116 protein-coding genes and 1 tRNA gene (1 of these 117 cut by a window edge) are annotated in these 111,094 nt (G+C 67.8%); 25 read left to right on the top strand and 92 right to left on the bottom strand.

Translation table 11 applies throughout. The annotated features are described in order from the left end of the window. Positions 1-1,369: the 5' portion of a ribonuclease G gene (rng, locus tag CSC65_RS12200; RefSeq protein ID WP_162410850.1), read on the bottom strand. The gene continues 122 nt to the left of window position 1, outside the view; the window shows 1,369 of its 1,491 coding nt (coding positions 1-1,369); the start codon lies at positions 1,367-1,369; its stop codon lies off the left edge, out of view. A gap of 8 nt (positions 1,370-1,377) precedes the next feature. Next, entirely contained in the window at positions 1,378-1,983 is a 606-nt protein-coding gene (locus CSC65_RS12195; RefSeq protein WP_162410849.1) for a Maf family protein, read from the bottom strand. 149 nt (positions 1,984-2,132) lie between these two features. Here CSC65_RS12195 and CSC65_RS12190 point away from each other — a divergent pair, with 149 nt between their 5' ends. Both CSC65_RS12190 and CSC65_RS12185 read left to right on the top strand, forming a co-directional pair. Next, positions 2,133-2,852 (top strand): SIMPL domain-containing protein, encoded by a 720-nt coding sequence (locus tag CSC65_RS12190; protein ID WP_162410848.1) that lies wholly within the window; start codon positions 2,133-2,135, stop codon positions 2,850-2,852. A 246-nt stretch (positions 2,853-3,098) separates the two neighbouring features. Next, complete coding sequence (locus CSC65_RS12185; RefSeq protein WP_162410847.1) at positions 3,099-3,758, top strand: energy transducer TonB; 660 nt, start codon at positions 3,099-3,101, stop codon at positions 3,756-3,758. 64 nt (positions 3,759-3,822) lie between these two features. On the opposite strand, the gene rlmH is transcribed toward CSC65_RS12185, so the two are convergent. Continuing rightward, a complete protein-coding gene (gene rlmH / locus CSC65_RS12180) occupies positions 3,823-4,293 on the bottom strand; it encodes a 23S rRNA (pseudouridine(1915)-N(3))-methyltransferase RlmH (RefSeq protein ID WP_162410846.1) in 471 nt (156 codons plus the stop codon). Positions 4,294-4,432: 139 nt separating this feature from the next. On the opposite strand from rlmH, the gene CSC65_RS12175 reads away from it, so the two are divergent. Next, positions 4,433-6,202 carry a glycoside hydrolase family 43 protein gene (locus CSC65_RS12175; protein WP_162410845.1) on the top strand — a complete coding sequence of 590 codons (1,770 nt, stop codon included), beginning with the start codon at positions 4,433-4,435 and terminating at the stop codon, positions 6,200-6,202. A gap of 207 nt (positions 6,203-6,409) precedes the next feature. Here CSC65_RS12175 and rsfS read toward each other — a convergent pair whose 3' ends face one another. The 5 genes from rsfS to leuS form a co-directional block, all read right to left on the bottom strand. Continuing rightward, positions 6,410-6,805: a ribosome silencing factor gene (gene rsfS, locus CSC65_RS12170; RefSeq protein ID WP_162410844.1), complete on the bottom strand. Its 396-nt coding sequence runs from the start codon at positions 6,803-6,805 to the stop codon at positions 6,410-6,412. Between the two features lie 67 nt (positions 6,806-6,872). Continuing rightward, positions 6,873-7,517, bottom strand: coding sequence for a nicotinate-nucleotide adenylyltransferase (gene nadD, locus CSC65_RS12165; RefSeq protein WP_162410869.1), 645 nt, complete (start codon positions 7,515-7,517; stop codon positions 6,873-6,875). An 11-nt stretch (positions 7,518-7,528) separates the two neighbouring features. After that, the gene (gene holA / locus CSC65_RS12160; RefSeq protein ID WP_162410843.1) at positions 7,529-8,587 is read right to left on the bottom strand and encodes a DNA polymerase III subunit delta; all 1,059 of its coding nucleotides are present in this window, start codon (positions 8,585-8,587) and stop codon (positions 7,529-7,531) included. After that, the gene (locus CSC65_RS12155) at positions 8,587-9,222 is read right to left on the bottom strand and encodes an LPS-assembly lipoprotein LptE (protein ID WP_162410842.1); all 636 of its coding nucleotides are present in this window, start codon (positions 9,220-9,222) and stop codon (positions 8,587-8,589) included. The genes holA and CSC65_RS12155 overlap by 1 nt, the downstream gene beginning before the upstream one ends. A gap of 255 nt (positions 9,223-9,477) precedes the next feature. Further along, entirely contained in the window at positions 9,478-12,129 is a 2,652-nt protein-coding gene (gene leuS / locus CSC65_RS12150; protein WP_162410841.1) for a leucine--tRNA ligase, read from the bottom strand. A gap of 158 nt (positions 12,130-12,287) precedes the next feature. Here leuS and CSC65_RS12145 point away from each other — a divergent pair, with 158 nt between their 5' ends. Next, on the top strand, positions 12,288-13,607 hold the full coding sequence (locus tag CSC65_RS12145; protein WP_162410840.1) for a metal-dependent hydrolase family protein: 1,320 nt from the start codon (positions 12,288-12,290) through the stop codon (positions 13,605-13,607). Continuing rightward, the gene (locus CSC65_RS12140; RefSeq protein ID WP_162410839.1) at positions 13,604-13,855 is read left to right on the top strand and encodes a SemiSWEET transporter; all 252 of its coding nucleotides are present in this window, start codon (positions 13,604-13,606) and stop codon (positions 13,853-13,855) included. Before CSC65_RS12145 ends, CSC65_RS12140 begins: the two co-directional genes overlap by 4 nt. On the opposite strand, the gene CSC65_RS12135 is transcribed toward CSC65_RS12140, so the two are convergent. Genes CSC65_RS12135 through CSC65_RS12120 form a run of 4 tightly spaced genes read right to left on the bottom strand, consistent with a single transcriptional unit; the run spans position 13,836 to position 15,746 of the window. Beyond that, the gene (locus tag CSC65_RS12135) at positions 13,836-14,462 is read right to left on the bottom strand and encodes a DUF998 domain-containing protein (RefSeq protein WP_162410838.1); all 627 of its coding nucleotides are present in this window, start codon (positions 14,460-14,462) and stop codon (positions 13,836-13,838) included. The two genes, CSC65_RS12140 and CSC65_RS12135, sit on opposite strands and share 20 nt — an antisense overlap. Beyond that, entirely contained in the window at positions 14,459-14,674 is a 216-nt protein-coding gene (locus CSC65_RS12130; protein WP_162410837.1) for a helix-turn-helix transcriptional regulator, read from the bottom strand. Before CSC65_RS12130 ends, CSC65_RS12135 begins: the two co-directional genes overlap by 4 nt. Next, entirely contained in the window at positions 14,671-15,093 is a 423-nt protein-coding gene (locus tag CSC65_RS12125) for a hypothetical protein (protein WP_162410836.1), read from the bottom strand. The genes CSC65_RS12130 and CSC65_RS12125 overlap by 4 nt, the downstream gene beginning before the upstream one ends. A gap of 17 nt (positions 15,094-15,110) precedes the next feature. After that, on the bottom strand, positions 15,111-15,746 hold the full coding sequence (locus tag CSC65_RS12120; protein ID WP_162410835.1) for a hypothetical protein: 636 nt from the start codon (positions 15,744-15,746) through the stop codon (positions 15,111-15,113). A 135-nt stretch (positions 15,747-15,881) separates the two neighbouring features. Here CSC65_RS12120 and trxA point away from each other — a divergent pair, with 135 nt between their 5' ends. Beyond that, positions 15,882-16,739 (top strand): thioredoxin, encoded by an 858-nt coding sequence (gene trxA, locus CSC65_RS12115; RefSeq protein ID WP_162410834.1) that lies wholly within the window; start codon positions 15,882-15,884, stop codon positions 16,737-16,739. A gap of 33 nt (positions 16,740-16,772) precedes the next feature. Here the strand turns inward: trxA and CSC65_RS12110 are convergent, their stop codons facing one another. The 5 genes from CSC65_RS12110 to CSC65_RS12090 all read right to left on the bottom strand — a co-directional run bounded on the left by CSC65_RS12110 (position 16,773) and on the right by CSC65_RS12090 (position 22,276). Further along, positions 16,773-16,973, bottom strand: a complete 201-nt coding sequence (locus CSC65_RS12110) for a hypothetical protein (RefSeq protein WP_162410833.1) — start codon at positions 16,971-16,973, stop codon at positions 16,773-16,775. A gap of 43 nt (positions 16,974-17,016) precedes the next feature. Then, positions 17,017-17,802, bottom strand: coding sequence for a LytR/AlgR family response regulator transcription factor (locus CSC65_RS12105; RefSeq protein WP_162410832.1), 786 nt, complete (start codon positions 17,800-17,802; stop codon positions 17,017-17,019). After that, positions 17,799-19,034, bottom strand: a complete 1,236-nt coding sequence (locus CSC65_RS12100) for a sensor histidine kinase (protein ID WP_162410831.1) — start codon at positions 19,032-19,034, stop codon at positions 17,799-17,801. Before CSC65_RS12100 ends, CSC65_RS12105 begins: the two co-directional genes overlap by 4 nt. 130 nt (positions 19,035-19,164) lie before the next feature. Beyond that, positions 19,165-20,811 (bottom strand): serine hydrolase, encoded by a 1,647-nt coding sequence (locus tag CSC65_RS12095; RefSeq protein ID WP_162410830.1) that lies wholly within the window; start codon positions 20,809-20,811, stop codon positions 19,165-19,167. 115 nt (positions 20,812-20,926) lie between these two features. Continuing rightward, a complete protein-coding gene (locus tag CSC65_RS12090) occupies positions 20,927-22,276 on the bottom strand; it encodes a formimidoylglutamate deiminase (RefSeq protein WP_162410829.1) in 1,350 nt (449 codons plus the stop codon). An 87-nt stretch (positions 22,277-22,363) separates the two neighbouring features. Between CSC65_RS12090 and hutI the strand changes: the two genes are divergently transcribed. Beyond that, the gene (gene hutI / locus CSC65_RS12085; protein WP_162410828.1) at positions 22,364-23,599 is read left to right on the top strand and encodes an imidazolonepropionase; all 1,236 of its coding nucleotides are present in this window, start codon (positions 22,364-22,366) and stop codon (positions 23,597-23,599) included. Between the two features lie 56 nt (positions 23,600-23,655). Here hutI and CSC65_RS12080 read toward each other — a convergent pair whose 3' ends face one another. Both CSC65_RS12080 and CSC65_RS12075 read right to left on the bottom strand, forming a co-directional pair. Next, complete coding sequence (locus CSC65_RS12080; protein ID WP_162410827.1) at positions 23,656-23,835, bottom strand: 30S ribosomal protein THX; 180 nt, start codon at positions 23,833-23,835, stop codon at positions 23,656-23,658. A 74-nt stretch (positions 23,836-23,909) separates the two neighbouring features. Next, positions 23,910-24,332, bottom strand: a complete 423-nt coding sequence (locus CSC65_RS12075) for a MerC domain-containing protein (protein WP_162410826.1) — start codon at positions 24,330-24,332, stop codon at positions 23,910-23,912. A gap of 95 nt (positions 24,333-24,427) precedes the next feature. Between CSC65_RS12075 and CSC65_RS12070 the strand changes: the two genes are divergently transcribed. Further along, positions 24,428-26,596: a TonB-dependent receptor gene (locus CSC65_RS12070; RefSeq protein WP_162410825.1), complete on the top strand. Its 2,169-nt coding sequence runs from the start codon at positions 24,428-24,430 to the stop codon at positions 26,594-26,596. A gap of 75 nt (positions 26,597-26,671) precedes the next feature. On the opposite strand, the gene CSC65_RS12065 is transcribed toward CSC65_RS12070, so the two are convergent. Both CSC65_RS12065 and gltX read right to left on the bottom strand, forming a co-directional pair. Continuing rightward, positions 26,672-27,160: a Fur family transcriptional regulator gene (locus CSC65_RS12065; protein WP_162410824.1), complete on the bottom strand. Its 489-nt coding sequence runs from the start codon at positions 27,158-27,160 to the stop codon at positions 26,672-26,674. A gap of 25 nt (positions 27,161-27,185) precedes the next feature. Beyond that, positions 27,186-28,589, bottom strand: coding sequence for a glutamate--tRNA ligase (gltX, locus tag CSC65_RS12060; protein WP_162410823.1), 1,404 nt, complete (start codon positions 28,587-28,589; stop codon positions 27,186-27,188). 88 nt (positions 28,590-28,677) lie between these two features. Between gltX and lpxH the strand changes: the two genes are divergently transcribed. Next, positions 28,678-29,415: a UDP-2,3-diacylglucosamine diphosphatase gene (gene lpxH, locus CSC65_RS12055; RefSeq protein WP_162410822.1), complete on the top strand. Its 738-nt coding sequence runs from the start codon at positions 28,678-28,680 to the stop codon at positions 29,413-29,415. Positions 29,416-29,490: 75 nt separating this feature from the next. Here the strand turns inward: lpxH and CSC65_RS12050 are convergent, their stop codons facing one another. The 7 genes from CSC65_RS12050 to CSC65_RS12020 all read right to left on the bottom strand — a co-directional run bounded on the left by CSC65_RS12050 (position 29,491) and on the right by CSC65_RS12020 (position 37,948). Further along, positions 29,491-30,318 (bottom strand): ferritin-like domain-containing protein, encoded by an 828-nt coding sequence (locus CSC65_RS12050; RefSeq protein WP_162410821.1) that lies wholly within the window; start codon positions 30,316-30,318, stop codon positions 29,491-29,493. 38 nt (positions 30,319-30,356) lie between these two features. Beyond that, positions 30,357-31,826 carry an amidophosphoribosyltransferase gene (gene purF / locus CSC65_RS12045; protein WP_162410820.1) on the bottom strand — a complete coding sequence of 490 codons (1,470 nt, stop codon included), beginning with the start codon at positions 31,824-31,826 and terminating at the stop codon, positions 30,357-30,359. Positions 31,827-31,850: 24 nt separating this feature from the next. Then, on the bottom strand, positions 31,851-32,489 hold the full coding sequence (locus tag CSC65_RS12040; protein WP_162410819.1) for a CvpA family protein: 639 nt from the start codon (positions 32,487-32,489) through the stop codon (positions 31,851-31,853). Between the two features lie 34 nt (positions 32,490-32,523). Continuing rightward, on the bottom strand, positions 32,524-33,591 hold the full coding sequence (locus CSC65_RS12035; protein ID WP_162410818.1) for an SPOR domain-containing protein: 1,068 nt from the start codon (positions 33,589-33,591) through the stop codon (positions 32,524-32,526). Between the two features lie 66 nt (positions 33,592-33,657). After that, positions 33,658-34,944 (bottom strand): bifunctional tetrahydrofolate synthase/dihydrofolate synthase, encoded by a 1,287-nt coding sequence (gene folC, locus CSC65_RS12030; protein WP_162410817.1) that lies wholly within the window; start codon positions 34,942-34,944, stop codon positions 33,658-33,660. Positions 34,945-34,966: 22 nt separating this feature from the next. Beyond that, complete coding sequence (locus tag CSC65_RS12025) at positions 34,967-35,611, bottom strand: histidine phosphatase family protein (protein WP_162410816.1); 645 nt, start codon at positions 35,609-35,611, stop codon at positions 34,967-34,969. Between the two features lie 168 nt (positions 35,612-35,779). After that, entirely contained in the window at positions 35,780-37,948 is a 2,169-nt protein-coding gene (locus tag CSC65_RS12020) for a S46 family peptidase (protein ID WP_162410815.1), read from the bottom strand. Positions 37,949-38,109: 161 nt separating this feature from the next. Here CSC65_RS12020 and tdh point away from each other — a divergent pair, with 161 nt between their 5' ends. Beyond that, positions 38,110-39,144: an L-threonine 3-dehydrogenase gene (gene tdh / locus CSC65_RS12015; RefSeq protein WP_202922876.1), complete on the top strand. Its 1,035-nt coding sequence runs from the start codon at positions 38,110-38,112 to the stop codon at positions 39,142-39,144. Positions 39,145-39,226: 82 nt separating this feature from the next. Here the strand turns inward: tdh and CSC65_RS12010 are convergent, their stop codons facing one another. The 7 genes from CSC65_RS12010 to CSC65_RS11980 form a co-directional block, all read right to left on the bottom strand. Next, positions 39,227-39,931, bottom strand: a complete 705-nt coding sequence (locus CSC65_RS12010; RefSeq protein WP_162410814.1) for a TorF family putative porin — start codon at positions 39,929-39,931, stop codon at positions 39,227-39,229. 184 nt (positions 39,932-40,115) lie between these two features. Next, positions 40,116-41,171 carry a sulfate/molybdate ABC transporter ATP-binding protein gene (locus tag CSC65_RS12005; RefSeq protein WP_162410813.1) on the bottom strand — a complete coding sequence of 352 codons (1,056 nt, stop codon included), beginning with the start codon at positions 41,169-41,171 and terminating at the stop codon, positions 40,116-40,118. A gap of 13 nt (positions 41,172-41,184) precedes the next feature. Then, on the bottom strand, positions 41,185-42,099 hold the full coding sequence (gene cysW, locus CSC65_RS12000) for a sulfate ABC transporter permease subunit CysW (protein WP_425501358.1): 915 nt from the start codon (positions 42,097-42,099) through the stop codon (positions 41,185-41,187). A 52-nt stretch (positions 42,100-42,151) separates the two neighbouring features. Next, positions 42,152-42,964, bottom strand: a complete 813-nt coding sequence (gene cysT, locus CSC65_RS11995; RefSeq protein WP_274379413.1) for a sulfate ABC transporter permease subunit CysT — start codon at positions 42,962-42,964, stop codon at positions 42,152-42,154. A gap of 80 nt (positions 42,965-43,044) precedes the next feature. Beyond that, positions 43,045-43,281 carry a hypothetical protein gene (locus CSC65_RS11990; protein WP_162410810.1) on the bottom strand — a complete coding sequence of 79 codons (237 nt, stop codon included), beginning with the start codon at positions 43,279-43,281 and terminating at the stop codon, positions 43,045-43,047. Beyond that, positions 43,278-44,303: a sulfate ABC transporter substrate-binding protein gene (locus tag CSC65_RS11985; protein WP_162410809.1), complete on the bottom strand. Its 1,026-nt coding sequence runs from the start codon at positions 44,301-44,303 to the stop codon at positions 43,278-43,280. The genes CSC65_RS11990 and CSC65_RS11985 overlap by 4 nt, the downstream gene beginning before the upstream one ends. A 35-nt stretch (positions 44,304-44,338) precedes the next feature. Then, positions 44,339-45,703: an OprO/OprP family phosphate-selective porin gene (locus CSC65_RS11980; protein ID WP_238390376.1), complete on the bottom strand. Its 1,365-nt coding sequence runs from the start codon at positions 45,701-45,703 to the stop codon at positions 44,339-44,341. A gap of 265 nt (positions 45,704-45,968) precedes the next feature. On the opposite strand from CSC65_RS11980, the gene kbl reads away from it, so the two are divergent. Next, positions 45,969-47,168, top strand: a complete 1,200-nt coding sequence (gene kbl / locus CSC65_RS11975) for a glycine C-acetyltransferase (RefSeq protein WP_162410807.1) — start codon at positions 45,969-45,971, stop codon at positions 47,166-47,168. A gap of 23 nt (positions 47,169-47,191) precedes the next feature. Here the strand turns inward: kbl and CSC65_RS11970 are convergent, their stop codons facing one another. The 4 genes from CSC65_RS11970 to CSC65_RS11955 form a co-directional block, all read right to left on the bottom strand. Beyond that, positions 47,192-47,512: an LPS-assembly lipoprotein LptE gene (locus CSC65_RS11970; protein ID WP_238390375.1), complete on the bottom strand. Its 321-nt coding sequence runs from the start codon at positions 47,510-47,512 to the stop codon at positions 47,192-47,194. 88 nt (positions 47,513-47,600) lie between these two features. Next, on the bottom strand, positions 47,601-48,356 hold the full coding sequence (locus CSC65_RS11965; RefSeq protein WP_162410806.1) for a pseudouridine synthase: 756 nt from the start codon (positions 48,354-48,356) through the stop codon (positions 47,601-47,603). 49 nt (positions 48,357-48,405) lie between these two features. Beyond that, a complete protein-coding gene (locus CSC65_RS11960) occupies positions 48,406-48,912 on the bottom strand; it encodes a hypothetical protein (protein ID WP_162410805.1) in 507 nt (168 codons plus the stop codon). A gap of 157 nt (positions 48,913-49,069) precedes the next feature. After that, positions 49,070-50,152, bottom strand: coding sequence for an OmpA family protein (locus tag CSC65_RS11955; protein ID WP_162410804.1), 1,083 nt, complete (start codon positions 50,150-50,152; stop codon positions 49,070-49,072). Positions 50,153-50,471: 319 nt separating this feature from the next. Between CSC65_RS11955 and CSC65_RS11950 the strand changes: the two genes are divergently transcribed. The 4 genes from CSC65_RS11950 to CSC65_RS11935 all read left to right on the top strand — a co-directional run bounded on the left by CSC65_RS11950 (position 50,472) and on the right by CSC65_RS11935 (position 55,521). Then, complete coding sequence (locus CSC65_RS11950; RefSeq protein ID WP_162410803.1) at positions 50,472-51,491, top strand: zinc-binding alcohol dehydrogenase family protein; 1,020 nt, start codon at positions 50,472-50,474, stop codon at positions 51,489-51,491. A gap of 89 nt (positions 51,492-51,580) precedes the next feature. Further along, positions 51,581-53,620, top strand: coding sequence for an NADPH-dependent 2,4-dienoyl-CoA reductase (locus CSC65_RS11945; RefSeq protein WP_162410802.1), 2,040 nt, complete (start codon positions 51,581-51,583; stop codon positions 53,618-53,620). A gap of 698 nt (positions 53,621-54,318) precedes the next feature. Next, a complete protein-coding gene (locus CSC65_RS11940) occupies positions 54,319-54,774 on the top strand; it encodes a cell wall hydrolase (protein WP_162410801.1) in 456 nt (151 codons plus the stop codon). 135 nt (positions 54,775-54,909) lie between these two features. Then, a complete protein-coding gene (locus CSC65_RS11935; protein ID WP_162410800.1) occupies positions 54,910-55,521 on the top strand; it encodes a glutathione S-transferase family protein in 612 nt (203 codons plus the stop codon). A gap of 165 nt (positions 55,522-55,686) precedes the next feature. Here the strand turns inward: CSC65_RS11935 and CSC65_RS11930 are convergent, their stop codons facing one another. From CSC65_RS11930 to prpB, 3 genes are read right to left on the bottom strand one after another with little or no spacing between them, the layout of a single operon-like run. Then, positions 55,687-56,268, bottom strand: a complete 582-nt coding sequence (locus tag CSC65_RS11930) for a hypothetical protein (protein ID WP_162410799.1) — start codon at positions 56,266-56,268, stop codon at positions 55,687-55,689. 40 nt (positions 56,269-56,308) lie between these two features. Next, the gene (prpC, locus tag CSC65_RS11925; protein WP_162410798.1) at positions 56,309-57,460 is read right to left on the bottom strand and encodes a bifunctional 2-methylcitrate synthase/citrate synthase; all 1,152 of its coding nucleotides are present in this window, start codon (positions 57,458-57,460) and stop codon (positions 56,309-56,311) included. 11 nt (positions 57,461-57,471) lie between these two features. After that, on the bottom strand, positions 57,472-58,371 hold the full coding sequence (gene prpB, locus CSC65_RS11920; protein WP_162410797.1) for a methylisocitrate lyase: 900 nt from the start codon (positions 58,369-58,371) through the stop codon (positions 57,472-57,474). Positions 58,372-58,487: 116 nt separating this feature from the next. Between prpB and CSC65_RS11915 the strand changes: the two genes are divergently transcribed. After that, on the top strand, positions 58,488-59,720 hold the full coding sequence (locus CSC65_RS11915) for a citrate synthase family protein (protein WP_162410796.1): 1,233 nt from the start codon (positions 58,488-58,490) through the stop codon (positions 59,718-59,720). A 33-nt stretch (positions 59,721-59,753) separates the two neighbouring features. Here CSC65_RS11915 and CSC65_RS11910 read toward each other — a convergent pair whose 3' ends face one another. Then, entirely contained in the window at positions 59,754-59,999 is a 246-nt protein-coding gene (locus CSC65_RS11910; protein ID WP_162410795.1) for a Crp/Fnr family transcriptional regulator, read from the bottom strand. A 149-nt stretch (positions 60,000-60,148) separates the two neighbouring features. Between CSC65_RS11910 and CSC65_RS11905 the strand changes: the two genes are divergently transcribed. Continuing rightward, the gene (locus tag CSC65_RS11905; protein ID WP_162410794.1) at positions 60,149-60,610 is read left to right on the top strand and encodes a hypothetical protein; all 462 of its coding nucleotides are present in this window, start codon (positions 60,149-60,151) and stop codon (positions 60,608-60,610) included. Between the two features lie 275 nt (positions 60,611-60,885). After that, entirely contained in the window at positions 60,886-61,170 is a 285-nt protein-coding gene (locus CSC65_RS11900) for a hypothetical protein (protein ID WP_162410793.1), read from the top strand. A 280-nt stretch (positions 61,171-61,450) separates the two neighbouring features. On the opposite strand, the gene CSC65_RS11895 is transcribed toward CSC65_RS11900, so the two are convergent. Beyond that, positions 61,451-61,771 (bottom strand): hypothetical protein, encoded by a 321-nt coding sequence (locus tag CSC65_RS11895; protein WP_162410792.1) that lies wholly within the window; start codon positions 61,769-61,771, stop codon positions 61,451-61,453. Between the two features lie 271 nt (positions 61,772-62,042). On the opposite strand from CSC65_RS11895, the gene CSC65_RS11890 reads away from it, so the two are divergent. The 4 genes from CSC65_RS11890 (at position 62,043) to CSC65_RS11875 (ending at position 65,599) form a co-directional block, all read left to right on the top strand. Then, a complete protein-coding gene (locus CSC65_RS11890) occupies positions 62,043-63,008 on the top strand; it encodes an alpha/beta hydrolase (protein ID WP_162410791.1) in 966 nt (321 codons plus the stop codon). Next, entirely contained in the window at positions 63,005-64,057 is a 1,053-nt protein-coding gene (locus CSC65_RS11885; RefSeq protein WP_238390374.1) for a glycoside hydrolase family 43 protein, read from the top strand. The genes CSC65_RS11890 and CSC65_RS11885 overlap by 4 nt, the downstream gene beginning before the upstream one ends. A gap of 402 nt (positions 64,058-64,459) precedes the next feature. Next, complete coding sequence (locus tag CSC65_RS11880) at positions 64,460-65,059, top strand: HupE/UreJ family protein (RefSeq protein WP_202922875.1); 600 nt, start codon at positions 64,460-64,462, stop codon at positions 65,057-65,059. A gap of 78 nt (positions 65,060-65,137) precedes the next feature. Next, a complete protein-coding gene (locus tag CSC65_RS11875; RefSeq protein ID WP_202922874.1) occupies positions 65,138-65,599 on the top strand; it encodes a YMGG-like glycine zipper-containing protein in 462 nt (153 codons plus the stop codon). A 139-nt stretch (positions 65,600-65,738) separates the two neighbouring features. Here the strand turns inward: CSC65_RS11875 and CSC65_RS11870 are convergent, their stop codons facing one another. Further along, entirely contained in the window at positions 65,739-66,629 is an 891-nt protein-coding gene (locus CSC65_RS11870; protein ID WP_162410789.1) for a pseudouridine synthase, read from the bottom strand. A gap of 139 nt (positions 66,630-66,768) precedes the next feature. Here CSC65_RS11870 and CSC65_RS11865 point away from each other — a divergent pair, with 139 nt between their 5' ends. After that, positions 66,769-68,175: a M14 family zinc carboxypeptidase gene (locus CSC65_RS11865; RefSeq protein ID WP_162410788.1), complete on the top strand. Its 1,407-nt coding sequence runs from the start codon at positions 66,769-66,771 to the stop codon at positions 68,173-68,175. A 6-nt stretch (positions 68,176-68,181) separates the two neighbouring features. Here CSC65_RS11865 and prpE read toward each other — a convergent pair whose 3' ends face one another. The 4 genes from prpE to CSC65_RS11845 form a co-directional block, all read right to left on the bottom strand. Continuing rightward, the gene (prpE, locus tag CSC65_RS11860) at positions 68,182-70,074 is read right to left on the bottom strand and encodes a propionate--CoA ligase (protein WP_162410787.1); all 1,893 of its coding nucleotides are present in this window, start codon (positions 70,072-70,074) and stop codon (positions 68,182-68,184) included. A gap of 160 nt (positions 70,075-70,234) precedes the next feature. Further along, the gene (locus CSC65_RS11855) at positions 70,235-71,221 is read right to left on the bottom strand and encodes a malate dehydrogenase (RefSeq protein WP_162410786.1); all 987 of its coding nucleotides are present in this window, start codon (positions 71,219-71,221) and stop codon (positions 70,235-70,237) included. Positions 71,222-71,294: 73 nt separating this feature from the next. Next, positions 71,295-71,654: a glutaredoxin family protein gene (locus CSC65_RS11850; protein WP_162410785.1), complete on the bottom strand. Its 360-nt coding sequence runs from the start codon at positions 71,652-71,654 to the stop codon at positions 71,295-71,297. Between the two features lie 145 nt (positions 71,655-71,799). Further along, the gene (locus CSC65_RS11845; RefSeq protein ID WP_162410784.1) at positions 71,800-72,294 is read right to left on the bottom strand and encodes a peptidylprolyl isomerase; all 495 of its coding nucleotides are present in this window, start codon (positions 72,292-72,294) and stop codon (positions 71,800-71,802) included. 128 nt (positions 72,295-72,422) lie between these two features. Here CSC65_RS11845 and typA point away from each other — a divergent pair, with 128 nt between their 5' ends. Both typA and CSC65_RS11835 read left to right on the top strand, forming a co-directional pair. After that, positions 72,423-74,252, top strand: coding sequence for a translational GTPase TypA (gene typA, locus CSC65_RS11840; protein ID WP_162410783.1), 1,830 nt, complete (start codon positions 72,423-72,425; stop codon positions 74,250-74,252). Positions 74,253-74,398: 146 nt separating this feature from the next. After that, positions 74,399-76,030: an amidase gene (locus CSC65_RS11835; RefSeq protein WP_162410782.1), complete on the top strand. Its 1,632-nt coding sequence runs from the start codon at positions 74,399-74,401 to the stop codon at positions 76,028-76,030. Positions 76,031-76,042: 12 nt separating this feature from the next. Here CSC65_RS11835 and CSC65_RS11830 read toward each other — a convergent pair whose 3' ends face one another. From CSC65_RS11830 to tuf (CSC65_RS11620), 43 genes are all read right to left on the bottom strand, one after another. Next, entirely contained in the window at positions 76,043-77,437 is a 1,395-nt protein-coding gene (locus CSC65_RS11830) for a class II 3-deoxy-7-phosphoheptulonate synthase (RefSeq protein ID WP_162410781.1), read from the bottom strand. A gap of 46 nt (positions 77,438-77,483) precedes the next feature. Beyond that, positions 77,484-78,002, bottom strand: coding sequence for a disulfide bond formation protein B (locus CSC65_RS11825; RefSeq protein ID WP_162410780.1), 519 nt, complete (start codon positions 78,000-78,002; stop codon positions 77,484-77,486). Between the two features lie 145 nt (positions 78,003-78,147). Further along, entirely contained in the window at positions 78,148-78,519 is a 372-nt protein-coding gene (rplQ, locus tag CSC65_RS11820; RefSeq protein WP_162410779.1) for a 50S ribosomal protein L17, read from the bottom strand. A 184-nt stretch (positions 78,520-78,703) separates the two neighbouring features. After that, positions 78,704-79,702 (bottom strand): DNA-directed RNA polymerase subunit alpha, encoded by a 999-nt coding sequence (locus tag CSC65_RS11815; protein ID WP_162410778.1) that lies wholly within the window; start codon positions 79,700-79,702, stop codon positions 78,704-78,706. A 156-nt stretch (positions 79,703-79,858) separates the two neighbouring features. Beyond that, positions 79,859-80,488 carry a 30S ribosomal protein S4 gene (gene rpsD / locus CSC65_RS11810; RefSeq protein WP_162410777.1) on the bottom strand — a complete coding sequence of 210 codons (630 nt, stop codon included), beginning with the start codon at positions 80,486-80,488 and terminating at the stop codon, positions 79,859-79,861. A 14-nt stretch (positions 80,489-80,502) separates the two neighbouring features. After that, on the bottom strand, positions 80,503-80,895 hold the full coding sequence (gene rpsK, locus CSC65_RS11805; RefSeq protein WP_013535974.1) for a 30S ribosomal protein S11: 393 nt from the start codon (positions 80,893-80,895) through the stop codon (positions 80,503-80,505). A 12-nt stretch (positions 80,896-80,907) separates the two neighbouring features. Continuing rightward, a complete protein-coding gene (rpsM, locus tag CSC65_RS11800) occupies positions 80,908-81,264 on the bottom strand; it encodes a 30S ribosomal protein S13 (protein ID WP_162410776.1) in 357 nt (118 codons plus the stop codon). 326 nt (positions 81,265-81,590) lie between these two features. Continuing rightward, complete coding sequence (gene secY, locus CSC65_RS11795) at positions 81,591-82,949, bottom strand: preprotein translocase subunit SecY (protein WP_162410775.1); 1,359 nt, start codon at positions 82,947-82,949, stop codon at positions 81,591-81,593. A gap of 7 nt (positions 82,950-82,956) precedes the next feature. After that, positions 82,957-83,394, bottom strand: coding sequence for a 50S ribosomal protein L15 (rplO, locus tag CSC65_RS11790; protein WP_162410774.1), 438 nt, complete (start codon positions 83,392-83,394; stop codon positions 82,957-82,959). Positions 83,395-83,404: 10 nt separating this feature from the next. Beyond that, positions 83,405-83,596 (bottom strand): 50S ribosomal protein L30, encoded by a 192-nt coding sequence (rpmD, locus tag CSC65_RS11785; RefSeq protein ID WP_162410773.1) that lies wholly within the window; start codon positions 83,594-83,596, stop codon positions 83,405-83,407. Then, positions 83,589-84,131, bottom strand: coding sequence for a 30S ribosomal protein S5 (rpsE, locus tag CSC65_RS11780; RefSeq protein ID WP_162410772.1), 543 nt, complete (start codon positions 84,129-84,131; stop codon positions 83,589-83,591). The genes rpmD and rpsE overlap by 8 nt, the downstream gene beginning before the upstream one ends. Positions 84,132-84,287: 156 nt before the next feature. Beyond that, positions 84,288-84,644, bottom strand: coding sequence for a 50S ribosomal protein L18 (gene rplR, locus CSC65_RS11775; RefSeq protein ID WP_162410771.1), 357 nt, complete (start codon positions 84,642-84,644; stop codon positions 84,288-84,290). Between the two features lie 32 nt (positions 84,645-84,676). Then, positions 84,677-85,204 carry a 50S ribosomal protein L6 gene (rplF, locus tag CSC65_RS11770; protein WP_162410770.1) on the bottom strand — a complete coding sequence of 176 codons (528 nt, stop codon included), beginning with the start codon at positions 85,202-85,204 and terminating at the stop codon, positions 84,677-84,679. Between the two features lie 16 nt (positions 85,205-85,220). Next, on the bottom strand, positions 85,221-85,619 hold the full coding sequence (rpsH, locus tag CSC65_RS11765; protein ID WP_162410769.1) for a 30S ribosomal protein S8: 399 nt from the start codon (positions 85,617-85,619) through the stop codon (positions 85,221-85,223). A 184-nt stretch (positions 85,620-85,803) separates the two neighbouring features. Then, positions 85,804-86,109, bottom strand: a complete 306-nt coding sequence (rpsN, locus tag CSC65_RS11760; protein ID WP_162410768.1) for a 30S ribosomal protein S14 — start codon at positions 86,107-86,109, stop codon at positions 85,804-85,806. Between the two features lie 11 nt (positions 86,110-86,120). Next, positions 86,121-86,663, bottom strand: coding sequence for a 50S ribosomal protein L5 (rplE, locus tag CSC65_RS11755; RefSeq protein WP_162410767.1), 543 nt, complete (start codon positions 86,661-86,663; stop codon positions 86,121-86,123). A gap of 11 nt (positions 86,664-86,674) precedes the next feature. Further along, complete coding sequence (gene rplX / locus CSC65_RS11750; RefSeq protein ID WP_162410766.1) at positions 86,675-86,992, bottom strand: 50S ribosomal protein L24; 318 nt, start codon at positions 86,990-86,992, stop codon at positions 86,675-86,677. A 15-nt stretch (positions 86,993-87,007) separates the two neighbouring features. Beyond that, the gene (rplN, locus tag CSC65_RS11745) at positions 87,008-87,376 is read right to left on the bottom strand and encodes a 50S ribosomal protein L14 (RefSeq protein ID WP_052630536.1); all 369 of its coding nucleotides are present in this window, start codon (positions 87,374-87,376) and stop codon (positions 87,008-87,010) included. A 14-nt stretch (positions 87,377-87,390) separates the two neighbouring features. Beyond that, positions 87,391-87,657 carry a 30S ribosomal protein S17 gene (gene rpsQ / locus CSC65_RS11740; RefSeq protein WP_162410765.1) on the bottom strand — a complete coding sequence of 89 codons (267 nt, stop codon included), beginning with the start codon at positions 87,655-87,657 and terminating at the stop codon, positions 87,391-87,393. Positions 87,658-87,669: 12 nt separating this feature from the next. Next, the gene (rpmC, locus tag CSC65_RS11735; RefSeq protein WP_162410764.1) at positions 87,670-87,858 is read right to left on the bottom strand and encodes a 50S ribosomal protein L29; all 189 of its coding nucleotides are present in this window, start codon (positions 87,856-87,858) and stop codon (positions 87,670-87,672) included. Then, a complete protein-coding gene (gene rplP, locus CSC65_RS11730; protein ID WP_162410763.1) occupies positions 87,858-88,271 on the bottom strand; it encodes a 50S ribosomal protein L16 in 414 nt (137 codons plus the stop codon). Before rplP ends, rpmC begins: the two co-directional genes overlap by 1 nt. Positions 88,272-88,276: 5 nt before the next feature. Beyond that, positions 88,277-89,002: a 30S ribosomal protein S3 gene (gene rpsC / locus CSC65_RS11725; RefSeq protein ID WP_162410762.1), complete on the bottom strand. Its 726-nt coding sequence runs from the start codon at positions 89,000-89,002 to the stop codon at positions 88,277-88,279. 1 nt (position 89,003) lies between these two features. Continuing rightward, positions 89,004-89,339: a 50S ribosomal protein L22 gene (gene rplV / locus CSC65_RS11720; protein WP_162410761.1), complete on the bottom strand. Its 336-nt coding sequence runs from the start codon at positions 89,337-89,339 to the stop codon at positions 89,004-89,006. 12 nt (positions 89,340-89,351) lie between these two features. Beyond that, positions 89,352-89,618, bottom strand: a complete 267-nt coding sequence (gene rpsS, locus CSC65_RS11715) for a 30S ribosomal protein S19 (protein ID WP_162410760.1) — start codon at positions 89,616-89,618, stop codon at positions 89,352-89,354. Positions 89,619-89,624: 6 nt separating this feature from the next. Beyond that, positions 89,625-90,452: a 50S ribosomal protein L2 gene (gene rplB, locus CSC65_RS11710; RefSeq protein WP_162410759.1), complete on the bottom strand. Its 828-nt coding sequence runs from the start codon at positions 90,450-90,452 to the stop codon at positions 89,625-89,627. Between the two features lie 10 nt (positions 90,453-90,462). Next, a complete protein-coding gene (gene rplW / locus CSC65_RS11705) occupies positions 90,463-90,762 on the bottom strand; it encodes a 50S ribosomal protein L23 (protein WP_162410758.1) in 300 nt (99 codons plus the stop codon). Beyond that, positions 90,759-91,364 carry a 50S ribosomal protein L4 gene (gene rplD / locus CSC65_RS11700; protein WP_162410757.1) on the bottom strand — a complete coding sequence of 202 codons (606 nt, stop codon included), beginning with the start codon at positions 91,362-91,364 and terminating at the stop codon, positions 90,759-90,761. Before rplD ends, rplW begins: the two co-directional genes overlap by 4 nt. Before the next feature lie 11 nt (positions 91,365-91,375). Continuing rightward, positions 91,376-92,026, bottom strand: coding sequence for a 50S ribosomal protein L3 (gene rplC, locus CSC65_RS11695; protein WP_162410756.1), 651 nt, complete (start codon positions 92,024-92,026; stop codon positions 91,376-91,378). An 11-nt stretch (positions 92,027-92,037) separates the two neighbouring features. Beyond that, positions 92,038-92,349, bottom strand: coding sequence for a 30S ribosomal protein S10 (gene rpsJ / locus CSC65_RS11690; protein WP_013535997.1), 312 nt, complete (start codon positions 92,347-92,349; stop codon positions 92,038-92,040). 322 nt (positions 92,350-92,671) lie between these two features. Continuing rightward, positions 92,672-93,862, bottom strand: a complete 1,191-nt coding sequence (gene tuf, locus CSC65_RS11685; RefSeq protein WP_162410744.1) for an elongation factor Tu — start codon at positions 93,860-93,862, stop codon at positions 92,672-92,674. Between the two features lie 51 nt (positions 93,863-93,913). Then, positions 93,914-96,043: an elongation factor G gene (gene fusA / locus CSC65_RS11680; RefSeq protein WP_162410755.1), complete on the bottom strand. Its 2,130-nt coding sequence runs from the start codon at positions 96,041-96,043 to the stop codon at positions 93,914-93,916. Between the two features lie 134 nt (positions 96,044-96,177). Further along, a complete protein-coding gene (gene rpsG / locus CSC65_RS11675) occupies positions 96,178-96,645 on the bottom strand; it encodes a 30S ribosomal protein S7 (protein ID WP_162410754.1) in 468 nt (155 codons plus the stop codon). Positions 96,646-96,660: 15 nt separating this feature from the next. Further along, positions 96,661-97,035 (bottom strand): 30S ribosomal protein S12, encoded by a 375-nt coding sequence (gene rpsL / locus CSC65_RS11670; RefSeq protein WP_162410753.1) that lies wholly within the window; start codon positions 97,033-97,035, stop codon positions 96,661-96,663. A gap of 236 nt (positions 97,036-97,271) precedes the next feature. After that, positions 97,272-101,492, bottom strand: coding sequence for a DNA-directed RNA polymerase subunit beta' (rpoC, locus tag CSC65_RS11665; protein WP_162410752.1), 4,221 nt, complete (start codon positions 101,490-101,492; stop codon positions 97,272-97,274). An 84-nt stretch (positions 101,493-101,576) separates the two neighbouring features. Continuing rightward, positions 101,577-105,731 carry a DNA-directed RNA polymerase subunit beta gene (rpoB, locus tag CSC65_RS11660; protein WP_162410751.1) on the bottom strand — a complete coding sequence of 1,385 codons (4,155 nt, stop codon included), beginning with the start codon at positions 105,729-105,731 and terminating at the stop codon, positions 101,577-101,579. A gap of 263 nt (positions 105,732-105,994) precedes the next feature. Then, on the bottom strand, positions 105,995-106,366 hold the full coding sequence (gene rplL, locus CSC65_RS11655; RefSeq protein ID WP_162410750.1) for a 50S ribosomal protein L7/L12: 372 nt from the start codon (positions 106,364-106,366) through the stop codon (positions 105,995-105,997). Positions 106,367-106,422: 56 nt separating this feature from the next. Beyond that, the gene (gene rplJ / locus CSC65_RS11650) at positions 106,423-106,968 is read right to left on the bottom strand and encodes a 50S ribosomal protein L10 (RefSeq protein ID WP_162410749.1); all 546 of its coding nucleotides are present in this window, start codon (positions 106,966-106,968) and stop codon (positions 106,423-106,425) included. A gap of 372 nt (positions 106,969-107,340) precedes the next feature. Beyond that, complete coding sequence (rplA, locus tag CSC65_RS11645) at positions 107,341-108,039, bottom strand: 50S ribosomal protein L1 (protein ID WP_162410748.1); 699 nt, start codon at positions 108,037-108,039, stop codon at positions 107,341-107,343. Between the two features lie 4 nt (positions 108,040-108,043). Further along, positions 108,044-108,472 carry a 50S ribosomal protein L11 gene (rplK, locus tag CSC65_RS11640; protein WP_162410747.1) on the bottom strand — a complete coding sequence of 143 codons (429 nt, stop codon included), beginning with the start codon at positions 108,470-108,472 and terminating at the stop codon, positions 108,044-108,046. A gap of 212 nt (positions 108,473-108,684) precedes the next feature. Further along, on the bottom strand, positions 108,685-109,242 hold the full coding sequence (nusG, locus tag CSC65_RS11635; RefSeq protein WP_162410746.1) for a transcription termination/antitermination protein NusG: 558 nt from the start codon (positions 109,240-109,242) through the stop codon (positions 108,685-108,687). 13 nt (positions 109,243-109,255) lie between these two features. Beyond that, positions 109,256-109,660 carry a preprotein translocase subunit SecE gene (secE, locus tag CSC65_RS11630; RefSeq protein WP_162410745.1) on the bottom strand — a complete coding sequence of 135 codons (405 nt, stop codon included), beginning with the start codon at positions 109,658-109,660 and terminating at the stop codon, positions 109,256-109,258. A 66-nt stretch (positions 109,661-109,726) separates the two neighbouring features. Next, positions 109,727-109,802 (bottom strand) — tRNA-Trp (locus CSC65_RS11625). Positions 109,803-109,903: 101 nt separating this feature from the next. Then, entirely contained in the window at positions 109,904-111,094 is a 1,191-nt protein-coding gene (gene tuf, locus CSC65_RS11620; RefSeq protein WP_162410744.1) for an elongation factor Tu, read from the bottom strand.

Genomic DNA, 111,094 nt, shown 5'->3' with positions numbered 1-111,094 from the left:
CGACCACCTTGGGCGAGGCGATCACAAGCAGGCGCGCGGCGTCGAACTGGCGCACCGCGCGGGTGATCTCGCGGAAGACTTCGTAGGTCACCGTCTCGGCGGTCTTCACCGAACCCCGGCCGGCGCACTGCGGGCAGGTTTCCGACAGCTGCCGCTCGAGGCTTTCGACCGTGCGCTTGCGCGTCATCTCGACCAGTCCCAGCGGCGAGAAGTCGTACACCGTGGTCTTGGCATGGTCGCGCGCCAGCGACTTCTCCAGCGTGCGCAACACCTGGCGGCGGTGCTCCGGATCGCTCATGTCGATGAAGTCGATGATGATGATCCCGCCCAGGTTGCGCAGGCGCAGCTGCCGCGCCACCGCCTGCGCCGCTTCGAGGTTGGTGCGGTACACCGTCTCCTCGAGGTTGCGCTGGCCCAGGAACGAGCCGGTGTTCACGTCGATGGTGGTCATCGCCTCGGTCTGGTCGATGACCAGGTAGCCGCCGGACTTCAGCGGCACCTGCTTGTCCAGCGCGCGGGCGATCTCGTCCTCGACGCCGTACAGGTCGAAGATCGGGCGGTCGCCGGAATACAGTTCGATCTTCTCGGCCAGCACCGGCATGTACTTGGCGACGAACGCCTGCAGCCGGTCGTAGGTATCGCGCGAATCCACCCGCACCTTCTCCACGTCGCGGCGGATCAGGTCGCGCACCGCGCGCAAGGGCAGGCTCAGGTCTTCGTAGATGATCGTGCCGGCGCCGGCCTCGCGGCCGCGTCGCTCGACCACGTTCCAGACCCGCGCCAGGTAGGCGATGTCCTCGGCCAGCGCCTCGGCAGGCTGGCCCTCGGCATTGGTGCGGATGATGTAGCCGTGTCCGCCATGGCTGGCCGACAGCTCCGACACCAGGGTTTTCAGGCGCAGGCGTTCGCCCTCGTCCTCGATCCGCGCCGAGACCCCGACGGTGCGCGACTGCGGCAGCAGCACCAGGTAGCGCGAGGGAATGCTGATCTGCGTGGTCAGGCGCGCGCCCTTGGTGCCGATCGGGTCCTTGACCACCTGGACCACGATCTCCTGGCCGTCGCGCAACAGTTCGACGATCGAGGGCGTCGAGCCGGCCGGCTGCGCGGCGGCGTCGTCGCCCGGACCCGGGTCCACCGGCGCCGGCCGGACCACGTCGTTGGCGTGCAGGAACGCGGCGCGCTCCAGCCCGAGTTCGACGAACGCGGCCTGCATGCCCGGCATTACACGCTGCACGCGACCCTTGTAGATGTTGCCGACCACGCCGCGCCGCCAGCCGCGCTCGATGTGCAGCTCCTGCAGCATGCCGTTCTCGACCACGGCGACGCGGGTTTCGCGCGGGGTGACGTTGACCAGGATCTCTTCGGACATGCCCGCCCTCATCCGGCCACGGCGGCGCGCGCGCCGGCTTCTTCGGTCGGCGCATCGGCGCCGGGATCGAGCAGTCGCGCGGTCTCGTGCACCGGCAGGCCCATGACGCCGGAATAGCTGCCGGCGAGGTGTTCGACGAAGGCCTCCGCGCGCCCCTGGATCGCATACGCGCCGGCCTTGCCCATCGGCTCGCCGGTGGCGACGTAGGCGGAGATCTGCGCCCCGGTCAGCGCGGCGAAGCGCACCAGGGTCGTGGACAGCGCATCGCGTTCGCCGGCCCCGTCGATCACGGTCACCGCCGACAGGACGCTGTGCTGGCGCCCGGACAGGCGCCGCAGCATCGCCTCGGCATCGGCGGCATCGGCCGGCTTGCCGAAGACCTCTTCGTCCAGGACCACTTCGGTGTCGGCGCCCAGCACGCGCGCACCGGGCTCGGTGGCGACCAGGGACCAGCCGGCGCGGGCCTTGTCGCGGGCGACGCGGCGCACGTAGGCGGCCGCGCCCTCGCCCGGCGCCCGGACTTCCGGGACGTCGACATCGAGCAGGCGGTAGGTCAGGCCGAGCCGTTCAAGCAGTTCGGCCCGGCGGGGGGATTTCGAGGCCAGATACAGCATGGGCACAGGATAACCCGCGGCAGCTGGCTGAACCGTGGCCGGCGCCGCCGGACCGGCCTCGACCCCGACCGGGCTCACGGCGCGTTCATCCGTTCGAACCGACCCTGCCGCGCAACCCTGCGCACCGTCACACCCAAGGAGCCCCATCCATGCGCCACCCGTTCGCCACCCTGCTTGCCGTCCTCGCGCTGTCCGTACCCGTCGCCGCCGTCCAGGCCCAGTCCGTCGGGCCCGCCGTGCCGGCCGATGCGACCCTGCTGTCGGTGTCGGCCCAGGCCGAGGCCCGGCGTGCGCCGGACATCGCCACCGTCTCGGCCGGCGTGGTCACCCAGGCCGCCGACAGCAACACCGCGATGCGCCAGAACGCCGAGCAGATGAACAAGGTGCTGGCCGCGGTGAAGGCCGCCGGCGTCGCCGCGCGCGACGTGCAGACCAGCGGCATCAACCTCAATCCGCAGTACCACTTCGAAGACAACCAGCCGCCGCGGATCACCGGCTACCAGGCCAGCAACACGGTGAGCCTGAAGCTGCGCGACGTGGCCAAGATGGGCAAGGTGCTCGACGCGCTCGTCGCCAGCGGCGCCAACCAGATCAACGGCCCCAGCTTCGGCATCGACGATCCGGAACCGCTGTACGACCAGGCCCGCATCGAGGCGCTGGAACGTGCGCAGCGGCGCGCGGAGACCTACGCCAAGACCCTGGGCCTGCGCGTGCGCCGGATCGTCAGCATCAGCGAGGGCGGCGGCATGCAGGTGCCGATGCCGCGCATGGCGATGATGAAGGCCGAAGCCTTCGACAGCACCCCGGTGGCCGCCGGCGAAAGCAGCGTGTCGGTGCAGCTGGACGTGGTGTTCGAACTGGGCCGCTGAGCGCGATCGACACCTCGCCCGCGCTGCATGCGGAACCCGAAAGCCCGGCCTCGTGCCGGGCTTTCGTTTTCCCGGGGATCCGCGCGCCACCGGCCATCGGCCGTCCTGCGACTTTGGTCTGGATGCCCGCGACGCCGCTTGAAAGCCCGATCGCACCGGCGCAGTCTGGAACCGGCCATCGCGGCCAACCCCGGTCGCCCTGTCCGTGCGTTGTTCCTTCCGTCATTCCTGCAATGGAGGTGGATCATGGTTCGCACGCTGCCGTCCGATGTGTCCCCGCGCCTGGATGCCTCGCGCATCCTCGCCATCAGCTTCGCCATGGCGGTACACGCCCTGGCCCTGCTGGTCCTGTTGCTGCCGCTGACCCAGGCGCCACTGCCGGAACTTCGCAACGAGCCCGAGCCGCGCTGGACGGTGCAGCCGCCGACACCGGTCCCCCCCCTGCCTCCGCAGCCGGTGGTGCAGCAACCGCGGGTCATTCCGCCGCGCACGCCACCGGCGGTGTTCCAGCGCCAGCTGCCGGTGCAACAGCCGGCGATCGTCGACCAGGGCCTGCTGCAGGCCGATCCGGTGAGCGATACCGTTGGCCCTCCCGACGTCATCAACCCGCCCTATGACGGCCAGCCGCTGCAGGGCGCGCAACTGCGCTACGCGGTCGCCCCGCCACCGGCGTATCCGCGCGACGCGATCCGCAGCAATGCGCAGGGCACCGTGATGTTGCGCGTGCTGGTCGATGTCGACGGCAAGCCGCTGGAGGTGATCGTGGATCGCAGCAGTGGCCATCGCTCGCTCGACCGCGAGGCGGTGCGCCAGGTGCAGCAGCGGTGGCGCTTCGAGCCGGCGATGCGCGAAGGCCGCGCAGTGCAGGCCTGGGGCCTGGTCCCGATCGATTTCAGCCTGCAATGAGGCCATCGGCGGCGACGGCATCCGCCGTCGCCGCCCTCCAAGGGTTCAACGAGCACCGCGCCGCTCAGGCGCGGTGGTAGGGATGGTTGGCCAGCAGCGCCGCGGCGCGATACAGCTGCTCGGCCACCAGCAGCCGCACGAGCATGTGCGGCAGGGTCAGTGGACCTAGCGACCACGATTCGGACGCAGCGGCCAGGACCTCTGGCGCATGGCCTTCGGGCCCCCCGACCAGGAACGCCAGGTCGCGCCCCTGCTGGCGCCAGTGCTCCATGCGCTGGGCCAGCTGCTCCGACGACCACGCGCGCCCCGGCACGTCCAGCGCGATGACATGCGCGTTCTTCGGCAACGCCGCCAGCACGCGCTTGCCTTCGTCGTCGATCGCGCGCTGCGGATCGCGACCCTTGCCGCGCAGGCCCGGCTCCACTTCGACCAGTTCCAGCGGCAGCCAGTGCGAGAGCCGCTTGCGGTACTCGCCGAATCCCTCCGCCACCCAGGAAGGGGCGCGTTCGCCCGTTGCGATCAGTCGTGCCTTCATGGCGACCATGATAAGTGCCGACGCCTCGCTTGGCCGCGCCCGGGGTATTACCGCCGGTAAGCGCTGATATGCCCACGCAATCGCGTGCTACGGTCCGGGCCGGCCTCGTCGCCGCACCGCCACCCTGGGAGGGGAAAGCATGGGCCGCATCCGGTTCGCCAGCCTTGCCACGCTGCTCGTCCTCGCGTGGGGCCATGCGCCGCCATCGACCGCCGCTGCTGCAGGCGTGCAGGACGCACCGCTGGAGGCGTCGTTCGACTGGTTCGAATACGAAGGCGGCGACCCGGCGGATGCGAAGTACACGCCCGGGCAGGGCCAGTTCCGCAACCCCGTGCTCAAGGGCTTCTATCCGGACCCGAGCGTCGTCCGCGTCGGCGCGGACTACTACATGGTGAATTCCACCTTCGGCTGGTTCCCCGGCATTCCCGTCTTCCACAGCCGCGACCTGGTGAACTGGACCCAGATCGGCAACGCCATCGACCGCGTCGACCAGCTCGACTTCGGCAAGCACGACCTGGTCAACGGCGTGTTCGCACCGGCGATCGAACATCACGACGGCCTGTTCTACATCGCCAACACCTGTTTCCCGTCCTGCGGCGGCAACTTCGTGATCACCGCCCGCGACCCGGCGGGACCATGGTCGGACCCGGTGTGGTTGCCGGACCTGGCTGGCGGCATCGACCCGTCGCTGTTCTTCGACGACGATGGCCGCGCGTGGATCGTCAACAACGACCTGCCCGAGGGCGGCAAGGAACGCTATCCCGGCCACCGCGCGATCTGGCTGCAGGAGTTCGACGCGAAGGCCCTGCGTACCCTCGGCCCGCGCCGGGTACTGCTCGACGGCGGCGTGGTGCCGGCGGAGAAGCCCGAGTACGTCGAAGGCCCGCACCTCTTCAAGACCGACGGCTGGTACTACCTGACCGCCGCCGAGGGCGGCACCGGCGAGATGCACCAGCAGGTGGTCCTGCGCAGTCGCGAGGTGACCGGACCGTACGTGGCATGGAGCGAGAATCCGGTCCTGACCCAGCGCGACCTGCCGCGCGATCGTCCGTTGCCGATCACCTCCGCCGGCCACGCCGATTTCGTGCAGACCCAGGACGGAGACTGGTGGGCGGTGTTCCTGGGCAACCGCCCGTATCCGCCCCCAGGCAGCAGGGGCAGCGCGGGCAGCCACTACGTCAACACCGGCCGCGAGACGTTCCTGATGCCGGTGCACTGGGAGGACGGATGGCCGCGCATCACCGCAGCGGGGCAGCGGATTCCCTGGGTACTCGACGCACCGGCGCTGCCGGCAGGCCAGGCGCCGGTACCGACCAGCGGTGCCTTCGCCATCCGTGTCGGGTTCGAAGGCCGGCAACTGCCGCTGGACTGGATCACCGTGCGCAACCCGCGCGAGTCGTGGTACCGGCTCGATGGCGGCGCATTGCACCTGCAAGCGCGCGCGGTGGGCCTGGGCGAACGCGACAATCCTTCGTTCCTGGCGCGCCGGCAGCAGCACCAAGGGGCGCTCGCCTCGACCGCGGTCCGCTTCGTCCCGCAGCGCGACGGCGACACCGCCGGCCTGGCCGCGTTCCAGAACGAGGATTTCTGGTACCTGCTGGCGGTGACCCGCGAGAACGGCATGCCGATGGTGGTGCTGGACCGTCGCGACGGCCGCAGGAAAGACCAACCCAGGACAGGCACGCGCCTGGCCTCGGCGCCGCTGCCCGCTGCCGCGGTCGACCAGCCGTTGTACCTGCGCATCCGCGCGCGCGGGGCCGAGTACGACTTCGAATACGCCACGGTCGAAGGGCAATGGCAGTCGCTGGCACGCGACGCGGACGGCACCCTGCTCAGCACCAGCGTCGCCGGCGGTTTCACCGGCGCAGTGTTCGGCCTGTACGCCGCACGACAGGGGGCGACGCCGTAGGCGCGTGCCGGCGCCGCTCAGGCGGCAGGCACCGCTTCCCGGTGTAGAGGCGACAAAGCCACGGCAGATGCGACACCCCGCCCCGTCAACGGGCCAGCCGGCCCCTGATCAGAGGATGGAAGCGAGCACGCCGCAGCTGCCACGCTGCCAGAGCGGGCGACGGGCCAGGCGAGGATGCAGACGCCGAGGTCGATCGGCGGGCGACGCTCAGGCGTCGCGGTCTTCCGGATGGTCGCCGACCGTCCACAACCGCTCCAGTGCGTAGAACTCGCGCACACGCGGCAGCATCACGTGGACGATCACGTCGCCCAGGTCGACCAGGACCCATTCGGCCTCGCGCTCGCCCTCCACGCCCAGCGGCATCGCGCCGAGCTTCTTGGCGAAACGGATCACCTCGTCGGCGATCGACTTCACATGCCGGGTCGACGTACCCGAGACGATCACCAGGTGGTCGGCCACGCTGGTCCTGCCGCGCACGTCGATTTCAACGACATCCTTGGCCTTGATCTCCTCCACGGCGGCGCGGACGTTCGCCAGCAGGACTTCCACGGGCGGCGGCGGTTCGGGGAGGCGGGTCTTGATGACGTGGGCTTGGCTGCTCAAGGAGGACTCTGGTGAACGGGGGTCGGAATACGCGCCGATTATACCGGCGCCGCGGGCCGCCCCGTGTTCACGGGACCCGGTAAAGGCCGTGCGCATCGATCCAGGCGGCGACCGCCGGCGGCACCTGGGCGCGCCACGCCGGATCGCCGGCGACGATGCCCTCCCTGACCGCGGTGGCCGACTCGGCGCGCAGGGGCTGGTCCAGCGCATACAGGCACCCGGCCGGACGCGTGGCCAGCGCCGCCGGATCGGTGGTCCAGCGACCCGAGGCCTCCGCGGCAAGCGTGTCGGGCAGCTGCGCCAGGTCGCCGCCGCCGCTGCGACCGGCCACGATGAAGTGGGCCAGCCGCGGCAGTTCGCGCCAGTGCTTCCAGGTCGGCAGCGAACGGAAGCTGTCGGCACCGACCAGCAGTGACAGCGGTGCGGAATCGCCCAGCTCCGAGCGCAGTTCATGCAGGGTGTCGACCGTCCAGGACGGCCCGGGACGCGCCAGTTCGCGCCGGTCCACGCGCAGCCGGTGGTCGCCGGCCACGGCCAGGTCGAGCATGTGCGCGCGCTGGCGCGCGTCGGCGCCGGGTGCGGCGCGGTGGGGCGGGTCGGCGGCCGGCGCCAGGGTGACCGGGACGGTGAACGTGTCGGCGGCGGCGCGGGCAATGGCGAGGTGGCCGTCGTGCACGGGATCGAAGGTCCCGCCGTACCAGATCGCAAGCACGCCGGGCACGGTCAGCGGTTCGCGCCCGCGAGCGGGCCGGCGCCCTTCAGCAGGCCGATCGCCGGCGCCTCGGCGATGGCGAGCAGCAACCGCTCCAGCAACTGCCAGGGTTCGCCCGGGCCGCGCCCTTTCGCCGCGCGGTCCACGCGCGACGCATAGGCGGCGAAACGGTTCCAGCGCAGTGGCGTGGCGTGGCGCTGCAGGGCGCGCTTGAACGGCGCCTGCCGGGCTTCCCACAGGCCCTGCGATTTCATCTCGGCGGCCAGGTTGGCGCCGCGCGCCTGCGCGCGCGCCAGCGCGGCGGAGCGCAGCACTTCGCGGATCACCATCGGCATCAGCCCGGCGACCTGCTCGCCCTCGGCGCGCAGGCCGGCCAGCATGCGCCGCACGTGCGCGGCCTGGCCCGAGAGGGTCGCCTCGATCAGGCGGAACACATCGTAACGCGCGGCGTCGGCGACCAGCGACTGCATCGTCGCCAGGTCCAGCGTGCCTTCCGGTGCCAGCAGGGCGAGCTTGTCGATCTCCTGCGCTGCCGCCAGCAGGTTGCCTTCCACGCGCTCGGCCAGGCCCTGCACCGCGTCGGGCGCCGCGCGCAGTCCGCGCTCGCGCAGGCGCCGATCGATCCATCCGGGCAGTTCATGCGGCTTGAGCGCCCAGGCGATCGAGACCACGCCGCGACGCGAAATCGCGTCCACCCACTTGCCGTGGTGCGCCTTGCTCCAGTCGCCGGCCACGATCATCAGGGTGACATCGCCGGGCGGGTTCTCGCAGAACCCGCTGATCACTTCGGCGCCGGTCTTGCCCGGCTTTCCGCCGGGCAGGCGCAGTTCGATCAGGCGCCGGCTGCTGAACAGGCTGGGCGCGTTGAAGCTGGCCGCAAGGCCGTCCCAGTCCGGATCGCGCCCGTCGCCGTCGAACACCTCGCGCTCGGCGCCTTCGACCCGCGCCCGCGCGCGCACCGCATCGGCGGCTTCCAGCACGTGCAGGACTTCCGGACCGGCGACGAGATAGGCCGCCTGCAACGGCTGGTTGCCGGCCTGCGCGGCCAGCTGGTCGGGCCGCAGCTCCATCAGGGCGTCGGCGTCGGAGTGGCGGGCGGCGGGTCGATGGCCGGCACCGCCTCGGGTCCGGTCTCCGGGGATGCGGGAGTGGCCGCCTCCCGCGCCAGGTTGGCACGCACCACGCTGTCGATGCGGCGCAGGATCGAGGCCGCCATCTCGCGGCGCAGCTCGTCGGCGAGGATCTCGCGTTCGGTACTGGTGCCGGTGGCGTCTTCAGGCGGCGACACGTAATCGCGCGACAGTTCCACCACCTGCTGCGGCACCAGTTCGCGGCCATCGGCGAGGCGGAAGGTGAAGATCGTCGCGTAGCGCAGGCTGAATTCCTGTGCACGGCCCTGTTCGTCGATGGCGATGGGCAGGTCGCCCCAGCGCTCGGACAGGATGTCCAGCCGCGCCACCTTGGGCGCCTCGGGCCGCGCGCCAACGGCGGCGGCCGTGCCTGTCGACTTCGGTTCGCGCGGGGCGACGCGCGCGCCCGCATTGCGCAGGTTGCGCTCCAGCACGGTGACCAGCTCGCTGTACGGCGCGGTCGAGACCACCTGTACCGGCGGCGTGTCTTCGGGCAACGCCAGCTTGTCGCGCAGATGGAAGCCGCAGCCGGCCAGGGCCAGTGCAAGAAGGAGGGGCAGCGCGTTTCGGATCATGGCGGAGAGTCTGGACGAGCAGGCCCGGAGCGGCAACAGGCCACAGCCTGCCCGACACCGCGTGAACGTGGCTTGAGAACACGGCCACCTGCCAACGCTGCTGCCCCGCTGGCGGCAGCGTCTGGACCCTCGAACCTCGAACGAAGCGTGTCAGCCCCCGGGTCGGGGGCGATCCGTGCGAAGCACGGATGGGGGATGGGGAGTAGACAGCCTGGACGTTCCGTCAGGAACGTCCAGGCGTCAACATCGTCGCCGCTACGCGGCGACGATATTGACGATCTTGCCCGGCACCACGATCACCTTGCGCACAGTCAGGCCTTCCAGGAACTTGGCCGTGTTCGGTTCGGCCCGGGCCAGGGACTCCACCTGCTCGCGCGAGGCATCCGCGGCGACCTCGATCGTGCCGCGCAACTTGCCGTTGACCTGCACCGCCAGCGTCACCGCGTCGCGGACCAGCGCGGCCGGATCGGCCTGCGGGAACGGCACGTCCTCCAGCAACGTCTCGGCGTGGCCCAGCAGCTGCCACAGCGCATGGCTGGAGTGCGGGGTGATCGGATTGAGCAGCAGCACCGCCGCCTGCAGCGCTTCCTGGCGCACCGCGCGGCCGGCATCGCTGGCGTCGTCGAATTTCGCCACCGCGTTCATCAGCTCCATCACCGCGGCGATGGCGGTGTTGAAGCTGTGCCGGCGACCATAGTCGTGCCCGACCTTGTCGATGGTCTCGTGGGTCTTGCGGCGCAGCGCCTTCTGCGCGGCATCCAGCACCGAAACGTCCAGCACCGGCGCCGGGCCTTCGCCCGCGTGCTTCTGCGCCTGCGTCCACAGCCGGCGCAGGAATCGGGCCATGCCGTCCACGCCGGCCTCGTTCCATTCCAGCGACTGCTCGGGGGGCGCGGCGAACATCGAGAACAGGCGCACCGTGTCGGCGCCGTACTTGCCGACCATCGCCTGCGGGTCCACGCCGTTGTTCTTGGACTTGGACATCTTCTCGGTGCCGCCGACCAGCACCGGCTGGCCGTCGGCGCGCAGCGTCGCGCCGATGATGCGCGCCTTGTCGTCGCGCTTGATGTCGACGTCGGCCGGATTGATCCAGTCCTTGGATCCATCCGCGTTCTGGCGATAGTAGGTATCGGCGATGACCATGCCCTGGGTGAGCAGGTTGGTCGCCGGTTCGTCGCTGTCCACCATGCGCGCGTCGCGCAGGAGCTTGTGGTAGAAGCGGAAATACATCAGGTGCAGGATCGCGTGTTCGATGCCGCCGATGTACTGGTCCACCGGCAACCAGTAGTTGCCGCGCTTGTCGACCATGTCGCGGGCCTTGGGCGAGGTGTAGCGCGCGTAGTACCAGCTCGACTCCATGAAGGTGTCGAAGGTGTCGGTCTCGCGTTCGGCATCGCGACCGCAATCCGGGCACTTGCACTTGCGCCATTCCGGATCGGTCTTGATCGGGGAGCCCGTCCCGCTGAACTGCACGTTCTCGGGCAGCACCACCGGCAACTGGTCTTCGGGCACCGGCACCGCGCCGCAGCGATCGCAGTAGATCACCGGAATCGGACAACCCCAGTAACGCTGGCGGCTGACGCCCCAGTCACGCAGGCGGTAGTTCACGCGGCGCTGGCCACGGCTCTGGCGCTCGAAACGCTCCGCCAGGGCCTCGAACGCGCCCCAGTAATCGAGGCCGTCGAATTCGCCGGAGTTGACCAGCTCCAGGTCGGCGCGGCCCTTGTCGCCGTACCAGTCGCGCCAGGTCGTCGAATCCCAGGACTTCTCGTCCTCGTTCTTCGGTTCCTTGAGTGCGATCACCTGCACGATCGGCAGGGCGTACTTGTTGGCGAACTCGAAGTCCCGCTGGTCGTGGCCGGGCACGGCCATCACCGCGCCGGTGCCGTAACCCATCAGCACGAAGTTGGCCACCCAGATCGCGACTTTCTCGCCGGTGACCGGATGCACGGCCGTCAGGCCGGTGTCCATGCCGCGCTTCTCCTGCGTTTCCAGCTCGGCTTCGGAGACGCCGCCGTGCTTGAGATCCTCCAGGAATGCCGCCAGCGCCGGATTGGTCGCCGCGGCCTTGAGCGCCAGCGGATGTTCGCCGGCGATCGACACGAAGGTCACGCCCATCAGCGTGTCCGGGCGCGTGGTGAACACGCGGATCGGTTCCAGCGCGGCACCGGCCGCATCGGCCACGTCGAACTGGATCTCCAGGCCCTCGGAACGGCCGATCCAGTTGCGCTGCATAGTCTTGACCGATTCGGGCCAGCCCGGCAGGTCGTCCAGCCCGTCCAGCAGCTCCTGGGCGTAGTCGGTGATGCGCAGGAACCACTGCGGGATCTCGCGCTTCTCCACCAGCGCGCCGGAGCGCCAGCCGCGGCCGTCGATCACCTGCTCGTTGGCCAGCACGGTCTGGTCGACCGGGTCCCAGTTCACCACCGAGTTCTTGCGGTAGGCCAGGCCCTTGCGCATCAGCCGGGTGAACATGCGCTGCTCGTGGACGTAGTAGTCCGGCGTGCAGGTGGCGAACTCGCGCGACCAGTCGATCGCGTAGCCCAGCGACTTGAGCTGGGTGCGCATGTGCTCGATGTTCTTGTAGGTCCACTGCGCCGGCGGGACCTTGTTCTTGATCGCCGCGTTCTCGGCCGGCAGGCCGAACGCGTCCCAGCCCATCGGCTGCAGCACGTTGTGCCCGGTCATCCGCTTGTAGCGGCTGATCACGTCGCCGATGGTGTAGTTGCGCACGTGGCCCATGTGCAAGGCGCCGGACGGATACGGCAGCATCGACAGGCAGTAGTACTTGGGCTTGGCCGAAGCCTCGTCGACCTCGAAGGCGCGGGTGGCGTCCCAGAACTGCTGGGCGGCGGCCTCGACCGGATGGGGATCGTAGGCGGAGGCGTTTTCGGGGACAGCGGACATTGCGGGTCGCGGTGGCTTCGGCAAAGTCGCCAAGGGTACCGCAGCGCAGCATGGGTCTCCACTTGCCCGCCCCGCCCCATGCTGCGATCCGGGCGCCCGGATGGATGGGACCCGCTGCGGCTACCATCGGCCTTCACCTCTACCTGCCTGGAACCCGCATGCGCCCCGCCCTGCTGACGCTGGCCCTGCTCTGCCCGTCCGTCGCCCTCGCCGCACCGGTCGTCGATACCGCCCGGGACCTGCATTGCGGCCGTCTGTTCGACGCGCGCAGCGGCCAGCTGCTCGGCCCGCATACGGTCCGGGTCGGCGACGGCAGGATCCAGGCCGTCTCCGCCGGCATTCCAGCCACCTCGCCCGGCGGCGCCGTGGATCTGCGTGCCCACACCTGCATGCCTGGCTGGACCGACCTCCACGTGCACCTCGAAGACCAGTCCAGTCCGCAGAGCTATTCGGAGGGGTTCCGCCTGGATCCGGTCGACTACGCCTTCCGCAGCGTCGGCTATGCCGAAAAGACCCTGCTGGCCGGCTTCACCAGCGTGCGCGACCTGGGCGGCGACGTCGCCCCGCACCTGCGCGACGCGATCAACCAGGGCCGGGTGCGCGGTCCGCGGATCTTCGCCGCCGGTCGCTCGATCGCCACCACCGGTGGCCACGCCGACCCGACAAACGGCTTCAATTCCACGCTTTCGCACCTGCTCGGCCCCCCCGGCCCGACCGAGGGCGTCATCAACTCGATCGACGACGCGCGCCAGGCCGTGCGCCAGCGCTACAAGGAGGGCAGCGACGTCATCAAGATCACCGCGACCGGCGGCGTGCTGTCGTACGCCCGCTCCGGCGATGCGCCCCAGTTCACCGTCGACGAGGTCAAGGCCGTGGTCGATACCGCGCGCGACTACGGTTACCGCGTCGCCGCGCACGCGCATGGCACCGAAGGCATGAAGCGCGCGGTGCTGGCCGGGGTGACCAGCATCGAGCACGGTACCTACATGGACGACGAGGTGGTCCGGCTGATGAAGCAGCACGGCACCTGGTACGTACCGACGATTTCCGCGGGGCGTTTCGTCGCCGAAAAGGCGAAGATCGACGGGTATTTCCCCGAGGTCGTGCGACCGAAGGCGGCGCGGATCGGCGCGCAGATCCAGGACACCTTCGCCAAGGCGTACAAGGCGGGAATCAAGATCGGCTTCGGCACCGACATGGGCGTGGGCCCGCACGGCGAGAACGCGCGCGAATTCATCTACATGGTCGAGGCCGGCATGCCGGCCGCCGTCGCCCTGCAGAGCGCCACCATCCGCGCCGCCGAAGTGCTCGGCGTGGACGACCAGGGCGTGATCGAGGCAGGCAAGCGTGCGGACATCGTCGCCGTGCCGGGCGATCCGCTGGCCGACATCGGCGTGGTCATGGACGTGGCCTTCGTCATGAAGGATGGCACGGTCTATCGCCAGCCGACCGACGACGACGCCGCGGGCATGCCGTGAGCGGCGAATGGGTCGGTTTCGTCGCCGCGACGCTGACGACGCTCGCATTCGTGCCGCAGGCGTTGAAGACCCTGCGCACGCGCGACACGAAGGGCATTTCGCTGGGCATGTACCTGGTGTTCACCGTGGGCCTGTGCTTCTGGCTGGCCTACGGGATCGTGCTCCATTCCTGGCCGATGATCGTGTCCAACATCATCACCCTGGTTCTGGCCCTGCTGATCCTGGGTCTCAAGCTGCGCCACGGCTGACGCCGCCCTGCGGCGTCGGCATGGCGGCGAACACGCCCCAGGCCAGCCAGACAGCGAAGGCGACGCGCTGGCTCATCGCCGAGCCCGCCCAGCCGCTTCCCAGGAAACCACCGGCAACCACCAGCAGCGCGGCCACTGCAGTGATGCAGGCGAAGCGGCGCCAGCCCGGCGTGCGCCACAGCTCCATCACCAGAAGCGTCGCACCAGCGGGGAATGCGAGCGCCCACAACAGCCAGGCGGCAGCGTGGTAACGGCTGCTGCCGCCATCCAGGTCGTCCAGGTCCAGCGGCAACACGCCCTGCGCGGCGAACGCCAGGGCCGCCAGGACCAGCAGCTGCGCGCCGATCCGCGCGCTCCAGCCCGCCCCGGCGGGCAGGCGGTCGCGCACGCCCAGGGCGATCCAGCCGCCGATCAATCCGGGCAACACGAAAGCGAACAGGCCGAACAGCGGCGCCCCCTCCTGCAGCTGCCGCGCGCCGAGCAGCGCCAGCGGATGGCGCAAGTGCGAATAGCCCTCCACCGTCTGCCCGGCGACCACGGCCGCCAGCACGCAGCTGGCGATGGCCAGCAGTGCCGCGGGGACGCGCCATCGTTCGACTCCGTTCATTGCTCCCTCCAGTGGAAGACTTCCTCCAGGCCGACGCCGAACGCGCGGGCGATACGGAAGGCCAGTTCCAGCGAGGGAGCATAACGCCCGGCCTCCAGCGCGATGATGGTCTGGCGGGTCACGCCGCAGGCATCGGCCAGCGCCTGCTGGGTCATCTCGCCGCGCTCGAAGCGCCAGCGGCGGATCTCGTTGCCGACCGGCGTACCGGTCATGCGCGGTTGCGCCGGTAGTGCACCGACACCGCCCCATGTCCGGCGATGTTCGCAACGACAACACCGAGCAGCAGCATGCCGGATACCCGCAACGACGGGGCCAGCAGCATTTCGCGCAGGGACGGAACGGCCAGGGCGATCGCCAGTCCCACCATCCACGTGCTGGCAACCAGGCGGAACATGCCGTCGCCGCGCGCCAGCAGCGTGCGGTCGCGCTCGTCCTCCAGCGCATGCCGGCCGCGCTGCGCGTCGTACAGCGCCCGGCGGCGGAAGAAGTGCGACAAGGCCAGCACGATGACGCTGCCGATGAAAGCCACGACGTTGCCTTGTGCGACGACCGCAACAGCGATGAACAAACCCAGCCCCGCCATGCCGAGCACCGCGTTGCGCGCGAAGCGCTCTCCGAACGCGACCGGCATATCCCCATCCACGGCCTTCATGATCCAGCCCCCCGGCGGTCGCGCAGGTACATCAGGGCGGTCGCGGCGTACTCCACCAGCCAGCCCCACATCAGCGCGAACACGAGCAGGTTGGCGACCATGAAGTGGTTGGCCCATTGCAGCCGCGCGGGCGGCGAGAAGCCCAGCAGCACCGCGATGCCGACCACGCAGGACACCAGGGCGCCACGCCCCCAGCCGACGGCGCTGGCCTCGATGTCGCGATCGCGCTCGTCTTCCTGCACGCGGCCTTTCCAGCGCGCGGCCAGGACCGAGGACAGTACCGTCCACACCACCAGCAACAGGACCAGGTTGCGCGCCACCGCACCTGCATGCGGATCGCGCCAGTCGCCGGCCGCGAAAAGCGGGATGCGCGAAAGGAAATACAGCACGCCGGCCAGCATGAAGCCGACGCCGAGCCACGCTTTCCATTCGGCCGGCGAGGCGCGGTCCAGGTTTTCGCGCGGGGTGCGCGAGAGCAGCAGCAAGGCGGCCACGGTGCTGGCGACCAGGGCGAACATGCCCAGCGGCCCGGGATCGATACCGAGCAGCGCGCGCGGGCTGGCAAGCATCGACCACAGGCCGAAGCCGGCCAGCGGCACGAGCAGGATCCACAGCCCCTTGGCGGATTTCATGGCGTAACTCCTGCCGGACAAAATGTATACCAAACTTTACATTTGGCAGGCCTGATGTCAACTGGACCTTACATCCGCTTGTAAGCTCCCCGGCCCGGCACCATCTCGGCGCCACTCCCACCTTCCGGAATCCCCATGGCCGACCTGCCCCATGTCGTCGACATCACCACCGACACCTTCGAGACCGAAGTCCTGCAGAAGTCGATGCAGACGCCGGTACTGGTCGACTTCTGGGCGACCTGGTGCGGACCGTGCAAGTCGCTGACCCCGGTCCTGGAGAAACTCGCCGGCGAATACGGCGGCGCCTTCGTCCTGGCCAAGGTCGACGTGGACAAGGAGCAGCAGATCGCCGCCGCGTTCCAGATCCGCTCGGTGCCCAGCGTGTTCCTGCTGGTCGGCGGGCAGCCGGTCGATGCCTTCCAGGGCGCGCTGCCGGAAGGCCAGCTGCGCCAGTTCCTGCAGCAGCACGGCATCGAGCCGGCCGCTGTGCAGGACGAGGCACCGGTCGAACTGGCGCCGCTGGATCCGCATGCCGAGGTGGTGCGCCTGCGCCAGGCGGCGGACGCCGAGCCGGAGAAGGACGAACTGAAACTGGACCTGGCCCTGGCCCTGCTCAGGACCGGTGCGGCGGCGGAAGCCACGCAGCTGCTCGATGCGTTGCCGGCCAACCTGGCCACCGATGATCGCGCGGTCCGCGCGCGCGCGCGCCTGGGCTTCGCCGCCCTGCTCAAGGACGCGCCACCCGCCGCCGTGCTGGAACAGGCGATCGCCGCCAACGAGGCCGACCTCAAGGCGAGGCACCTGCTGGCCGTGCACCACCTGGTCGGCGGCGACGCCGCAGCCGGGCTGGAACAGCTGATCGAGATGCTGCGCCGCGACCGCACCTACGAGGACGGCCTGCCGAAGAAGGCGCTGATCGACGCCTTCCGCATCGTCGAGGACGAAGACCTGGTCGGCCAGTACCGCCGCAAGATGGCGTCGTTGCTGTTCTGACTGCTGGCGCGGCGCGTGGACCCGCGGCGGCCGTCAGCTCGCGGGGTCGCGGCGCCGCCCGAACAGTGCGATCGACGCACTGAACAACCCTGCCGCTCCCACGCACAGGAATGGCAGGCCGACACCCGCCGCAGCGGCCAGCGATGGCAGGCTGGCGGCGACCGCCAGCGCAGCTGCGGCGGTCAGGAGCCGAACCGACGGCGGCACGTTGTAAAGCGCTCGAACGTGCTTCATTCCGGTTCTCCTCCTCGGTATCGACATGGAAGGCCGCCGCGGCTCACATGCCGCGGAAACGGTGCAGGAATGCGCCGCTCACCGGCAGGTGTTCGGCGTGATTCTTCAGGCTCAGGGTGTGCCGGCCCAGTTCGTTCCGGGTTACCCGGTCGATGGCCTGGACACGGACCACGGTGCCGCGGTGCACCTGCCAGAACGCGTCCGGATCCAGGCCGGCCAGCAGTTCCTTGAGTGGCGTGCGGATCACGCCCTCGGCATCGGCGGTCACCACGCGCACGTATTTTTCCTGCGCCTGGAAGAACAGCACCTCGTCGATGCCGATCATGCGCACGCTGTCGCCGGCACTTGCGGTGATCCAGCGCACGAGCCGCTCGCCACGCGGGCGCAAGCGCGACTCCAGTCCTTCGATCAGCGCCTCCAGGTCGGGGCCGCCGGCACCCGACCTGCGCTGTTCCAGCCGCTCGCGCAGGCGCGCGACCGCCTGCTCCAGTCGCGCCGGCTGCACCGGCTTGAGCAGGTAGTCGACCGCGCCGGCCTCGAATGCACGCACCGCGTAGTCGTCGTAAGCGGTGGTGAACACCACCAGCCCGCCCTGCTCGGCCACGGCGCGTGCGACATCCAGGCCACTCACGCCGGGCATGCGGATATCCAGGAAGGCCACCATCGGAGGTTGCGCCTGCACGGACTCCAGCGCGGACACGCCATCCTCGCAGAGCGCGATGGCCTCCAGTTCCGGCCATGCCTGCTGCAGCTGCTCATGCAGTGCGCGACGCTGCGGCGCCTCGTCCTCGGCGATCAGCGCGGTCACGCGCGCACCCAAGGGATTCATGCCTGGAGCTCCGTCGCCACCGTGCAGGGAATTTCGATCTCGGCGACGACGCCCCCGGTCTCGCCGGGGTGCAGCCGGAAGCTGGCCTGCGCACCGAAGCGCTGCGCCAGTTGCTCGCGCACGTTGGCCAGGCCCATGCCGCCGCCGATGCCCGGCTGCAGCCCCGCGCCGTCGTCGACCACGCGGATGCGCAGGCGCTCGCCTTCGCGCACCACGGACACTTCGATGCGTCCCGGCCCGGGCCGCGGCTCGATGCCGTGCTTGATCGCGTTCTCGACCAGCGTTATCAGCAGCGATGGCGGGAATGACAGCGCGCGTTGCGCCTCGTCCGCCGTCACCGCGTAGGACAGGCGGCCACCCATGCGCACCTGCATCAGTGCCAGGTAGCTGGCGCAGATGTCCAGCTGCTGGCCCAGGGTGGAATGCAGGCCGCGGTCGTCGCGCAGCTTGGGAATCGTCGCGCGCAGGAAGGCGACCAGCGCATCGAGCGTGGCTTCGGCCTGGGCCGGATCCTGCCGCACGAGCGCACGCACCGAAGCCAGGGTATTGAACAGGAAGTGCGGCTCCACCTGCGCCTGCAGCACGCCCAGGCGCAGGTCGGCCTCGTGCGCGCGTCCGCTCATCTCGCCCAGCTCCAGCGCGTGGCGATGCGCCTCCCAGCGGCGGCGCTCGCTGAAGTAGGCGCGCAGGGCCAGGCCGCCGCCGAACAGGCCGTAGATGAGAATCAAGGCCGCGATGTTCAGCGCCAAGCCGATCGCCTTGAGCACCGGGCCGACTTCCGGCGCTTTCGAAGGTGCCATGCCCAGGATTTCCAGTTGCGGTTGCACCAGCGACATCACGTAGGCCGAAACCATCTTGTCGATGGCATAGCTCAGCACAATGCCGACCAGGACCGCCAGCACCACCGCCTTGCGTTCGCGCGATTCGGTCCAGCGGCGGTGGCGCACTATCGTGGCCAGCGCGGGTCCCAGCATGGCCATCAGGCTGAAGGCGGCGAACTGGGACAGGCCGACCTTCAGGGCCACCACTCCGTCCTGCACGGCAAGCCCGACGCCACCGCCGGTGAACACCGTCACCAACGCGATCACGCTGCAGAACAGCAAGCTGCGCCCGCCCAGCCAGCGCGCGCTGAACACCGGGTACTGGCGGTAGCGGCTCCACACCGCGTTGCCGCCGACCAGCACTTCGGCCGGCAGGACTTGCCGCAACGGATAACCGGAACGGCCCGTCATCCTGCCTGTCTCCCGTTGGTCCCCAGCCCCGGCGAGCCCGTCGACAGCAACAGTGCCAGCAACGCCGCCACCGGCGCCAGCAAGGTCATGATCGTTTCCATGCGCAGCTCCTTCATGCCCACTACCCGCCTTACTGGCGGGTGCCCCGCAGCACCTGGCCACCCTGGTGCAGCTCGAGCGACTGCACCTTGCCGGCGCCATCGCGGTGGAAGCGGATCTCGATGCCGAAGGCTGGCGCCTCGAAGGTATCAGCCGACGCCGCGGCCAGCGGGAACGCCCCCTGCCCGGTCGCCTGCGCCTGCAGCGCGCCGCCGTGCTCGCGCACCGCGAGCGAGAATCCAGGCGCCAGGGGATAGTCGCCCACATACGCGGACAGCTGTGCGGGCGACAGCACCGGCGCCTGTGCCGCGGCACGATCGATGCGCACCGCCGGGATCACCGCGCCCATCTGCGTCCAGGTGAATGCGTAGCTGCCGTCGGACTTGCGCTGCGGGCGAAGCACGGCGTCGAGCGCCAAGGGGTAGAAATCGCCCGCATCGTCATGCCCCATCTCGTATTCGCCCTGGCCCTCGGCCTGGATGAAAAGGCGACCGTCGCGCTCGCGCAGCGTCATCTTCATCGCGCCTTGCAGCTGGTACTCGCCGGCCAGCGCCTGCAGCAGCGCCGCATCGGCGGCGACGGCCCGGCGTGGCTTGCCCAGCGGCAGCGAATCGTCGACCAGGTGCATGCCGAGGCTGCCCAGGCTGCCGATCGAATGCCAGGCGGTGTCGGACAGGATCACCACGCCGCGCTGGCGCTGCGGATCGAGCGAGACGAACGCGGAGAATCCGCCGGTGCCGCCTTCGTGCATCAGCACCGTGCGGTCCTTCATCGGGACCCGCATCCAGTTCATGCCCATCGGTGGCTGCCCGGAGACCGCGGCATGCGTGGCCTCCAGCGAAGCGGCAATCGGCACGTCAATCATGCCCAGTCCACCCTGCGCGTAGCGGACCATGTCGTCGAGCGTGGCGCGCACGCCGCCCACGCCGGCGAGGTTGGTGGTGAAGTCCCAGGCCGACGTGGCCTGCGCATTGGGCGTGTGGCCGGTCGCCGCCCGCACGCCCGCCGGGCGCTGGTTGATGTACGCATGGTCCATGCCCAGCGGCACGAACAGTTCGCGTCGCGCCAGGCTCTCGAAATCGGTGCCGGCGCGCCGCGCAACCGCGTACGAGAGCAGCATCGAGGCGAAATTGGAGTATTCGAACTTCGCTCCCGGCGCGGCCACCAGCTTCGCGTCCCCGAGCGAAGCCAGCAGCGCGGCTTCGTCCAGGTTGGCATAGGGGTTGTCCATGCTCTTGGCGCCCAGCCGCGACGGCAGCGCAGGCAGGCCCGAGGTGTGGGTGACCACGTGCCGCAGCAGGATCGGCTGGCCCTGGTAGTCGGGAACCTTCGTGCCTTCCGGCAACCACGCGGCCAGGGTGTCGTCGAGTGACCCCTTGCCCTGTTCGATCAGTTGCGCCAGCAGTGCGGCGGTCATGGTCTTGCTGACCGAACCGATCTCGAATGCGACATCCGGGCCGATCCGGCCCGCATCGCGCGCATTGGCGCACTCGTAGACGCGGGCGACGCGATCCTTCTCGACCACCGCCACGGCCATGCAGGCCCCGGTGCGGTCGCCCAGCAGGCGCTCGCGGACCACCTCGGCGAGCCGGGCATCGGTCATGGCGTGCGCTGCACCGGGCAGCACGGCGAAGGTTGCGGCCACGGCGGCGGCCAGGCAGGCAAGCGGGGTATTCATCGACCACTCCTTTCGTCGGGATGCGGGCATGATGCGGTGCCCGCGCGCCGCGGAGGGCGATTGCGACGAACGCCCCGCGACCGGCGACGAACGCCACCCGGGCGCGGATGGCCGATCAACCGGCCAGCAACGCGGTGATCGATTTCCGGTAGCGGTCCGCGATCGCCTCGTGGTGGCGGTGGCGGCCGGCGCTGACCACGACCTGCCCAGCCACCTGCACTTCGCGCACGAGGTTGCGATTGCCGGCGAACAGCCAGCGATCGACCACGTCCTGCGCCCGGGCACCGGCGAAGGCCGGCGCCTTCGGATCCAGCGCGATCCAGTCCGCGGCCTGGCCCGGCTCCAGCACGCCTACCGGCTGTCCGGTCGCGCGCGCGGCGCTGGCAAGCGTCCCGTGCAGCAGGGTCTCGCCGACGCTGGTGCTGTCCGCGCGCACGGCGATGTTGCGATGGCGGGTATGCAGGCGCTGGCCGTACTCGAGCCAGCGCAGCTCCTCCACCGGCGACACCGAAACATGCGAATCCGAACCGATGCCCCAGGCGCCACCGGCGCCGAGGTACGCGCGCAACGGGAACAGTCCATCGCCCAGGTTGGCTTCGGTGGTCGGGCAGATCGCCACGGTCGCGCCGCTTGCGGCGATCCGCGTGGTTTCCGCGGGAGTCAGGTGGGTGGCATGCACCAGCGTCCAGTCCGGGCCAACCGGTGCATGGTCCAGCAGCCACTCCACCGGTCGCGCGTTGCGCACCGCCAGGCAGTCCTGGACCTCGCCGATCTGCTCAGCGATGTGGATGTGCAGTGGAATCCCCGCCGGCAATGCCGCCAGCGCGGCATCCATCGCATCCGGTGGCACCGCGCGCAGGCTGTGGAAGGCGACGCCGACGCGCAGCGTGTCGTCTTCGATCTCGCGCAAAGACTCGAACAGGCGCAGGAAACCGTCGAGGTCGTGGCCGAAGCGGCGCTGGCGTTCGGAAAGCGGACGCCGGTCGAACCCGCCGGTCATGTACAGCACCGGCAACAGGGTCAGGCGGATGCCGGTTTCCCGCGCGGCGGCGACCAGCGCCTTGGACATCGCCGCCGGGTCCGCATACGGCCTGCCGTCGGGCGCGTGGTGCAGGTAGTGGAATTCGCAGACGCTGGTGTAGCCGGCCTCGAGCATCTCCGCGTACAGCTGGGCGGCGACTGCATGCAGGCTGTCGGGGTCGAAGCGCGCGGCAATGCGGTACATCGTCTCGCGCCAGGTCCAGAACGAATCCTGCGCATGGGTCTGGCGCTCGGCCAACCCCGCCATCGCCCGCTGGAACGCGTGCGAATGGAGGTTGGCGATACCCGGCAGCACCCAGCCGCCATCCCAGCTCGGCTCGGCGGGCAGCACGCGCGCGATGCGCCCGTGCCTGGTTTCCAGTCCTGCATCGCTCCGCCACCCGGCGGGGGTCCACAGCAGCGAGGCGTCTCGAAGCTCGTCCATGCCCGCATTCTCGCGCGAACCGTCGCGGCTGGCGAACACGCCGCCGGCCGGGCGCAGCGCCGACGCGCGCGCCCGTACAATCGCGCCATGGACACCACGCATGCACGCCGCTGGGACGGACTGGTCGTCAACGCCCGCCTGGCCACGTTGGCGGACGACACTGGATATGGGGCCATCGAAGATGGCGCCCTGGCCTGGCAGGATGGCCTGATCACCTACGCGGGCCCGGCTTCCGGATTGACGGCGGCACCGGACGCGCTGGCCTGCGAGGTCGTCGATGCAGGGGGGCACTGGATCACCCCCGGCCTGGTCGACTGCCACACCCACCTGGTGTTCGGCGGCGACCGCGCCGGCGAGTTCGAGCGGCGCCTGCAGGGCGCCAGCTACGAGGACATCGCGCGGGCCGGCGGCGGAATCGTCTCCACCGTGCGCGCCACCCGCGCGGCCGACGAGGGCGCCCTGTTCGCGCAGTCCCTGCCGCGCGCACGCGCCCTGATGGCCGACGGCGTGACCACGGTGGAGATCAAGTCCGGCTACGGCCTGGACCTGGATGGCGAGCGGCGCATGCTGCGCGTGGCCCGGCGAATCGGGCGCGAACTCGGCGTCCAGGTGCGCACCACCTTCCTCGGCGCGCACGCGCTGCCGCCGGAGTACGCCGGCCGCGCCGATGCGTACATCGATGCGGTCTGCGAATGGCTGCCACGCCTGCATGGCGAAGGCCTGGTCGATGCGGTCGATGCCTTCTGCGAAAGGATCGGCTTCGATGCCGCGCAGACCCGGCGCGTGTTCGAAGCCGCGCGCACGCTCGGACTGCCGGTCAAGCTGCATGCCGACCAGCTCAGTGATGGGGACGGCGCGGCGCTGGTCGCCGAGTTCGGTGGCCTGTCGGCCGACCATGTCGAGCACACCTCGATCGATGGCGTGCGCGCGATGGCTCGCGCCGGCACGGTCGCGGTGCTGTTGCCGGGCGCATTCCACGTGCTGCGCGAGACCCGGTTGCCGCCTCTGGACGCGTTCCGCGAACACGGGGTGTCGATGGCCGTGGCCACCGACTGCAATCCGGGCACGTCCCCGTTGCAATCCTTGCGGCTCGCGATGTCGCTGGCCTGCACCCATTTCCGGCTCACCCCGGAGGAGGCGCTGCGTGGCGCCACCGTCCACGGCGCAGGCGCGCTGGGGTTGCCTGACCGCGGCCGCCTGCAGGCCGGGCTGCGTGCGGATTTCGTGCTCTGGGATATCGGCCAACCCGCCGAACTGGCTTATTGGCTTGGTGGCGGACTGCGCATCGGCAGCTGGAGCGGCGGCCGCCGCCTTCCGGACTGACCGCAAAAAAAACGCGGCGCCAGGCGCCGCGTTCTTTCCAGTCACCAGGAGGCCGATCAGGCCTTGGCGACGGCCTTCTTGGCCACGGCCTTCTTCACGACCGGCTTGGCCACGGTCTTCTTCGCGGCCGGCGCGGCGGCGCCAACGGCGGTCCGGGTGGCGACATGGCGGCGCGCATTGCCATAGCTGGCGTTGTAGCGCTTGCCCTTGGCGGTCTTGCGATCACCCTTGCCCATCTTTCAACTCCTTGATTTGCGTGAATTCAGCTAGCGCGCGTCGCGCGGCAGGCCGGCAAGCCTAGCACGCGCGCCTAGTGGGCGCAGCTGGCGTCATGGATGTGGCCGTGGTTGAGCCGCAGGTTGACCAGGTGCGCCAGGCCCACCAGCGTGCCGCCGAAGGTCATCACCACCGCATGCGGCACGACCGATTCGTGCAACGGCGCGTAGAGCAGACCGGCCCACAAGGCAACCAGGCCAGGAACCAGCAGGCCCAACGCACGCATGGCGCGGTGGCGGCGATAGCTCCAGCCCAGGCTGAGCATGCCCAGCAGGGTCACGAACAGCACCAGCGCCCATTCCACGCTGCCGTCGAACCACACCGTCAGCCCCAGCGCCGGCAACGCCGCGAGCAGCAAGGGGGTCAGCGCGCAATGGATCGCACACAGCAGCGAACCGGTGGCGCCGAAACGGTCGAACCAGTGCCGGTGGTGGTGGGGGCGGTGGGTGTGACGCATCGGTTCATCCAACCAAGACTTGGGGGTGTCATATTGTTTGGATACATTATAACATTATCAGGCGATTGTCACCTTCCCCCCACGACGGTTCCCCGATGCCCGATTCCCGTACCCGGTCCCCCGGTTCAGCCCCCCATCGCCTTGCCGCGGCACTCGCCCTGGCCTGCGCCGGCCTGTCCTCTGCTGCCGCGGCGCACGATCCGACTGACCTGCCCTCGGTCGAGGTGACCGCTTCACCCCTGGCCGGCAGTGCGGAATCGCTGGCCCGTCCGGTCGAGGTCCTCCAGGGCGAGGCGCTGGACCGGGCCAAGGCGGGCACCCTCGGCGAGACCGTCGCCAAGCTCCCGGGCGTGCAGACCACCTACTTCGGCCCCGGCGTCGGGCGTCCGATCCTGCGTGGCCTCGACGGTCCACGCGTGCAGGTACTGTCCGGCGGCATCGGCACCATGGACGCATCGACCGTCAGTGCCGACCATGCCACCAGCGTCGAGCCGTTCCTGGCCGACCAGATCGAGGTGCTGAAAGGCCCGGCGACCCTGCTGTTCGGCAGCGGCGCGATCGGCGGTGCGGTCAATGTCGCCGACGGCCGCATCGCTCGCGATATCCCCGACGAACCGCTGAGCGGTCGCGCCGAGGTGCGTGGCGACACGGTCAACGACGAACGCAGCGGCATGTTCCGCCTGGATGGCGTGAACGGGAACTGGGTGCTGCATGTGGATGGCCTGGTCCGCAACACCGATGACTACGACATCCCCGGTGTGGCCGAGGTCGTGCATGACGATCACGACCACGATGAAGAAGCACAGATGCCGGGCCGCCTCGACAACAGTTCGATCCGCACCCGTGCCGGCGCGGTCGGCGCAACCTGGCTCGGCGAAGCCGGTTATTTCGGCCTGGCCGCCAGCACCTACCGCAGCAACTACGGCATCCCCACCGGCGCGCACGCCCATTCCGACGATGACCACGACCACGATCACGATGCCGACGGCCACGACGACGAGGCACATGACGAGCACGGCGACGTGCGCATCGACCTGGTGCAGAACCGCGTCGAGCTGAAGGCTGGCGTCTACGAGCCGGTTTCGTTCCTGGAAAGCGTGGAACTGCATGGCGCCTACAGCGATTACGAACACGTCGAACTGGAAGGCCGGGAAATCGGCACCCGCTTCACCAGCGAAGGCTACGATGCGCGGCTTCAGGCAGTGCAGAAGGAAACGCGCGGCTGGCGCGGCGCGTTCGGGCTGCAACTGGGTCGCGTGGACTTCGGTGCGGTGGGCGAAGAAGCATTCGTACCGGCGACCGTCACCGACAACGCCGGGCTGTTCGTGGTCCAGGAAAAGAATTTCGGTCCGGTGAAGCTGGAACTGGGCGGGCGCCAGGACAGGGTCCGGCTGGATCCGGCCGATGGACATCCGCGGCGCCAGTTCGATGCGACCAACCTCTCCGCTGCCGCGATCTGGCGCATCAGTGACGCAATCGACGTGCGCGTGGGCATCGACAGCTCCGAGCGCGCACCGACGCAGGAAGAGCTGTACGCGGGCGGACTTCACGTGGCCACCGGATCGATCGAAATCGGTGACGACGGGCTGGAGACAGAACGTGCGCTTCGCGGGGAGATCGGCCTGCATGCCCACAACGAGCGCGTCGACTTCAAGGTCGCGATCTATCGCAGCGGCTTCGAGGACTTCATCTACCTCGCAGATACCGGCGTCGCCGAGCACGGCACCCCGGTAAGGCTGTGGACCCAGTCCGACGCGACCTTCACCGGAGCGGAAGCGGAGGCCGTGGTGCACCTGGGCGAGAACGGAAGCGGGGTATGGGACCTGCGCCTGTTCGGCGACGTGGTGCGGGGCGAGCTGGATGGACAAGGCAGCCGCACGGCCGACTTCGACGTGCCACATGGCGACCACGCGCACCCCTACAGCGTCGACCTGGCCAATGGCGGCTACCTGCCGCGGATCGCCCCGGGCCGCTTCGGCGCCGATCTTTCCTGGGCGTTGCAAGGCTGGCGCGCCTCGATCGGGGCGGTGCGCTACCAGCGCCAGGACGACGTCGCCCGGAACGAGGAACCCAGCCCCGGCTACACCCTGGTCGATGCGCACCTGGCGTATCGCTGGGAGCGGGACGCCGGCAACAGCTGGGAGGTGTTCCTGGACGGCAGCAACCTCGGCAACAAGGAGGTCCGTCCGCATACCTCGCTGCTGCGCGACTACGCGCCGCTGCCGGGCCGGTCGCTGGCATTCGGCATCCGCGCCTGGTTCTGAGCCCGAAGCGGACCGCGGCCCCGGGTTGCCGCGGTCACGGTCCGCCCGCGTCGCGCGACATGTCCTGAGCCCCGATCAGGCCTCGGCGCAGCGCGCGCAGAGCCCGTGCACCTCGAGCGTCTGCGCCTGCGGCTGGAAGCCCAGGGCCTTGGCGCGTGCATCGAGCTGCGCCACCACCTCGCTGTCTTCCAGCTCGACCGCGTTGTGGCAACGGTCGCAGATCAGGAACGGCACCGAGTGCTGGACGCTGTTGGGATGGTGGCAGGCGACGAAGGCATTGACCGACTCGAGCTTGTGCACGAAGCCATTCGCCATCAGGAAGTCGAGCGCACGATAGACCGTGGGCGGCGCGTCGGCGCCGGCGCCCTTGCCCTCGCGCACCTTCTCCAGCAGCTCGTACGCCTTGACCGGCTTGCCGGCATCGGCGATCAGGCGCAGCACGTTGGCCCGGATCGGGGTCAGACGCAGCCCGCGCTCGTTGCACGCACGCTCCACCGCGTGGACGAACGCATCGGCGCTGTCGACGTGGTGGTGCGGATCGGTGCAGTCGTGCTTGCCGGACATCGCGTGCTCCATGTACCCCGTGGACTCAGGCCGTCGCCACTTTGATAAGCGCCGCGTCGATGCGTTTCAAGGCCTCGTCGCGCCCGGCCAGGTAAACCGTGTGGGAGATGTCCGGGCTGACCTGCGTGCCGGTGATCGCCACGCGCAGCGGCTGGGCGACCTTGCCCATGCCCAGCTCCAGCGCGGCGGCGGCTTCATGCAACGCCTGGCTGACGCCTTCGACATTCCATTCCGGCAAGGCCGCGAGGCGCTCGCGCGCCTTGGCCAGCGGCGCGTCGGCACCCGCCTTCAGGTGCTTGGCGACGGCGGCCTCGTCATAGTTCTCCAGCGGCACGTACCAGACCATCGCCTTTTCGGCCATTTCCTTCAGCGTCTGCACGCGCTCGCGCAGGGCGATCACCACGTCGATCGGCGCCGGTCCCGCGCCCATGTCCAGGCCGAGTTTTTCCAGCTGGTACACCAGCTGCGGTGCGATCGTCGCCGGATCGTCGGACTTGAGGTAATGCTGGTTGACCCAGCCCAACTTGGCCATGTCCAGGCGCGCAGCCTTGGAGTTGACGTTGCGCACATCGAACAACTCGACCAGCTCCGCCCGCGAGAACAGCTCCTGGTCGCCGTGCGACCAGCCCAGGCGTGCGAGGTAGTTGACCAGCGCATGCGGCAGGTAGCCGGCATCCTTGTACTGCATCACGTCGGCCGCGCCGGTGCGCTTGGACAGCTTGGCGCCCTGCTCGTCCAGGATCATCGGCATGTGCGCGAACTTCGGCACCGGTGCACCCAGCGCCTCGTAGATGTTGATCTGGCGCGGCGTGTTGTTGATGTGGTCGTCGCCGCGGATCACCTCGGTGATACCCATGTCCCAGTCGTCGACCACGACGGCGAAGTTGTAGGTCGGATAACCGTCCGGGCGGAAGATGACCATGTCGTCGAGCTCGCCGTTGGCGATCTCGATGCGGCCCTTGATCAGGTCGTCGAAGGCGACCACGCCCTCGAGCGGGTTCTTGAAGCGGATGACCCGGTTCGGATCGTCGCGATGCGGCAGGCCGGCCTCGCGCGCGGCGCCGTTGTAGCGTGGCTTCTCCTGCTTGGCCATCGCGGACTCGCGCATCGCGTCCAGCTCCTCGCGGGTCTCGTACGCGTAGTAGGCCTTGCCCTGCGCGACCAGTTGCTCGGCCACCTCGCGGTAGCGGGCGACGCGATCGGTCTGGTAGATCGGGCCCTCGTCGTAGTCCAGGCCCAGCCACTCCATCGCTTCGAGGATCGCGTCGATCGCCGCCTGGGTGCTGCGCTCGCGGTCGGTGTCCTCGATGCGCAGGATGAACTCGCCGCCGCGGTGGCGCGACTCCAGCCAGCAGTACAGCGCGGTGCGGGCGCCGCCGATGTGCAGGTAGCCGGTGGGACTGGGGGCGAAGCGGGTGCGGCAGGTCATGGGCGGCGCAGCTTGGGAGAATCCGCCGATTTTACCCCGCCCGCCCCGGCAACGGCCCGGCTGTCGCTGGCCGGCCTACAATCGGGACATGACCACGCTGTTCGTCTCCGACCTGCACCTGGATCCGGCCCGGCCGGACGTCACCGCGCTGTTCCTGCGTTTCCTCCGCGAGGAAGCGACGAGCGCCGAGGCGCTGTACCTGCTCGGCGACCTGTTCGAAGCCTGGATCGGCGACGACGATCCGTCGGAAACCGGCGATGCCGTCGCCGCCGGGTTGCGCGCGGTGGCCGAGGCCGGCGTCCCGGTGTACTTCATCCACGGCAACCGCGACTTCCTGGTCGGGGGCGATTACGCGCGCCGCGCCGGGATGCGCCTGCTGCCCGATCCGGCGGTGGTGTCGCTGTACGGCGAACCGGTACTGCTGATGCATGGCGACCTGTTGTGCAGCGACGACGTCGCCTACCAGGCCTTCCGTGCGCAGACCCGCGATCCGCATTGGCGTGCGCAGTTCCTGTCGCAGCCGCTGGCCGCGCGCCAGGCATTCGCGGCGCAGGCACGCGAGGCGAGCATGGCCCGGCAAAAGCAGATGATCGAAGGCGACCGGGCCAACTTCGAGACGGTTACCGACGTCACTCCAGCGACCGTCGAGGCCACGCTCGCCCGCTACGGCGTCGCCACGCTGGTCCACGGGCATACGCACCGTCCGGCGGTCCACCCGTTGCAGGCCGACGGGCGCCAATGCCGACGGATCGTGCTGGGTGACTGGTACGAGCAGGGTTCGGTACTGCGGGTGGATGCGGACGGGATCGCGCTGCGCGCGCTCTGACCGTCGCATCGGCAGAGTGGGAGGCTCCCCGCCTGCCTCCGACATCCGGTGACGCGCAAAGGGACAAGCCCCGCTCTACCGCGATCGCGAGTCCGAATGCGCGGCCTCGACATGTTCCAGCAAGGCCAGTTCGTCTTCGTCGAATCCGGCCAGCAGCCGGGCCTGGATGTTGAACGGACCATGCAGGTAGCCACCCGCATACTCCTGCAGCAGCTCGCGGAAGCGTGCGCGCGGCTCGATGCCGTCGCGTTCGCAGTACCAGCGGTACCAGCGCGACCCGGCCGCCACGTGCGCCACTTCCTCGCGCAGGATCGTCTCGAGGATCTCGACGGTGCGCAGGTCACCCAGCGCACTCAGCCGCTGGATCATGCCCGGGGTCACGTCCAGGCCGCGCGCCTCCAGCACCCGCGGCACCAGCGCCATCCGCGCCAGGCCGTCGTGCGCGGTCTTCTCGGTCATCTCCCACAGGCCGTTGTGCGCGTCGAAATCGCCATAGTCGCGACCGAACTCCTGCAGCCGCGCACGCAGCATCAGGAAGTGCCGCGCTTCGTCGTCGGCCACCTGCACCCAGTCGCGGTAGAACTGCGCGGGCAATCCACGGAAGCGATAGACCGCATCCCAGGCCAGGTCGATGGCATTGAGTTCGATGTGGGCGATGGCGTGGAGGAAGGCCGCGCGGCCTTCGTCGCTGCCGAGGCCACGACGCGGAAGATCGCGCGGATGCACCAGCTGCGGCCGGGGCGGCCGCCCGGGCATGCGGATCGGTTCGGGCGGCGCGGCGTCTTCGGGGATGCCCAGCTCGCCACGCAGGAAGGCGGCCGCATGCTGCCGCGCCAGCGCGGCCTTCTCCGCCGGGTCGGCGGTATCCAGGCACTGGCGGGCGGCTTCGAACAGCGAGTCCATGCTCTGTGCGCGCCGCCGCTGCGGCGCGCGGCCCCGGATCAGGACGCGCGGCGTTTGCGCTTGGCTTCGTCCGAGCGCATCTGCTGGATGCGCTCGAAGTAGCCCGGCTCGATGCCGGTGACGTACTCGCCGTCGAAGCACGAGGAATCGAAGCGCTTCAGGTCCGGATTTCCCTCGCGCACCGCTGCCTCGAGGTCTTCCAGGTCCTGGTAGATCAGCCAGTCGCAGCCAAGCTGCTTCTCGATCTCCTCGATGCTGCGGCCGTGCGCGATCAGCTCGTCCGCCGACGGCATGTCGATGCCGTAGATGTTCGGGTGGCGCACCGGCGGCGCGGCGCTGGCCAGGTAGACCTTGCGCGCGCCGGCATCGCGGGCCATCTGCACGATCTGCTGGCTGGTGGTGCCGCGCACGATGGAGTCGTCGACCAGCAACACCACCCGGTTGCGGAATTCCAGGTGGATCGGATTGAGCTTGCGGCGCACCGACTTCACCCGCTCGCCCTGCCCCGGCATGATGAAGGTGCGGCCGACGTAGCGGTTCTTGATGAAGCCCTCGCGGTACTTCACGCCCAGCACGTTGGAGATCTCCAGCGCGGCGTCGCGCGAGGTGTCCGGGATCGGGATGATGGTGTCGATGTCGTGGTCCGGGCGCAGGCGCAGGATCTTCTCGCCCAGCTTCACGCCCATGCGCATGCGCGCCTTGTGCACCGAGACCTCGTCGATCATCGAGTCCGGGCGTGCGAAATACACGTACTCGAAGATGCACGGCGCGTGCTGCGCCGGCTCGGCGCAGATCTCCGAGAACAGCTCGCCACGCGGGGTGATCACCAGCGCCTCGCCGGGCTGCACGTCGCGCACGCGCTGGAAGCCGAGGATGTCCAGTGCCGCCGACTCCGAGGCGATGATGTACTCGGTGCCTTCGTTGTGCTCGCGCTTGCCGAGCACCAGCGGGCGGATGCCGTGCGGATCGCGGAATGCGACCAGGCCCAGGCCCAGCACCACGCTCACCACTGCGTAACCGCCCTCCACGCGCCGGTGCACGCCGGCCACCGCGCGGATCGCCGCTTCGGGCGATAGAGTGCGCTGGGTGTCGAGTTCGTGCGCGAACACGTTCAGCAGCACTTCGCTGTCCGAACCGGTGTTGATGTTGCGCCGGTCCTGGGCGAACACCTGCTCGCGCAGCGCTTCGGTGTTGGTCAGGTTGCCGTTGTGCGCCAACGCGATGCCGTAGGGCGAATTCACGTAGAACGGCTGCGCCTCGTCCATGCCCTCGGAGCCGGCGGTCGGATAGCGGCAATGGGCGATGCCCACGCGCCCTTCCAGCACGCTCATCGCCTTGGCGCTGAACACGTCGCGGACCAGGCCATTGTCCTTGTGCACGCGCAGGCGCGTGCCGTCGGCGGTGGCGATGCCGGCCGCGTCCTGGCCGCGGTGCTGGAGGACGGTCAAGCCGTCATAGAGCTGACCGGCAACGTTCTGGTTGCCGACGATTCCGACGATGCCGCACATGATCGGGAAGTCTCCGCAGCGGTCTCAGTGACCGGGGGTGGACGGGGGTGGTGGCGGCTCCGCGCCGGGTGGGGGTCCGTTCTCGTCCACCGGAACAGGCAGCGCCTCGGTGATCGTTTCGACCACGGCGCCAGCCCGATCGAGGAGCGCATTATCGCCGCTCGGCCGGCCATTGCCAAAATCCAGCTCCTGAACGGTCCATTCCGGCAGCCAGCGCGCCATCCACTGCGCACCGGGGATCAGCACCGGCAGGGCCTGCGAGCGTATCCACGCCGGGTCCTGCGGCAGGCTGCTGAACGCCATCACGAGCACCAGCATGCAGGCCACCAGTACGCCGCGCAGCAGGCCCAGGAGCAGGCCCAGGACGCGATCGACGCCCGACAGCCCGACCGAATGGATCATCTTGCGCATGCCCCAGCCGACCAGGCTGACCAGGACCAGCACGCCGATGAACGAAACCGCATAGGCACCGAGCAGTTCGGTCGCGCCCGGCTGGCCGTTGTCGCTGAACCAGAACGCCAGTTCGGCGCCGTAGTGGAAGGCGAACCAGCCCGCGCCGAACCAGGCCACCAGCGAAGCCACGGCACCGACGAACCCGCGCACGACCCCAAGCAGGGCCGAGCCGGCGACCACCGCCAGCAGCACCAGGTCGATCACCTCCATGCATCGCACCGCTTCGGTGCGCCATGGGCCTGCATCACGGGTGGGGAACCACCATGCCGGCACCGAAGCCGCTGGCCAGGCGTGCCTTCAGCTGGTCGGCCTCGGCGCGGCTGGCCACCGGGCCGACCCGGACGCGGCTGAGCGTGCCCTTGTCGGTCCGCACCGGCTGGACGATGGCGCTGAAGCCGGCCGCCCGCAGGCGGTCACGCAATGCATTGGCATCGGCGGCATTGGCGAAGGCGCCCATCTGCACCGCGAAACCCACCTCCGCGGCAGCCGGCGCAGCCGGTGAGGGCGCGGGTGCAGTGGCTGCGGGCTTGGGCGTCGCAGGCTGTGCCTGCGCGCTTGCGGCGGGCTTGGGCGTGACCGGCGGCGTGGCGGGCCGGCTTGCTGCAGGTTCCGGCGGCAATGGTTCGGTTCGCACGGCCGGTGCCGGCGCGACGGCACTCGCCTGGCTGCTGCCCGCTGGCTGCGGGGTCGGGCCCGGCGTCGCGGGCGCCGCCGCGGCCACCGCAGGCGCCGGGCTGGCGGTGTCGCCGCCGGCGTCGAGGGCGATCACCTGCGCGTTGACGTCGCTGCGGATGCGCACCGCCTGCAGGCGCCCGGCTTCGGCCAGCGCGCGGTCGGCATACGGGCCCACCCGCACGCGCCAGGCCTGGCGGCCGTTGACCGTCGCCTGCTCGCTGAAGCCGGCCAGGCCGGCCTGGCGCAGCCGGGAGAGCACGGCCTCGGCGTCACGGGCACTGGCATAGGCACCAAACGTGACCGCCCACTGGCCCGCGGCCACCGCCGGATCGGGCCGTGCACCTGGCGTTGCCGCTTCAGTCGCGCCGGAGGGAGCTGGCCCCTGCTCGGTCGCCGCTGCCGGCGTGGCGGCGGGTGCGGGCAGCACGGGCTGTCCGGACGCGGTCGCCGCATCCTGGCCGATCAAGGGCAGTTCGCGAGTCTCGTATTCGCCGCCCGGCGCATCGGGCACGCGCGTGGAGACGTTGGCCACGCCGCTGTCCGGGGCCGGGCCCTGGACCAGCATGGGCAGGAAGATGACCGCCAGTGCGACCAGCACGGCGCCGCCGATCAGGCGTTGTTTCAGGGTGGTATCCACTTCGACTCGCGGCGATGCGGCAGGAACGCCGAGGGGATTATAGGCCGCGATGCCGTGGCCGAGCCGTCATCGCCCTGAATGCAAAGCGGTCATGGCCGCGGCGGCGGTATGGAACGAACCGAACACCAGGACCCGGTCGCCAGGAGAGGAGGCGGCAATCGCCCGCTCCAGCGCTTCGGCCACGCCGACATCGCGGCTCGCGGACCCGACGGCATCCGCATGGACCAGCCGTGCGGCGAACGCGTCGACGTCCAGCCCGCGCGGGTTCTCCGCCAGACCCGCGAGGTGCCAGCGCGACACGCTCGCGGCCAGGGGCTCGACCATCGCGGCCGCGTCCTTGTCCGCCAGCGCCGCGAACACCGCCGCGGTCGCACCCGCGGCCGGCTGCGCGCGCAGCCAGGCAGCCAGTTCGCGCGCGGCCTGCGGGTTGTGCGCGACATCGACCACGACCTCGATGCCATCACGCTCGAACCGCTGCAGGCGCCCGGCCAACCGCGCCGCAGCCACACCCTGCGCGTACGCAGCGTCATCCGGACTCCGCGGCAACGCGCGCAGTGCTGCGATCGCGGTGGCGGCATTGGCGCGCTGCGACGGCGCGGCCAGGAAGGGCGCCGGCAGGAGCAGTTCGGCGCCGACGTCGCGCCAGCGCCAGTGCCCGTCTTCCGCCGGCTCGTGGAAGAAATCGCTGCCCAGGCGGATCGCATTTGCACCGATCGCGTACGCATGGCGCAACACGCTCGACGGCGGATCGACCTCGCCCAGCACCAGTGGCTTCCATGCCCGCGCGATCCCGGCCTTCTCGCGCCCGATCGTTTCGCGGTCGCTGCCCAGCCAGTCGGCATGGTCGACGTCGACCGTGGTGACCACCGCCACGTCCGGGTCGACGATGTTGACCGCGTCCAGGCGCCCGCCCAGGCCGATCTCCAGCACCGCCAGGTCCAGCGCCGCGCGTTCGAACAGCCACAGCGCCGCCAGCGTGCCGTACTCGAAGTAGGTCAGCGACGTGCCCCCGCGCGCTGCTTCCACCGCGAGGAAAGCGGCGACCAGCGCCTCGTCGGAGGCCTCTTCGCCATCGATGCGCACACGCTCGTTGTAGCGCAGCAGGTGGGGCGAGGTGTACGCGCCGACCTTCCAGCCACCGGCACGGGCGATCGACTCGACGAAGGCCACGGTCGAACCCTTGCCGTTGGTGCCGGCGATGGTGATCACCTGCGCGGCCGGACGCCCCAGGCCCAGGCGGGCGGCGACTTCGCGCACGCGATCCAGGCCCAGATCGATGGAACGCGGATGCTGCGATTCCATGTAGGCGAGCCATCCATCCAAGCCCACCGCGTTGGTCGGTACGTCAGACATGACCGAGGATCCGCGCCTGCGCTTACAACGCCCGGTGCTTGGCCTCGCCGAAGAACGGAGTGTGGTGCGCGCAGTCGTTCAGGCGCACCACTTCCAGGCTCTCCATGTCGGGGCCTTCGAGCAGGTTGAGCGTGGTCGGGGCCTGGCGGAAGGTCCACAGCTTGCCGATCGGCAGGCCCAGGATCCTGCACAGCACGACGCGGTTGACCGCGTCATGCGCGACCACCAGCAGGGTGTCGTCGTCGCCCAGCCCTTCGGCGGCACGGGCCAGGCCGCGCCACGAGCGATCGAGCACCTGGCGCAGCGACTCGCCACCGGGCATCAGCACCGTGTCCGGTTCTTCGCGCCATGCGCGCAGGCGCGCAGGATCCTTCTCGCCGATCTCGCTGGCGAGCAGGCCCTCCCATTCGCCATGGGCGATCTCCTGGATCTCCGGCTCGAGCTGCAGCATGGAGACCCGGCCCTCACCCAGCGCCAGTTCGGCGGTGCGGCGTGCGCGCGACAGCGGCGAGGCGACAGCGCGGCTGATCTGCACGTCGCGCAGGCGTTCGCCCAGCGCGTGTGCCTGCGCCTCGCCCACCGGCGAAAGCGGAATGTCGATCTGGCCCTGGTAACGGCCTTCGGCATTCCACGGCGTTTCTCCGTGACGGGCAAGCAGGATGCGCATGTATTCCCCAGTGTGGCGATCTCCCGCGCCGGTTGGCGCGGGGTGCGAATGATAACCCGTGGACGGGCCGGCCAACCCGCCGCCGGGCGCATCCCGGCAGCCGGAACAGCTGAAACGGAAAGGGCGCCGGCAACGGCCAGCGCCCTTCCGCAAGACACCTGGCCGTGCTCAGCGCGCCGGCGCGACGTCCATTTCCTTGAGCAGCTGCGGTGCGGGGAAGACCTCCTGCATGATCCAGCGCATGTAGCGCTGGTCGACCGAGATCATCCGGGTCATCGACGGATCGAACACCCAGTTGGACGCGACCGACTCCCAGTTGCCGTCGAACGCCAGGCCGACCAGCTTGCCGTGCGCGTCGAGTACCGGCGAACCGGAATTGCCGCCGGTGATGTCGAGGTCGGAAAGGAAGTTCACCGGCACCGAGCCCAGCCGCTCGTCGGCCAGGCCGCCGTGGCGCTTGGCCGCCACCGCGTCCAGCAGCGCCTTGGGCGAATCGAACGGCGCGGCGCCGGTTTCCTTGGCGGCCACGCCTTCGAGCGTGGTGAACGGCGTGTACTTCACGCCATCGCGCGGCACGTAGCCGGTGACGTTGCCGAAGGTGATGCGCAACGACAGGTTGGCGTCCGGATACACGAACTCACCCTGGCTCTTCTTGTAATCCGCCAGCGCCTGCAGGTAGACCGGACGTGCGGCCAGGTTCTCGCCGGTGCGGGTCTTGCGCTGCTGTTCCAGGGTGAGCAGGGTCGGCATCACCGCCACCGCGTACTGGATCGCCGGATCGGTGCTGGCCTCGAACGCGGCGCGGTCGGCGCCGAACCACTTCAGGCGCTCGTCGGTGCTGCCGAGCTTCGTCGCCGCCAGCCGGTCGAGCGCGCGCTTGACCGCCTTGGCGTCATTGCCGCCCAGCCACAGGTCCACCGCCGCCACGCGCTGGCCGGCGGGCAGCTTCAGGTACTCGTTGAGCCAGTATTCCTGCAGCTGGCGGTCCATCGCGGGCACGTAGCGACGCTCGAGCTGCTTCAGACCGCCCTCGATCGCGGTCAGGTCGCGGTCCTGGTAACCGGATTCGCGCTCGGCGTTGGGCTTTTCGCGCTCGATCGACAAGCGGTACAGCTGGCTCGCCGCGCCGAGCATGGCGGTGTTGTTGAACATCGCCAGGGTCAGGTCGCGCTCGCGCGTGGCCTGGGTCTGCTTGAGCAGCGCGATCAGCTGGTCATGCGCATCGAGCGCTGCGGTGCCCTTGGCGCCCTGCCCCTTCAACCAGGCCAGCACTGCCGCTTCCTCGGCCTGCTTCTGGCCGGCTGCATCGATGCGATCGAAGCCCAGCAGCTGGCCTTCGTAGTTCTTGCTGGTGTTGTTCCAGCTGGCCATGGTGGCTGCGTAACGGACCTGGATCTCCGGGTCCTTCTTGCCGGCTGCCTCGACCAGCGCGATCTGGTTCTTGTAGTGGCGGGCGATGGTCGGATACGTCCATTGCGCGGTGTTGTCGAACTCGGCCGCCAGCGCGTAGCGGTTGGTCGAGCCCGGATAGCCGGCGACCATGACGAAGTCGCCCTCGCCCAGCGGCTTGTCGGCGATCTTCAGCCAGCGCTTGGGCTTGAACGGTACGTTGTCGGTCGAATACGCGGCCGGCTTGCCGTCCTTGCCGACATAGGCGCGGTAGAACGCGAAGTCGCCGGTGTGGCGCGGCCACATCCAGTTGTCGATGTCGCCGCCGAACTTGCCAACGCTGCCCGGGGGCGCGTAAGCCAGGCGCACGTCGCGGATTTCCAGGTTCTTGAACAGGCGGTAGGTGTTGCCGCCGGAGAAGCTGTACAGGCGGCAGCGGAAGCCGGCATCGGCTTCACATTCGGCGATGAGCTTCTTCTCGAAGGCTTCCAGCGCCTTGGTGCGCGCCAGTGCATCGGCACCGGCCGCGGCGATCGCTGCCTGCGCCTCCTTGGTTACGTCGGTGATCTCGTCGAGCACGAACACGCGGGCGTTCGGACCGGCACTGACTTCGTCGGCCGTGGTCGGCGCGTTGAAGCCGTTGCGGATCAGGTTGTTCTCGGGCGTCGAGTTGAGCTGGATCGCGCCGTAGGCGCAGTGGTGGTTGGTCACCACCAGGCCGCCGGGCGAAACAAAGCTTGCAGTGCAGCCGCCCAAGGCCACCACCGCGCCCATGGGGTCGCCGGTGAGGTCGGCCAGCTGCTGTGGCGACAGCTTCAGACCGGCCTGCTTCAACGGGCCTGCGATCTCCGGCAACTGCTGCGGCACCCACATCCCCTCGCCTGCCTGTGCAACCGGAAGGGTGGCCAGCGAGGCCAGGACGGAGACGGTAAGCAGGCGAAGTCGCATCAGGACAGTTCCAATTGAAAGGGTTCCCGATTCTAGCGGCCGGTCGCACGCGGGCGCCCATGACCTTCGGCAGGGTCGGGCCGTCCGGCCGGTCGCTTCACATGCGCGACGGTTTCCCGGGCAACCTATAATGGCGATCTTCCCCGGCAGGCCACCCGACGATGTCCCGAACCATGAAGGCGCTGGTCAAGCGCGAAGCCACCAAGGGCATCTGGCTGGAAGAAGTGCCGGTACCGGCGCCCGGCCCGAACGAGGTCCTGGTCAAGGTCGAGAAGACCGCCATCTGCGGCACCGACCTGCACATCTACCTGTGGGACGAGTGGAGCCAACGCACGATCAAGCCGGGCCTGGTGATCGGCCACGAGTTCGTCGGCCGCGTCGCCGAGCTCGGCCCGGGCGTGTCCGGCTACAAGGTCGGCCAGCGCGTGTCGGCCGAAGGCCACATCGTCTGCGGCCATTGCCGCAACTGCCGCGGCGGCCGCCCGCACCTGTGCCCGAAGACGGTTGGCATCGGTGTGAACCGGGATGGCGCGTTCGCCGAGTACATCGTCATGCCGGCCTCGAACCTGTGGCCGATCCCCGACCCGATCCCGTCGGAGCTGGCCGCGTTCTTCGACCCCTACGGCAACGCCGCGCACTGCGCGCTGGAATTCGACGTGGTCGGCGAGGACGTGCTGATCACCGGCGCCGGCCCGATCGGGATCATCGCCGCCGGCATCTGCAAGCACATCGGCGCGCGCAATGTCGTGGTCACCGACGTCAACGATTTCCGCCTGAAGCTGGCCGCCGACATGGGCGCCACCCGCGTGGTCAACGTCGCCAACCAGTCGCTCAAGGACGTGATGAACGACCTGCACATGGAAGGCTTCGACGTGGGCCTGGAGATGAGCGGCAACCCGCGCGCGTTCAACGACATGCTCGACTGCATGTACCACGGTGGCAAGATCGCCATGCTCGGGATCATGCCCAGGGGCGCCGGCTGCGACTGGGACAAGATCATCTTCAAGGGCCTGACCGTGCAGGGCATCTACGGCCGCAAGATGTACGAGACCTGGTACAAGATGACCCAGCTGGTGCTGTCCGGCTTCCCGCTGGGCAAGGTACTCACCCACCAGCTGCCGATCGACGAGTTCCAGCAGGGCTTCGACCTGATGGAACAGGGCAAGGCCGGCAAGGTCGTCCTCAGCTGGACCTGACGCCGCGGCCTGCATGCAGCAAAGAAAAAGGCGCCCTCCGGCGCCTTTTTCTTCATCCGGGCGATGCCGGAACGGACGCGGCTCAGTTGCCTACGGACAGGGTCAGGACCACGCGGTCGTCGGCCAGGTCGCCGAAGTTGTCGGTGCCGTTGCCGTCGGTGCCGTAATAGCCCAGCGCCGCGGTGAACAGGCCCCAGCTGCGGCTGACGCCGATGTTGTAGTCGACGTAGTCCTCGCCATACGAATCGTCCAGCGCGCTGTAGCCGACGCCGGCGTTGATGCTGAAGTCGTGCGGCAGGCCCCAGCTGCCGGCACCGGCCACGTAGTACGCGCTGGTGTCGGAACCACCGAAGTCGTCGCTGAACGCCATGGTCACGCTGTAGGCGTCGAAGAAGGTGAACTTGCCGATCAACTCGTTGAAGTTCAGACCGCCCGCGTCCGGGTACATGTAGCGGTTGATCATCACGTCGAAATTGGTGTCGGGGCTCAGGTCGATGCTGTAGCCGATGAAGCCGTCCACCTCGACGCTCGGGTCGCCCGGACCGAAATCCACGCCGGACGCCCAGGTGCCCACGTAGAAGCCCGAGGAATGCGAGTAGGTCAGCCCGGCCTGCGCGGTCGGATCCTCATCGGTCTGCGAAACGCCGCGCCACACGTAATCGGAAACAGCGGCGACCGACCAGGTCAACGGCGAGGATTCTTCCTCGGCTTCCTGGGCGAACACGGCGAACGGAAGGACGGACAGCACTACGGCGGCGAGCGATACGGCGAGCTTGGACGGCTTCATCCTGGATCTCCTGTCGGTGGGGGCTGGCGCAGCGGGACCGTGGGCGGTAGCGCGAACGTGCTCACGGCTTCACAAATAATTAACCCGCTCGATATTGCGGTGCAACATTCCCCCGCGTCAAGTGCCGGATCGCGCGGCGCGCGCGACCGGTCCTGGAAGACGTAACAGGGAAGATTGGCGCCCGTCAGGCCGCCGGAAAGGCGCCGAACCTCACCGGCAGCAGGCCCACTCGACTCCCCGGTGGATGTGCCTTCTCGGCCCCCACCGGCAACTCGACTTCAACCTCCTCGTGCCCTGCACCATCGCCATGCAGCCGCGCACGCACGCGCACGCGCGGCCCGCTGCGCTGGCTACCCAGCACGGTCGCTTCCCAGCCCCCCTCGCCCAGGCGCAGGTCTTCCGGGCGCACGTACAGGTCCAGTTCGCCATCGCCAGGGATTGCAGCGGCAGCCGACGACGCCGGCAGGACCAGCCCGGCAACCTCGATGCGATCGCCAGTGCGCAACCCGCGCAGGCGATTGACCGCACCGACGAAGGAATACACGAACGGCGTCGCCGGACGGTCATAGGCTTCGGCCGGCGTGGCCAGCTGCTCGATCCGCCCGTTGTTGAGGATCGCTACCCGGTCGGCCAGCTCCAGCGCCTCCTCCTGGTCGTGGGTGACGAACACCGTGGTCAACCCGGTCTGCTCATGCAGCTGCCGCAGCCAGCCGCGCAGGTCGCGCCGGACCTGCGCATCGAGCGCACCAAACGGCTCGTCCAGCAGCAGCACGCGCGGCTCGATCGCCAATGCGCGCGCGAGTGCCACACGCTGACGCTGGCCGCCGGAAAGCTGCGCCGGGTAGCGTCCGCCCAGTCCCTGCAATTGCACCAGCGAAAGCAGCTCCTCCACCCGGCCGCTGATCTTCGCCGCAGGCCAGCGGTCGCGGCCGCGCCGGACGTTCAGGCCGAAGGCGATGTTGTCGGCCACGGTCAGGTGGCGGAACAGGGCGTAGTGCTGGAACACGAATCCCACGCGCCGCTCCTGCACGCTCAACCGGGTCGCGTCCTCGCTGCCGAACAGCACGCGTCCGTCGTCCGGATGTTCCAGCCCGGCGATCACGCGCAGCAGCGTGGTCTTGCCCGACCCCGAAGGCCCGAGCAGCGCCAGCAGTTCGCCCTGGTGGATTTCCAGGTCGATGCCGTCCAGCGCGGCGAACGCGCCGAAGCGCTTGTGCAGGTGTTCGATCCGGATCGCCATACGTACTCCGTGTTCAGTGGCGGTGGTTGGCGGCCAGCGACTCGCCATGGCGCCACTCCAGCCAGGTCTTCAGCACCAGCGTGACCAGTGCGCTCAATGCCAGCAGCGAGGCCGCGGCGAACGCGGCGCTGTAGGCGTATTCGTTGTAGAGGATCTCCACGTGCAACGGCAGCGTGTTGGTACGGCCGCGGATGTGGCCGGACACCACCGACACGGCGCCGAACTCGCCCATCGCCCGCGCGCCGCACAGCAGCACGCCGTAGAGCAGCGCCCAGCGGATGTTGGGCAGGGTCACCCGCCAGAACGTCTGCCAGCCGCTGGCGCCCAGGCTCATCGCCGCCAGTTCCTCGTCCACGCCCTGCTGCTCCATCAGCGGCATCAGTTCGCGGGCGATGAACGGGAAGGTGACGAAGATCGTGGCCAGCACGATGCCCGGCAGCGCGAAGATGATCTTCGGCAACTGCAGGTGGATCTCGCCCCACAGCGGCAGGGTGAAGCGCCACCCTTCGTCGATCAGCGGGTACACCCAGCCCTGCGCGCCGAAGATCAGCACGAAGACCAGGCCGGCCACCACCGGCGACACCGCGAAGGGCAGGTCGATCAAGGTGACCAGCCAGCGCTTGCCAATGAAGTCGTGCTTGGTCACCGCCCAGGCCGCCGCAACGCCGAACACGAGGTTGAGCGGCAGCACGATCGCGGTCACCAGCAAGGTCAGGCGGATCGCGGCCAGCGCATCGGGTTCGGTGACGGCGACGATGAAGGCATCGACACCGCCGCGCAGTGCCTCGGTGAACACCAGCAACAACGGCAGCAGCAGGAACGAGAGCAGGAATGCCAGCGCGAGGACGATCAGCGACACCTGCACCCAGCGGGGCTCGGTGGTCGGCGATGCCGGCCGGGCCGGACTGCGATCACGTGCGTGCTGCACCACACGTTCCCCGGCGTCGACGGCAAGGATTGCGCCCAATGTATCACCCATCTCAGCCGCCTCCCCTGCGTTCGCCGCGCGCCATCCTCGATTGCAGCGTGTTGATCAGCAGCAGCAAGGCGAACGAGAGCAGTAGCATCGCCGCTGCGATCGCGGTCGCCCCGGCGTAGTCGAATTCCTCGAGCTTGATGGTGATCAGCAGCGGCGCGATCTCCGAGACCTGCGGGATGTTGCCGGCGATGAAGATCACCGATCCGTACTCTCCCACGCCGCGTGCGAACGCCAGGGCGAAGCCGGCCAGCACGGCCGGCCACAGCGTTGGCAGGACGACCCGGCGTACGGTCTGCCAGCGGCCGGCGCCGAGCGTGGCGGCGGCCTCCTCCAGTTCGCGCTCGACCTCGGCCAGCACCGGCTGCACGACCCGCACCACGAACGGCAGGCCGATGAACACCAGTGCGACCGTGATTCCCAGCGGTGTATAGGCGACCTTTATCCCCACCGACTCCAGCCAGCGCCCCATCCAGCCATTGGGGCCGTACAGCGCGGTCAGCGCGATGCCCGCCACCGCGGTGGGCAAGGCGAACGGCAGGTCGATCATCGCGTCGAACAGGCGCCGGCCCGGGAAGCGGTAGCGCACGAACACCCAGGCGACCAGCGTGCCCATCACCGCATTGAACGCGGCCGCGGCCAGCGCGGTGCCGAAGCTGATCCTCAGCGCCGCCAGCACGCGCGGCTCGGTCCAGATCCGCCACAGTCCGTCCAGGCCCAGCTGCGCGGAGTGCACGAACAGGCCCAGCAGCGGGAGCAACACGATCAGGCCAAGCCAGGCCATCGTGTAGCCCAGGCTGAGCCCGAACCCGGGAATCACCCGGCGCCGGCGCCCGGACACGGCCACGCCGCCCTGGGGCGGCGTGCCGTTCGCATCGATCGTCGTGCTGCCCGTCGTCATCGCTTCGAATAGGTCCTGTCGGATACTCCGCCATCGGCGAAGTGCTTCTTCTCCGCCTCCAGCCAACTGCCGAACGCCGATCCCGCGCGGAAGGTTTCGAGTTCCGGGAAACTCGCCGCATGCCGCCGCAGCACCGCATCATCCACGGGGCGCAGGTAATTTTTCGCAAAGACCTCCTGCCCGGCCGGCGTGTAGTGGTGCATGCGCAGTCCCCCGGTCACGTCGCCGGTCACTTCTTGGCCTGGATCTGGTCGAACTCGCCACCGTCGGCGAAGTGTTTCTTCTGCGCCGCGGCCCACGAACCGAACACGCCATCGATCGTCACCAGTTCCACCTTGGGGAAGCGGACGATGTCGGCCGGGTCGGCGTGCTGCGGATGGCGCGGGCGGTAGTAATGCTTGGCCGCGATGCGCTGGCCCTCGGGCGAGTACAGGTACTGCAGGTAGGCCTGCGCAACCTCGCGCGTGCCGTGCTTGTCCACGTTCCTGTCGACCAGGGCGACCGGAGGCTCGGCCAGGATCGAGAGCGAGGGCACGACGATGTCGAACTTGTCCGGGCCCAGTTCCTCTATCGACAGGAACGCCTCGTTCTCCCAGGCCAGCAGCACGTCGCCGATGCCGCGCTGGACGAACGTGGTGGTCGAACCACGCGCACCGGTATCGAGCACCGGCACGTTGCGGAACAGCGCGGCGACGAAGTTGCGGGTCTTGGCCTCGTCACCCTGGAAGATCTTCAAACCGTAGGCCCAGGCCGCCAGGTAATTCCAGCGCGCGCCCCCGGAAGTCTTCGGATTGGGGGTGATCACCGACACGCCGGACTTGAGCAGGTCCGGCCAGTCGCGGATGCCCTTCGGATTGCCCTTGCGCACCAGGAACACGATCGTCGAGGTGTAGGGCGTGCTGTTCTCCGGCAGGCGCTTCTGCCAGTTGGCCGGGAACAGCTTGGCCCGCTCGGAGATCGAATCGATGTCGTAGGCCAGCGCCAGGGTCACGATGTCGGCCTCGAGGCCGTCGATCACCGCGCGGGCCTGCTTGCCCGATCCGCCATGCGAGGTCTCGATCGCGACCTTCTGGCCCTTGGTCTCCTGCCAGTGCCTGGCGAAGGCGGCGTTGTAATCGCGGTAGAGCTCGCGGGTGGGGTCGTAGGACACGTTGAGCAGCTGCGCGTCCTTGGCGACCGCCCCGCCCGCCAGCACCAGGCCGAAGGCGGCCGCGGCGAGGCGCAACGCGAACCTGCGGGTGTTGTGCGTGTTCATGGATATGGCTCCTCGGGTTTGTCGTGGGAAGCAGATCAGAACGCGACCTGCAGCCGGGTGAACACTGCCTTTTCCGTCTCGCGGTCGGCGCCGGCGGCGGCACCTCCATCGAAGCTCGTCTGCAGGTAGTTGGCGACCAGTTTCAGGTTGCTGGTGAGGTACCAGTTGACGCCCACCGTCCACGCCTGCGCACTGCGCGCCGCGACTGCCGGATCGGCGAACAGCGGGAACGCTGCGTCGTCCACGTCCAGCTCGCCGTAGCGTCCGACCAGCTCCCATGCACCCCAGCCACCCTTGCCCGGGCTGAAGGGGCTGGAGGGCTTGGCTACGCCGCGATAGCTGGCGTCCTCGCCGGTGAGCACCCAGCTGGCCGTGGCCTGCCAGGCGGTGTTCTCGAGTTCAGCCTCGGTGGCACCGACGCGCAGTTCCTGCGCGGACTCGATGTACTCGGCCAGCAGTCCGAAGTTGTTCCGATAGAAGTAGCCCTGCGGAGACCAGCGGGTGCGGCTGCCATCGGCCACCACCGCGCCGCGGTAGTTGAAGAACTGCACCTGGCCGGGCGTGCGGTAACGCGGCAGGAAATTGTTGCCGGTGCCCTGGGTGTCGCCGAAGCTGCCGCCGATGCCGAAGCCCAGGCCGGACCAGAAGTTCGCATCGTTCTTGAACGGTTCGAAGAACAGGCGTCCCGCGTATTCGAAATCGTTGTCCGGGTTGCTGGTCACGGCATCGCGACCATCCACGGAGCCGTTGAACACGCCCGCCGCGTAGGTCACCACGCCCTTGGCCAGCTCGCCCTGCAACTGGACGCCGATGTCGCGGTTGGGGGCCAGTTCGCTGGGCAGCGCGCGTTCGATCGCCGACAACGCCGAGGACGACTCCAGCCGTTCCAGGCCGACCGGCGAGGTGAACTTGCCGACGCGCACGGTCGCCGCGGGCGAGAATTTCAGGTCTGCATAGACGTCGACGATGCTCGCGCTGTCGCCGGCGAACTCCGGCGTGAAGCGGTAACCGATCCACTTGCCGAGCGTGCCCTCGATCGTCGGCCGCGCAGTGCGCAACAGGAACGTGTCATAGGTGCCGGCCGGCTCGCCAGCGCTGTAGAAGCGACCGTCGCCCTGGATCAGGCCGCGGATCTTGAGTTCGTAGTCTCCATTGGCCGACTTGAAGGATGCGCCCTTGTCGCTGACCGCCACCACGACGGCCTCCTTTTCCTTGGCCACGCGCGCCTCTTCCTGCAATTCAAGGTTGCGCTCCAGCACGCGCAGGCGCTGGTCCAGCGTGGCCACGTCGCTCACCTGTCCATCGGCGGCCGCCGGTGCGGCGCCATAGCGCGCCTCCAGGGCTTCCAGGCGACGCTGCAGCTCCTCCACCGTGGGCTTCTGCTGGGCCAGGGCAGGCATGGCCAACGAACAGGCCAGCGCCCCGGTCAGCCAGATTCCCGGCCTCCCGCCGGCATCACGCCTTTCGCCCGCCTCTCGCTGCTGCATCTGGGGATACCCGTCGTCATGGCCTGAGGCCGGTGACGAGATAATCCCTATTCAGGTTCGGGACGGGAAATGAATAAGGACGAGCACCTTATAGCTGCAAGGCATTAGCCGCTCTCGCAGGATGCGCCGGGTAAAATGCCTCGCTTACCGCCCGACCCCGCCTCCAAGGATCCGCGACATGTCCGACGCCGCCCTCGCCCGCTACGCCAGCCAGCTGGAGGGCCTGCGCGAGCAGGGCCTGTTCAAGGCCGAACGGATCATCACCAGCCCGCAGTCGGCCGAGATCCAGCTGGCCGATGGCCGCCGTGTGCTGAACTTCTGCGCCAACAACTACCTGGGACTGGCCGATCACCCGGACATCATCGCGGCGGCCAAGGACGCACTGGATTCACATGGGTTCGGGATGGCGTCGGTGCGCTTCATCTGCGGCACCCAGGACCTGCACAAGCAGCTGGAGCGGACCATCGCCGACTTCTTCGGCACCCAGGACACGATCCTCTACGCGGCCTGCTTCGACGCCAACGGCGGCCTGTTCGAGCCTTTGCTGGACGAGAACGACGCGATCATTTCCGATGCCCTCAACCACGCCTCGATCATCGACGGCGTGCGCCTGTGCAAGGCCAGGCGCTACCGCTACGCCAACTGCGACATGGCCGACCTGGAAAAGCAGTTGCAGCAGGCCCGCGCCGACGGCGCGCGCACGATCATGGTCACCACCGACGGCGTGTTCTCGATGGACGGCTTCATCGCCCCGCTGGACCAGATCACCGCGCTGGCGAAGAAGTACGACGCGCTGGTCCACATCGACGAATGCCATGCGACCGGCTTCCTTGGCGCGACCGGCCGTGGCTCGGCCGAGGTCAAGGGCGTGATGGAGAAGATCGACATCTTCACCGGCACCTTGGGCAAGGCGATGGGCGGCGCGCTGGGCGGCTTCACCACCGCGCGCGCGGAGGTGATCGAACTGCTGCGCCAGCGCTCGCGCCCCTACCTGTTCTCCAATTCGCTGCCGCCGCACGTGGTCGCCGCGGGCATCAAGGCATTCGACATGCTGGCGTCGGCGGGCGAGCTGCGCACCCGGCTGCAGGAAAACACCGCCCACTTCCGCGAGCGCATGACCGCCGCCGGCTTCGACATCAAACCGGGCGTGCATCCGATCTGCCCGGTGATGCTGTACGACGCGCCGCTGGCGCAGAAGTTCGCCCAGCGGCTGCTGGAGGAAGGCATCTACGCGATCGGCTTCTTCTTCCCGGTGGTGCCACAGGGCCAGGCGCGGATCCGCACCCAGATGAGCGCGGCGCACACCCGGGAACAACTGGACCGGGCGATCGATGCCTTCATCCGCATCGGCCGCGAGCTCGGGGTGATCGGCGGCTGACGCGTCGCCGTCTGGACCGGAGGTCAGTCGTTCTTGGGCTTGGTCTTGGCCTTTGCCGCCGCGATCGCCTTGCCCTTGCCCTTGGCGGGCTTGGGGGTGGATCCGCCCTTGGCGACGCGCAACCCACGCGCCTTCATCCAGGCGTCGAAGTCGTCGGCGCTCATCCGCTTGCCCTTCTGGGTCATGTCGAACCGGTAGGGGTACGGATCCTTGCCGTGGACGGCGACAACGTCCTCCTTGGCCGCGGCCTTCGCCGCCGAGCGCGGCTTCTTCCCCGCGCAGGCGGTCAGCAGGGCAACACCGGCCAGCAGCATCAGGATGTGGAACGGACGCATCCGCGACATGGATTTCCCCGGCATGGTTCGACCGCGGCAGTGTAGGCGCAGGGCAACGGTGCAAACCGTGCGGCAGTGCCGGTTTGCCGCAGCGCGATCAGCGTGGCACCGGCGCGGTCGCCGGTGCCAGCGCATCGCGCTCGCTGTCCTGGAGCAGGCGCCACTCGCCCTTGCCGAGCGTACCCAGCGCCAGGCCACCGATCGCCACGCGCACCAGGCGCAACACGCCGACGTCGAATGCGGCCAGCAGGCGGCGGATCTGCCGGTTGCGCCCTTCGTCGAGCACGATCTCCAGCCAGGCGTTGCGCTCCCCGCAGCGCAGCACCGAGACCGACTTCGCGCGCAGGTGTTCGCCTTCCACGTCCGTGCCCTGCTCCAGCAGCGCCAGCCATGCGGCATCGGGCAGGCGATCGACCTGCACGTGGTAGGTCTTGTCGGGTCCGCTGGCCGGGTCGAGGATCGCGAACGCCCATTGCGGGTCGTTGCTGAAAAGCAGCAACCCCTCGCTGGCCTTGTCCAGGCGCCCGACCGGCGCCAGCCAGGGCAACGGCGCACCCTCCAGGCAGCGGTAGACCGTGTCGCGTCCCTGCTCGTCGCGCGTGCTGGTCACCAGGCCACGCGGCTTGTTGAGCATCAGGTACTGGCGCGGCGGTGGTGCGGCGTCCAGGCCGTCGACCTGCACGCGCCGCATGCCGTCGTGCAACGGGTATTCGGGATCGCGGACGATGCGCCCGTCGACCCGCACGCGTCCATCGCGTATCCAGTTCGCCGCTTCGGTGCGCGAGCACACGCCTGCCTTGGACAGCACTCGTGCAAGCCCATGGCGCGGTGTTGCGGGATGGCGACCTGCCATCGAAGCGCGACATGCCGCCGGACGGGAGGGATCCCCTCCGTGACCGGGGTCAGTCCTTGGCCGGAGGCTTGGCTGGCGCCGCGGGAGCAGCAGCAGGCTGAGCGGCAGCCGGCTTGCCGGTGGCCACGCGCGCGCCGCGCGCCTTCATCCAGGCGTCGAACTCGTCGGCGGTCATGCGCTTGCCATCCTGGGTCATGTTGAAACGCCAGGGGGTATTGTCGAATTCGGTCTTGGGCTTGTAGGCCGCCGGATCGTTGGAACTGACCGCGGCCGGCGAGGCGGGCAGGGCCTTGGCGACGTTGCGGCAGCCCTCGATCCGCAGGCGCAGCAACACCCGGTCCAGCGACTGGCTGGCATCGGACTCGGGGGCAAGCACGCCACTGGGCATTCCCAGTTGCGAGGTGCGCGAGCCCAGTTCCGGTGCGACCGGCGCGGCTACCGTGGCATGCAACGGCAGCGGAGCCTGCACCATCGGGCCGGAACAGTTGGCGGCAGCAATCGCGGCAACCGGGATATAGGCGAGGCCAAACAGGCCGGCAGCGACGATGGCGCGCATCTGGATGGTTCCTGGAGATGGTCGAGCCGAGTGTAGGCAGCGGCATCGGGTGATTCAAGGACGCACGACGCAAATCCCGCGCGTGGGCATTCCCGGGCATGAAAAAAACAAGGCCCGGCAGAAGCCGGGCCTTGTGGTTTTGCCGCTTGGCGTCCGATCAGTTCTGGACGTTCAGCTCGGTACGACGGTTGGTTTCGTTCTTGCAACCCGGCAGCGTCTGCGGGGTCGGCTCGAGCGGACGGCTCTCGCCGTAGCCCACCGGACCGGCCAGGCGACCGGCATCGATGCCGTTGCTGGTCAGGTAGTCGTACACCGTCTTGGCGCGACGCTCGGACAGCTTCTGGTTGTAGTCCTCGGCACCGCACAGGTCGGTGTGGCCGGCGACTTCAACCTTCAGCTGCGGATAACGGCGCAGGATCTCGGTGGCTTCGCCCAGGGTCGCCAGCGCGTCGGGACGCAGGGTCGCCTTGTCGAAGTCGAAGTTCACACCCTTCAGGTCGATCGACACCGGCACCGGGCAACCGTCCGGACCCACAACCGTACCGGCCTGCGTGTCGGGGCACTTGTCGTCGCAGTTGTTGACGCCGTCGCCGTCGTCGTCCAGGTCGGCGCAGCTCGGCGCGGCCGGCGGCGGAGCGACCGGGGCAGCCGGCGGCGGACCCAGCGGGATCACCAGGCCGATCGAGGCGAGGATGTCGCCGAACCAGTCTTCGCTCGGCGCATTGACGCTGCGGTCGTCGAAGTCGGCGCGGTACGCCACTTCGGCACGCACGGCGACGCGCTGGTCAAAGGTGGTCTGCAGGCCGACACCGACCTTGGCAGCAAGGTTGCCGTCTTCACGACGACCCGGGGAATCCGGGTTCGGGAAGGCGTCGAACTCTTCCTCGGCGCGCTGGTAGCCAACACCGAACAGGAAGTACGGGTTGTACTCACGGCCTTCCTGGATCAGGAAGCGACGGAAGTCCAACGAAACGCCGTACTGGCTCCAGTTCAGGTGACGATTGCTGTTCAGACCGGGGTTCTGGTAGTTCAGCTCGCCGTCGATGGACCAGTTCGGGCTGACGAACTTGCCCAGACCCAGGCCCAGGAAGGGGACGTCTTCGGTGCCGCGACCGCTGTCCTGGAAGTTGAAGCCCGCCGAACCGGTAAGGTACCAGCGGTCATCAAACTCCTGCGCGGAAGCAGCCTGCGCAACGGCGAGGCCGCCAAGCAGTGCTGCAGTCAGAAGTTTCTTATTCATCTCATCTAGCTCCTTGCTGATTCGGGGGTGAAGAAACCGTGTTGCCTCAGGTCACTGCAGATGCCCTACCAAGGGAACTTTCGGCGGACATCCCTGACGGCCGTTCTGCACGTCGTCCCGCAAAAGCCTAGGCGGGAACAGGTGAAGACGGTGTTAACAGTACCATAACATGTGAAAACCGTCGATCCGATTGCACTTTTGCGCATTCCTTAATGCTCTGCAAGCGATTTTGTGCTTACCCCCGGCATCCCCCTCGGCCGGGCCGGCCTCGTGCCCGGGCCCGCGGCATACTGGCCCGGCGAATCCAAGGATGAAATGCATGAAAGCAGTCGCCCTGACCCGCTACCTGGCCGTCGACGATCCCGACTCGCTCCAGGACGTCACCCTGCCGCGCCCCCTGCCCGCCCCCCGCGACCTGCTGGTCCGGGTCGAGGCGGTGTCGGTCAATCCGGTCGACGCCAAGCTGCGCGCGCCCAAGCCGCAGGTCGAGGCGCAACCGCGCGTCCTGGGCTTCGACGCGGCGGGCGTGGTCGAGGCGGTCGGCGATGAAGTGACCCTGTTCCAGCCCGGCGACGAAGTCTATTACGCCGGCGACGTGACCCGTCCGGGGTGCAACGCGCAGTACCAGCTCGTCGACGAACGCCTGGTGGGCCCCAAGCCGACCACCCTGGACTTCGCCGAGGCCGCGGCCCTGCCGCTGACCACGATCACCGCCTGGGAACTGCTGTTCGAGCGCATGCCGTTCGCGTTCGACGCCGAGGGCAACGGCCGTAGCCTGCTGGTTGTCGGCGGCGGCGGCGGGGTGGGTTCGATCGCCATCCAGCTGGCCCGGCATGCCGGCTTCCGGGTGATCGCCACCGCCTCTCGCGCCGGGACCGACGACTGGTGTCGCCAGCTCGGCGCCCACGACGTGATCGACCACCGCCAACCGCTGGCGCCCCAGCTGCAGGCCTTGGGCCTGGAGACCGTCGATGCGGCGATCAACCTGGCTGATACCGACCGCTACTGGGATGCGCTGGGTGAACTGCTGGCGCCGCAAGGCCATGTCGGCCTGATCGTCGAGCCGGCCGGCGCGTTGCGCATCGGCGACCCCTACAAGTCCAAGTGCATCGGCATCCACTGGGAATTCATGTTCGCGCGGCCGCGTTTCCGCACCGCGGACATGATCCGCCACCACCAGATCCTCAGCCGGGTCGGCAGCCTGGTGGAGGCCGGTGAACTGCGCAGCACGCTGACCGGGGTGCTCGGCCCGATCAATGCGGCCAATCTGCGCGAAGCGCACCGGCGCATGGAATCGGGCGGCACGATCGGCAAGCTCGCACTCGCCGGCTGGGAATAACCACCCCCGCCCAGGGCGGACTGGCGGACTTGCCGATATCCTCGATTGGCGGGAGGATGCGCCATCCGTACGCCAGCGTATCTCCGCACATGACGCCAGCCGCCTCCGAAACGCCCTACCCGCACCTGTTCGCCCCGCTGGACCTGGGTTTCGCCACCCTGCGCAATCGGGTGCTGATGGGCTCGATGCACACCGGCCTCGAAGATCGTGCCCGCGACTTCCCGAAGCTGGCGGCCTATTTCTCCGAGCGCGCCGCCGGCGGTGCCGGACTCATCGTCACCGGCGGCTTCGCCCCGAACGTGGTCGGCTGGCTCACCCCGTTCGGCGGCAAGCTGTCGTGGCCGTGGGAGGTAGCGCCGCACCGGCAGGTGACGCGCGCGGTGCATGAGCATGGCGCCAGGATCTGCATGCAGCTGCTGCACGCGGGCCGCTACGGCTACCACCCGCTGCAGGTGGCCCCGTCCAGGCTCAAGGCGCCGATCAACCCGTTCACCCCGCGCGCCCTGTCCGCGCGCGGCGTCGAGCGGCAGATATCCGCGTTCGCCAGCGCTGCGGCGCGTGCGCGCGAAGCCGGCTACGACGGCGTGGAGGTGATGGGTTCGGAGGGCTACCTGATCAACCAGTTCACCGCCCCGCGGACCAACAAACGCGAGGACGCCTGGGGCGGCAGCGCGGAGAAGCGCATGCGCTTCGCGGTGGAGATCGTGCGCCGGGTGCGCGAGGCCTGCGGCCCGGACTTCATCCTCATCTATCGCCTGTCACTGCTGGACCTGGTCGAGGACGGCAATGCCTGGGACGAAATCGTCGCCCAGGCGCGCGCGGTCGAAGCCGCGGGCGCGACCATCATCAATTCCGGCATCGGCTGGCACGAAGCGCGCGTGCCGACCATCGCCACCTCGGTGCCGCGCGGCGCGTTCGCCGGGATCACCGCGCGGCTCAAGCCGCATGTGTCGGTGCCGCTGGTCGCGGTGAACCGGATCAACATGCCCGAGGTGGCCGAAGGCATCCTCGCCGCCGGCCAGGCCGACATGGTCTCGCTGGCCCGTCCGCTGCTTGCCGACCCGGAGTGGGTGAACAAGGCCCGCGGCGGCCGCGCGCGCGCCATCAACACGTGCATCGCCTGCAACCAGGCCTGCCTGGACCATGTGTTCGAGAACAAGGTCGCCAGCTGCCTGGTCAACCCGCGCGCGGTCGCCGAGACCGAGCTCAACTACCTGCCGGCCACCGTGAAGAAGCGCATCGCCGTGGTCGGCGCAGGCCCGGCCGGCCTGGCCTGTTCGACCGTGGCCGCCCAGCGCGGCCATGCAGTCACCCTGTTCGATGCCGCCGGCGAGATCGGCGGCCAGTTCAACCTGGCCAAGCGCATCCCGGGCAAGGAAGAATTCCACGAGACGCTGCGCTACTACGGCCACCTGCTGGAGGAAACCGGGGTCGAGATCCGCCTCGGCACGCGCGTCGGCCCGGCCGAACTGGCCGGCTTCGACGAGATCGTGCTGGCCACCGGCATCGCGCCGCGCCGGGTCGATTTCCCCGGCGCCGACCATCCGATGGTGGTCAGCTACCTGGACGTATTGAGCGGCCGCGCCAGCGTCGCCGGGCGGGTGGCGATCATCGGCGCCGGCGGGATTGGTTTTGACGTCGGCGAGTTCCTGGTGCAGGAGGGCGAATCGCCCAGCCTCGACCCGGTCCGCTGGCGCGCCGAATGGGGCGTGGACCTGGACGGCGACGGCCGCGGCGGCCTGGCCCGGCCGCAACCCGAACCGGCCGCGCGCGAAGTCTGGCTGCTGCAGCGCAGCCCGGGCCGTCCCGGCGCCCGCCTGGGCAAGACCACCGGCTGGATCCACCGCGCCACGCTCAAGGCCAAGGGCGTGAAGATGCTCGGCGGAGTCGAATACCTGGGGGGGGACGACGATGGCCTGCGCATCCGCATCGACGGCGCCGAACAGCTGCTGCCGGTCGGCAGCGTGGTGGTGTGTGCCGGCCAGGAGCCGCAGCGCGAGCTGCAGGCCGCGCTGCAGGCCGCCGGCGCGACTGCACCGGTGCACCTGATCGGCGGCGCCGACGTGGCCGCCGAACTGGACGCCAAGCGCGCGATCGCCCAGGGCAGCCGGCTCGCCGCCGGCTTCTGAGGCTGGCAGCACACTGCGGCCCCCAGCTCCAGACCCCCGCTGCAGCCGCTCCCTGTAGGAGCGGGCACGACCGCGACACCGAGGATGCCGGACTCTCGAGGACGCCGCCCCGCCACGGCGTCGGTGTCGCGGGCTGAACCCCGCTCCTACAAACATCACCTCGGTGGCCGCCGCCTCCAGACCCCCGCTGCAGCCGCTCCCTGTAGGAGCGGGCACGACCGCGACACCGAGGACGACCCTGCAGGACCTTCACCCGCCCCGAGGCACCCACCCTGGGGTCTGGACACCTGAAGGCCACTGCAGAGCCGCCGCTTGCAACCACGAGAAGCCACGCCCTCTTCTGAAAACCCCGCATCCGGCACCCCCCTGACACCCTCGCTTCCCAGCCCATGCAGCCGGTTCCCGACCCTCACCCGCTGCCCGGACCAGCCCGAAAACCGTGCGCCCGTCACTTTTTCACACCCCGCTTCAGCCCGCCCTGTCAAGCAACCCCGTTCAGTTTCGGTTGGCAAACCGGCCCCTATCGTGCCGCCACTTCCCCGGCCCGCCGCCTTAGGCGGGTCAGCCGGCCACCAGATTCGCCGGCACCCGGGGCGGCCCGCAGACACGGCCGCCTCCCCATGACGCCCGCAGCGTTATGCGCCGCCCTCCCCGTGAGGACGTCGCCAACGCCGCGTAGACGGAGCAAGGAGAAACTGATGAAGCTGGCATGGATCCTCTGGCTGTCGCAGCTCATGCCGCAGCCGGCCGCCGACTCGCTCTGCCTGAGCACGACGGTGTACCTGGAAGCCCGCGACCAGAGCGTGCGCGGCCAGGAAGCGGTTGCCGAGGTGGCCCTTCGCCGCCGCGACAGCGGCCTGTGGGGCGACTCGATGTGCGACGTGGTCACCGCGCGCAAGCAGTTCGCGCCGACGATCGTCTCGCCCAACACCCAGCTGGCCAACATGAAGGCCTGGGATCGCTCGATCGACGTAGCCCTGCGCGCCGAGCGCAACTGGGCCCTGCCGGTCGGCCAGCGCCGCGAGATCGTGCCCGGCGCCAGCCACTTCGCCGCCCACGCCATCGCCAGCCCGAGCTGGAGCAACTCCTACCAGGTGGCCACGATCGGCGACCACACCTTCTATCGGGTGCAGAAGCTCAAGCCGCGCACCTGAGCGGCCTGCCACCGCCGGGTCCCGCAAGCCGGCCCGTCACGACGGTCCGTTGCGCGACCGGCACGCAGTACGAACGCAAGGCCCGCGATAATCGCGGGCCTTTCTTCTTTCCGCGTCCGTGCCGAGGATCCCCGCATGAAGCTCTATACCAAGCCTGGTGCCTGCTCCACCGCCGTCCACATCGACCTGGCGTGGACCGGCGAGACCTACGAACTGGAAGTGCTGGGTGCCGAGGCGATGAAAGCCCCCGCCTTCCGCGCGCTCAACCCGGCCGGCTCGGTGCCGGTCCTGGTCGATGGCGACTTCGTCCTGACCCAGAACGCGGCCATCGTCGGCTACATCGCCGACCGCTTCCCGCAGGCCGGGCTGGCCGGCGACGGCAGCGCCCGCCAGCGCGGCGAGGCGACCCGCTGGCTGTCCTTCGTCAATTCGGACCTGCACCCGGCCTTCAAGCCGCTGTTCGGGCCGGGCAACTTCATCGACGACCCGGCCCAGCACGACGCTGTGAAGGCCGCCGCACGCAAGCGCGTGCGCGCCCTGTTCGAAACGGCCGACCGGCAGCTGCAGGGACGCGAGTGGCTGGCCGGCTTCCGCAGCTTCGCCGACCCGTACCTGTACGTGACCGTGCGCTGGGCCGGCCGGGTGGGCGTGGACCTGTCGGGCCTGGATGCACTGGCCGCCTTCCAGGCGCGCATGGACGCCGACGCCGGCGTGCAGCGCGCGCTCCAGGCCGAAGGCCTGGCCTGACCGGTCCGCGCCGCCCGGACCTGCCAACGGCCGCCGGCAGAGCCCGCCGGCCGATAGGTCCGGTGGCGGGCGGGCACGGTAGACCGGCGCGCCGCAACGGCCGCCGGGCGGCAGGTACCGGAATCCGGGTCGCGGCGGCCGGCCGACAGGCCCGCCGCCCATGACTCAGGCCGGCACTTCCAGGGTGCGTTCCCAGTCGCTGGCGAAACTCTCGCCCTTGGCCTTGGCCACGGCCGCGCGCAGCTCGGGCAGCAGGGCCTGCAGGCTGTCGGCATCGCCGCAGCGCTCGACCTTGAGCTGCAGGAAGTAACCGCGCAGGCCCAGGTGGGCGCGCACGGCTTCGCTCATGCGTTCGTAGAGATGCAGGTAGGAACCGGAGCGCTTGTCCGCCTGGCCCTTCGCCGGCGGCGCGTCCGCGGGCGCTGCACTCGCCTGCGCGACCGCTGCCTCGGCCGCAGTTGCCAGGCGCACGTCCGGTGGCCGGCTGGCCGGCCGCGGCCCCAGCGCACCCATCAGCCCGGCCGCGTCGAACCCGCTCGGCACCAGTTCGATCAGGCCGTCGGCCAGCAATGCGGCCAGCGCGTCGTCGGGCGCCTTCATCCCGGCCGCCACCTCGCGCAGCTGGGCCAGCGAGCGCTGGCCGTCCACCATCAGCAGCACGGTACGCAGCGGCGGCGACAGCCGCCGGCCGCGATCACGTATCTCGTCGCGTCCCGCATCGGTCTTGCGGTAGATCCCCTCGCGCATGGCTCCCCCCGAGCGTCCGCGACTTCATGTTTTCAATCCCCTACCCGCGGCGGTCGATCGGGACGAACTCGAGGTTCTCCGGACCGGTGTAGTTGGCGCTGGGCCGGATAATCTTGCCATCAATCCGCTGTTCGATCACGTGCGCACTCCAGCCGGAAGTGCGGGCGATCACGAAAAGCGGGGTGAACATGGCCGTCGGCACGCCCATCATGTGGTAGCTGACCGCGCTGAACCAGTCCAGGTTGGGGAACATCTTCTTGATGTCCCACATCACCGTCTCCAGCCGCTCGGCGATGTCGTACATCTTCATGCTGGACTGCTCGGCCGACAGGTCCCGGGCCACCTGCTTGATCACGCCGTTGCGCGGGTCGCCGACCGTGTACACCGGGTGGCCAAAACCGATGACCACTTCCTTGCGCTCGACCCGGGCCTTGATGTCGGCCTCGGCGTCGTCGGGGGTGTCGTAGCGCTTCTGCACCTCGAAGGCGACCTCGTTGGCGCCACCGTGCTTGGGCCCGCGCAAAGCGCCGATCGCCCCGCCGATGCAGCTGTGCATGTCGCTGCCGGTGCCGGCGATCACCCGCGCGGTGAAGGTCGATGCGTTGAACTCATGCTCGGCGTACAGCACCAGCGAGGTGTGCATCGCCCGCACCCACGATTCGCGCGGCGGCACGCCGTGCAGCAGGTGCAGGAAATGGCCGCCGATGGAGTCGTCGTCGGTCTCCACGTCGATGGCGCGGCCGTTGTGCGACCAGTGGTACCAGTACAGCAGCATCGAACCCAGGCACGCCATCAGCTTGTCGGCGATGTCGCGCGCGCCGGGATGGTTGTGGTCGTCCTTCTCCGGCGACACGCAACCGAGCACCGACACGCCGGTGCGCATCACGTCCATCGGGTGCGCCGACGGCGGCAGTTCCTCCAGCGCGGCCTTGACCGCCGCCGGGATGCCGCGCAGCGACTTCAGTTTCGCCTTGTATGCGCGCAGTTCGGCGGCGTTGGGCAGCTTGCCGTGGACCAGCAGGTGCGCGATCTCCTCGAACTCGCTGGTCGCGGCCAGGTCGAGGATGTCGTAGCCACGGTAGTGCAGGTCGTTGCCGCTGCGGCCGACCGTGCACAGGGCCGTGTTGCCGGCGGGCGTCCCGCTCAGGGCGACGGACTTCTTCGGCTTGAAGGGGGTGGTGGTCTCGCTCATCTGGGTACTCCTCAGGATTTCTTCGCAGCGAACAAGCCGTCGAGCTTCTGCTCGAAGGCGTGGTAGCCGATGCGGTCATAGAGTTCTTCGCGGGTCTGCATCGTGTCGAGCACCGCCTGCTGGTGGCCATCGCGGCGGATCGCCTGGTACACGTTCTCGGCTGCCTTGTTGGCGGCGCGGAACGCCGACAGGGGGAACAGCTGGATCGCCACGCCGGCCGAGGCCAGCTCGTCGCGGGTGAACAGCGGGGTCTTGCCGAACTCGGTGATGTTGGCCAGCACCGGAACCTTCACCGCGTCGACGAAACGCCGGTAGGTCGGCAGGTCGTAGGCGGCCTCGGCGAAGATGCCGTCCGCACCGGCTTCCACGCACGCGATCGCGCGTTCGATCGCCGCGTCCACGCCGTCCACCGCGATCGCGTCGGTGCGCGCAACCAGGAAGAACGACGCGTCGGTCTTCGCATCGGCCGCGGCCTTGACCCGGTCGGCCATCTCGCCGGCGGAAACAATCTCCTTGCCCGGACGGTGGCCGCAACGCTTGGCGCCGACCTGGTCCTCGATGTGGCACGCCGCCGCGCCGGCCTTGATCAGCGACTTGATCGTGCGCTCGATGTTGAACGCGCTCGGGCCGAAGCCGGTGTCGATGTCGACCATCAGCGGCAGGTCGCACACGTCGGTGATGCGGCGGGTATCGACCAGCACGTCGTCGAGCGTGTTGATGCCCAGGTCCGGCAGGCCCAGCGAACCGGCCGCCACGCCACCACCGGACAGGTAGATCGCGCGATAGCCCGCGCGCTTGGCGAGCAACGCGTGGTTGGCGTTGATCGCGCCGATCACCTGCAGCGGCGATTCGGCGGCCAGGGCGGCGCGGAATTTCGCTCCGGGGGTCAGGGCGGCGACGGACGTGGTCATGGCGGGATCCTCTGCTCTCCCGGCCCATCGGCCGGCGGTTGCGCGCGGAAATGCACGCGGCAGGCGCAATGTGGCACCCTGTCTCCGGTTGATCAATCTTGATGCGGACGATCAATATGTCCTTGGACGCCGACCTGATTCCCGCCTCGGAAGCCTGCCGGCTGCTGGGGATCAGCGCCGCCACCCTGTACGCCTATGTCAGCCGTGGCCTGCTCGAGTCGCGTCCGGGCCAGGACCACCGCAGCCGGGTCTACCGGCGCCAGGACGTGGAGCGGCTGGCCGAGCGCAAGCGCCTGGGGCGCGGCCCCGCCCGCGGCGCCGCGCAGAGCCTGGACCGCGGCCTGCCGGTACTGGAAACCCGGATCTCGCTGATCCGCCCTGACGGCCCCTACTACCGCGGCCGCTCGGCGGTGGCCGCCGCGCAGGCTGGCGCCACCCTGGAAGACATCGCCCGCCTGCTCTGGGACTGCGGCAGCCAGGACCCGTTCGCCTCCGTCCCCGGCGACTGGCCGGCACGCGTGGCCCCGCTGGCCACCGACGCCGAACTGCCGCCGCTGAGCCGGGCGATGGCCGCGATCCCTTTGCTGGCCCTGCACGTGCCGCATTCCTTCCAGGCCGACCAGCCGACCCGACGCGCGGTCGCCGCCACCCTGCTGCGCCAGAACGCCGCGCTGCTGGTCGCCATGCATCCGGCCAGTCCGGTCCACCGCCTGCTCGGCGAGGCCTGGCGTCCCGGCGATGCGAACTTCGCCGAGCTGGTCCGCGCCGCGCTGGTGCTGTGCGCCGACCACGAACTCAACGTATCCGCCTTCGCCGCGCGCGTGGTCGCCTCGACCGGCGCGCACCTGCACGCCACCGTCTGCGCCGGCCTGGCCGCGCTGTCGGGCCCGCGCCATGGCGGCGCCACCGCCCGCGCCTACGCCCTGGTCGAAAGCGCGCGCGAATCGGCCGACATCGACCGCTTCATCGCCCAGCGCTGGCAGCGCGGCGAAGACCTCCCCGGCTTCGGCCACGCCCTCTACCCCGACGGCGATCCACGCGCGGCCACGTTGCTGGCGATGCTGCGCGCCCACGTGGTCGATGCCGATGCGATGCGCACGCTCGAAGCGGTGATCGCCGCCGCCGAAGCGGCCAGCGGCCGGCGCCCGAACGTCGACTTCACCCTCGCCGCGATCTGCCTGGTCCATGGCCTGCCGGCGACGCCAGCACTGTCGATGTTCGCCGCGGGACGACTGGCCGGCTGGCTGGCGCATGCGCTCGAACAGCAGACCCAGGGCCAGCTGATCCGGCCGCGCGCGAGCTACACCGGCCTGCAGCCGGAAGCCGATGCGGACGTGGCGCACGACTAGCCGCTGTGCCCGGGGCGCGGCGATCCCGCCCGGCTATCCCCCGTTCGCCAGGCGGCGCAACGCATCGCCATCGAGGATGCCGATGGTCCGGTAACCGCAGGCAACCCAGCCGCGATCGGCAAGATCGGCCAGGATCGCACCGACCGGATGCCGCGACAGGTTGACCATCTCGCCCAGGTCGGCCTGCGACAGGTGCATGGTCACCGCGCCGCCGGCGTGGTGGCAGCCGGCCTGGTCCAGCAGGACCGCGGCGACGCGCCGCTCGGAGTCCTTGATCATCAGGTCCACGGCCAGGGTCGCGAAGCGCAGGCTGTCCGCGCAGCACCAGCGCGGCGACGTCCTGCCAGCCGCCGGGTTCGTCGGCCAGCAGCGTCCGCAACTTTGAAGCGGCACGCGCCCGATGGGCGTTCGGCCTGGACGTCAACTACATGAACCTGGATGCGGCACCCGACAGGCCGCGCATCCTGGCCGATGTAAGCCAGAAGGCGGTGCAGCCGATGGTGTTCTACCAGCTCAACGACTCGCTCGAAGTCCTGGGCGGCGTCCGTTACAACCGCATCCGCCTGGGCCTGCGCAGCACCCTGCAGATCGCCGACGGCCTCCAGCGCGGGGAAGACTGGATCGACCCCATCGTGGGCCTGCGCTATACGCTTCCTTTGGGCGGAGGCAACTCGTTCGATGTGCTGGCCAATGCGGGGGGCTTCGGAATCGCTTCGGACCTGGCGGTCCAGGTGCGGCCGATGTTCCATTTCGGCATCGGACGGTCGGCGACCCTGGATGCGGGCTACCAGTTCTTCTACATGGCGTACGAGCAAGGCAGCGGCACCGATCGGTTCGCCTACGACGTGTGGACGACCGGGCCGGTGATAGGTCTGACGTTCCGATTCTGATCGTGTCCAGGCCCGTTACCAGGCCAAGCATGCACTTCTGCCCAGGCCGTGCTCGCCGGATCCGGTGCAACGCAGTCACGCCTGCGGCACGCAACCTGCGCTGGAAACGGAGCTGGGCAAGGGGCCGGGCCCACTCCGGGCCAACTCGAGAACTCGATCTGACCCCGTTTGCGAACCTGTTTGCGACGCAACGTGGGGCCAAGGGCCAATTCCTCGTCGCCATCCCGGTACCTAACCTTTCCCGGCGATCGCGCGATCGCCATGGGATGGTCCACATGTCCGAAGAAAACGACGACGCAGTCCTGCAAACGCTGCTCGACCGGCTGCTGCGGTTCCGCCTGCCCCGCGCGCTCGAGCTGAAGAAGCGCGTCGACGCCGGCCAATGCCTGACCGACGCCGACATCGATTTCCTGAAGATGGCGCTCGAAGACGCACAGAACGGACAGAAGTTCGTCGTCCGCAATCCGCAGTTCCACATCCTGGGTTCGCAGATCGTCCAGCTGTACGACGCCATCGTTTCCGGGGCGATGAAGAACGAAGCGGAGCGCGGGGATCGTTGACCGGGAAACAGGGGGGCGGCGTTCTTTCCCCTGAGGCAACCGGCATCCCGCTGCAGTCGGCCGGGACATGTCCATGACCGGTGGACAGGTACCTCTTCCCTTCCACATGGTCGTACCCGACACCGACGATGCCGTGGCCCTTCGCGCCGTTGGAACAGTGACTTTCGATCCATCCGCATCGGCGTGCATCCCGGCTTTCGCGGGAAACGGGGGCGGGTTCACCTCTTGCCCCACTCGATAACTCAACCTGATCCCGTTTGCGCAGGCGTGCGGTCGCCGCCTACGCCAGCCCAAGGCCGAGGTACCAGTCGGCGTAGGGACTGTTCCTTGCGAGGTGCCGGTTGTAGTCCTTCGCGCCGTCGGCCCACCACACCGGGCCGCGTTCGCCCAGCCCGACCTTGGCGGCCTGCACCGCTGCGCGCGCCGCGCGCAGGGCCGCGTCGCCTTCGCGCAACGCATCGCGCACGCCCCGCCGCGCATCCATCAGCTGCCGGACCAGGCGGTCGCGAACGTCGTCCGCCAGGCCCGGATTCGATGCGCGCCACAGGCGGCCGCGCACGACGAGGTAGCGCCTGTCGGGGGTATGGAACGGCTCGGTCACGCAGGCCTGGCCCGTCGGTGAAGGGAAGCCGGATCGTATGCCGCCGAATGACACGGGGCTGTGCGGGTGGCCCCTTCCCCGGCAGCGGAGCTCTTCCGATGAAAGCCGAAGCACGTCCGTTGCGGATACCGGCACGCATGCCAATACACAAACCGGTATCGCTTCGAATGGATATCGGATCGGTGCGAAAAACACGGTGGACGGCCCCTACACTCGGGCCCGGTCGCGCCTTTGAAAGCGCTCCCGTCCATCCAGTCGCCGGAGGTCCGCCATGCCCCTGAAGTCCCGATTCCTTCCCGCCTTCAGCGGCGTCGCGCTGGCCACGGCGTTGCTGTGGATGGTCGCCACGCCGGCACGCGCGCAGGACGATGCGATGACGCCCATCGCGGTGCCCGCTCAGCGCGACGCGATCGAACTGGGAACCGGGCCGCTGCCCGACGCGAAGAATCCCGAAGCCTGGCACCGCCAGTACGGCAGCACGTTCGCGCGCAACGTCACCGTCGCCACGCTCACGCCCTTCCTGCCGGACCCGGCCAAGGCCAACGGTACCGCGGTGATCGTCGCGCCCGGCGGCGGCTTCCGCTCTTTGTCGATGGAGAACGAGGGCTGGCAGGTGGCGCAGGCGCTGGCTGACCGTGGCGTGGCCGCGTTCGTGCTCAAGTACCGGCTCAACCAGACGCCGCCGGACCTGGACGGCTTCGGCAAGTCGATCCGCGAAATGCTGTCGGGCCCGGTGCCGAAGCACCGCATCGACCCGATGTCGTCGATCGCCACGCTCGGTCCGCAGATCGCCGACGCCCGCGCCGCGTTCGCCCTGGTGCGCAGCCGCGCCGACGAGTGGAACATCGACCCTGACCGCATCGGCATGGTCGGTTTCTCCGCCGGCGCCATGCTCACCATCGCCACCACCCTGGCCGGTGAAGACGCCAAGCCCGCCTTCATCGGCGACATCTACGGCCCGCTGGCGCCGCTGGACGTGCCGGCCGACGCGCCGCCGCTGTTCGTCGCGCTGGCCGCCGACGACGGCCTGTTCGCCGGCAGCGGCTTCGGCCTGATCGAAAGCTGGCGCGCTGCCGGACGCCCGGTCGAGTTCCATTTCTACGAACAGGGCGGGCACGGCTTCGGCATGTATCCGAAGACGACCACGAGCACCGAGTGGTTCCACAACTTCACCGCCTGGATGAAGATGCACGGCTGGCTGGAGCCGGCGAAGACCACAGCGGGGACCAGCCGGTGAGCGCTGCGCTTTTCGCGCCGGTCGCGGTAAAAACGGCGCGCACGCCACGCACCGCGACCCTGCTGCTCGCGGCATTGCTGCCGCTGCTCGCCGTGCCGGCGCTGGCTGCGGAACCGGCAGCCAATCGCGCACCCGGCTCCAACCCGCTGTTCCGCGACAAGTTCACCGCCGACCCCGCCCCGCTGGTGGTCGGCGACACGCTCTACCTCTACGTCGGCCACGACCAGGCCCAGCGCGACGAGATGTTCAACATGCGCGAGTGGCTGGTCTATTCGACCACCGACATGAAGCGCTGGACCGACCACGGTCCGATCATGAAAGCCACCGACTTCAAGTGGGCCAAGGCCGACGCCTGGGCTTCGCAGGTGACCGAGAAGGACGGCAGGTTCTGGTTCTACACCGCGGTGGAGCACGACGACACGCATCCGGGCAAGGCGATCGGCGTGGCCGTGTCCGACTCGCCCACCGGCCCGTTCGTCGATGCGAAAGGCTCGGCGCTGGTCACCAACCAGATGACGCCCAAGGGCACGCACAGCTGGGAGGACATCGACCCGACGGTATTCACCGACGACGACGGCAGCACCTGGATCGCGTGGGGCAACCGCCAGGCCTATATCGCCAGGCTCAAGCCCAACATGATCGAGATCGACGGCGAGATCACCGAGATCACGCCGCCGCACTTCGAGGAAGGCCCCTGGCTGCACAAGCGCGACGGGATCTACTACCTGACCTACGCCTCGCTCGACCGCTCGAAGCATCGTGACGAAAAAGTGTCCTACGCCACCGCGCCCTCGATCCAGGGCCCGTGGACGTACCGGGGCGAGCTGACCGGCTCGGGCAAGTACAGCTTCACCATCCATCCGGGCATCGCGCAGTTCAGGGACCAGTGGTACCTGTTCCTGCACAACGCCGCGCTCACCGTCGGCGACCAGAACGGTTCGATCGGCCGGCGCGCGGTCACCGTCGAGCATCTGGAGTACGACGCGGACGGGCTGATGAAGCCGGTGGTGCAGACCGACGCGGGCGTTTCGGTTCCGCCCCCGCGCTAGGTCACCGGGGTCACGTTGCCGCCGGCTCCGACCCACGGAGCCGGTTCGGGTCGTGGCCCGGTCGCGACGCACTGCCGATGCCCACTCGAAAGAGGCGAAGCCGGCCTGGCCACGCCGCAGGGTCGCTGGCATCCACGCGCGGTTCACCGGGGCATATGGCACGCCGGTTCGCAGGGTTTCCGCATGGCGGATCGGGGGGATGCGGAGCCGCGACCGGGTGGGTCCAAAGGCCAATTCGCGGTAGGGAGGCTTCAGGCAGAGTGCGGGAAGCCCCTGCAGCCCCCGGGCTGCGGATCCTGCGCCGCCGCGCACTTCGCCGCGGCCTGGCATCACCGCATCCTTCCGGGTCGCGCGGCACCTGCACGGGCACACCCTGCCCCGACCCTGCCCCCGGAGTCCGTCATGGAACGTCTGCGATTCACCTCGAGCGTCCTGGCCGGAATGTTGGCGTTCATTGTCCTGGGTGCTTGTTCGCGCAAGGAGCCCGTGCAGGCCGCGGTGCCGGCACCTTCTCCGGCAACGGCCAGCGACGTGGCGGCAACCCCCGCCGCGGCCGCCTACCCGACACGCGTGTACTTCGGCGACACGCACCTGCACACGGCGCTGTCGATGGATGCCGGCGCCTCGGGCACCACGCTCATGCCGGCCGATTCGTACCGGTTCGCCAAGGGCGAGGAAGTCACCGGCGCCAGCGGCCAGAAGGCGCGGCTTTCGCGGCGGATCATCGCGTTCCTGTTCGGCCTGCTGCACGGACTCGGGTTCGCCGGCGCGCTGAGCGAAGTCGGACTTCCGGACGATGCGATCCCGGTGGCCCTGCTGTTCTTCAACCTCGGCGTCGAGGTCGGGCAACTGGCCTTTATCGTCGTGGTGCTGGGCATCAAGTTCGTGCTGGCGCGCAAGATCTTCGCCAACCGTCCCGAACACTGGAGCTGGCGCCTGCCGGCCTACGCGATCGGCACGGTGGCGGCGTTCTGGACGATCGAACGGATCGTGGCGTTCTGACCGATGGCAACACCGCCGGCCGACGGCGGCCGGGCATCCGCTTATCGCACCTGACCTTTACTGGACGAGGACCTTTCCATGCGTACTTTCCTGTACACCGTCGCGGCAATCTCCCTGTTCGCAGCCCATGGAGCGTCGGCCGCGCAGAAACCCAGCACCTATCCGGCCAAGGGACAGACCGCAGCGCAGCAAGCCACCGATGACACCGAATGCCTCGCGTGGGCAAAGCAGAGCACCGGCATCGATCCGGCCGCGGTCGCCGCCACGCCCGCGCCGGCCAGCGGACCGAAAGGCGAGCGCCTGCGCGGCGCGGCACGCGGTGCCGCCGCCGGCGCGGTGATCGGCGAGGTCGCCGATAACGACGCCAGCCAGGGCGCAGCGATCGGCGCGACCGCAGGCGTGGTCGCAGGCGGGCGCCGGGCCAGGCAGAACCAGGCGGCGCAGGCTTCGCAGGCGCAGGCCTCCCAGGCGCAGTCGCTGGACACCTTCCATCGCGCGTACGGCGCCTGCATGCAGGGGCGCGGCTACACGGTCAACTAGGCCGTGGCCTGGCGGACTGGCAAGTGTCGCGGCGTTGCCGCGCCCCCTGCCTTCCGCCGACGTCCTGCATGGCTCGCATGCTTGGGCGCTTCCGAGAGGCTTTGGTCGCCCGGCATCGGGATGATCGCGTCGACCCCGATCAGGGCTGCAGCTCGAACCCGCTGGAGAAACTGCGCTCCGCACCACTGAGCGGATCGATGAAGGCCAGCCGCCTGGCCAGCAGCTGCAGGGGCGCCGGGTAATCGCCGTTGGCGCGATGGCGTACCAACGGATAGATCGCATCGTTGGCGATCGGTGCGCCAAGCGCGGCCATGTGCACGCGCAGCTGGTGCTTGCGGCCGGTGACCGGCATCAAGGCATACCGCCAGCCATCCTCGCCGCGTGCGATGACATCGATCCGGGTTTCGCTGTTGACCGGGCCTTCGACCTCCCGCATGCGGAAGAACGGTTCGCCGGCGACGATCCGGCTGGAACGGACCAGCGGAAACTCCAGATCGGGCAATGCCGGCGCGATCGCTTCGTAGCTCTTGTCGATCCGCCGCTCGCGGAACAGCGCCTGGTAATGCGCGCGGCTGCGCGGGTTGGTCGAGAACAGCACCAGCCCGGCGGTGTCGCGATCGATCCGGTGCAGCGGCACCAGCGCCGTGTTCGCGGTACGGCGGACCAGGCGGCCGAGCAGGGTTTCATGGACGTGCGCCCCGGCGGGCGTGACCGGCAGGAAATGCGGCTTGTCCGCCACCAGCAGGTCCGCGTCGGCATGCAGGACGACTTCATCGAACGGGATCACCGGTTCGTCGGCGACCTCACGGTAGTAGTGGACCTCGAGCCCGACGCGGTACGGCGTCTCCGGCGTCACTGCCCTGCCGTCGCCATCCACGACCCGGCCGCGCGCCATCCGCTCCTGCCACTGTGCGCGCGCCACCGCGGGGAACCGATCGCATAGGCAATCCAGCACCGTCGGCCACGCCCCGGGTGGCAGCTGCAGCGTGCTGGCGGCGAGTCCATCGATGCTGGGCGGGCGCGGGCGCATGCGTGCAGTGTGTCATCGGCGGGAGGACGCGTCAGCGTGCCGCGCGCGCGGCCGGCCATCTCATGCATCGCGCACTGTTGTTTGACATCGCCGCGGACCGGAACCACCCTGCCCCACCGCTCCCATGGTGACGCCGACAATGTCCAAGGCCCGCGCTTTCGTCTTGCTCCAGACCCTGGCCGCGTGCATCGCGCCTGCGCTCGCGGCGGACGCGGCCACCACGCCCGCGATCGAATCCGCGCCGGTCCCGCCGCCACCGGCCTGGCTGGCCGGGGTCGATGCGATGTACGACGGGCTGCGCGTGCCGGGGCTGGAACGGCGTGATTTCAGCGGATCCGGCAGCGGCGCCGATGGTCCGGAACACTGGTGGCAGGTCGCCACCCCGCTGCTTGGCACCGGCGCCGGTTTCCGCGTCGAGGAGATCGGCCGCAGCGCCGAAGGCCGCCCGCTCCGCCACGTGCGCTGGGGCAAGGGCAAGACTCCCGTGCTGCTGTGGTCGCAGATGCATGGCGACGAAAGCACCGGCTCGATGGCGCTGGCCGACCTGTTCCGCTTTCTCGGCGAGCACCCGGATCATCCGGTAACGCAGCGCCTGCGTGCGAGCACCACGCTGCACTTCATGCCCATGGTGAACCCGGACGGTGCGGCGCGCTTCCAGCGGCGCAACGCGCAGGGCATCGACCTCAACCGCGACGCGCGCATGCTCGCCACGCCCGAGGCGCGCGCGCTGAAGGCGCTGTTCGATCGCGTGCAACCGGCGTACGGCTTCAACCTGCACGACCAGCAGCCGGGATACCGCGTCGGCGACTCCGCGCGCGGCACAGCGATCGCCCTGCTCGCACCGCCGTCGGGTCCGACCAACACGGTCGACCCGACCCGCGCGCGCGCGATCGAGGTAGCCGCGAGCATCCGCATCGCGCTGGAACCCTACATCGCCGGCCACCTGGCGCGCTGGGACGATACCTTCAACCCGCGCGCCTTCGGCGACCTCACCGCGCAGTGGGGCAGCAGCACGATCCTGATCGAGGCCGGCGCGATCGAAGGCGATCCGCAGAAGCAGCAATTGCGCAAGCTGTACTTCGTCGGCCTGCTCGCGGCGCTGGACAGCATCGCCAGCGGCAGCCATGTCGGCGTGCCGCACGCGCTGTACCGGGAACTGCCTGAGAACGGCGATCCCTGGTCCGACCTGCGCATCGACGGCGGCACGCTGGCGATCCCCGGGCAGCCGCACGCACGCGCGGACCTGCTGCTGGAGTTCGGCGACCCGCTGGCCTGGCGCGGCGGCAGCATCAAGGACATCGGCGATTTGAAGGAAAGGCCCGCACGCAGGACTGTCGACGCCCGCGGCCTGTTCATCGTGCCGGCCATGCAGCGCGCGCCGAGCACGACTGCCGGTGCTGCCGAAGCCCCCGAGACACCGTGTCGCATCGAGATCGATGCCCCGGCCTGCTTCTTCCTCGCCCGCGACCCGCAAGGCCGCGACCGGGTGTGGTCGCCGGACGACATCGATCCGGCGACCGTGCCGTCGCACGACGCGGGTCGCTGACCCGGATCAGCTGCCCGCGTCCGCGCCCCGCTCCAGCGCGCGCTTCACTTCCTCCAGCGCGTTGGGGTCGTCGAGCGTGGACAGGTCGCCCGGATCGCGGTGTTCGGCCAGCGCCTGCAACGAGCGCCGCAGCAGCTTGCCGGAGCGCGTCTTGGGTAGTGCGTTGACGACGTAGACGCGCGAAGGACGCGCGACCGCGCCGAGCTGTTCGGTCACGGTGCGCATCATCTGCGCGGCGGATTCGGCCGGGTCGCCGTCGCTGCGCCTGAGCGTGGCGAACACGACCGGAACCTGGCCCTTCAGCTCGTCGTGCACGCCGATGACGGCCGCCTCGGCCACGGCCGGATGGCTGGAGACCGATTCCTCGATCTCGCGCGTGCCCAGGCGGTGGCCGGCGACGTTGATCACGTCGTCGGTGCGGCCGAGGATGAAGGTGTAGCCGTCGTCGTCGCGGATCGCCCAGTCCAGCGAGCTGTACAGCAGCTCCTTGAAGTGGCCGAAGTAGCTGGCGATGAAGCGATCATCATTGCCCCACACCGTGGTCAGGCAGCCAGGCGGCAATGGCGGCTGGATCGCCAGCACGCCTTTCTCACCGGGACCGACGTCGAGCCCGGTGGCCTCGTCGATCACCCGCAGCCGGTAGCCAGGCGAAGGCAGGCCCGGCGAGCCGAGCTTGACCGGTTTCATCTCCACGCCGGGCATCAGGGTCAGCACCGGCCAGCCGGTCTCGGTCTGCCAGTAGTTGTCGATCACGGTCTTGCCCAGCGCACCGGTGATCCAGTCGGCAGTCGGCTCGTCCAGCGGCTCGCCGGCCAGGAACAGGTACTGCAGCTGCGAAAGGTCATAGCGCCGCAGCCACTCCGGGTCCTGCTTCTTCAGCACGCGCACCGCGGTGGGCGAGGAGAACATGGTGCGCACGCCATAGCGCTCGCAGATCTTCCACCAGATGCCCGGGTCGGGCGAAGTCGGCAGGCCTTCGTAGAGGATCGAGGTGGCGCCTGCGATCAGCGGCCCGTAGACGTTGTACGAATGCCCCACTACCCAGCCGATGTCGGAGGTGGAGAACATCACCTGGCCGGGACGGATGTCGTAGATCGACCACATCGACAACGCCAGCGCCACCGCGTAGCCGCCGACGTCGCGCTGCACGCCCTTGGGCTTTCCGGTGGTGCCGGACGTGTAGAGGATGTAGCTGGGCTCGTTGGATTCCAGCCACGCCACCGGCACTTCGGCGTTGGCGTGGACTTCGCGCAGCGGGCCGTACTCCAGGTCGCGACCGGGCTGCATCGGCAGTTCGCCGGCCAGGCCGCGGTTGACCACCAGCACGTGCACCGGTGGATGCGCCGCCAGCGCCAGCGCCTCGTCGACCATCGGCTTGAACGGGATCACCTTGCCGCCGCGCATGCCGGCATCGGCGCAGACCAGCACCGTCGGCCGCGCGTCGTCGATGCGCAGCGCCAGGTTGTGCGAGGCGAAGCCGCCGAACACCACCGAATGCACCGCACCGATGCGCGCGCAGGCGAGCATCGCGATGGCCGCGTCGACGGTGTGCGGCATGTAGATGACCACCCGGTCGCCGGTGCCCACGCCCAGCGAATGCAGCGCGGCGGCGAACGTGTTCACTTCGCGGTGGAGCTGGCGGTACGTCAGCTCGCGGACGTTGCCGGTCTCGCTGGACCAGCCCACCAGCGCGAGCTGGTCGCCACGTTCGGCCAGATGCCGGTCGACCGCGTTGTGGCACAGGTTGGTGGTACCGCCGCAGAACCAGCGCCGGAACGGCGGCCGCTCGTACTCCAGGATCGTCCGTGGCGGCACCTTCCAGTCGATGGCGGTCGCCGCTTCGGCCCAGAACGCCTCCGGCTGTTCGATCGAACGCCGGTACAGGTCTTCGTAGCGCATGGCAGTGTCCCCTCCGAGGGATGGACCGAGCATAGTCCCGCCCCCTGCCCCGAGCCTTGCGACCTTGGTCGAAAACCACCGCCGAAAACGGAAAAGGCCGGGAAATCCCGGCCTTTTCGTTGCCTACAGGTTGATCGTCCAGATCAACCCATGGCGCGCATCAGCCCAGCAGGTGGGCGACGCCGCTGCGCTCTTCTTCCAGCTCGGCCAGGGTCTTGTCGATGGCGGCCTGGCTGAACGCGTCGACGGGCAGGTCGCGCACGCGGGTGTAGGTGCCGTTCTCGGTGGTCACCGCGACGCCGAAGATCACGCCTTCCGGGATGCCGTAGGAACCGTCCGACGGAACGCCCATGGTGACCCACTTGCCGTTGCTGCCCAGCACCCAGTCATGGATGTGGTCGATGGCGGCATTGGCGGCCGAGGCGGCCGAGGACAGGCCGCGGGCTTCGATGATCGCCGCGCCGCGCTTGCCGACCTTCGGGATGAAATCGTTGGCGTTCCAGTCGGCGTCGTTGATCTTGTCCTTCAGCGACACGCCATTGGCGGTGGCGAAGCGGTAGTCCGGGTACATGGTCGGGCTGTGGTTGCCCCACACCACCAGCTTCTCGATGTCGCCCACGGCCACGCCGGCCTTGGCGGCCAGCTGGCTCAGCGCGCGGTTGTGGTCCAGGCGCAGCATGGCGGTGAAGTTCTCCGGCTTCAGGTCCGGCGCCGACTTCATCGCGATGTAGGCGTTGGTGTTGGCCGGGTTGCCGACCACCAGGACCTTGACGTCGCGGCTGGCGACCTTGTTCAGCGCCGCGCCCTGGGCGGTGAAGATCTTCGCGTTCTCCAGCAGCAGGTCCTTGCGCTCCATGCCCGGGCCGCGCGGACGCGCGCCGACCAGCAGGGCCACGTCGGCGTCCTTGAAGGCCACTTCCGGGTCGTCGGTGCCGACCACGCCGGCCAGCAGCGGGAACGCGCAGTCCTCCAGCTCCATGATCACGCCCTTGAGCGCGGCCTGGGCCTTGTCCAGCGGCAGCTCGAGCAGCTGCAGGATCACCGGCTGGTCCTTGCCGAGCATCTCGCCGGAAGCGATGCGGAACAGCAGGGCGTAGCCGATCTGGCCGGCGGCGCCGGTGACGGCAACTCGAACGGGGGTCTTCATCGGTGGGGAGGTCCTTCGTGGGTGCGGTATGTCGCGTGGGGGGATGCGGACCGCGCGGGCGGCGCCGCGCAGGTTAATAGACGTCGTAGCCCAGCGGGGCCAGTCTTTGGTCCAATGCCGCGGTGTCGTAGCCACGGACCACGGCCTGGCCGACCACGGTCACCGGCACGCCGCGCGCGCCCAGGGCGCGCATGGCGCGGGCACCGGCTTCGGTATCGATGTCCAGGACCCGGTAACGGACCTCGGCGCGCTCGAAATCGCCCTGCTGCTTGCGACAGTAGCCGCACCACTCGGCGGCGAGCATGACGATGCCGGCCTCGCCGGTGGCGATCCGCGGGTCGTCCGGATGCAGTTCCGGCTGCCGGTCCTTGGACCACCAGGCGGAGAGCCCGCCGGCAAGGCCGACGATCAGCAGGAATCCGAGGATGCGCATGGGATCGGGTCGGGGGCCAGCCACGCGGGGCGCGGACTGATCAGGGGCGGGACGGGTCAGGAGCCGGCGATTTTATCACGCGGCCCCTTCTGCACCGGTCCGGCGGTCCGCTCACGCGGAACCGCCGGACCCGGTCGAGCGCGACTCAGGCGCTCAGGTGGCGGTTCCACTCGGCGACGCGGTCGGCGTTGGCCGCCAGCACCGCCGCGGTGTCGCCCTCGATCTTCACCGAGGTGAGCGCATCGCCCTGGGCGACGGCATCGACCGCATCCAGGCCCTCGATCACCTTGCCGAACACGGTGTGGCGGCCGTCCAGCCACGGGGTGGCCACGTGGGTGATGAAGAACTGGCTGCCGTTGGTGTTCGGGCCGGCATTGGCCATGGACAGCACGCCGCGCTCGTGGCCGACGCCATTGCTGGTCTCGTCCTCGAAGCGGTAGCCCGGACCGCCGCGGCCGGAGCCCTCGGGGCAGCCGCCCTGGATCATGAAATCCGGGATTACGCGGTGGAAATTGAGGCCGTCGTAGAAGCCGCGCTGGGCCAGGTTGACGAAATTGGCCACGGTCAGCGGCGCCTTCTCGGGCAGCAGTTCGACCTTGATGACGCCCTTGGCGGTGTCGAAGGTGGCGGTCAGGCTCATGTATTCAGCTCCAGATGCCCGGAGGGGGCGATTGATTGGTTATAATAGCGCGCTTCCTTTCGTCCCCTCCCCGCGCCTTGCCCCTTCGAAGGGGGTACCTGGGTGCGTTTTCACGATCCCAGAATCCAATGTCTATCGAAAAACTGCGCAATATCGCCATCGTCGCCCACGTCGACCATGGCAAGACCACTCTGGTCGACCAGCTGCTGAAGCAGTCGGGCACCCTGTCCGAACGCACCGTGCTGGCCGAGCGCGTGATGGACAGCAATGACCAGGAAAAGGAACGCGGCATCACCATCCTGGCCAAGAACACTGCCATCACCTGGCAGGACAACCGGATCAACATCGTCGACACCCCCGGCCACGCCGACTTCGGCGGTGAGGTCGAGCGCGTGCTGTCGATGGTGGACACCGTGCTGATCCTGGTCGACGCGATGGACGGCCCGATGCCGCAGACGCGCTTCGTGACCCAGAAGGCGTTCGCGATGGGCTTCAAGCCGATCGTGGTCATCAACAAGGTCGACCGCCCCGGTTCGCGCCCCGAATGGGTCGTGGAGCAGGTGTGGGACCTGTTCGACCGTCTGGGCGCCACGCCCGAGCAGATGGACTTCCCGATCGTCTACGCGTCGGCGCTGAACGGCTACGCGGGCCTGGAAGACTCGGTGCGCTCCGGCGACATGACCCCGCTGTACGAAGCGATCATGCAGCACGCGCCCAAGCCGGAAGTGGACCCGGACGGCCCGTTCCAGATGCGCATCAGCCAGCTGGACTACAACAGCTTCGTCGGCGTCATCGGCATCGGCCGCATCCAGCGCGGCACGCTCAAGAAGAACATGCCGGTTGCGATCATCGACCGCGAAGGCAAGAAGCGCCAGGGCAAGGTCCTGCAGGTGCTGGGCTTCATGGGCCTGGAGCGGATCGAGCAGGAAACGGCCGAGGCCGGTGACATCGTCGCCATCTCCGGCATCTCCGAGCTGACCATCTCCGACACCGTCTGCGCGCTGGATTTCCCCGAGGCGCTGCCGGCGCTGACCGTCGACGAGCCGACCATCTCGATGACCTTCCAGGTCAACAACTCGCCGTTCGCAGGCAACAAGGACCTGTCCGGCGGCAAGTTCCTGACCAGCCGCCAGCTCAAGGACCGCCTGGACCGCGAGAAGGTGCACAACGTCGCGCTCAAGGTCGAGCAGCTGGAAGACGCCGACAAGTTCCTGGTCTCCGGCCGTGGCGAGCTGCACCTGTCGGTGCTGATCGAGAACATGCGCCGCGAAGGCTACGAGCTGGCCGTGTCGCGCCCGGAAGTGATCATCAAGGAAATCGACGGCCAGCTGATGGAGCCGATCGAGCAGCTTGTCGTCGACGTGGAGGAAATCCACCAGGGCGGCGTGATGGAAAAGCTGGGCACCCGCAAGGCGCAGCTGAAGAACATGGAATCGGACGGCAAGGGCCGCGTGCGCCTGGACTATGAAATCCCGGCGCGTGGCCTGATCGGCTTCCAGAACGAGTTCAAGACCCTGACCCAGGGTTCGGGCCTGCTGTTCCACGTGTTCGACCACTACGGTCCGAAGGAACAGGGCTCGATCGCCAAGCGCATCAACGGCGTGATGATCGCCAACGCGCCGGGCGCCACGCCGGCCTACGCGCTGGGCCCGCTGGAAGAGCGCGGCCGCCTGTTCGCCGCCGAAGGCGACAACGTGTACGAGGGCCAGCTGGTCGGCATCCATTCCAAGGACAACGACCTGACCGTCAACGCGATCAAGACCAAGCCGCTGACCAACATGCGCGCTTCGGGCAAGGACGACGCGATCAAGCTGACCCCGGCGATCAAGTTCTCGCTGGAGCAGGCGCTGGATTTCATCGAGGACGACGAGCTGGTCGAAGTCACCCCGAAGGAAATCCGCCTGCGCAAGAAGCAGCTGACCGAGAGCGACCGCAAGCGCGCCTCGCGCGCCGCCTGATTCGCGGGCACCCGCGCCTGACCGGCGCGGGGCGATCGGTTCTCACAGGACGCCGGCCTCGTGCCGGCGTCCTGCGTTTGGGGGCCCGGTTTGCCAAGGCGCGAACGCAGTCGTAGGCTTCGGTGGCAGCTCCCGGGGAGAACTGGATGCAACGTCTGACCGCATGGCTGGCCGCGGCAGCCCTGTGCTGTACCACCTCCGCCTGCCGACCCGATCCGGAGGTGCCCGCGCCGCCGTCGCCGCCGGTGGCGGACGACTTCGCCTACGCCGAGGTCGGCATCGTAGACCTGCAGGCATCGATGGCGCGTGGCGAGACCAGCAGCCATGCCCTGGTCGAGGCGTACCTGGCACGAATCATCGCGCTCGATCGCAACGGGCCCAAGCTCAACGCCGTGATCGAACTCAATCCCCTCGCCCGCCGCGAGGCATCGGCGCTCGATGCCGAGCGTGCCGCCGGCCGCCTGCGCGGACCGCTGCATGGCATCCCGGTCCTGATCAAGGACAACATCGACGCCACGCCGATGGTGACCAGCGCCGGCTCGCTCGCGCTGGCCGGCTTCCGGCCCGGCAGCGACGCCTTCCTGGTCAAGCGGCTGCGCGAAGCCGGCGCGGTGATCCTGGGCAAGACCAACCTCAGCGAGTGGGCGAATTTCCGTTCGACCCGTTCCACCTCGGGCTGGAGTTCCATCGGCGGGCAGACGCGCAATCCGTATGCGCTCGACCGCTCGCCCTGCGGCTCCAGCTCCGGCACGGCGGTGGCCGTGGCCGCCAACCTGGCAGTGGTCGGGGTCGGCACCGAAACCGATGGAAGCATCCTCTGCCCGGCCGCGATGAATGGACTGGTCGGGCTGAAGCCCACGGTCGGGCTGGTCAGCCGCGACGGCATCGTGCCGATTTCCAGCAGCCAGGACACGGCAGGGCCGATGACGCGCAGCGTCGAGGACGCCGCACTGCTCCTGGCGGCGATCGCCGGTCGCGACCCGGAAGATCCGGTGACGGCCGACAACAGCGTGCTGTCCACGTTCGATTTCGCCGAGCAGTTGCGCCGCGGCGACCTGCGTGGCGTGCGGATCGGGCTGCTGCGCGACCGCCTGTCGATCTCGCCGGAAGTGGCCGAAGCCACGGAGCGCGCCATTGGCGCCATGCGCGATGCCGGCGCGATCGTCGTCGACACACGCATCCCGACCCAGGGCCAATGGGACGACGACGAACTGGAAGTCCTGTTGACCGAATTCCGGCCGGGGCTTGAGCGTTACCTGCAGCGTAGCCAGGCCCCCGTCAGGACCCTCGATGCATTGATGGAATACAACCGCCTGCATGCGTCGCAGGTCATGCCGCTGTTCGGGCAGGAACTGTTCGAACAGGCGTCGCGCCGGGAAGGGCTGGCTTCGCCGGCCTACATCGCCGCGCGCATGCGCGCGCGCCGCGCCGCCGGCGCCGAAGGCATCGACGCCGCATTGCGCAGCGGTCCGTTCGACGTTCTGGTCGCACCGACCACCGGCGTGGCCTGGCTGATCGATCCCACGCAGGGCGACCGTTTCCCCGGCGAAGGCTACGGTGCTGCGGCGGTGGCCGGGTATCCGGCACTGACCGTGCCGATGGGCCACAGCAACGGGTTGCCGTTGGGCCTGGTGTTCATGGGTCCTGCCTGGAGCGAGGCGCGGCTGCTGCGGATCGGCTACGCCTACGAGCAGCTGACCCAGGCACGCCAGCCGCCGACCTTCCGCGCAAGCGCGGGGGCGCCCACCGGCGGGGCCGGCAGGCACGCGGCCCACTGACCGCGGTTCGCCTCAGACCCGGGCGTCGCTCTGGCGCTGGCCCTGCTTGCGCACGATCGCCATGGCGATCTCGAGTGATTGCTCGTAATTCAGGCGTGGGTCGACGCTGGACCGATAGGCGCGCTCGAGATCCACTTCGGTCAGCTCGCGCGCACCGCCCGTGCACTCGGTGACGTCCTCGCCGGTCAGCTCCAGGTGCACGCCACCCAGGCGCGTGCCCGCGGCCGCGTGCAGATCGAACGACTGCTCCACCTCGCCCAGGATGTTGGCAAAGCGTCGCGTCTTGTACCCGTTCGCGGTGCTTTCGGTGTTGCCGTGCATGGCATCGCACACCCACAGCACGCGCCGACCGTCGCGGCGCACCGCGTCGAGCAGTGGCGGCAGCTTCTGCGCGATCTGCGCCGCGCCCATGCGGTGGATGAAGGTCAGCCGCCCCGGCTCGTCGTCCGGATTGAGCACATCCATGAGGCGCAGCAACTGGTCCGGCTGCACCGACGGGCCGACCTTGATCGCGACCGGGTTGCGGATACCGCGGAAGTACTCGACGTGCGCGCCATCGAGCGCAGCCGTGCGCATGCCGATCCACGGGTAATGCGTGGACAGGTTGAACCAGCCCCACTGCCGCGGCACCTGCCGGCTCAGCGCTTCCTCGTACGGCAGCAGCAGCGCTTCGTGCGAAGTATAGAAGTCGATCCGGTTGAGGTTGTGCACCTCTGCGCCGGCGAGCGTCTCCATGAAACGCACGGCGTCGCCGATGGAGTTCACCATCTTCTGGTAATCCTCGGCGAGCGGCGAGCAGCCGACCCAGTTCAGGCTCCAGTATTCCGGGTGGTGCAGGTCGGCGAAGCCGCCATCGATCAGCGCGCGGACGAAATTCATCGTCATCGCAGAGCGCGCGTGCGCCGTCAGCATGCGTTGTGGATCCGGAACGCGCGCCGCGGCGGTGAACTCTGGCCCGTTGACCACATCACCGCGGTAGCTGGGCAGGCTGACCTCACCTCGCGTCTCCACGTCGGCCGAGCGCGGCTTGGCGTACTGCCCGGCGAAGCGGCCCACGCGCACCACCGGCAGGCGCAGTCCATGCACCAGCACCAGGCTCATCTGCAGCAGTACCTTGAGCCGGTTGGAGATGGTGCCCGACTCGCAGTCGCTGAAGTTCTCGGCGCAGTCGCCCCCCTGCAACAGGAAACGCTTGCCCTCCTGTGCCTCGGCGATCTGCTTCTTCAGCGCGAAGATCTCCCACGAGGTCACCAGCGGAGGCAACTGGCCCAGTTCGGCCAGCGCGCGCTGCAGCGCATCCGCATCCGGATACTGGGGCAACTGCAGCGCCGGTCGCGTGCGCCAGCTGCCGGGCGACCAGCCCTCGGCGAGGTTGACGGGATGCAGGGTGCGTTCGGGCGTGCTCATGGGGATTGTCTGGCTTGTAGAAGGAGCGATTGGAACGGAGGGTGCTTCAGAGGCGGCTGCGGCCCTTTCGGCGCTTGAACGCGGCGAACAAACCCCAGGCACCGAGCATCAGGAAGCCGATCAGGCTCCACACCGGCATGCTCATCCCGAACAGGGTCCAGTCCACGTCGCCGCAATTGCCGCTGCCGGTCAGCACCTTGCGCACCAGCTCGAACGGGCCCAGGGTTTCCTGCAGGAACGAAAGCGGCGGCCCACAGGAAGGCGCCAGTTCCGGTGGCAGCGTCTGCAACCAGACATGTCGACCGGCGATTCCGATGCCGACCAGAGAGGCGGCAAGCACCAGGACACCATAGAAGCCGCGGGCACCGGACGAGCGCGGCGCATGCAGGCCGCCGACCAGGAACACCAGCGCCAGCGCGGCGAACGCAATCCGCTGGAAGATGCAAAGGGGGCACGGTTCCAGTCCGTCATACAGCTGGGTCTTGATCGCGTAGAGCAGTAATGCAACGCAACCGAGGAAACCGGCAAGGAACTGCGCGCGGAAACTCCAGTGGAGAGGATTCATTGGCGGTACGGGCCCGGCGTCGATGGTGAATACCCGATTATTCCGCATCCGGGCCGGCAGCGGTAATCGTGCCGCCTGAAACGAAAAACCCCGACACGTGGCCGGGGTCTTCGTTCATCCCTGCCGCAGGGCGGCGTCGGGATTCTTACTCGGCCGCCTGCGGGCGGTCGACCAGTTCGACATACGCCATCGGCGCGTTGTCGCCGGCGCGGAAGCCGCACTTCAGGATGCGCAGGTAGCCACCCGGACGCGCCTGGTAGCGCGGGCCCAGCATGGTGAACAGGTTGCCGACGGCTTCCTTGTCACGCAGGCGGGCGAACGCCAGACGGCGGGTGGCGACGCTGTCGACCTTGGCCAGGGTGATCAGCGGCTCTGCGATGCGACGCAGTTCCTTGGCCTTCGGCAGGGTGGTCTTGATCAGTTCGTGCTTGAACAGCGAGGCAGCCATGTTCTTGAACATCGCTTCGCGGTGGGCACTGGTGCGGCTGAACTTGCGGCCGGCTTTCTGGTGACGCATGGTCGTGATTCCTGATGAATGTCGTGTCGGTTGTGGTTCGCTGTCGCCATCTTGGCGGTGGAGCTGTGGACTGCGCTGGTCCGATCCGGCATCCCTGTCCGGAGAGTCGCCGCAGGCCTTCAGGCTCGTCGGCGCCGAAACGTTCCCGCATCACGGTGGATGCGGGAACGGTGGTGCGTGCTGCTTAACCGAGCATGCCGTGGGCGGCAACGCCGGCCGGCGGCCAGTTCTCGAGCTTCATGCCGAGGGACAGGCCACGCTGCGCGAGGACTTCCTTGATCTCGGTGAGCGACTTCTTGCCCAGGTTCGGGGTCTTGAGCAGCTCGACCTCCGTCTTCTGGATCAGGTCGCCGATGTAGTAGATGCTCTCGGCCTTGAGGCAGTTGGCCGAACGCACGGTCAGCTCAAGGTCGTCGATCGGACGCAGCAGCACCGGATCCACGCCCGTCGGAGCAGCCTTGGCTGCGCCGCGATCGCGGTGGGTGAAGTCGCCGAACACCGACAGCTGGTCGCTGAGGATGTCGGCGGCGGTGCGCACGGCTTCCTCGGCGTCGATCGTGCCGTTGGTCTCGATATCGATGACCAGCTTGTCCAGGTCGGTACGCTGTTCGACGCGCGCGGCTTCGACCGCGTAGGCGACGCGGCGGACCGGCGAGAACGTCGCGTCCAGCATCAGGCGGCCGATCGTGCGGGTTTCTTCATCAGGACGACGACGGGCGGTGGCCGGCTGGTAGCCGAAGCCGCGCTCGATCTTCAGGCGCATGTTCAGCGCCGTGTCCTTGGTCAGGTGGCAGATCACGTGGTCGACGTTGAGGATCTCGACGTTGTGGTCGGTCTTGATGTCACCCGCGGTGACAACGCCCGGACCCTGCTTGGACAAGCTCAGGGTGGCGCTCTCGCCGTTGTGCATGCGGATGGCGACATCCTTCAGGTTGAGAAGGACTTCCAGCACGTCCTCCTGCAGACCTTCGACCGTGGTGTACTCGTGCAGCACGCCGTCGATCTCGACCTCGGTAACCGCGAAGCCCGGGATCGAGGACAGCAGGACGCGGCGCAGCGCGTTGCCCAGCGTGTGGCCATAGCCACGCTCGAGCGGTTCGATCACGATCTTGGCGCGATTGTCGGTGAGGCGTTCGATCTGCGGTCCGCGGGGACGCAGGACCTGGTTGGCGGTAACCGTCATGTTGCGGATTCTCCTGCAGTGAGCCGACGATCAGGGAACCGCCGGCTCTGGCTTGTGACCCCGTCATCCGGGGACGGCCGGAAGGCGGGGCAACGCGATCCGGCCGGGGTGTGGAATACGGCGCCGCGCCCGCAAGGGCGCGGCGGCCAGCCACTGTTACTTCGAGTACAGCTCGATGATCAGCGCTTCGTTGATGTCTGCCGGCAGGTCGGCCCGATCCGGGACGGCCTTGAACACGCCAGCGAACTTCTTCGCGTCGACTTCGATCCACGACGGGGTGGTGTCGTGCTGCTCGGCGACGGTCAGGGCTTCCTGGACGCGCAGCTGCTTCTGCACCTTCTCGGACAGGGCGATCGCATCGCCCGCCTTGACCTGGTACGAAGGCAGGTTCACCGGCTTGCCGTTGACCAGCACGCCACGGTGGCTGACCAGCTGGCGCGCCGACGGACGCGTGACCGCAAAACCCATGCGGTAGACGACGTTGTCCAGGCGGGTTTCCAGCAGCTGAAGCAGGTTCTCGCCGGTGTTGCCCTTCTTGGTCGAGGCCTTCTTGTAGTAATTGCGGAACTGACGCTCCAGCAGGCCGTAGATACGCTTGACCTTCTGCTTCTCGCGCAGCTGGGTGGCGTAGTCGGACAGCTTGCCTTTGCGGGCAGTCGCGCCGTGCTGGCCGGGCTTCTGCTCCAGCTTGCACTTGGAGTCCAGCGCACGGGCCGGGCTCTTGAGGGAAAGGTCGGCGCCTTCGCGGCGCGCGAGCTTACAGGTAGGACCGATATAACGAGCCATTTCTTATCGCCCCTTTAGACGCGACGCTTCTTCGGCGGACGGCACCCGTTGTGCGGGATTGGCGTCACGTCGATGATGTTGGTGATCTTGTAGCCCACATTGTTCAGCGAGCGGACGGCGGATTCACGACCCGGGCCCGGCCCCTTGATGCGGACCTCCAGCGACTTCACGCCGTAATCGAGAGCGGCCTTGCCGGCCTTCTCGGCGGCGACCTGCGCTGCGAACGGGGTCGACTTGCGCGAACCGCGGAAACCCGCGCCGCCCGAAGTGGCCCACGACAGTGCGTTGCCCTGGCGATCGGTGATGGTAACGATGGTGTTGTTGAAAGAAGCATGGACGTGAGCGATGCCGTCGGTGACGACGCGCTTGATCTTCTTCTTCGTTTTGGCTGCTGCCGGCTTTGCCATGATCGGTATCCCTTACTTCCTGATTGCCTTGCGCGGTCCCTTGCGGGTGCGGGCATTGGTGCGGGTGCGCTGACCGCGCAGGGGCAGGCCACGACGGTGACGCAGGCCGCGGTAGCAGCCCAGGTCCATCAGACGCTTGATGGCGATGCCGATCTCGCGACGCAGGTCGCCTTCGACCACGTACTTGCCGACTTCGGCGCGCAGGCGCTCGACGTCCGGCTCGGACAGGTCACGGATCTTGGTGTTGGAAGCCACGCCAGCGGCCTCGCAAACCTTCTTCGAACGGGTGCGGCCAATGCCGAAAATGCTCTGCAACCCCACCCAGACGTGCTTCTGGGTCGGCAGGTTGACGCCTGCAATACGCGCCATGACGCGATCTCCAAACTTGAGGGTCGGCACGCGCGCAGGCACGCCCGACAGGATGTTCAAAAAGTGAACTGCGAATTCTATCAATGTCCCGGATTACATGGAAGCCCAAGACCTGAAGGTCTTGAACCACGGCATGGGGAGTGTGCCCATGCTCCGGCGCCGGACTCTGCTGGCCGAACCGGTTTCCCGGCCCTGCCGTCCGCGCTACTCCAGCGCGGCACCGCATCGTCTCACCCGCGCGCGAGACGTCGCACGGGCCGCCCATTTGGATGATCCGGTTGTACCGGATGCCGGCGGAATGGGTCCGCCGGACTGGAATCTATGGTTCAGCCCCGGGCCAGACCGCCGCCGCGAGAGCCGCCCTTCAGGTTGGCCTTCTTCAACAGGCTCTCGTACTGGTGGGACATCAGGTGGGCCTGGATCTGAGCGATGAAGTCCATCACCACGACCACCACGATCAGCAGCGAGGTGCCGCCAAAGTAGAAAGAGGTGCCAAGCTGGGTGCGCATCACTTCGGGCAGCAGGCAGACGATGACCAGGTAGGCAGCGCCCGCAGCCGTCAGCCGCGTCAGCACGCCATCGATGTAGTCCGCGGTCGCCTTGCCAGGCCGGATGCCCGGGATGAGCGCACCGGACTTCTTCAGGTTGTCGGCCGTTTCCTGCGAGTTGAACACCAGCGCCGTATAGAAGAACGCGAACCCGGTGATCAGCGCAGCGAACACGATCATGTGCAGCGGCTCGCCCGGACCCAGCGCATTGGATACCCGCTGCAACCAGGTCGCCTGGGTTGCCTGACCGGACCACATGCTCAGCGTGGCTGGGAACGCCAGGATGCTGGAAGCGAAGATCGCCGGGATCACGCCCGCCATGTTGAGCTTGAGCGGCAGGAACGAGGTCTGGTTCATGTACGCATTGCGTCCGCCTTGGCGACGCGCGTAGTTGACCGTGATCCTGCGCTGTCCGCGCTCGACGAACACGACGAACCAGGTAAACAGCAGGACCACTGCGACGATCAGCAGCAGCGCCAGGAAGTTCATGCTGCCGCTGCGGTAGGCCTCGACCGTCTGGATGACCGCCGACGGCAGGCCCGCGACGATACCGGCGAAGATGATCAGCGAAACACCATTGCCGATGCCGCGCTCGGTGACCTGTTCACCCAGCCACATCAGGAAGATGGTGCCTGCAGTCAACGCCACGACCGCGGTGAGCACGAAACCCATGCCTGGGCTGTACACGACCGGCACGCCACCCGGGGCGCTCTGGTTCTGCAGGGCCAGGGCGATGCTGCCACCCTGCACCACCGCCAGCAGCACCGCGCCGACGCGCGAGTACTGGGTGATCTTGCGCCGACCGGACTCACCTTCCTTCTGCAGCGCCTTGAGCGCCGGGAAGATGTGGACTGCCAGCTGCATCACGATCGATGCCGAGATATACGGCATCACATTCAGCGCGAAGATGCTGAAACGGTGCAGGGCGCCGCCCGAGAACATGTTGAACATGTCCACGATGCCGCCACCCTGCGCCTGCATCATCGCCAGCATGGCATCGGGATTGACGCCCGGCACCGGGATGAAGCAACCGATGCGGTAGACGACCAATGCTCCCAACACGAACAACAGGCGCTGGCGCAGTTCAGTGAACTTGCCCAGGCCGCTGCCGAGATTGCCGATACCAGCTTGCGCCATATGCCGCTTACTCCTCGATGCTGCCGCCGGCGGCTTCGATCGCGGTCTTGGCACCCGCGGTCGCCTGTACGCCCTTGATGGTCAGCTTGCGCGAAAGCTCGCCCTTCTTGACGATCTTGGCGCGCTTGGCCGTGCTAGGCACGAGCTTGGCTGCCTTCAGCGTGGCGAAATCGACGGTGTCACCTTCGATCAGCGCCAGCTTGTACAGCAGCACCTCGGCGGTGTCCTTGGCCGTCTTCGAACGGAAGCCGATCTTGGGCAGACGACGCTGCATCGGGGTCTGGCCGCCTTCGAAGCCAGCCTTGATCTTGCCCTTGCCGGAACGGGCAAACGAACCCTTGTGGCCGCGACCGGCGGTCTTGCCCAGCCCCGAGCCGATACCACGACCGACGCGGGTACGTTCCTGGCGGGCGCCCTCTGCGGGCTTGAGAGTATTCAGACGCATGGGATTCTCCTTACTCCTCGACCCGCACCAGATAGTGCAGCTGGTTGATGAGGCCGCGCACCTGAGGACTGTCCTTAAGTTCGCGCACGTCATTGAGCTTGTTCAGGCCCAGGGCCTTCACCGACAAGCGGTGACGGGCCTGGGTGCCGCGCAGGCCGCGCACCAGGCGCACCTTGACGGTCTTGTTGGACTCGTTAGCCATTGAGGAGTTCCTCCGCCTTCTTGCCGCGCTTGGCCGCGATGCGGGTCGGCGACTGCATGGCTTCCAGGCCCGCCAGGGTGGCGCGGACCAGGTTGATCGGGTTGCGCGAACCCACGGCCTTGGCCAGCACGTTCTTCACGCCCACCGCCTCGAGCACGGCGCGCATCGCGCCACCGGCGATGACGCCGGTACCCTCGGAAGCCGGCTGCATGAACACGCGAGCCGCGCCGTGGCCGGCCTTGACCGGGTGCCACAGGGTGCCGTTGTTCAGGTCGACGGTGAGCATGCCCTTGCGCGCATACTCCATCGACTTCTGGATGGCGACCGGCACTTCACGCGCCTTGCCATAACCGAAGCCGACCTTGCCGTCGCCGTCACCGACCACGGTCAGCGCCGTGAAGGTGAACTGGCGACCGCCCTTGACGGTCTTGCTGACGCGGTTGACCGCGACCAGCTTCTCGATCATGCCATCGTCGACTTTCTCTTCGCGGTTGCGGTCGCGATCGCGACCCCGCTGCTGACGCTCTTCTGCCATTTCGAATTCCTTGATTGTATGGGTATGTACGGCTCGTGGCCGCTTATGGTTGTGGTCTGGAGCAGTGCAGCGTCATGCATCCACATAAGGGACGCAGCGCCCGGCGCAACCCGCGCCGGCGGTCAAGTCGAGCCGCCCGAAGGCGACCCGCGTGGATCAGAACTGCAGGCCGCCCTCGCGGGCCGCGTCGGCCAGCGCCTTGATGCGGCCGTGGTAGCGGTAGCCCGAGCGATCGAAAGCGATCTTCTCGATGCCCGCGGCCTTGGCCCGCTCGGCGATCAGGCGGCCGACCTTGGTCGCGGCCTCGCTGTTCTTGCCGTTCTTCAGGCCGTCCTTGACGTCGGCCTGCAGCGTGTTGGCAGCAGCGATAACCTGCGCGCCATCGGCGGTGAACAGCTGTGCATACAGGTGCTGGCCGGTGCGCAGCACCGACAGGCGCGGCACGCCGAGCTTGCGGATGTGTGCGCGGGTGGACTTGGCACGGCGCAGGCGCGCGTCGTTCTTGATGCTCATGTTCGTTTCCTCTAGAAGCTGAAGTGCCCTGATTAGGCCTTCTTGGCTTCCTTGCGAATGATGACTTCGTCGGAGTACTTCACGCCCTTGCCCTTGTACGGCTCCGGCTTGCGGTACGCGCGGATCTTGGCGGCAACTTCGCCCACCAGCTGCTTGTCCGCGCCCTGGACCAGGATTTCGGTCTGGGTCGGGGTGGTGATGGTGATGCCTTCCGGCGCCACGTACACGACCGGGTGCGAGAAGCCGAGCGACAGGCTCAGGTCCTTGCCCTGCATCGCGGCGCGGTAACCCACGCCCACCAGCTCGAGCTTGCGCTCGAAACCGTCGGAAACGCCCTTGACCATATTGGCCAGGATGGCACGCACGGTGCCGGTCAGCGGCAGCAGCGCAGGATCGTTGGCCGACAGCACGGCAGTGCCGTCTTCGACGACGATTTGCACGCCGGTCGGCTTGGCCAGCGACAGGGTGCCCTTCGGGCCCTTCGCGCTCACGCTCTCCGGCTGGATATTCAGTTCGACGCCCTTGGGCAGGGAAATCGGCTTCTTGGCTACGCGGGACATGTCGTAACTCCTTCGCTTAGGCCACGTAGCACAGGACTTCACCGCCGACGCCGGCGCGACGCGCCTGCGCATCGGTCATGATGCCCTGGGAGGTGGAGATGATGGCCACGCCGAGGCCGCCGAGGACCTTCGGGAGCTCGCTCTTGCCGCGGTACAGGCGCAGACCCGAACGCGATGCGCGCTTGATCTGGTCGATGACCGGACGGCCTTCGAAGTACTTCAGCACGATCTCGAGTTCGGCCTTGTTGTTCTCGGCCTGGACGACGCGCAGGTCCGAGATGTAGCCCTCATCCTTCAGGACGGTGGCAATGGCGACCTTGATCTTGGACGACGGCAGCTTCACCGTCTGCTTGCCAACGGCGGCCGCATTCTTGATGCGGACCAGCATGTCGGCGATGGGATCAGTCATGCTCATGAGTGGTTCCTTGAGTGCACCGATATCCGCTTTCGCGAAAATCTAGATTGTCCTGGAGAGGCCAGGGCCTTTACCGCACACCCGGACGGGCCGAGGGAAGCGCGGAAGTATAGCGGAAAAACCGGCCATGGGGCCGGTCAATCCGGTTTCGCAAGCGAGGGGCGAACGGGCCGCCCCTGCGCTATTACCAGCTGGCCTTGCGCAGGCCCGGCACGTCGCCGCGCATGGTGGCTTCGCGCAGCTTGTTACGGCCCAGGCCGAACTTGCTGTACACGCCACGCGGGCGGCCGGACAGCTCGCAGCGGTTGCGCTGGCGGCTCGGCGAGGAGTCGCGCGGCAGCTTCTGCAGCTTGACCACCGCATCGGCCTTCTCGTCGTACGAGGCGGTCGTGCTGGCGATGACGGCCTTCAGGGCGTCACGCTTGGCCGCGTACTTCTTGGCCAGCTTTTCCCGCTTTACGTCGCGGTTGACCATCGAGGTCTTTGCCATGTGTCTAGCCCTTAATTACGGAACGGGAACTTGAACGCCTCGAGCAGCGCCTTGGCTTCTGCGTCGGTCTTGGCGGTCGTGGTGATGGCGATATCCATGCCGCGGATCGCGTCGACGGCGTCGAAGTCGATTTCCGGGAAGATGATCTGTTCCTTCACGCCCATGTTGAAGTTGCCACGGCCGTCGAACGAACGACCCGACACGCCGCGGAAGTCGCGAACGCGCGGCAGCGACACGCTGATCAGACGGTCCAGGAACTCGAACATCTGGTGGCGGCGCAGGGTGACCTTGCAGCCGATCGGCCAGCCGTCGCGGATCTTGAACGACGCCACCGAGACGCGAGACTTGGTCGTCACCGGCTTCTGGCCAGTGATCTTGGCCAGGTCGGCGACGGCGTTCTCAAGCACCTTCTTGTTGGTCGCCGCCTCGCCCACGCCCATGTTCAGCGTGATCTTGACGAGCTTGGGCACTTCCATCGGATTGGTGTAACCGAACTTCTCCATGAGAGCCGGTACAACCTGTTCCTTGTAGATCTTTTCGAGCCGCGTGGTCATTGCTTCATTCCTCAGGCGTCAATCGCCTCACCACTGGAGCGGAACACACGCAATTTGCGTCCATCCTCCAGGACCTTGAACCCGATGCGCTCGCCCTTGCCGGTGGCAGGATTGAGCGGCATCACATTTGAAATGTGGATCGAGGCTTCACGCTCGACCACGCCGCCGGCGACGCCCGCCTGCGGATTCGGCTTGGTGTGCCGCTTGACCAGGTTGATGTTGGAAACGACCACACGGTCGCCATCCACGCGAACAACCTCGCCCTGCTTGCCCTTGTCCTTGCCGGTCGTGACGACCACCTGGTCGCCCTTCTTGATACGGTTTGCCATGTCTGCTTCCTCCGCTCAGAGCACTTCAGGCGCGAGCGAGACGATCTTCATGAACTTCTCGGAACGCAGCTCACGGGTTACCGGTCCGAAGATACGGGTACCGATCGGCTCCTGCTTGTTGTTCAGCAGGACGGCTGCGTTGCCATCGAAGCGGATCAGCGAGCCGTCAGCGCGGCGCACACCCTTGCGAGTACGGACCACGACAGCGTCGTAGACCTCACCCTTCTTGACCTTGCCGCGCGGGATCGCGTCCTTCACGGTCACCTTGATGATGTCACCGATGCCCGCGTAACGGCGCTTGGAACCGCCGAGCACCTTGATGCACATCAGTTCCTTGGCACCGGAGTTGTCGGCGACGTCGAGGTAGCTCTGCATCTGGATCATGATTCAGATCTCCCTTATTCGGCCGCGCGGGTGACGATTTCAACCACGCGCCAGTTCTTGGTCTTGGACAGCGGCGCGATCTCGGTCACGCGCACCACGTCGCCTTCGTTGCAGCTGTTGTCCGCATCGTGGGCGTGGAGCTTGGTCGAGCGCTTGATGTACTTGCCGTACAGCGCGTGCTTGACCTGACGCTCGACCAGAATGGTCACCGTCTTGTCCATCTTGTTGCTGATCACGCGGCCTTCGACCGTGCGCAGCGTCTTGTTTTCGTTGTCGCTCATCGCTGCAATCCCTTACTGGTTGCTGCCGAGCAGGGTCTTCACGCGAGCAATCTCGCGGCGCACCTGGCGGGTTTCGTGGGTCTTGGACTGCTGACCGGTCGCACGCTGCATACGCAGGGAGAACTGCTCCTTGCGCAGGTCCAGAAGGTGGGCCTTCAGCTGGTCGGCAGACTTTTCGCGGAGTTCGTTGATCGTAGCCATTAGCGCACCGTGCGGGTCACGAAGGTGGTGGTGACCGAGAGCTTGGCTGCCGCCAGGCGGAAAGCCTCGCGCGCCTGGTCCTCCGGCACTCCCTCGATTTCATAGATCATGCGGCCGGGCTGGATCTGGGCCACCCAGTACTCGACGTTACCCTTGCCCGAGCCCATGCGGACTTCGATCGGCTTCTGGGTAATCGGCTTGTCCGGGAAGACACGGATCCACATCTTGCCGCCACGCTTGACGTAACGGCTGATGGTGCGGCGCGCTGCCTCGATCTGGCGGGCGGTCAGGCGGCCGAAATCGGTCGCCTTCAGGCCGTACTCGCCGAAGGACACGGCGTTGGCGCTCCAGCTCAGGCCATCGTTACGGCCCTTGAACTGCTTGCGGAACTTGGTTCGCTTGGGTTGCAACATCGCCGTTACCTCGCTTCACGTGCAGGACGGGAGGGGCGTTCGCGATCGCTGCGCTCGGGGCGCGGCGAAGCGTCTTCCTGCTTCTCCTGTCCGACCTGGGAGAAGTCGAAGACCTCGCCCTTGTAGACCCATACCTTGATGCCGATGACACCGTAGGTGGTGTGCGCCTCGGCGAAGCCGTAGTCGATGTCCGCACGCAGGGTGTGCAGCGGGACGCGGCCTTCGCGGTACCACTCCGAACGGGCGATCTCTGCACCGTTGAGGCGGCCGGCGACATTCACCTTGATGCCGAGGGCACCCAGGCGCATCGCATTGCCCACGGCGCGCTTCATCGCACGACGGAACATGATGCGGCGCTCAAGCTGCTGGGCGATCGACTCGGCAACCAGCTGCGCGTCGAGTTCCGGCTTGCGGACCTCGGTCACGTTGATGTGCGCCGGGACGCCCATCATCGCGCTGACTTCCTTGCGCAGCTTCTCGATGTCTTCGCCGCGCTTGCCGATCACCACGCCCGGGCGGGCGGTGTGGATCGTGACGCGCGCAGTCTTAGCCGGACGCTCGATCAGGATCTTGCTGATCCCGGCCTGCGCCAGCTTCTTGCGCAGCATCTCGCGCACCTTCAGGTCGGCCGCCAGGTACTGGGCGTACTCGCCCTTGTCGGCGTACCACTTGGAATTCCAGTCCTTGGCGATGCCAAGGCGGATGCCGATGGGATGAACTTTGTGACCCATATTACTTGCCCTCTCCCACGACGACGGTGATGTGGCTGGTCCGCTTCAGGATGCGGGTGCCGCGACCCTTCGCACGCGCCATGAAGCGCTTCAGCGAGGGACCCTCGTCGACCATGATGGTCTTGACCCTGAGTGCGTCGACGTCGGCACCCTGGTTGTTCTCGGCGTTGGCAATTGCAGACTCGACCACCTTCTTGATGAGGGCGGCGGCCTTCTTGTCCGAGAACTTCAGCAGGTTGACGGCGCGTTCGGCCGGCAGCCCGCGCACCTGGTCGGCGACCAGGCGGGCCTTCTGCGGGGAGATGCGCGCGGTGCGCAGGATGGCTTTCGCTTCCATGGTCATCTCTCCTTACTTCGACTTCTTGTCGCCGCCGTGACCCTTGAAGGTCCGGGTGACAGCGAATTCGCCAAGCTTGTGGCCGACCATGTTCTCGTTAACGAGCACCGGGACATGGTTCTTGCCGTTATGCACAGCGATGGTGAAACCCACCATGTCCGGCAGGATCATGGAACGGCGCGACCAGGTCTTGATCGGCTTCTTGGAGCCGCCCGCAGTCTCCACCTTCTTGACGAGGTGGTGATCGACGAACGGGCCTTTCTTGAGGGAACGTGGCATGGTCGATTAGCCCCTACGATCACGAACAATGAACTGCTGGGTGCGCTTGTTATTGCGCGTCTTGTAACCCTTGGTCGGGACACCCCACGGGGTGACCGGATGCGGGTTGCCCTGGCCGGCCTTCGCCTCGCCACCACCGTGCGGGTGGTCGACGGGGTTCATGGCTGCGCCGCGGACGGTCGGCCTGACGCCGCGCCAGCGCTTGGCGCCAGCCTTGCCCAGCTTCTCGAGGTTGTGCTCGTCGTTGCCGACCTCACCAATGGTGGCGCGGCACTCGGCCGGCACCTTGCGCATCTCGCCGGAACGAAGACGCAGCGTGGCGTAGCCCTGCTCGCGCGCGACCAGCTGCACGGCAGCACCGGCGGCACGCGCGATCTGCGCACCCTTGCCCGGCTTCAGCTCGATGCAGTGGACCGTCGTGCCGACCGGGATATTGCGCAGCGGCAGCGTGTTGCCCGCCTTGATCGGCGCATCGGAACCCGCGATCACCTGGTCGCCGGCCTTCAGGCCCTTCGGCGCGATGATATAGCGGCGCTCGCCATCGGCGTAGCACAGCAGGGCGATGTGCGCGGTGCGGTTCGGGTCATATTCGATCCGTTCCACGCGCGCGACGATGCCTTCCTTGTTGCGCTTGAAGTCGATCAGGCGATAGTGCTGCTTGTGGCCGCCGCCAACGTGGCGGGTCGTGATGCGGCCGTGGTGGTTGCGACCACCGGACTTGCTCTGCTTCTCGACCAGCGCAGCGTGCGGAGCACCCTTGTGCAGGTCGGGCGTGACCACGCGGACCGCGGAACGGCGACCGGCAGAGGTGGGCTTGAATTTCATCAATGGCATGGGTTTACCCTCAGGCCTTGGCGGACACGTCGATGCTCTGGCCATCGGCCAGGCGCACGTACGCCTTACGCCAGTCGCCGCGGCGACCGGAACGGAAGCGGAAGGACTTGCTCTTGCCCTTCACGTTGACGACGTTGACCGACTCGACCTTCACGTCGAACAGTTGCTCCACGGCGGCCTTGACGTCGGCCTTGGTGGCGTCGCTCGAAACTTCGAACACGTACTGGTTGCTGACTTCCTGCAGGCGCGCGGTCTTTTCAGACACGCGCGGCGCGAGCAGTACGCTGAAAACCTTCTCAATGGTGCTCATGCCAGCCACTCCTCGACCTTCTTGACCGCATCGGCGGTGATCAGCACGGAATCGGCGCCGACCAGGGCCACCGGATCCAGGCCCTGCACATCGCGGACCTGCACGTAAGGCAGGTTGCGCGCCGACAGGAACAGGTTTTCCGAGGCGTCTTCGGTGACGATCAGCGGGCGCTTGCCCAGCTCGAAACCGGCCAGCTTGGTGACCAGCGCGCTGGTCTTGGCTGCATCGAGGTCGAACGAATCGACAACCTTCAGCCGACCCTGGCGGTTCAGCTCGGAAAGGATCGAGCTGATCGCCGCGCGATACATCTTGCGGTTGACCTTCTGCGCGAAGCTGCGCGGCTTGGCCGCGAAGGTCACGCCGCCGCCGACGAAGATCGGAGCCGTCAGCGCGCCATGACGCGCGCCGCCGCCCTTCTGCTTCTTCGACTTCTTGGTCGTACCGTTGACCTCGGCGCGGGTCTTCTGCGCCTTGGTGCCGGAGCGACCGGCGTTGCGGTATGCAACCACGACCTGGTGGACCAGGTCCTCGCTGAATTCGCGGCCGAACACTTCGTCGGAAACCGACAGCTTGTTGGCGCTACCCGTAATGGTGAGTTCCATCGTGATTCTCCTTACGCCTTGCTCGCCGGGCGCACGACCACGTCGCCACCCGGTGCACCCGGGACGGCGCCGCGAACGGCGATCAGGCCGCGCTCGGCATCGACGCGCACCACTTCGAGATTCTGGGAGCTCTGCACTTCGGCACCCATGTGACCCGACATCTTCTTGCCCGGGAACACGCGACCCGGCGTCTGGCGCTGGCCGATGGAGCCCGGCGAGCGGTGCGACAGCGAGTTACCGTGAGTGGCGTCGCCCATGCTGAAGTTGTGGCGCTTGATCGTGCCCTGGAAGCCCTTGCCCTTGGTCACGCCCTGGACGTCGACGATCTGCCCGACTTCGAAGATGTCGGCCTTGATCTCGCCACCGATGGCGAAGTCACCGAGCTTGTCGTCGGCAACGCGGAACTCCCACAGACCGCGACCGGCTTCAACCTTGGCCTTGGCGTAATGACCAGACAGCGGCTTGTTGACCAGGGCGGCGCGGCGCGAGCCGGTCGTCACCTGGACGGCGCTGTAGCCGTCGACTTCGACGGTCTTGATCTGGGTGATGCGATTCGGGGTGGCCTCGATCAACGTCACCGGGATGGAACGACCATCGTCGGTGAACACGCGGCTCATGCCGGCCTTGCGGCCGACCAGACCCAACGAATATTTCTTCGTCATGTCGGCAGTCCTCAGGCGAGCTTGATCTGGACGTCGACGCCAGCCGCGAGTTCGAGCTTCATCAGCGCGTCCACGGTCTTGTCGTTCGGGTCTACGATATCGAGCACGCGCTTGTGCGTGCGGGTCTCGTACTGGTCACGCGCATCCTTGTCGGCGTGCGGGGAGACGAGAATGGTGTAACGCTCGATCTTGGTCGGCAGCGGGATCGGGCCACGCACCTGCGCGCCGGTCCTCTTCGCCGTCTCGACGATCTCGCTGGCCGAACGGTCGATCAGACGATGATCGAACGCCTTGAGCCGAATCCGGATCTTTTGGTCCGCCATGACGGAGTTCCTTCGTTAAAAGAGCGACGGGCGCGGCCTCTGGGATGCCTGCCCCGGTATGGTTCAGTGAGACTTCGGCCGGCCGCTTGGGCGATTCCAGCCAGGGCCCTCGAGCCCCAAAAGCGCGGGCAGACCAGCAAGCCGGTCTGCCCAGACGGAAAAGTATAGAACGCGTAAACATGCGCGTCAACAGCCCTGACGGCTGCCACGCGCGATTCGTCACGCGACCCTTCCCTGTCCGGCGAACACGAGGCACTTCCTGTGCCTCTTTTCGCGTTTATGGCTTCCGCCCACCCAGCGGGCGGAAGCGCAAACTACTGAATTACTTGACGATCTTGGCCACGACGCCGGCGCCGACCGTACGGCCGCCTTCGCGGATCGCGAAGCGCAGGCCTTCGTCCATCGCCACCGGGTTGATCAGCGTGACCACCATCTTCACGTTGTCGCCCGGCATCACCATCTCCACACCCTCCGGCAGCTGAACCGCGCCGGTGATGTCGGTGGTGCGGAAGTAGAACTGCGGACGGTAACCCTTGAAGAACGGGGTGTGGCGGCCGCCCTCGTCCTTCGACAGCACGTACACCTCGGCCTCGAACTCGGTGTGCGGCTTGATCGAACCCGGCTTGCACAGCACCTGGCCGCGCTCCACGTCGTCACGCTTGGTGCCGCGCAGCAGCAGGCCCGCGTTGTCGCCCGCCTGGCCCTGGTCCAGCAGCTTGCGGAACATTTCCACGCCGGTCACGGTGGTCTTCTGGGTCGGGCGGATACCGACGATCTCGATTTCCTCGCCCACCTTGATGATGCCGCGCTCGATACGACCGGTCACCACGGTGCCGCGGCCCGAGATCGAGAACACGTCTTCCACCGGCATCAGGAACGGCTTGTCGACGTCGCGCTCCGGGGTCGGGATCCAGGTGTCCAGCGCATCGACCAGCTTCAGGATCGCCGGCACGCCGATCTCGCTCTGGTCGCCTTCCAGCGCCAGGCGGGCCGAGCCCGAGATGATCGGGGTGTCGTCGCCCGGGAACTCGTACTTGCTCAGCAGCTCGCGGACTTCCATCTCCACCAGCTCCAGAAGCTCGGCGTCGTCCACCATGTCCGCCTTGTTCAGGAAGACCACGATGTACGGCACGCCGACCTGGCGCGACAGCAGGATGTGCTCGCGGGTCTGCGGCATCGGGCCGTCAGCGGCCGAGCACACCAGGATCGCGCCGTCCATCTGCGCGGCACCGGTGATCATGTTCTTCACGTAGTCGGCGTGCCCCGGGCAATCCACGTGCGCGTAATGCCGGTTCGCCGATTCGTATTCCACGTGCGCCGTCGAAATCGTGATGCCGCGCGCCTTCTCTTCCGGCGCCGCGTCGATCGCGTCGTAGGCCTTGAACTCGCCGCCAAAACGCTCTGCGCCGATCTTCGTCAGCGCCGCGGTCAGCGTCGTCTTGCCGTGGTCAACGTGACCGATCGTGCCCACGTTCACGTGCGGCTTGGTGCGCTCGAATTTACCCTTGGCCATTGTCTTCTATCCTGTATTTATGCGGTTTTGATCGATCCGGACGAATCCGGATCAGCTCTTCTTGATTACCGTCTCGGCGATGTTGTTCGGCGCTTCTTCGTAATGGTCGAATTCCATCGAGAAGGTGGCGCGGCCCTGGCTCATCGAACGCAGGGTGGTCGCGTAACCGAACATTTCGCCCAGCGGGATCATCGCGTTGATGATCTTGCCCGACGGGCTGTCGTCCTGACCCTGGAGGACGCCGCGACGGCGGCTCACGTCGCCCATCACGTCACCCAGGTAGTCCTCGGGGCTGACGATCTCGACCTTCATGATCGGCTCGAGCAGCACCGGCTTGGCCTTGGCGAAACCCTGCTTGAACGCCATCGAGGCGGCCAGCTTGAACGCCATTTCCGAGGAGTCGACGTCATGGTACGAACCGAACACCAGCTTGGCCTTCACGCCCACCACCGGGAAGCCCGCGAGCGGACCGCTGGTGATGGTTTCGCGCATGCCCTTCTCCACCGACGGGATGAACTCCTTCGGGATCACGCCGCCACTGATGTCATTGACGAACAGGAAGTCATCCTTGATGTCGGCAGCGTACTTCTCGCGATCGGCAGCGCTGATCGGCGACATCTCGATGACGACGTGGCCGTACTGGCCCTTACCACCGGACTGCTTGGCGTGCTTGTAGTCGGACTTCACGTCGCTCAGGCGAATGGTCTCGCGGTACGCGACCTGCGGCTTGCCGACGTTGGCCTCGACGTTGAACTCGCGCTTCATGCGGTCAACGATGATATCCAGGTGCAGCTCGCCCATGCCCGAGATGATCGTCTGGCCCGACTCTTCGTCGGTCTTGACGCGGAACGACGGGTCTTCCTGGGCCAGGCGGCTCAGTGCGTTGCCCATCTTCTCCTGGTCGGACTTGGTCTTCGGCTCGACCGCCATCGAGATCACCGGCTCCGGGAACGCCATGCGCTCGAGCACGATCGGCGAATCCTGCGAGCACAGGGTGTCGCCGGTGGTGACGTCCTTCAGGCCCACGGCGGCGGCGATGTCGCCTGCCAGCACTTCCTTGATCTCTTCACGATTGTTGGAGTGCATCTGCAGCAGGCGGCCGATGCGCTCCTTCTTGTTCTTGACCGAGTTCAGAACGGCGTCGCCGGCATTCAGCGTGCCCGAATAGACGCGGAAGAAGGTCAACGAACCGACGAACGGATCGGTCATGATCTTGAACGCGAGCGCCGAGAAGGGTGCCTTGTCGCTGGATTCGCGGGTCAGCTCCTTGGTCTCGTCGTCCACGTCCTGGCCCTTCACCGCCGGCACATCGACAGGCGACGGCAGCAGGTTGATGACGCCGTCGAGCATGGCCTGCACGCCCTTGTTCTTGAACGCCGAGCCGCAGAACATCGGCACGATCTCGACATTAAGCGTGCGCGAACGCAGGCCGTTGACGATCTCTTCCTCGGTGAGGTCGCCCCCTTCCAGGTACTTGTTCATCAGCTCTTCGCTGGCTTCGGCAGCCGACTCGACCATGAACGCGCGCTCTTCCGCGGCCTGAGCCTTGAGCTCTTCCGGGATTTCGCGGTACTCGAAGCTCAGGCCCTGGGAAGCCGTATCCCAATGGATCGCCTTCATCTTGAGCAGGTCGACCACGCCCTCGAAACCGTCTTCGGCGCCGATCGGCACCTGCATCGGCACCGGCACCGCGCCCAGGCGGGCCTTCAGCTGGTCACGGACCTTGTAGAAGTTGGCACCGGTGCGGTCCATCTTGTTGACGAACGCAATGCGCGGCACGTGGTACTTGTTGGCCTGGCGCCACACCGTCTCCGACTGCGGCTGCACGCCGCCCACGGCGCACAACACGAACACCGCGCCATCGAGCACGCGCAGCGAACGCTCGACTTCGATCGTGAAGTCGACGTGCCCGGGGGTATCGATGATGTTGAAGCGGTGCTCCGGCAGGGACTTGTCCATGCCCTTCCAGAACGCGGTCGTGGCGGCGGACTGGATCGTGATGCCACGTTCCTGCTCCTGCTCCATCCAATCCATGGTCGCGGCGCCATCGTGCACTTCACCGATCTTGTGGCTCTTGCCGGTGTAGAACAGGATGCGCTCGGACGTGGTGGTCTTGCCGGCATCGATGTGGGCCATGATGCCGAAGTTGCGGTAACGCTCGATGGGAGTGGTGCGGGCCACGGGAGCCTCTCGTTTGCTTTTGGCTTTTGGATGACGGAGCGGCGCGGTGCGCCGGCTTCCGAAAGACAGAGGCGCGGAACATGTCCGCGCCGCCTGAACTGGTGGGGACGGGCCCGCTCAGGGGCCCGGCCGTATTACCAGCGGTAGTGCGCGAAGGCCTTGTTGGCCTCGGCCATGCGATGCGTCTCTTCACGCTTCTTGATCGCGCCGCCACGGTTCTCCGAGGCATCGACCAGCTCGGCGGCCAGCTTGCGGGCCATCGAGTTCTCGCCGCGCTTGCGGGCGGAATCGATCAGCCAACGCATGGCCAGGGCCAGACGACGGGACGTACGCACTTCCACCGGAACCTGGTAGGTGGCGCCGCCGACGCGACGGGACTTCACCTCGACTGCCGGGGAAACGTTGTCCAGCGCCTTCTGTACCAGCTCGACGGCGTTGGGGTTCTTCTCGCCGATCACGTCCATCGCGTCATACACGATGTTCTCGGCGATCGACTTCTTGCCGCTCTTCATCACCATATTGATGAAGCGGGCGATGGTCTCGCTCCCGTGCTTCGGATCGGGAAGGACGGCGCGCTGGGGGGTGGAACCTTTACGGGACATGTCGTGCTTCCTCGATTAGCTCTTCGGGCGCTTGGCGCCGTACTTGGAACGGCCCTGGCGGCGCTTGGTGACGCCAGCAGCGTCGAGCGAACCACGAACGGTGTGGTAGCGCACGCCCGGAAGATCCTTGACGCGGCCGCCGCGGATCAGCACAACGGAGTGCTCCTGCAGGTTGTGGCCTTCGCCGCCGATGTACGAGATGACCTCGTAGCCGTTGGTCAGGCGCACCTTGGCGACCTTGCGCAGGGCCGAGTTCGGCTTCTTCGGGGTGGTGGTGTATACACGGGTGCAAACACCACGGCGCTGCGGGCACTTCTCGAGTGCCGGCGAGGCGCTCTTGTAGGTCTCCGCCTTCCGCGGCTTGCGGACAAGCTGGTTGATCGTTGCCATCTGTAAGGTTCTTCTGCTTGGGGCCCGCGTTGGAGCCGGGGCCGGTACGTGAAAACAACGGCAGGCCGAAGGACGGCCTGCCGAGACAGGAGAGTATAGCGGTCGGCCAGAAACTGCGTCAACCGACCCCCATCCCTGGTGTCAAGTCCCGGGCAGCGCAAGGCCGGCCCGAGACGGTCTGGCGGGGATCCTTCCCCGCCAGGAGCCGGGCCTTCCAGCCCGGCCAACCTTTCTACTTACTCGCTGGCACCCTCGTCGGCGGCCACCTCGGCCGGCGACTCGGCGACCGGCTCGTTCCCGCCGGTGAGCGCGCTCATCTCAGCATCAGTGAGACCAGTCGAGGAGCGCCGACGCTTGCTGTGGTACGCCAGGCCGGTACCGGCCGGGATCAGGCGACCGACGATCACGTTCTCCTTCAGGCCGCGCAGGCTGTCGCGGGTACCGCGAACGGCAGCCTCGGTCAGCACGCGCGTGGTCTCCTGGAAGGAGGCCGCGGAGATGAACGACTCGGTCGCCAGCGACGCCTTGGTGATGCCCAGCAGGACCGGATCGATCCTGGCCGGCAGCTCCTTGCGGGCCAGCAGGCGGGCGTTCTCCTCGATGACGCGCTGGCGCTCGACCTGCTCGCCATTGAGGAACTTCGAATCGCCCTGGTCGGCGATCTCGACCTTGCGCAGCATCTGGCGGGTGATGACCTCGATGTGCTTGTCGTTGATCTTCACGCCCTGCAGGCGGTAGACGTCCTGGATTTCCTTGACCAGGTACGCGGCCAGCGGCTCGATGCCCAGCAGGCGCAGGATGTCCTGCGGGCTCGGCTCGCCGTCCACCACGGTCTCGCCCTTGGTCACGTGCTCGCCTTCGAACACGATGATCTGGCGGTACTTCGGGATCAGCTCCTCGTGCTCGCCACCCTCGTTGTCACGGATGATCAGGCGCTGCTTGCCCTTGGTGTCCTTGCCGAAGCTGACCACGCCCGAACGCTCGGCCAGGATCGCCGGATCCTTCGGCTTGCGCGCCTCGAACAGGTCGGCCACGCGCGGCAGACCACCGGTGATGTCGCGGGTCTTGGACGCTTCCTGCGGGATCTTGGCGACCACGTCGCCCACGCCGACCGCGGCGCCATCCTGCAGGTTCACCAGCGAACGCGGCGGCAGCAGGTACTGGGCCGGCAGGTCGGTGTTCGGGAGGGTCAGGTCCTTGCCGTCCTTGTCGACGATGCGGACCAGCGGACGCAGGTCCTTGCCCATCGAGCCGCGACGCTTGGGATCGGTGATCTCGCGCGACGCCAGGCCGGTGAGTTCGTCGGTCTTCTCGATGACGGTGACGCCGTCGACGAAGTCGATGAAGCGCATGAAACCGGCCACTTCCGACACGATCGGGTGGTTATGCGGGTCCCAGTTCGCGACCGACTGACCCGCCTTCACCGCAGCCAGATCCTTGACGGTGATGGTCGAACCGTAAGGCAGCTTGTAGCGCTCACGCTCGCGGCCGTGCGGGTCGAGGACCGAGATTTCGCCCGAGCGCGACACGGCAACCAGGTTGCCGTTGCTGTGTTCGACCGACTTGAGGTTGTTGAACTTCACCGAACCGGTCGTCTTGACCGTGATGCTGTCCACCGCCGCCGCACGCGAGGCCGCACCACCGATGTGGAACGTACGCATGGTCAGCTGGGTGCCCGGCTCGCCGATCGACTGGGCGGCGATGACGCCGACCGCTTCGCCGATGTTGACGATGTGGCCACGGGCCAGGTCGCGGCCGTAGCACTGCGCGCACACGCCGAACGCCGATTCGCAGGTGATGGTGGAACGCACCTTGATCGACTGGACGCCGGCATCTTCGAGCTTCTGCACCCACGCTTCGTCGAGCAGGGCATTGCGGGTGACGATCGGATCCTCGTCGTTGCCCGGCAGGAACACGTCCTCGACCACGACACGACCCAGCACGCGGTCGCGCAGCGGCTCGACCACGTCGCCGCCTTCCACGATCGGGGTCATGGTCAGGCCGTGCGAGGTGCCGCAGTCGACCTCGGTGATGACCACGTCCTGGGCCACGTCGACCAGGCGACGGGTCAGGTAACCGGAGTTCGCGGTCTTCAGCGCGGTATCGGCCAGGCCCTTACGGGCACCGTGGGTGGAGTTGAAGTACTCCTGCACGTTCAGGCCTTCGCGGAAGTTTGCCTTGATGGGCGTCTCGATGATCGAGCCGTCCGGACGCGCCATCAGGCCGCGCATACCGGCCAGCTGGCGGATCTGCGCCTGCGAACCACGCGCGCCGGAGTCGGCCATGATGTACAGGGAGTTCATCGACTTCTGGGCGATTTCCTCGCCCTTCGCGTTGACCACCCTGTCGGTGCCGATCGTGTCCATCATCGCCTTGGCGATGCGCTCGTTGGTGCGCGACCAGATGTCGACCACCTTGTTGTAGCGTTCGCCGGCGGTGACCAGGCCGCTCTGGTACTGCTCCTGGATCTCCAGCACCTCGGCCTCGGCCTCGGTCAGGATGCCCTTCTTCTCGTCCGGGATCAGCATGTCGTCGATGCCGATCGACACGCCGGCACGGGTCGCGAAGGCGAAGCCGGTGTACATCAGCTGGTCGGCGAACACCACGGTGTCCTTCAGGCCCAGCTGGCGGTAGCACGAGTTGATCAGGCGGCTGATGTTCTTCTTGGTCAGCTCGGTGTTGGCCAGCGCGAACGGCAGGCCCTCCGGCAGGATCTCGGCCAGCAGCGCGCGACCGACCGTGGTGTCCACGATCGAGGTCGACTTCTGCTTGTTGCCGGCCTCGTCGGTCACTACCTCGACGATGCGGACCTTGACCTTGGCATGCAGCTCCACCACGCGGTTGTCGTAGGCGCGCTTGACCTCGGCCACGTTCGCGAACGCCATGCCCTCGCCCTTCTTGTTCTCGAGGGCGCGGGTCATGTAGTACAGGCCGAGCACGACGTCCTGCGACGGCACGATGATCGGCTCGCCGTTGGCGGGCGACAGGATGTTGTTGGTCGACATCATCAGCGCGCGCGCTTCCAGCTGGGCCTCGAGGCTCAGCGGGACGTGCACGGCCATCTGGTCACCGTCGAAGTCGGCGTTGAACGCGGTGCAGACCAGCGGGTGCAGCTGGATGGCCTTGCCCTCGATCAGCACCGGCTCGAACGCCTGGATGCCCAGGCGGTGCAGGGTCGGCGCACGGTTCAGCAGGACCGGATGCTCGCGGATCACCTCTTCCAGGATGTCCCAGACCTCGGCTTCTTCACGCTCGACCAGCTTCTTGGCGGCCTTGATCGTGGTGGCCAGGCCGCGACGCTGCAACTTTGCGAACACGAACGGCTTGAACAGTTCCAGCGCCATCTTCTTCGGCAGGCCGCACTGGTGCAGGCGCAGGTACGGACCGACCACGATGACCGAACGGCCCGAGTAGTCCACGCGCTTGCCCAGCAGGTTCTGGCGGAAGCGACCCTGCTTGCCCTTGATCATGTCGGCCAGCGACTTGAGCGGGCGCTTGTTGGTGCCGGTGATGGCGCGGCCGCGGCGGCCGTTGTCCATCAGCGCATCGACCGACTCCTGCAGCATGCGCTTCTCGTTGCGCACGATGATGTCGGGCGCATTGAGTTCAAGCAGGCGGCGCAGGCGGTTGTTGCGGTTGATGACGCGGCGGTACAGGTCGTTGAGGTCGGAGGTCGCGAAGCGGCCACCGTCCAGCGGGACCAGCGGACGCAGGTCCGGCGGCAGCACCGGCAGCACGGTCATGACCATCCACTCCGGGCGGTTGCCGGAGTCGATGAACGCCTCGACCAGCTTGATCCGCTTGGTCAGGCGCTTGAGCTTGGTCTCCGAACCGGTCGCCGCGATTTCCTCGCGCAGGCGGGCCATCTCGGCCTGCAGGTCGATCGTGCGCAGCAGCTCGTAGATCGCCTCGGCGCCCATCGCGGCGTCGAAGTCGTCACCGTGCTCCTGGCGCGCGGTCAGGAACTGCTCTTCGGTCAGCAGCTGGCGGCGGTCGAGCGGGGTCAGGCCCGGCTCGGTGACCACGTAGGCTTCGAAGTACAGGATGCGCTCGATGTCACGCAGGGTCATGTCCAGCATCAGGCCGATGCGCGACGGCAGCGACTTGAGGAACCAGATGTGCGCGACCGGCGAGGCCAGGTCGATGTGGCCCATGCGCTCGCGGCGCACCTTGGCCAGGGTCACTTCCGTGCCGCACTTCTCGCAGACCACGCCGCGGTGCTTCATGCGCTTGTACTTGCCGCACAGGCACTCGTAGTCCTTGATCGGGCCGAAGATGGCGGCGCAGAACAGGCCGTCGCGCTCGGGCTTGAAGGTACGGTAGTTGATCGTCTCGGGCTTCTTCACCTCGCCGAACGACCACGAACGGATCAGGTCGGGCGAGGCCAGCGCGATCTTGATCGCGTCGAAGTCCAGCGTCTGGCGCTGCTGGTTGAAGAGATTGAGCAGGTCTTTCATTTCTTGTCTCCGTCAGGAGTGAAGGCAGTCGATGGGCGGTTCGGTAGGGAGCGCGGCATGCGCGTGCATGCCGCGCGGCGCGCCTTACTCGTCCTCCAACTCCATGTTGATGGCCAGCGAGCGGATTTCCTTCACCAGGACGTTGAAGGATTCCGGCATGCCGGCGACCATCTCGTGGTTGCCGTCGACGATGTTCTTGTACATCTGGTTGCGGCCCTGCACGTCGTCGGACTTCACCGTCAGCATCTCCTGCAGGGTGTAGGCCGCGCCGTAGGCTTCCAGCGCCCAGACTTCCATTTCACCGAAGCGCTGGCCACCGAACTGCGCCTTGCCGCCCAGCGGCTGCTGGGTAACGAGCGAGTACGGACCGGTCGAACGCGCGTGCATCTTGTCGTCGACCAGGTGGTTCAGCTTCAGGTAGTGCATGTAGCCGACGGTCACCGGACGCTCGAACGCTTCGCCGGTGCGGCCGTCGTGCAGCACGGTCTGGCCGCTGCTCGGCAGCTCAGCCAGCTCGAGCATGCGCTTGATCTCCGCCTCGCTCGCGCCGTCGAACACCGGGGTTGCCATCGGCACGCCGACGGTCAGGTTCTTGGCCATGCCCAGCAGCTCTTCATCGCTGAACTGCGACAGGTCCACGCGCTCGCCGACCGCGGTACGGTCGTGGTTGTAGATGTCCTCGAGGAACTTGCGCAGGTCCTTGACCGCGGTCTGGGCCTCGAGCATCCGCTGGATCTTGCGACCCAGGCCCTTGGCTGCCCAGCCCAGGTGCACTTCCAGGATCTGGCCGATGTTCATACGCGACGGCACGCCCAGCGGGTTGAGCACGATGTCCACCGACTCGCCGCTGGCCATGTACGGCATGTCCTCGACCGGAACCACGTTCGAGACGACGCCCTTGTTGCCGTGGCGGCCGGCCATCTTGTCGCCCGGCTGGATGCGGCGCTTCACGGCCAGGAACACCTTGACCATCTTCAGCACGCCCGGTGCGAGGTCGTCGCCCTGGGTGATCTTGCCGCGCTTGTCGTCGAAGCGGCGCTCGAACTCCTTCTCGTGCGCGGCGATCTGCTTCTGCGCGCGCTCGATGGCTTCCGAAGCGTCCTCGTCCTTCATCCGCAGCAGGAACCAGTCGGCCTTCTTCAGGCCGTCCAGGTAAGCGTCGTTGAGGGTGTCGCCCTTCTTCAGGCCCGGGCCGCCGTTGGCGACCTTGCCCACGATCTGCGAGCGCAGGCGCGCGTAGATCGCAGCTTCCAGGATGCGGAACTGGTCGTCGAAGTCCTTCTTGACGCGCTTGATCTCGCTCTCTTCGATCTGCTTGGCGCGCTTGTCCTTCTCGATGCCGTCGCGGGTGAAGACCTGCACGTCGATGACGGTGCCGTCCATGCCCGGCGGCACGCGCAGCGAGCTGTCCTTAACGTCGGACGCCTTCTCGCCGAAGATCGCACGCAGCAGCTTCTCTTCCGGGGTCAGCTGGCTTTCGCCCTTCGGCGTGACCTTGCCGACCAGGATGTCGCCGGCGCGCACTTCGGCGCCGATGTACACCACGCCGGATTCGTCCAGGCGGTTGAGCGCCTGCTCGGACACGTTCGGGATGTCGGCGGTGATCTCCTCCGGACCCAGCTTGGTGTCGCGGGCCGCGCAGGTCAGCTCTTCGATGTGGATCGTGGTGTAGCGGTCTTCCTGGACCACGCGCTCCGACAGCAGGATCGAGTCCTCGAAGTTGTAGCCGTTCCACGGCATGAACGCGATCAGCATGTTCTGGCCCAGGGCCAGCTCGCCGATGTCGGTCGACGGACCGTCGGCCAGCACGTCGCCTCGCGCGATCACGTCGCCCACGTGCACCAGCGGGGTCTGGTTGATGCAGGTGTTCTGGTTCGAACGGGTGTACTTGGTCAGGGTGTAGATGTCCACGCCGGCATCGTGCTCGCCGGAGATTTCCACCTCGTTGACCTTGACCACGATGCGGCCCGCATCGACCTGCTCGATGACACCGCCACGACGCGCGTTCACGGTCACGCCCGAGTCGCGCGCCACGGCGCGCTCGATGCCGGTACCGACCAGCGGAGTCTGCGAACGCAGCGTCGGCACGGCCTGGCGCTGCATGTTGGCGCCCATCAGCGCGCGGTTGGCGTCATCGTGCTCCAGGAACGGCACCAGCGCCGCGGCGACCGACACGGTCTGCATCGGCGAGACGTCCATGTAATGGATCTCGGCCGGCGGCTTGAGCAGCGATTCGCCCTGGTAACGGCACGGCACGAACAGCTCGGTCAGCTTGCCGGAGGCGTCATGCGCGGCATTGACCTGGGCGATGACGTACTCGTTCTCCTCGATCGCCGACAGGTAGTCAACCTCGTCGGTGAAACGGCCGTCCACGACCTTGCGGTACGGCGTCTCGAGGAAGCCGTACTGGTTGGTGCGGGCGAACACCGCCAGCGAGTTGATCAGGCCGATGTTCGGGCCTTCCGGGGTTTCGATGGTGCAGACGCGGCCGTAATGGGTCGGGTGCACGTCGCGCACTTCGAAGCCGGCACGCTCGCGGGTCAGGCCGCCCGGGCCCAGCGCCGAGACGCGGCGCTTGTGGGTGACTTCCGACAGCGGGTTGTTCTGGTCCATGAACTGCGACAGCTGCGAGGAGCCGAAGAACTCCTTGATCGCGGCAGCGACGGGCTTGGCGTTGATCAGCTCCTGCGGGGTCAGGCCTTCCGACTCCGCCATGGACAGCCTCTCCTTGACCGCGCGCTCGACGCGGACCAGGCCGACGCGGAACACGTTCTCGGCCATTTCGCCGACCGAACGCACGCGGCGGTTGCCCAGGTGGTCGATGTCGTCCACGGTGCCGCGACCGTTGCGGATCTCGGTCAGCACGCGCAGCACGTCGAGGATGTCTGAGGTTTCGCCTTGTGCGCCCACCAGGCGCTTGGACTCTTCGTCGTTGCGCGCCGAGAAGTACTGGTGGTCGAACAGCACCGCCTCGCCCGTGGTCTCCTTGCGGCCCACGCGGCGGTTGAACTTCATCCGGCCCACGCCCGACAGGTCGTAGCGCTCGAAGGTGAAGAACAGGTTGTGGAACAGGTTCTGCGCGGCTTCCTTGGTCGGCGGCTCGCCCGGACGCATCATCCGGTAGATCTCGACCAGCGCCTCGAGCTGGGTACGGCTCGGGTCGATGCGCAGGGTGTTGGACAAGTACGCGCCGCGATCCAGGTCGTTGACCCACAGCGTGCCGACGCTGGCCACGCCGGCCTTGCGGAAGGCGGCCAGCTGCTCGTCACTGATCTCGTCGTTCGCGGTGGCCAGCAGCTCGCCGGTGTTCGCGTCCACAACGTCATGGGCCAGGATGCGACTGAGCAGGTACTCGTCCGGCACCGCAAGCGCGGTGATGCCGGACTGCTCCAGCTGGCGAACGTGGCGCGCGGTGATGCGCTTGCCAGCCTCGACGATCACCTTCTCGCCATCGGCCAGGTCGAAGTTCAGCGTTTCGCCGCGCAGGCGCTCGGGCACCAGCTCCAGCTGCACGCCTTCCTTGGGGTCGATATGGAAGGTGTTGATCTCGAAGAACGCGCGCAGCATTTCTTCATTGTTGTAACCCAGCGCGCGCAGCAGGATCGTCACCGGCAGCTTGCGGCGACGGTCGATGCGGGTGTACAGCGCGTCCTTCGGGTCGAACTCGAAGTCCAGCCACGAGCCGCGATACGGGATGATGCGGGCGCTGTACAGCAGCTTGCCCGAGCTGTGGGTCTTGCCGCGGTCGTGGTCGAAGAACACGCCCGGCGAACGGTGCAGCTGCGAGACGATGACGCGCTCAGTGCCGTTCACGATGAACGTGCCGTGCTCGGTCATCAGCGGGATCTCGCCGAGGTAGACCTCCTGCTCCTTGACGTACTTGATCGCCTTGGTCGAGGACTCGCGGTCGTAGATCACCAGGCGCACGGTCACGCGCAGCGGGGCGCCGTAGGACAGGCCACGATTGCGGCACTCGCGCTCGTCGAACACGGGCTCGCCGAGCTTGTAGCCCACGTACTCCAGCGCGGCGTTGCCGCTGTAGCTGGTGATCGGGAACACCGACTTCAGGGCGGCATGCAGGCCCTGGTCGCGGCGCTTAGCCGAATCGGTGTCGGCCTGCAGGAAGTCCCGGTAGGAATCGACCTGGATGGCGAGCAGGAACGGCACCTCGAGGATCGAGCGCTGCTTGCCGAAATCCTTGCGGATGCGCTTCTTCTCGGTGAACGAGTACGTCGTCATTGGATGTACCACCTTTGGCAGTGCGGGCCGCGCGTGGCGCGGACCGGGGGAACGTGAAGCTGTCAGTCGGTAGTCGCTGGTATTGCCGGCACCAGCACGCCATCTATCGCTACTTCCGACTACCAGCTCCGCATGTGCGTGAGACTGGGTTTTCGCCCTGCTGCGGCCGCCTGGAGCGCAGGGCTCCGGAACGACCAAAGGCCGGGGGCTTTCGCCCCCAGCCTTCGTGCATCACCGAGCTATCCGGCGATGCAAGGTATCGCTTACTTGAGCTCGACGGTCGCGCCGGCGGCTTCCAGGTCCTTCTTGAACTTGGCGGCGTCGTCCTTCGACACGCCTTCCTTGACGTCCTTCGGAGCGCCTTCGACCAGGTCCTTGGCTTCCTTCAGGCCCAGGCCGGTGATGGCGCGGACGGCCTTGATGACCTCGACCTTCTTCTCGCCGGCGGCCTTCAGCACGACGGTGAACTCGGTCTGCTCTTCGACGACGGCAGCGGCAACCGGGCCGGCGGCCACGGCAACCGGGGCGGCGGCGGAGACGCCGAACTTCTCTTCGATGGCCTTGACCAGCTCCATCACTTCCATCAGGGTCTTGCCGGCGATGGCTTCGACGATCTGCTCGTTGGAAAGGGACATTGTGATTACCTTCTGAATGTTTTCTGGAAAGGGATTTCGGAAATCGTCGACGCGACTCAGGCCGTTTCGGCCGGGGCCTCGGACGCAGCCTCTTCAGCCGGCGCGGCTTCACCACCACCCTGCTGCTCGGCGACGGCCTTGACCGCGCGGGCGAACATGGTGGCCGGCTCCGCCAGGGCGCGGGCAACCATGGCCAGGGCCTGGTCGAGCGTCGGCAGCGAAGCCAGAACCTCGACGTGGCTGGCCGGGTACAGCTGGCCGCCAACGGCGACCACCTTCGGCTGCAGCTTGTCGTTGGTCTTGGCGAACTCCTTGATCAGGCGACCGGCGGCGCCGGGCTCCTCGGTCGAGAACGCATAAAGCAGCGGACCCACGAGCGCATCCTTAGCGCACTCGAACTCCGTGCCTTCGACGGCGCGCGCGGCGAGCGTGTTCTTGACAACCTTCAAGAACACGCCGTTTTCGCGAGCCTTCTTGCGCATCGCGGTCATCTGGGAGACCGAGGTGCCTGCGTATTCGGCGGCGATCAGGGAGTGCGCGGTGGCGGCGACGTCGGCCAGTTCGGCGACGACTTCCTTCTTCTGGGACAGATTGAGAGCCATAACACTCCTCCGTAGTAACTCCGCTCGCGGCTCCTGCCACTTGCGGTCCTGGGCGGCGCCCTTCCGTGCGCGCCGGGGATGCCTCGGGCATCCCGGTGCTGGCCTTTCTGATCCGCACGCCCGAATGGTCGGTCGTGCCGGGAAAACTTCCAGAAGGGCGGCACCATCTACGCAGGCTAGGCCCTGTCGGACCTTCGATTAAGCGACCCCGCTGCATCGACGGCGAATCCATGCCGTTCTCGAGCTTCCCTGCCCGTCGCCGATGTGCGCCGACCGCACCTGCGGTCTTTGACGGCTGTCGCCACGCCGGAGCGCGACGACTGCCCTCAAAATTCCCGCTTCGCCTGCATGCGGCGAAGCGGGTTTAAACGATTACTTAAGGGTCAGCGACGCCTGGTCGACGGTCACGCCCGGGCCCATGGTCGAGCTCAGCGAGACCTTCTGCAGGTAGTTGCCCTTGGAGGTCGCCGGCTTGGCCTTGATCAGGTCCAGCAGCAGCGCCTGCAGGTTCGACTTCAGCGCTTCATCGCTGAACTCGGCCTTGCCGATCGTGGCGTGGATGATGCCGGCCTTGTCGGTGCGGTAGCGGACCTGGCCCGACTTGGCGTTCTTCACTGCCTCGGCCGGGTTCGGCGAAACGGTACCGACCTTCGGGTTCGGCATCAGGCCGCGCGGGCCCAGCACCTGGCCGAGCTTGCCGACCACGCGCATGGCGTCCGGGGTAGCGATGACCACGTCGTAGTTCAGGTCGCCAGCCAGCATCTTCTCGGCCAGGTCGTCCATGCCCACGGCCTCGGCGCCGGCGGCCAGCGCCTCGTCGGCCTTGGCGCCGGCGGGGGCGAACACGGCCACGCGCACGCTCTTGCCGGTACCGGCCGGCAGCACGGTCGAGCCGCGCACCTGCTGGTCGGACTTCTTGGCGTCAACGCCAAGGCGGACCGAAACGTCCACGGCCTCGACGAACTTGGCCTTGGTGAAACCCTTGATGATCTTCAGCGCCTCATCGATGGAGTAGGCCTTGCCGGGCTCCACTGCCGCCTTGATCGCCTTCTGTCGCTTGTTCAGTGCCATGTTCTCAGCCCTCCACCACAAGACCCATCGAACGGGCGGAGCCCGCGATGGTGCGCACAGCTGCGTCCAGGTCGGCCGCGGTCAGGTCGGCTTCCTTCGCCTTGGCGATGTCCTCGAGCTGCTTGCGGGTGACCTTGCCCACCTTGTCGGTGTTCGGGCGCTTGGAGCCGGAAGTGACACCGGCAGCCTTCTTGAGCAGCACGGTGGCCGGGGTGCTCTTGGTGATGAAGGTGAAGGTGCGGTCCGAATAGGCCGTGATGATGACCGGAGTCGGCAGACCCGGCTCGAGCTTGGAGGTCGCTGCGTTGAACGCCTTGCAGAACTCCATGATGTTCAGGCCGCGCTGACCCAGCGCAGGACCGACCGGCGGCGAGGGGTTGGCCTGGCCGGCCTTCACCTGCAGCTTGATGTAACCGACTACTTTCTTTGCCATTTCAATGCTCTCCGGGTGCTAGCGCCTGCATGGCAGGCTCCCCATCGTTCCGGGAAAATCACGCGTCCCGGCATCGCGTTTGTTCTTGAAAGCCCGTTCGCGACAAAGGCCGCCAGGTCGGCGGCCATTGCGGATGTCCGGCTAACCCGGACAGGGAGCCGCGCAGTATAGCAGGACAACGGGGCCCCGTGGGACCCGACCGGGCCCGGTCGTCAGGCCTTCTCGACCTGGCCGAATTCCAGCTCCACCGGGGTGGACCGGCCGAAGATCAGGACCGCGACGCGGACCCTGCTCTTCTCGTAATTGACTTCCTCGACCACGCCATTGAAGTCGTTGAACGGCCCGTCGGTGACCCGGACCATCTGGCCCGGCTCGAACAGCACCTTCGGACGCGGCTTCTCCACGCCTTCCTGAACGCGCTGCAGGATCGCATCGGCCTCGTCGTCGCGGATCGGCAGCGGACGATCGGCGGTGCCGCCGATGAAGCCCATGACCTTGGAGGTCTCCTTGATCAGGTGCCAGCTCTCGCTGTCGATGCGCGGAATGCCACCCTCGTCGTGGGTCTCGATCTGGACCAGCACGTATCCCGGGAAGAACTTGCGCTCGGAGCGGCGCTTCTGCCCGGCGCGCATCTCGATCACTTCCTCGGTCGGCACCAGGACGTCGCCAAAGCGATCCTCCATGCCGTTGCGCACGATGCGGTCGCGCAGCGCCTGGGCGACGCTCTTCTCGAAGCCGGAATAGGCGTGTACCACGTACCAACGCTTCACTGCGACATTCTCCTCAACGGCCCAGGAACCACTGGATCGCTTTCTGTACGACGAAATCGAACCCGGCCAGGAGCAGGCTCACGATCACCACCACCGCGACCACGACCCAGGCCATGCGGGTAGTCTCCTGGCGCGTCGGCCAGACCACCTTGCGCAGCTCGAATCGCGCCTCGGACAGGAATTCACGCGCCTCCCGGCCCTTGGTGCTGGCCAGAAAAACAACCGTGCCGGCTACCAGGCCGACCACAACGGCCAATCCGCGCAGCTGCGGCGCCCACGAACCCAGCTGGGCCGCGCGCTCGGGCGCGGAGAACCAGAACCAGACGAACAGGCCGCCGATGACAAGCAGTGCGGCGATGGCGTACTTGACGATGTCCCCGCCGGAAGCGGTCTGTGCCGGGTTGATCTTGCTGTTCAAGTCGCTGTCGCTCTTCTTAACCGTTGCGGCCCTGTCGGACCAGCCTTGCGAGGGGTGCCGGGAAAGTGGCACGCCAGGAGGGACTCGAACCCCCAACCTGCGGTTTTGGAGACCGCTGCTCTGCCAATTGAGCTACTGGCGTACGTTTTAAACCCGGGCTTCCCTGAGACGGCGAAGGCGGACCGAAGTTCCGGCCCGCCCTTCGCGCTTTCCGGCGAACCCGTCGCCGGGATCCGCAGGGGCTTACTTGACGATCTTGGCCACGACGCCGGCGCCGACCGTACGGCCGCCTTCGCGGATCGCGAAGCGCAGGCCTTCGTCCATCGCCACCGGGTTGATCAGCGTGACCACCATCTTCACGTTGTCGCCCGGCATCACCATCTCAACACCCTCCGGCAGCTGAACCGCGCCGGTGATGTCGGTCGTGCGGAAGTAGAACTGCGGACGGTAACCCTTGAAGAACGGGGTGTGGCGGCCGCCCTCGTCCTTCGACAGCACGTACACCTCGGCCTCGAACTCGGTGTGCGGCTTGATCGAACCCGGCTTGCACAGCACCTGGCCGCGCTCCACGTCGTCACGCTTGGTGCCGCGCAGCAGCAGGCCCGCGTTGTCGCCCGCCTGGCCCTGGTCCAGCAGCTTGCGGAACATTTCCACGCCGGTCACGGTGGTCTTCTGGGTCGGGCGGATACCGACGATCTCGATTTCCTCGCCCACCTTGATGATGCCGCGCTCGATACGACCGGTCACCACGGTGCCGCGGCCCGAGATCGAGAACACGTCTTCCACCGGCATCAGGAACGGCTTGTCGACGTCGCGCTCCGGGGTCGGGATCCAGGTGTCCAGCGCATCGACCAGCTTCAGGATCGCCGGCACGCCGATCTCGCTCTGGTCGCCTTCCAGCGCCAGGCGGGCCGAGCCCGAGATGATCGGGGTGTCGTCGCCCGGGAACTCGTACTTGCTCAGCAGCTCGCGGACTTCCATCTCCACCAGCTCCAGAAGCTCGGCGTCGTCCACCATGTCCGCCTTGTTCAGGAAGACCACGATGTACGGCACGCCGACCTGGCGCGACAGCAGGATGTGCTCGCGGGTCTGCGGCATCGGGCCGTCAGCGGCCGAGCACACCAGGATCGCGCCGTCCATCTGCGCGGCACCGGTGATCATGTTCTTCACGTAGTCGGCGTGCCCCGGGCAATCCACGTGCGCGTAATGTCGGTTCGCCGATTCGTACTCCACGTGCGCCGTCGAAATCGTGATGCCGCGCGCCTTCTCTTCCGGCGCCGCGTCAATCGCGTCGTAGGCCTTGAACTCGCCGCCAAAACGCTCTGCGCCGATCTTCGTCAGCGCCGCGGTCAGCGTCGTCTTGCCGTGGTCAACGTGACCGATCGTGCCCACGTTCACGTGCGGCTTGGTGCGCTCGAATTTACCCTTGGCCAT

The organism is Pseudoxanthomonas daejeonensis, assembly GCF_010093205.1.
Classification (GTDB): domain Bacteria; phylum Pseudomonadota; class Gammaproteobacteria; order Xanthomonadales; family Xanthomonadaceae; genus Pseudoxanthomonas; species Pseudoxanthomonas daejeonensis.
This window is presented reverse-complemented; position numbering and strand designations above follow the sequence as displayed.

Coding starts and splice junctions, on each gene's coding strand:
- rplQ (WP_162410779.1), bottom strand. CDS start 78,519: ATGCGTCACCAGAAAGCCGGCCGCAAGTTCAGCCGCACCAGTGCCCAC.
- CSC65_RS12020 (WP_162410815.1), bottom strand. CDS start 37,948: ATGCGACTTCGCCTGCTTACCGTCTCCGTCCTGGCCTCGCTGGCCACC.
- rpsC (WP_162410762.1), bottom strand. CDS start 89,002: ATGGGTCACAAAGTTCATCCCATCGGCATCCGCCTTGGCATCGCCAAG.
- rpsN (WP_162410768.1), bottom strand. CDS start 86,109: ATGGCAAAGACCTCGATGGTCAACCGCGACGTAAAGCGGGAAAAGCTG.
- rplB (WP_162410759.1), bottom strand. CDS start 90,452: ATGCCATTGATGAAATTCAAGCCCACCTCTGCCGGTCGCCGTTCCGCG.
- CSC65_RS12070 (WP_162410825.1), top strand. CDS start 24,428: ATGCCCGATTCCCGTACCCGGTCCCCCGGTTCAGCCCCCCATCGCCTT.
- CSC65_RS11865 (WP_162410788.1), top strand. CDS start 66,769: ATGTCCAAGGCCCGCGCTTTCGTCTTGCTCCAGACCCTGGCCGCGTGC.
- rplJ (WP_162410749.1), bottom strand. CDS start 106,968: ATGGCTCTCAATCTGTCCCAGAAGAAGGAAGTCGTCGCCGAACTGGCC.
- rpsG (WP_162410754.1), bottom strand. CDS start 96,645: ATGTCCCGTAAAGGTTCCACCCCCCAGCGCGCCGTCCTTCCCGATCCG.
- rplN (WP_052630536.1), bottom strand. CDS start 87,376: ATGATCCAGATGCAGAGCTACCTCGACGTCGCCGACAACTCCGGTGCC.
- CSC65_RS11980 (WP_238390376.1), bottom strand. CDS start 45,703: ATGCCTGCCCTGGCCCAGCAGAAGCCCACGGTGGAGGAGCTGCAGCGT.
- CSC65_RS11960 (WP_162410805.1), bottom strand. CDS start 48,912: ATGCGCGCCATCGTCGCTGCCGGCCTGTTTGGCCTCGCCTATATCCCG.
- prpB (WP_162410797.1), bottom strand. CDS start 58,371: ATGACCACGTCCGTCGCCGCCCTGACCCCCGGAGCGAAATTCCGCGCC.
- CSC65_RS12105 (WP_162410832.1), bottom strand. CDS start 17,802: ATGAATCCCTTGGGTGCGCGCGTGACCGCGCTGATCGCCGAGGACGAG.
- CSC65_RS11945 (WP_162410802.1), top strand. CDS start 51,581: ATGACGCCAGCCGCCTCCGAAACGCCCTACCCGCACCTGTTCGCCCCG.
- CSC65_RS12135 (WP_162410838.1), bottom strand. CDS start 14,462: ATGAACGGAGTCGAACGATGGCGCGTCCCCGCGGCACTGCTGGCCATC.
- CSC65_RS12005 (WP_162410813.1), bottom strand. CDS start 41,171: ATGGCGATCCGGATCGAACACCTGCACAAGCGCTTCGGCGCGTTCGCC.
- CSC65_RS11955 (WP_162410804.1), bottom strand. CDS start 50,152: ATGAATAAGAAACTTCTGACTGCAGCACTGCTTGGCGGCCTCGCCGTT.
- rplP (WP_162410763.1), bottom strand. CDS start 88,271: ATGTTGCAACCCAAGCGAACCAAGTTCCGCAAGCAGTTCAAGGGCCGT.
- CSC65_RS12125 (WP_162410836.1), bottom strand. CDS start 15,093: ATGCCGGTCGCGTTCGGAGAGCGCTTCGCGCGCAACGCGGTGCTCGGC.
- CSC65_RS11835 (WP_162410782.1), top strand. CDS start 74,399: ATGCAACGTCTGACCGCATGGCTGGCCGCGGCAGCCCTGTGCTGTACC.
- CSC65_RS11815 (WP_162410778.1), bottom strand. CDS start 79,702: ATGACGGTTACCGCCAACCAGGTCCTGCGTCCCCGCGGACCGCAGATC.
- leuS (WP_162410841.1), bottom strand. CDS start 12,129: ATGTCCGCTGTCCCCGAAAACGCCTCCGCCTACGATCCCCATCCGGTC.
- rlmH (WP_162410846.1), bottom strand. CDS start 4,293: ATGAAGGCACGACTGATCGCAACGGGCGAACGCGCCCCTTCCTGGGTG.
- rplO (WP_162410774.1), bottom strand. CDS start 83,394: ATGCGTCTGAATACTCTCAAGCCCGCAGAGGGCGCCCGCCAGGAACGT.
- secY (WP_162410775.1), bottom strand. CDS start 82,949: ATGGCGCAAGCTGGTATCGGCAATCTCGGCAGCGGCCTGGGCAAGTTC.
- CSC65_RS12155 (WP_162410842.1), bottom strand. CDS start 9,222: ATGATCCGAAACGCGCTGCCCCTCCTTCTTGCACTGGCCCTGGCCGGC.
- CSC65_RS11825 (WP_162410780.1), bottom strand. CDS start 78,002: ATGAATCCTCTCCACTGGAGTTTCCGCGCGCAGTTCCTTGCCGGTTTC.
- CSC65_RS12090 (WP_162410829.1), bottom strand. CDS start 22,276: ATGGACGAGCTTCGAGACGCCTCGCTGCTGTGGACCCCCGCCGGGTGG.
- typA (WP_162410783.1), top strand. CDS start 72,423: ATGTCTATCGAAAAACTGCGCAATATCGCCATCGTCGCCCACGTCGAC.
- rpsQ (WP_162410765.1), bottom strand. CDS start 87,657: ATGAGCGACAACGAAAACAAGACGCTGCGCACGGTCGAAGGCCGCGTG.
- rplE (WP_162410767.1), bottom strand. CDS start 86,663: ATGACCACGCGGCTCGAAAAGATCTACAAGGAACAGGTTGTACCGGCT.
- CSC65_RS11915 (WP_162410796.1), top strand. CDS start 58,488: ATGTCCTTGGACGCCGACCTGATTCCCGCCTCGGAAGCCTGCCGGCTG.
- CSC65_RS11875 (WP_202922874.1), top strand. CDS start 65,138: ATGCGTACTTTCCTGTACACCGTCGCGGCAATCTCCCTGTTCGCAGCC.
- CSC65_RS12040 (WP_162410819.1), bottom strand. CDS start 32,489: ATGGAGGTGATCGACCTGGTGCTGCTGGCGGTGGTCGCCGGCTCGGCC.
- CSC65_RS12120 (WP_162410835.1), bottom strand. CDS start 15,746: ATGAAATCCGCCAAGGGGCTGTGGATCCTGCTCGTGCCGCTGGCCGGC.
- CSC65_RS12185 (WP_162410847.1), top strand. CDS start 3,099: ATGGTTCGCACGCTGCCGTCCGATGTGTCCCCGCGCCTGGATGCCTCG.
- CSC65_RS11855 (WP_162410786.1), bottom strand. CDS start 71,221: ATGAAGACCCCCGTTCGAGTTGCCGTCACCGGCGCCGCCGGCCAGATC.
- CSC65_RS12195 (WP_162410849.1), bottom strand. CDS start 1,983: ATGCTGTATCTGGCCTCGAAATCCCCCCGCCGGGCCGAACTGCTTGAA.
- CSC65_RS11890 (WP_162410791.1), top strand. CDS start 62,043: ATGCCCCTGAAGTCCCGATTCCTTCCCGCCTTCAGCGGCGTCGCGCTG.
- CSC65_RS11900 (WP_162410793.1), top strand. CDS start 60,886: ATGTCCGAAGAAAACGACGACGCAGTCCTGCAAACGCTGCTCGACCGG.
- CSC65_RS12100 (WP_162410831.1), bottom strand. CDS start 19,034: ATGACGGGCCGTTCCGGTTATCCGTTGCGGCAAGTCCTGCCGGCCGAA.
- rplL (WP_162410750.1), bottom strand. CDS start 106,366: ATGTCCCTTTCCAACGAGCAGATCGTCGAAGCCATCGCCGGCAAGACC.
- CSC65_RS12190 (WP_162410848.1), top strand. CDS start 2,133: ATGCGCCACCCGTTCGCCACCCTGCTTGCCGTCCTCGCGCTGTCCGTA.
- CSC65_RS11870 (WP_162410789.1), bottom strand. CDS start 66,629: ATGCGCCCGCGCCCGCCCAGCATCGATGGACTCGCCGCCAGCACGCTG.
- CSC65_RS12025 (WP_162410816.1), bottom strand. CDS start 35,611: ATGCGCATCCTGCTTGCCCGTCACGGAGAAACGCCGTGGAATGCCGAA.
- rpsM (WP_162410776.1), bottom strand. CDS start 81,264: ATGGCGCGTATTGCAGGCGTCAACCTGCCGACCCAGAAGCACGTCTGG.
- CSC65_RS12110 (WP_162410833.1), bottom strand. CDS start 16,973: ATGAAGCACGTTCGAGCGCTTTACAACGTGCCGCCGTCGGTTCGGCTC.
- rplX (WP_162410766.1), bottom strand. CDS start 86,992: ATGGCAAACCGTATCAAGAAGGGCGACCAGGTGGTCGTCACGACCGGC.
- CSC65_RS12065 (WP_162410824.1), bottom strand. CDS start 27,160: ATGTCCGGCAAGCACGACTGCACCGATCCGCACCACCACGTCGACAGC.
- CSC65_RS11910 (WP_162410795.1), bottom strand. CDS start 59,999: ATGATCAAGGACTCCGAGCGGCGCGTCGCCGCGGTCCTGCTGGACCAG.
- rplW (WP_162410758.1), bottom strand. CDS start 90,762: ATGAGCACCATTGAGAAGGTTTTCAGCGTACTGCTCGCGCCGCGCGTG.
- CSC65_RS11845 (WP_162410784.1), bottom strand. CDS start 72,294: ATGAGCCTGACCGCCACCTTCGACACCGCCAAGGGCGTCATCAAGGTC.
- rpsE (WP_162410772.1), bottom strand. CDS start 84,131: ATGGCAGAAGAGCGTCAGCAGCGGGGTCGCGATCGCGACCGCAACCGC.
- tdh (WP_202922876.1), top strand. CDS start 38,110: ATGTCCCGAACCATGAAGGCGCTGGTCAAGCGCGAAGCCACCAAGGGC.
- CSC65_RS12095 (WP_162410830.1), bottom strand. CDS start 20,811: ATGAATACCCCGCTTGCCTGCCTGGCCGCCGCCGTGGCCGCAACCTTC.
- CSC65_RS11950 (WP_162410803.1), top strand. CDS start 50,472: ATGAAAGCAGTCGCCCTGACCCGCTACCTGGCCGTCGACGATCCCGAC.
- CSC65_RS12175 (WP_162410845.1), top strand. CDS start 4,433: ATGGGCCGCATCCGGTTCGCCAGCCTTGCCACGCTGCTCGTCCTCGCG.
- CSC65_RS12145 (WP_162410840.1), top strand. CDS start 12,288: ATGCGCCCCGCCCTGCTGACGCTGGCCCTGCTCTGCCCGTCCGTCGCC.
- rpmD (WP_162410773.1), bottom strand. CDS start 83,596: ATGGCTAACGAGTCCAACAAGACCGTCAAGGTGCGCCTGGTGCGCGGC.
- rpsJ (WP_013535997.1), bottom strand. CDS start 92,349: ATGGCGGACCAAAAGATCCGGATTCGGCTCAAGGCGTTCGATCATCGT.
- CSC65_RS11880 (WP_202922875.1), top strand. CDS start 64,460: ATGGAACGTCTGCGATTCACCTCGAGCGTCCTGGCCGGAATGTTGGCG.
- rplD (WP_162410757.1), bottom strand. CDS start 91,364: ATGGAACTCACCATTACGGGTAGCGCCAACAAGCTGTCGGTTTCCGAC.
- tuf (WP_162410744.1), bottom strand. CDS start 111,094: ATGGCCAAGGGTAAATTCGAGCGCACCAAGCCGCACGTGAACGTGGGC.
- rpoC (WP_162410752.1), bottom strand. CDS start 101,492: ATGAAAGACCTGCTCAATCTCTTCAACCAGCAGCGCCAGACGCTGGAC.
- rpsD (WP_162410777.1), bottom strand. CDS start 80,488: ATGGCTCGTTATATCGGTCCTACCTGTAAGCTCGCGCGCCGCGAAGGC.
- CSC65_RS11965 (WP_162410806.1), bottom strand. CDS start 48,356: ATGGCAGGTCGCCATCCCGCAACACCGCGCCATGGGCTTGCACGAGTG.
- trxA (WP_162410834.1), top strand. CDS start 15,882: ATGGCCGACCTGCCCCATGTCGTCGACATCACCACCGACACCTTCGAG.
- hutI (WP_162410828.1), top strand. CDS start 22,364: ATGGACACCACGCATGCACGCCGCTGGGACGGACTGGTCGTCAACGCC.
- prpE (WP_162410787.1), bottom strand. CDS start 70,074: ATGCGCTACGAAGACCTGTACCGGCGTTCGATCGAACAGCCGGAGGCG.
- rpoB (WP_162410751.1), bottom strand. CDS start 105,731: ATGACGACGTACTCGTTCACCGAGAAGAAGCGCATCCGCAAGGATTTC.
- rpsK (WP_013535974.1), bottom strand. CDS start 80,895: ATGGCAAAGCCGGCAGCAGCCAAAACGAAGAAGAAGATCAAGCGCGTC.
- CSC65_RS11935 (WP_162410800.1), top strand. CDS start 54,910: ATGAAGCTCTATACCAAGCCTGGTGCCTGCTCCACCGCCGTCCACATC.
- CSC65_RS12010 (WP_162410814.1), bottom strand. CDS start 39,931: ATGAAGCCGTCCAAGCTCGCCGTATCGCTCGCCGCCGTAGTGCTGTCC.
- rpsL (WP_162410753.1), bottom strand. CDS start 97,035: ATGGCAACGATCAACCAGCTTGTCCGCAAGCCGCGGAAGGCGGAGACC.
- CSC65_RS12130 (WP_162410837.1), bottom strand. CDS start 14,674: ATGACCGGTACGCCGGTCGGCAACGAGATCCGCCGCTGGCGCTTCGAG.
- kbl (WP_162410807.1), top strand. CDS start 45,969: ATGTCCGACGCCGCCCTCGCCCGCTACGCCAGCCAGCTGGAGGGCCTG.
- rplF (WP_162410770.1), bottom strand. CDS start 85,204: ATGTCCCGCGTAGCCAAGAAGCCGATTTCCCTGCCCAAGGGCGTCGAA.
- rpsS (WP_162410760.1), bottom strand. CDS start 89,618: ATGCCACGTTCCCTCAAGAAAGGCCCGTTCGTCGATCACCACCTCGTC.
- CSC65_RS11985 (WP_162410809.1), bottom strand. CDS start 44,303: ATGAACACGCACAACACCCGCAGGTTCGCGTTGCGCCTCGCCGCGGCC.
- purF (WP_162410820.1), bottom strand. CDS start 31,826: ATGTGCGGCATCGTCGGAATCGTCGGCAACCAGAACGTTGCCGGTCAG.
- rplC (WP_162410756.1), bottom strand. CDS start 92,026: ATGACGAAGAAATATTCGTTGGGTCTGGTCGGCCGCAAGGCCGGCATG.
- holA (WP_162410843.1), bottom strand. CDS start 8,587: ATGGAGCTGCGGCCCGACCAGCTGGCCGCGCAGGCCGGCAACCAGCCG.
- rplV (WP_162410761.1), bottom strand. CDS start 89,339: ATGGAAGCGAAAGCCATCCTGCGCACCGCGCGCATCTCCCCGCAGAAG.
- CSC65_RS11905 (WP_162410794.1), top strand. CDS start 60,149: ATGAACCTGGATGCGGCACCCGACAGGCCGCGCATCCTGGCCGATGTA.
- gltX (WP_162410823.1), bottom strand. CDS start 28,589: ATGACCTGCCGCACCCGCTTCGCCCCCAGTCCCACCGGCTACCTGCAC.
- rpsH (WP_162410769.1), bottom strand. CDS start 85,619: ATGAGCATGACTGATCCCATCGCCGACATGCTGGTCCGCATCAAGAAT.
- CSC65_RS12075 (WP_162410826.1), bottom strand. CDS start 24,332: ATGCGTCACACCCACCGCCCCCACCACCACCGGCACTGGTTCGACCGT.
- lpxH (WP_162410822.1), top strand. CDS start 28,678: ATGACCACGCTGTTCGTCTCCGACCTGCACCTGGATCCGGCCCGGCCG.
- CSC65_RS11970 (WP_238390375.1), bottom strand. CDS start 47,512: ATGTCGCGGATGCGTCCGTTCCACATCCTGATGCTGCTGGCCGGTGTT.
- rplR (WP_162410771.1), bottom strand. CDS start 84,644: ATGAGCATCAAGAACGACGCGCGCCTGCGCCGTGCCAAGTCCACCCGC.
- tuf (WP_162410744.1), bottom strand. CDS start 93,862: ATGGCCAAGGGTAAATTCGAGCGCACCAAGCCGCACGTGAACGTGGGC.
- rpmC (WP_162410764.1), bottom strand. CDS start 87,858: ATGGCTACGATCAACGAACTCCGCGAAAAGTCTGCCGACCAGCTGAAG.
- CSC65_RS12050 (WP_162410821.1), bottom strand. CDS start 30,318: ATGGACTCGCTGTTCGAAGCCGCCCGCCAGTGCCTGGATACCGCCGAC.
- CSC65_RS11940 (WP_162410801.1), top strand. CDS start 54,319: ATGAAGCTGGCATGGATCCTCTGGCTGTCGCAGCTCATGCCGCAGCCG.
- folC (WP_162410817.1), bottom strand. CDS start 34,944: ATGTCTGACGTACCGACCAACGCGGTGGGCTTGGATGGATGGCTCGCC.
- CSC65_RS11830 (WP_162410781.1), bottom strand. CDS start 77,437: ATGAGCACGCCCGAACGCACCCTGCATCCCGTCAACCTCGCCGAGGGC.
- CSC65_RS11850 (WP_162410785.1), bottom strand. CDS start 71,654: ATGCGCATCCTCGGATTCCTGCTGATCGTCGGCCTTGCCGGCGGGCTC.
- rplA (WP_162410748.1), bottom strand. CDS start 108,039: ATGGCACTGAACAAGCGACAGAAGGCGATCAAGGCGGCAGTGGAGCCC.
- prpC (WP_162410798.1), bottom strand. CDS start 57,460: ATGAGCGAGACCACCACCCCCTTCAAGCCGAAGAAGTCCGTCGCCCTG.
- rplK (WP_162410747.1), bottom strand. CDS start 108,472: ATGGCAAAGAAAGTAGTCGGTTACATCAAGCTGCAGGTGAAGGCCGGC.
- CSC65_RS12080 (WP_162410827.1), bottom strand. CDS start 23,835: ATGGGCAAGGGTGATCGCAAGACCGCCAAGGGCAAGCGCTACAACGCC.
- CSC65_RS11930 (WP_162410799.1), bottom strand. CDS start 56,268: ATGCGCGAGGGGATCTACCGCAAGACCGATGCGGGACGCGACGAGATA.